Consider the following 115,343-nt stretch of genomic DNA (forward strand, 5'->3'; position numbering starts at 1 on the left):
GCCACCCCCGCGGTGACCCCTCCGGGCGGGGTACGGATCCCCAACACCAACAAGCTGCTGGGCCAAAACGGTGTCATCGGGCTGAAGACCGGCTCCTCCACCCCGGCGGGAGGAAACCTCGTCTGGGCCGCCACCCAGCGGATCGGCGGCACTGCGCGGCTCGTCCTCGGCGTCGTCCTGGGCCAGCGCGCGGGAACTACTCCCGCCCAGGGCAGCGCCGCCGCGCGCGATGCCGGTCTGGCCCTGGTCACCGCGGTTCGCAAGGACCTTCCGAACGCCGTCGTCCGGGCGGCCGGGGCGGGAGGCTGACCCCCGTGCGGCACGCCTGTCGCAGTCGCAGTCGCTGCAGCGGACGGCCGTACCGCCGTCAGTACGGTGGACGGCCGAGGCCCGCCGGTGGGTACCGGCGGGCCCGGGGGAAAGCGCCCGAAGAGACTCAGATCCTGGCCCAGAGGGCGTAGCCACCCGAGCTGTGGGGGGAACACCACCACACCTTCCCCCAGATGACCTCGCCCGCGGTTCCCGCTGCCTTGCAGGACTCCTCGGTGGGGTAGTAGCCGTGGACGATCCACGGCCATTCGGCGGCGGCCGCCTTCACGGCAGCCGCTTCTGCGGTGGGGGCCGCCGCTGCGGACGGGGTCGCGGTCAGGGCGAGTGCCCCCGCCGTCAGAGCGGCTGAGCCGAGAACGATTCCGATGCGTCTGATCATGACGTACTCCCTCGGAGACGGAAGAGAGTGAGACAGAGCGGAGAGAACGTTCGGTACGGGCCGTCCGGCCGACGGCCAAGGGAGAACGTAGCGACGGCCTCCGAGGCCGGACAAGAGGTCTACACCAACGAAACGTCACGTGTCAGTGAATGTCGGTCTCCCCTGCCGCATACGTCCCGCGCGACCCTGACGTCACCCCGTGACCGAGCGTCCGGCCCCGGGAGAGGGCCGACGAGCGCGGCGGCCGCGCATACGGAAACCGGCGGGCAGCGCGGGACGGTCCCGCCAACAGGCCCTGGAAAAGGCTCGCGTGGCGCGACAGTATGCCCAATCAGTCATGAGCATTTCAACCGTGGTCAAAGGCCGGTCAAGCCGGTAAGTTGTCGCACGCACAGCGGACACGGAGGTCCGGAAAGCGGCGATCCCGCCGGGACCACCGACCCGGTGTGTGCCCGACGCCCTGTCATGACGAGCAGGGTGACCGGGCCCGGGCGGTACTCGTCGCCGTCCGTACCCCCGCTGTGTCCAGCGCACCACTCACGCCGCATCCGTGCGGCGAGCTGTTCCACCTTCCGCGCCCCGGCCCCCCCGTTCATCGGGTGTTCCCCCCTTCCGCCGGGCCCGGGCGCGTTCCCCCACACACCGGCCGGCGGCATGCCCCGGCCGGACGACGAAAGGTGTCAGCCCCTCATGCGCAAGACCCATATCTCCGGTATCGCCGCCGGAGCCCTCGGGCTCGCCCTGCCGATCGCCCTCGTTCCCGCCACCGGATCCGCCGCCCCCGTCCCCACGCCGCTGGTCTCGGTCGCCCAGGCCCCGGCGGAGAGCGAAATCAAGGGTCAGTACATCGTCACCGTGAAGGCCGGCAACGACGCCGCGGCCGTCGCCCAGGCCAAGTCGGTCAGAACGGACTATGTCTACGACGAGGTCATCAACGGCTTCGCCGCCTCCCTGACCTCGTCGCAGCTGGCCGCGCTCCGCGCCGACAAGCGCATCGCGTCCATCGAGGAGGACCAGAAGGTCGTCTCCAAGGCGACCCAGAACAACGCGCCCTGGGGCCTGGACCGAATAGACCAGCGCTCCGGGCGCAACACCACGTACACCTACAACGGCACCGGCGCCGGGGTCACCGCGTACATCATCGACTCCGGTATCTACACGGCCCACCCCGACTTCGGGAACCGCGCCCGCAACGTCTTCGACGCCTTCGGCGGGAACGGCCAGGACTGCAACGGCCACGGCACCCATGTCGCGGGCACCGTCGGCGGCTCCGTCCACGGCGTGGCCAAGGGCGTCCAGCTCCGCGGGGTGAAGGTCCTCAACTGTCAGGGCTCGGGCTCCTTCTCGGCCATCATCGCGGGCTTCGACTGGGTCCGGCAGAACGCGGTGAAGCCCGCCGTCGCCAACGCCTCTCTCGGCGGTGGCTACTCGGCCGCCCTCAACAACGCGGCCACGGCGCTGGCCAACTCCGGCGTCCACACCACCGTGGCCGCGGGCAACAACAACCAGAACGCCTGCAACTACTCCCCGGCCAGCGCCCCCGGCGCCCTCTCCATCGCCGCTTCGGACTCCGCCGACAACAAGGCGAGCTTCAGCAACTTCGGCAACTGCACCGACCTGTACGGTCCCGGTGTCGGTGTCGTCTCCACCCGGATGGGCGGGGGCACCACCAGCATGAGCGGTACGTCGATGGCCGCGCCGCACGTCGCGGGCGTCGCCGCGCTCTACAAGGGCGCCTACGGTGAGGCCTCCAGCACCACCGTCAACAACTGGATCATCAACAACAGCACCGCCAACGCGATCCGCGGCAACGTCACCGGTACGCCCAACCGCCTGCTGTTCAAGTCCACGCTCTAGCGGCGGCGCCGCCCACGCGGCGCACGGACCGGGAGTGATACCGCTCCCCACGGCCGAAAGGGCCCGGCCGGACTCCGGCCGGGCCCCCTGCGTGCCGGTTCGTCAGACGCCGGCGATCGACTGGATCCAGGGACGGTACGCCGTCACATTGGTGTAGGCGGTCGTGGTCTGCCGGTCACTGGTGGAGGCGACGCCGACCTGGATGCCGTTGGCCATCATCGGGCCGCCGGAGTCGCCGCCCGCGGTGATGCCGTCGCCGCGGCGGGCGCAGATCGCGGAGCCGTTGTAGGCGTCGCGGCAGCCGCCGGTCACGACGACCCTGGCGACCTTCAGGAACTGGGACTGGCAGTTGATCTCCGAACCGCACTGGGAGGTGGCTCCCCAGCCGTACACCTGGACGGTCTGGTTCACCGAGACCGACCCCGGCTGTCCGAGGCGCGAGTAGGTCGCCGACACCGAGCGGTCCAGCTTGACCAGCGAGAGGTCGGAGGAGGCGTGGTTGTACACGCCGGAGGCGTTGGCCACGGTGCCGCCGCTGGTCTGGTCGAGGCTGCCGATGCGGAACGACAGCCCGCCGCCGCCCACGCAGTGCCGGGCGGTCAGAATCCAGGTCGGCGCGATGATCGTGGCGCTGCACGTCTGGCGGCCGTTGGAGAACAGCCGGGCCGCCCACGGGGCGTCGGTGGCATAGCCGCCGCCGATGATCGGCAGGGCCGCTGTACCGACCGGGGTCGGGGCCGGGGTGGCAGCGGTGGCTGTGGGGGCCAGCGCGACAAGGGTGGCCGCCGCGGTCGCGAGGGCGGGTATGACTCGGGTGATGCGCATGTGGTTTCTCCATTGTGTGGGGGATGGAGCCCTGCCGGGTGTGGCAGGAGACGCACACGCCGGGGTGGTACGGCATATGCGTGACGTGTTCATGACATGTAGAGCCGCGGGGAGAATCTGACAGACGGCGCGCCGTCGGCGCAAGGGGGCGGCGGAGGCGACCTCACCGGCGGGCACTGCGTCCCGCGACACCGCTGGAGACCCCCCGGGACGGCCCCCGCACTCCCTGAGGGCCCGGATTCCCCCGTACCCGCGCCGCGCCCTGCCCGTCGACCCCGCCGTCCACCGCCTTCCCCGGCCCGGCGTGGTAGGGATCGTCCGTACCACCCGCACACCTCGGAGGCCCCCATGAGCCCGGAACCCACGCCGCCGGGCGGCGGACTGCACTGCCTGGTCACCGGCGCCACCGGCTATATCGGCGGCCGCCTCGTCCCCGAACTGCTCACGGCCGGACACCGCGTCCGGGCCCTGGCCCGCTCGCCCCTGGCCTTGCGCGACCACGCCTGGACCGACCGCGCCGAAGTGGTCCGCGGCGATGTCACCGACGCTGCGTCCGTCGCCGCCGCCATGGACGGCATCGACGTCGCGTACTACCTCGTCCATGCGCTGGGGACCGGCAAGGGATTCGAGGAGACCGACCGCCGCGCCGCACGGATCTTCGGCGAACAGGCCCGCGCTGCGGGCGTCCGGCGCATCGTCTACCTCGGCGGGCTCACCCCCGCCGGGGTCCCGGAGCGGGAACTCTCCCCGCATCTGCGCTCCCGCGCCGAAGTCGGCCGCATCCTCCTGGACTCCGGCGTCCCCACCACCGTCCTGCGGGCCGCCGTCATCATCGGCTCGGGCTCCGCCTCCTTCGAGATGCTCCGCTATCTCACCGAACGGCTGCCGGTCATGATCACCCCCCGCTGGGTCCGCACCCGGATCCAGCCCGTCGCCGTCCGCGATGTGCTGCGCGCGCTCACCGCGAGCGCCGACATGCCCCCGGACATCAACCGGACCTTCGACATCGGCGGCCCGGACGTCCTGACGTACCGCGAGATGATGCTCCGTTACGCGGCGGTCGCCGGACTCCCGCGGCGGCTGATCCTGCCCGTCCCCGTCCTCACCCCCAGGCTCTCGGCGCTCTGGGTCGGGCTGGTCACCCCCGTCCCCGGCGCGCTCGCCCGCCCGCTGGCCGAGTCGCTCCGCCACGAGGTGGTGTGCCGGGAGAACGACATCGCCCGCCATGTCCCCGAGGTGCCGGGACACCCGCTGGACTTCGACACCTCGGTGGCGCTGGCGCTGCGCCGCGTACGGGAGGCCAGGGTCACCACCCGCTGGTCCTCCGCCTCGGTACCGGGCACCCCCAGCGATCCGCTGCCCACCGACCCCGACTGGGCGGGCGGCAGCCTCTACACCGACGAACGGGAACGGACGGTGGACGCACCCGTCGAAGAGCTGTGGCGGGTCGTCGAGTCCATCGGCGGCGACAACGGCTGGTACTCCTTTCCGCTCGGCTGGGCCGTCCGCGGCCAAATCGACCGGCTGGCGGGCGGTGTCGGACTCCGCCGGGGCCGCCGGGACGCCACCAGGCTGCGGATCGGTGACTCCCTCGACTTCTGGCGGGTGGAGGAGATCGAACCGGGCAGCCTGCTGCGGCTCCGCGCCGAGATGCGGCTGCCCGGTCTGGCCTGGCTGGAGCTGCGCTGCGAACCGCTGGGGGAGCGGCGGGCCCGCTACCGGCAGCGGGCCCTCTTCCATCCGCACGGACTGCTCGGGCAGGCGTACTGGTGGAGCGTCGCGCCCTTCCACGCGTTCGTCTTCGGCGGAATGGTCCGCAACATCACCCGCGCCGCGGCCGCCGGAGCGGGCGAGCCGGAGCGGTCCGACGACGCCCGGAAGACCGGGCGGGCCGCCGATCGGGGGACCCCGCCCTCCACACACTGAGACAGCGACGCAAATCACCCCATACGGTGATGGAATTGTCGATCATGGTTTGTCAGGGTCGGGCCATGAAAATCCACTCCAGGCTCCGTGCCTGCGCCGCGGCGGCCGCCGCGCTGCTCACGGCCGTCGCAGCCCTGTCGGCGGCGGGCAGCGCGGCCGCCGCACCCGAACCCGGGCTGCCCGCCAACGGCATCACGAGCGCCGACCCCGCGCCCTTGCGGAAGACGTCCGCGCCCATCCCCGGCCAGTACATCGTGACGCTGCACAAGGGAACGAAGCCGGGCGCCTTCGTCAAGCAGACGCTGCCCGGCCTCAAACCGCTCTTCACCTATGCGGCGGTACTGAACGGCTTCGCGGCCAAACTCACCCCCGCACAGCTCAGGGCCGTACGGGCCGTACCGGCCGTCAAGGTGGTCGAGGAGGACGGCACCGCCTCCGCCCGCCCCGTCACCTCCCGGCAGGACCGCTTCCAGGCCTTCAGCTGGGGCCTCGACCGGATCGACCAGCCGTACCTCCCGCTCAACCAGAAGTTCAACATCGAGGGCACCGGGGTCGGTGCCACCGCCTATATCGTCGACACGGGCATCGACTACAGCCATCCCGAGTTCGGCGGCCGGGCCGTCCCCGGCTTCGACGCCGTGAACGACGGCCGCAACGGCCAGGACTGCAACGGCCACGGCACCCATGTCGCGGGCACGGTCGGCGGCACCGACTTCGGCGTCGCCCGCCAGGCGAAGCTGGTCAGTGTCCGTGTCCTCGGCTGCGACGGCAGAGGTCCCTGGTCGGGAATCATCGCGGGCTTGGACTGGGTCGCGCAGAACGCCCGCCGGCCCGCTGTCATCAATGCCTCCCTCGGCGGCGACCGCAACCAGGCCGTCAACAACGCGGTCACCAACATCGCGCTGCGGGGGACCCTTCCGGTCGTCGCGGCGGGCAACGACGCCCGCGACGCCTGTGACGTCTCACCCGCGAGCGCCCAGCGCACGGTCACCGTCGGAGCGACCGACCACCTCGACAAGGAGACCGACTTCAGCAATTTCGGTCCCTGCCTGTCGCTCTACGCCCCCGGCAAGGCCATCTTCTCGGCCAAACTGGGCGGCGGCAGCATCGCGCTGGACGGTACGTCGATGGCCAGCCCCCACGTCGCCGGGGTCGCGCTCCTCTACCAGGCCGCCAACCCCGCGGCCACCCCGGAGCAGATCGCGGACTGGCTGGTCCTGCAGTCCACCAAGGACATCCTGACGGTCAGCAAGACGTCGCCCAACCGTCTGCTGTACACCGGCGGTCTGTAACCGCCGACGCGACCGGCCCACCGCGCCGGGGCCGTCACCCCGCTCCGCTCGGCGCGGGCGGCGGCTCCGGTACCGGGCTGGTCGTCGGCCGGGTCGGGGCGAGGTCGACGGCCAGCTCGCAGCCGGCCGGTTCCCTGGCTCCGTCCGTGCCGGTGACGACCACCCGGGCCCGGCCGTTCCGGTCCCTCGTGTACGCCATGGTGCACACCAGCTGCTGTACGGCGGTGTCGTCGAGGTTCCGCACGGGAACGGGCAGATCGACGCCGAGCATGCCGTTCTCCGTCTCCCGGGGCGTCCCGGGCCGTACCTTCGGAAGCGCGGTGGACAGGCCGGTGGCGCGATCCGTCGCCGACGGGCCCGCGAGCAGGTCTTCGACGGCTTCCGCCAGCAGAACGGGCGTCGGAACTCTGTTCGTGAACGGATCGCGTACCCGCAGCACGGGAACCGGGCGGCCCGTGGGGGACAGGAAGAAGAGCATCTTCCAATCCTGCGGCCGGGCCCCGAGCGCGAAGACCGCGGGACCGCCCGCCTCGACAGGTTCCGTGGCGCCGACTCCGCAACCCGTGAGCAGTACGGCGGCCACCGCCGCCGCGCAGGCTCGCCGTCCGCCGCGTACCGCCGGACCTCTCCCGGTCATGTCTCCTCCTCCGGGGCCCGCCCGCGCGGTCCGCCGTCGAGGGGCAGCGCGACCGTGAAGACGGCGCCCCGCCCGCCGGGTGCGTTGGCGGCCCGGATCGTACCCCCGTGCAGTGCGACGTTCTCCGAGGTGATGGCCAGCCCCAGCCCGCTGCCCGCCGACCGGGTCCGGGCCTGGTCCGCCTTGAAGAAGCGGTCGAAGACGTACGGCAGCACCTCCGGCCGGATCCCGGGGCCGCCGTCGGTGACCTCGGCAACCAGCAGCGGACTGCCGTCGTCGGCCGTGCCCCGGCGCAGTGTCACCGTCACCGGGTCCCCGCCGTGCCGCAGCGCGTTGCCGACCAGATTGGCCATCACCACGTCGAAGCGGCGCGGGTCGAGCCGGGCCCGGATCCCGTCCGGGAGCTCCGTGCCGACCCGGCCGGTCCAGTGCCGGATCGCCAGGGTGCGGCGGATGGTCTCGGCGACGTCGACCTCGTCCGTGTTGAGTTCGGCCGCGCGGGCGTCGAAGCGGGAGATCTCCATCAGATCCTCGACCAGTACGGCCAGCTTCTCCGTCTCGGTGCTGATCAGCCGCACCGCACGGGCCGTATCGGGGTCGAGACCGGCCGTGGCCGCGTCCTCGTCCAGCAGCTCGGTGACCGCGAGCATTCCCGCCAGCGGAGTGCGCAGTTCATGGGAGACGTCGGACGCGAAGCGGCGGGCGCGTGCCTCCGCCTCGCGCAGTCCGGTCACCGACCGTTCCAGCTCGGCCGCCGTATCGTTGAAGGTCCGGGCGAGGTCCGAGAGTTCGTCGCCGCCCCGGACGGCGATCCGGGTGTCCAGTCTGCCGCTGCCCATGCTGAGGGCGGCCCGCCGCAGCTCCCGCACCGGACGCAGGACGCTGCGGGCCGCCAGCAGGGCGGGTATCAGCGCGATCGCCAGCCCCGGGACTGCGCCGTTGCGGGCGGCGGTGACCAGGGCGTCGACCTGCGCCCCCTCCTCCTCCAGCGGAACGACGGCATAGAGCACCATGCCGGTGTCGAGGCCGGTGTCCAGCAGGCCCATCCGCAGCACCATGGGCATGGCGATGACGAGATACGGCACCCCGTTCTTGACGACCCGCTGGAAGCTGCCGGTGGGACGGTCCGCCGCCTGCCGCCGGAGTTCGTCGGTGATCACCGTGGAGACGGGGCTCGTTCCCGACGATTCGCGCACCGTCGTCCCGTACTCGGCGAAGACGTGCCAGTGGCGGGGCTTCCCCCGCCGCGCGAAGCCCTCCAGCCGTCCTTTCAGATCGTCGGGACCGGGGGGCAGGTCGTATGCGGACTCGCTGACCACTTCGCGGAAGCTGGACACGGCGAGGTCCTGGGACGCCTGGAGCACCGAGTTGCGTGCCTCGCGGTAGGTGAGCGTGGCGGTCGATCCCGCGGTGACGGCTGCGACCAGCAGAAACGCAAACACCATCCGGGTCCGGAGCCCCAGGGACGAGCGGTGGGCCCGCCGCCGGGAACCGGCCGCCGCACGGGTCTGCCCCGCCGCAGGGGCGGATCCGTGCGGCGGCCCGTTCTCGCGGACCCGGCGCCGCAGCAGGCGGCCCGTACCCGAATGCCGTCCTCCGGCCCCCGTAACGCTTCGTCCATCCGCCCCGCCGGTACGTTTCCGCAGTCGGGATACGACCCCGCTCACAGCGGGCCGAAGCGGTAGCCGAAGCCCCGCAGCGTCTGGATGTAGCGGGGCGAACCCGGCACATCCTCTATCTTGTTGCGCAGCCGCCGCACACAGGCGTCCACCAGCCGGGCGTCCCCGTGGTAGCCGTGCTCCCACACCTGCTCCAGCAACTGCTGGCGGCTGAACACCTGCTCCGGTGCCGCGCTCAGATACAGCAGCAGCTTCAGCTCCGACGGCGCCAGCGCCAGTTCCTGCCCGCACTTGGTGACGGTCAGCCCCGAACGGTCGAGGGCCAGATCGCCGTGCCGCTCCACCGTCGGCCGGCCGGCGCCCGGCTCTTCGATCCGCCGCAGCACCGCCCGGATCCGGGCTTCGATGACCTCCGTACGGGCCGGTTTGACGATGTAGTCGTCGGCGCCCGCCTCCAGCCCGATGACGATGTCGAAATCGTCACCGCGAGCGGTCAGCATGATGATCGGCAGCTGGCCGGCCTCCCGGATCCGGCGGCACACCTCCACCCCGTTGACCCCGGGCAGCATCAGGTCCAGCAAAACCAGATCCGGCCGGAACTCCGGCAGCGCCGCGAGCCCCTCCTCGCCGGTGGCCGTCGCCGTGACCTCGTGGCCGCGGCGCCGCAGCCCCAGCTCCACCCCCTCACGGACCGACGGATCGTCTTCGATCAGCAGTACGCGTGGCATCACACCCCTCTTTCCCCAGCGTTCCCCAGTGTTTCCCCGGTTCGCTCCCGCGGTCAGCCGCGCGCGGGACGCCTGCGCAGTCGTCGTACGGCACCGGAGACGGCGGCGTCGAGTTCGGTGAGCCGCAGCGGCCGGGCGAGGGCCGCGAAGACCACTCCGACCACCAGGGCACCCGCCGCGCCCGCCGCCGGAGCCCCCGCCGCTCCGCCCGTCACCCGGGCCGTCACGTAACCGAGACCGGCGGCCGGTACCGCCGCCACCAGCAGCCTGGCCACCGCCCCCGCGGACGCCGAGCGCCACAGCGGCTCCGGACGGCGGCGCCGCGACCGGCGGCCGTGCCGGCCCCGCTGCCCCGGCACCGTCGCCGACGGCGGCGGCAGCAGCCTGCGCCGCAGCACCAGCGCCGTCACCACCCAGCCCGCGAACAGCGCCACCGAGTACGCCCCGGCCAGCCCGGTGACCACCCAGCGCGCGGGCAGCAGCCAGTACGCCGTCACCGCGAGCCCCGCGTTCACCGCCACGATCACCAGATTGAGGAAGAACGGGGTCCGGGTGTCGGAGAGCGCGTAGAACGCCCGCGACAGCACGTACTGCCCGGAGAAGGCGATCAGCCCCGGAGCGAAAGCCATCAGGATGCCCGCCATCAGCGCCACATCACCCGGATCGGTCTGCCCGTACCCGTACACCACCGTCATCACCGGCTGCGCCAGCGCCAGCAGGGCACAGGCGGCGGGCACGATCATCGACGCGCTCGTCCGCAGGGCATAGGAGACGTCCCGGCGCACCGCCAGGGGATCGCCGTCGGCCGCAGCCCGGCTCATCCGCGGCAGCAGCGCGGTCACCAGGGAGACCGTGATGATGCCGTGCGGCACCGCCCAGAGCGTATAGGCGTTGCTGTACGCGCTGAAGCCCGCACCGCCGTCGATGCCCAGCTCCGCGGCCCGCCGCCCGGCCGCCGTCGCCAGCCGCGTCACGACCCAGTAGGCGGCCTGGTTGGACAGGACCAGCAGCACCAGCCAGCCCGCGGCACGCAACGGCCGGGTCAGCCCGCTGCCCCGCCAGTCGAACCGCGGCCGCCAGGAGAAACCCGCGCGGCGCAGCGACGGGGCGAGCGCCAGAGCCTGTACGGCGATGCCCGCCGTGGTGCCCCAGCCCAGCAGCGCCCGCTCCGCGGAGCTGAGCGCGCCGCCGTCACCGACCACCAGATACAGCCCGAACACGGAGATGACGACGATGTTGTTGAGGACCGGCGTCCACATCATCGCGCCGAACCTGCCGCGGGCATTGAGCACCTGCCCGAGCACGGTGAACACCCCGAGGAAGAAGATCTGGGGCAGGCAGTAGCGGGCGAAGGCCACCGTCATCTCCGCCTGCGCACCGCTGTAGCCCGTGTACAGCTCCACGATCTGCGGGGCGGCGGCGACCGCCGCTCCGGTGATCACCAGCAGGGCGACGGCGCACACGGTCAGCAGCCGCTGGGTGTACGCGATACCGCCGTCCGCGTGCTCCTTCGCGGCCCGCACCAGCTCGGGCACGAAGACGGCGTTGAGGGCCCCGCCGACCAGCAGCATGTAGAGGATCATCGGCACGGCGTTGGCCACCGCATAGCCGTCGGCGGTCAGCCCGATGCCGAGGGCGGCGGCGACGACCGCCGAGCGGACGAAACCGGTGGCCCGGGAGACGATCGACCCGGCGGCCATCAGGGCGCCGCTGCGCGCGACCGAGGCGGCCTTCTGCTCCCCGGCCCCCGGCTCCGCGGGCGCGGTGGCCGCGGGCGCCGGACTCAACGGCGTGCCAGATATGCCTGGAACGCCCGGTACAGCGCGTGGTTGGTGGCCCCGCCCAGCGGTTTCTCCCATTCCCCCAGCGTCTCCACAACATGCCCCCCGGTGCCGAGCTTCCAGCGCAGAAGCCCGTACGAACGGTCCGAGGGGTCGAGTGTGGAGGGTACCCCGCGCATGTCGTACACCTGTGCGCCGCAAGCGTGGGCGTCCATCAGCATCCGCCACTGGAGCGCGTTCGACGGCCGGACCTCGCGGCGGTGGTCGGCGGAGGCGCCGGTCTGGTACCAGACCCGCCGTCCCACGGTCACCATGGTGTGCGCGGCCAGGATCTCGCCCCGGTGCCGGGCCAGACAGAGCTTCATCCGGCCCGGCTCCTCGGCGTTCAGGGCCGCGTACTGACGCTGGTAGTACGCCAGGGAGCGGCCCAGCCGGAAACCGTCGCGCCGTTCGGTCACCTCAAGCAGCCGGAAGAAGTCGGGCAGCTCGGCCGCGCTGCCGACGACCACCTCCACACCCTCCTTGCGGGCCCGCCGCACATTGCGCCGCCACTCCTGGTTGAGCCCGTCCCACAGCTCCTCCGGGGACCGCCCGGCGAGCGGCACCCGGAAGACGTGACGCGGCTGGGCATCGCCGTCGTCGGCACCGCCGCAGCGCCGCCAGCCCCGGGCGCGCAGCCGCTCCGCCACGGCCGTACCCAGCGGATCGACCTCGCAGTCGAGGACGTCGGCCAGCCTCCGGCCCGGCCCCGTACCCGCTTTGAGGGCCCCGCCCCGCCAGGTCCGGTAGGCGGGGGAGGGGCCGATACGCACCGCGAAGACACCCGCGCCGCGGAGATGCTCCAGCAGCGGTTCGAGCCAGGCGTCCGGCTCCGGGTCCGACCAGTCGACCACCGGCCCCTCGGGCAGATAGGCGAAGCAGCGCCGGGTGCCCGGGAACTGGCGCAGCAGCACCAGGGCGACCCCGGTCAGCCCGGCCGGGCCCGCCGCCGGATCCGGCCCCCAGCCCAGCAGCAGGGACCGCCAGCCCTCCTTGACCTCGGCCCAGGAAGGGCACTGGAGGAAACCGGCGCCAAGCGCCACACCGCGGGCGGAGCCGAGGAACGCGCGATACGTGACCGCGTCGAGGGGCGCGAGCCGGATACGCGGGCCGGTGGAGTCCTCTCGTCCGTCCCGGCCTGTCACAAGAAGTGCTGACACGGTGTGAGCCGCCTTCCGATCGTGGTCCTGGTGCCCGCCGGACGACGGGGACGGCAGGATGCTCACAGCGGCCCATGACCGCACCGCGCGAGGAATGTGACAGAACGATGACCGTTCCTCACCAGAGGCCGTTACATCGGGGTTAGGGCGTTCACCTGCCGGTTTTCGGCATTAGGGTCAGGGATGTCCCCATGGAACGTTTGAGCGGTGGACGGGTGTTGCGTTCGAACGCGCTGTGCCCCCGCCGCCTCGACACCGGACGGACACCACCGACAACCGCCGAATCCCGGATTCGCCGAACCCGCCGGACCCTGCCGGCGGGCTCGAATCCCCGCTCCCCACGGAGGATCCGTTGCGCCCGATATCCGCGCGCCCCGCTCGTCACCCGGCCACACGCCTCGCGGTGGCGGCCGCCGTGCTCGCTCCCCTCGCCCTCGCCGGCTGCTCCTCCGACGGTTCGGGCGGCGACGGCAAGGCGGGCTCGGCCAAGGCGGCGGACAAGCCGGCGACGGTGGCGGTGACCCCGAGCGGCAGCGGCGTCAAGGCCGGTCAGCCCATCAAGGTGACCGCCCAGGGCGGCAAACTGACCTCCGTACAGGTCACCGACGGCGACGGCGGTGCCGTCACCGGCAAACTGTCGGCGAACGACACGCTCTGGACCTCGGACCGCAAGGCGGGAGCGGGAGCCTCCTACCGGATCACCGCGGCCACCAGGACCGAGAGCGGCACCGCAGGCAGCACGAACGCCGCCTTCACCACCGCCAAGGCCGAGAAGAAGAACCTGGTCACCTGGTGGCCCGGCAAGAACACCACCGTCGGCATCGGCCAGCCGATCTCCCTCGTCTTCGACTACCCCGTCGGGACCGAGAGCCGCGCCGAGGTGGAAAAGGCCCTCAAGGTCACCACCTCCAACAACACCGTGGGGTCCTGGGGCTGGCTGAAGCACTACGACGGCAAGGACCGCATCGACTGGCGGCCCAAGGAGTACTGGAAGCCGGGCACCCAGGTCACCGTCGACGCCCCGCTGAACGGCATCGCCACGTCCAAGGAGCGGATGTTCGCCCGCGACTACGCGACGAAGTTCACCATCGGCGCCCAGGAGGTCGTCAAGGTCGACCTCGACCGGAAGAAGCTCGTCCTGGAACGGAACGGCAGCCCCGTCCGTACCATCCCGGTCTCCGGCGGCACACCCGGCGGCGACAAGCGGTCCTGGGGCGGGACCACGGTGCTCATCTCCAAGGAGGGCACCATCAACATGAACTCCGAGACCGTGGGCCTGGGCGACGCCTACAACAAGATGGTCGACTACTCGATGCGGCTGACCTGGTCGGGGATGTACGTCCACGCCGCGCCGTGGAACGCCGCGTACTTCGGCAGGGCCAACAAGAGCTCCGGCTGCATCGGCATGAGCACCGCCGAGGCCTCCTCCTTCTACAAGGACATCAAGGTCGGCACGCCGTTCGAGACCACCGGCAAGGACCACAAGGGCATCCCGGTCCAGGGCAACGGCTTCAGCAACTGGAACGAGACCTGGGAGCAGTGGCAGAAGCGCAGCGCCCTGAGCTGACCCGCCCCACGGCACAACACCGCACCGGCGGGCGCTCTCGCCCGCCGGTGCGGTGTTTCCCTACCCTGCTTCAGTCGCCGTTCATCACGGCCGCCATCCGCAGATGCGGGGCCGCCTCAGCCGTCCGTCCCTGCCGCTCCAGGGTCCGCCCCAGCATCAGCCGGGCGTAGTACTCGGAGGGGTTCTGCTCCAGGACGGCCCGCAGCTCGGTCTCGGCCGGCCCCAGCCGGGCGGAGTGGTAGTACGCCCGGGCGAGCAGCAGACGCGCCGCCAGCTGCTCCGGCGCCTCCTCGACGAGTCCGTGCAGGATCCGCGCGGCGGTCAGGTATTCCTTGCTGTCGAAGAACATCTGCGCCCGGTCCCACCGCTCGGCGGGGGTGCCGAACTCGTAGTACGTCTCGCTCACGGCTTTCCTCTCTCGGGTGGTTTCGGGCGGCTCCGGCGCCGCTGTCCCTGCCAACCCGAGCAGCTCGTTCAATATTCCACCAGATGGTTCCGGGTGCGGCCGCTCCGGCATCCGGCCGGTCGGCAAGGCGTGGGGGCTGCCCGGTGCGCCCCCGCGGGAATAGGTTGAGCGTCATGAGCAATCTCGATCGTCAGGCCGCCCTCTCCGTCTGCGGCGGTCGTGGATTCGTCGTCGCCGAGCCGGTACGCGAACTCCTCAGCCCCCGTACGGTCCGGCTCGGGGAGTCCACGGAGGTCCGCAGGCTGCTGCCCAACCTGGGCCGCCGCATGGTGGGCGCCTGGGCCTTCGTCGACCACTACGGCCCCGACGACATCGCCGACGAGCCCGGTATGCAGGTACCGCCCCACCCCCATATGGGCCTCCAGACCGTGAGCTGGCTCCACGAGGGCGAGGTGCTGCACCGCGACAGCACCGGCAGCCTCGCCACCATCCGCCCCCGTGAACTGGGCCTGATGACCTCCGGCCGGGCGATCAGCCACTCCGAGGAGACCCCCCGCTCCCACGCCCGCTATCTCCACGGCGCCCAGCTCTGGGTCGCGCTCCCGGACGCCCACCGCCAGGTGGACCCCCAGTTCGAACACCACCCCGACCTGCCCGCCGTCACCGCCCCCGGTCTGACCGCCACGGTGATCCTGGGCAGCCTCGACGGCGCCACCTCACCGGGCACCGCCTACACCCCCATCGTCGGCGCCGACCTCACGCTCAGTGACGGCGCGGATGTGCGCCTCCCCCTCGACCGTGACTTCGAGTACGCGGTCCTGGCGATGTCGGGAGAGGCCGTGGTCGACGGCGTTCCCGTCCTCCCCGGCTCCATGCTCTACCTCGGCTGCGGCCGGACCGAGCTCGCCCTGCGCGCCGAGTCCGACGCCGCTCTGATGCTCCTCGGCGGGGAGCCCTTCGAGGAGGAGCTGATCATGTTCTGGAACTGGATCGGCCGCTCGCAGGAGGAGATCGCCGAGGCCCGCCGGGACTGGATGGAAGGCACACGCTTCGGCGAGGTAAAGGGTTACGACGGCGATCCCCTGCCTGCCCCCGAACTCCCCCCGGGGCCGCTGAAGGCGCGCGGACGCGTACGCTGAAATGGGCTTCTGTGTCGGCGGGCGGACTGGAACCCTGTGACTCGGGCGGCTCCTCGGAAAGACCGGCAGCGGGCGGAGCGTCCTCTCCCCAGAGGGGCGAACGAAGGTCGTTCTCTACCAACCCGACTACTTCACCAGCACCGGATCGCCGGGACACCGTCGTACGCGCCCCATCTGGTAACCGAGCATCCGGGCCCGGTGCCCAGACGGGAGTCCGCGTCCGACAGCGGCGGTAATGGTGCCCCTGTCGAGCCGGGGCCTGTGCCGGACGGCCGGTACGGCTCCCGTGGTCCGGATTCGTGTGAGGGCGTGAGTCGTCGCGGGTCAGGCGGGGGTGAGGTGGAAGGTGTCGTTCAGGATCCCGTCTCCGTGCAGGTTGCAGGGGTGCTGGATCAGCGTGGCGTCGTCGGCGGTGGATGCGTCGCGGATGTGGAGGCAGTTCCAGTACTTGGGGCGGGTGGTGTGAGTACGCAGGATGTACCCGTCCCAGGGGTGGTGGTCGCCGTAGGCGGTGAACACCTCGTTCATGGCGCGGCTACAGGGCCACTGGATGATGGGGACGCCGACGTGGTGGATGTTGTCCTTGACGTTCCAGCACAGACCGGTGGAGGTGCGGAAGAAGAAGCTGTTCGCGGGGATGTCGCCCCGGGCGGTGATCAGCGTGACCTTCTGGGAAGGGCGTCCGTCGCAGGGCTGCTGCACGATCACCACTCCTTCCGCCGTACTGTCGTCCCGGGGGCCCAGGCACTTGCCTGAGTGCGCGACCCGCACGGTGTACTTACCGGCCGTCGGGGGTGGAGTGGCCGCGGACGCCGGCGGGACCGTCACGGCTGCCAGCAGCGCCGCGACAGCGGCCGCCAGGGCGCCGCGCGCGCCGGCGCGGCGGGGGAAGGGAATTCTCACGAGGGCGTCCTTGTCCGGAGCGCTGGACGCGGGCCCGGCGCCCCGGGGCGGCGGTCGGCCGGTCAGCGCGGCCAATGGTCGAAGTCGTACGGTGTAGCGGTCCGAGTGCGGGGGCGCGGCGGGCCGAGGAGCCTGCGACGGCACGCGGTGTCTGCGCCGGACGGGACGGCCGCTCCCGCCATGGTCGTCATGGTGATCAGCACAGAACGCTGCACGACCGTACCGGGCCCAGGGGTGAGTGACGATCCCCCTTGGGGGTGATGCGGGCCGTACTGGTTCAGGGTCCGGTTGACCTGTTCGGTGATCTGTTGGACGTCGTCCGCGACGATGTTGTTGATGTTGACCGAGACGGCCTCGCCGTTGCCGTTCTGAGTGATTCCTCGTACTGCGGGCGGGCCAGCCGAACCCAGCGGTGAAGCTCTGCTTTCCTTCCGAGAACGGGGCATTCGAAGCGATGGCGATCGCGCGTCGTTCCTCGCACTCGGTCAATACGTGGACCAGCGGTTTCGCGCGCCCGCCTTGTCAAGGCCCTCCCGACACGGCCATGACCGCGGGTTCGTGATCCTGCACGAGCGGGCGTGGACGACGTCCGCCGAGGGGCCGAAGGCGCTGTTCGGCCACCCGGTGGACCGGCCGGGCGGGCAGTCCATGGCACATCGGGAGCGCACACCAGCGGTCCCGGGCTCGTGAGGGGCCCTGCCCTACGCTGCCGCCCCGCTGGTCCCGTCCGCTACGAGGCAACCGTCCTCGTCGCGACCATCAATGACCGGCTCCGACCGGCATCGTCGAGAGTGATCCAGTAGCGGCGCTTGACCCCGGCTTCGGTGCTGCGCACGTCTTCGAGGACGCCACCGTTGTTTTCGATGGTGCGCGTCGAGCCGGCGTTGCCGTCGTCACAGGTGAGGAGGACCCGGTCCAGACCGAGCGCCGGCGCCTTGAGCAGAACCGCTCCCAGCGCCCACGAGGCCAGCCCGCGTCTCCTGGCAGAAGGCCGAACGCTGTAGCCGATGTGTCCGCCGCCTTCCAGCAGAACGGCGTTCAGGTAGTGCCGAAGGTCGATGGCCCCGAGGTACATCTCACCGTCCGCGATCCACCAGTGGGTGGCGTGGACGCGCCCTTCCCCGACAGGCAGCGACCGGTCCGATTGCTGCCGCAGTCGCTCGGTCCATGATGCGAACCCTTCCGGGTGGTCGAGGTCATCGTCACCGGCCAGACGCAGGCCGGCCCCGTCCTGATGAGCACCGGGCTGCCACTCGTCACGCGCCGTGAGCCACGAGGAATGCAACCGTCCCGTGGGAGTGATCAGTTCAGGCATGCGAGGGACGATAACAGCCGCATCCCAGCGCATGCCCTGCCGAGCACGGCCTGACGCCGGGGAGCGCTCGGACTGGCGCCGGAGTCGGTGCTGTTGTCCTGCAAGGGGGTGGTGGCGGCCGGGGCTTCAGGCGGTGTTCGGGTCGCTCAGGCGGTTGATCCAGTCCTCGACGGCGTGGGCGGTCGTCTCGGCGTGCTCCCGCATCATGGTCAGATGGTCGCCGGGTGTGATGGTGCTCGGGACGAGAGGGAATTCGGCCCTCAGACCGAGAATCGGTGCCTCCGCCGCCACGAGGAGAGCGGGTAGCCGCGGGTGGTCCGGGCTCCATGCGGTGAACAGGTCGAAGTAGTGGCTCATCGCGGTGAGGCCGGCGGTGTCGAGGAGGTCCGCCTCACCGGTGTGCTCCCAGGAGCGCCAGGTCACTTCGGCCGCGAGGCCGGGCGTGATCTTACGGCCGACGCCGGTGTCCAGGAGGACGACTCCGAGGGGTGGGTTCGGGTGGCCGGAGAGCTGCTGCGCTGTGGCGTAGGCGACCCAGCCGCCGCTGGAGTGTCCCAGGAGGACGTACGGTTCGCCCTGCGACGCCTCCCGTACGGCTTCTGCCATGGTGCCGACGAGCGCTTCCCGTGTCGGCGGCAGGGGTTCGCCATCGGTGTAGCCCGGGAGCGGGAGTACGGTCACGCCCCGGTGCGGGGGCAGGTGCCGGGCCAGTGTCCGGTACTGGAGCGGGTCGGCCGGGGCGGGCAGCGCGGGGACGCAGATGATGCGGGGCGCCCACCCTCCCGGGGCCAGGACTGTGGGCCGGGCCGCTGCCACCCGGGTCTTCCCATGGCACTCCGCGGCCAGACGCGCCCTGGTGGCGGCGCGTGCCGTCGTCGTGGCCTCGGCCGGGTCGCCCGCCCGTCGCGCGGCGTGGTACCGGGCGACGGAGTTGTCCGACTCCTCGGCATCGGTGTCGGCTGGGGCGCTCGTGGGGGACAGCAGCGTGGTGAGGTGCTCGGCCAGCTTCCGGGGGGTGGGGTGGTCGAAGACCGCGGTCGTGGCCAGGCTGATGCCTGTCGCGATGTTGAGGCTGTTGCGGAGCTGGACGGACGCGAGGGAGTCGAATCCGGCGGCGCGGAAGCCGCCGTCCGGGTCGACGGCGTCCCTGTCGGTGTGTCCGAGCGCCGTGGCGGCGCGGTCCAGCACCAGGTCGAGCAGTGCGATTCGCTGCTTCTCGGCGCTGAGGCCGGCCAGTTGAACGGCGGTGGAGGGTTCGGTGTCCGGTGTGGGGCGGATGGGCCGGTTTCGCGGCCGGACGAGGTCGCGCAGCAGTGGTGATGTGCTGTCCCCGACGGCGTGCGCGATACCGAGGGCGGCGACGGCGAGGAGGGGCTCCTCGGACCCGGCCGCCGCGTCGTAGAGGGCCAGACCGTCCTGGTCGGTGAGGGACCGCAGGCCCTGACTCCGGATCCGGGCCCGGTCGGTGTGGCCCAGATGGCCGGTCATGCCGCTGTCCTGTTCCCAGTGGCCCCAGGCGAGGGAGATGCCCGGCAGGCCCTGGGCGCGGCGGTGGTACGCGAGGGCGTCCAGGAAGGTGTTGGCCGCGGCGTAGTTGGCCTGCCCGCCGGTGCCGAGCTGCCCGGCCATGGAGGAGTAGAGCACAAAGGCCGAGAGGTCCATGCCACGGGTGAGTTCGTGGAGGTTGAGGGCGGAGTCGGCCTTCGCGCGCAGGACGCGGTCCACCTGTCCGGGGGTCAGGGACGCGAGGGTGGCGTCGTCGAGGACACCTGCGGTGTGGACGACGGAGGTCAGCGGGTGCGCGGAGGGCACGGTATCGAGGAGACGGCCCAGCGCGTCGCGGTCCGCGGTGTCGCAGGCAGCGATGGAGACCCGGGCGCCGAGTGCGGTCAGGTCGTCGCGCAGAGCGGCGGCTCCCGGTGTGTCGGGCCCTCGTCGGCTGGTGAGCAGGAGATGGCGGGTGCCGTGTTCGGTGACCAGATGGCGGGCGAGGAGGCTGCCCAGGGTTCCGGTGCCGCCGGTGATGAGGACGGTGCCGTCGGGGTCCGGAGTGCGGGGTGCGATCAGGACGTTCTTGCCGGTATGCCTGGCCTGGCTCATATGGCGGAACGCCTCGGGAGCGCGACGGGCGTCCCACGCGACCACGGGGAGGGGGGTGACGACCCCCTGCCGGATCAGGTCGGGGAGCTCGGTGACCAGGGCGTGCCAGCGGCCGGTGTCCGCCGACGACAGGTCGATGACCCGGTAGTCCACACCGGGGTGATCGTTTGCGACGGTCGCGGGGTCGCGGGGGTCGGTCTTCCCCAGCTCGACGAAGTGTCCGCCGCGGGGCATCAGGCGCAGTGAGGCGTCGATGAACTCCTGGGCCAGGCAGTTCAGTACGACATCCACCCCTGCCCCATCGGTCCGCTGGAGGAAGGCACGCTCGAAGTCGAGGGTGCGGGAGGACGCGAGGTGGGTGTCGGGGATCCCCATGGCCCGGAGGGTGTCCCATTTGGCGGGGCTCGCGGTGGCGTACACCTCGGCGCCCAGATGTTGGGCGAGCCGGACGGCTGCCATGCCGACCCCGCCGGCCGCGGCGTGGATCAGGACCTTGGCGTCCTTCTTGAGGCCGACAAGGCGTACCAGGGCGTCATAGGCGGTGAGGTACGCCACCGGAACGGTGGCCGCCTGGGGGAAGGACCAGCCTTCCGGGACGGGCAGCAGGCGCCGCTGGTCGGTGATCGGATCGGTGGCGAACACGGTGTAGCCGGGCAGCAGCCCCATGACCCGGTCGCCGGGGGCGAGGCCGGTGACACCCGGCCCGGTCCCGGTCACCACACCGGCCGCCTCGGCGAAATGGGCATTGCGGTCCAGGACGATCCCGAGAGCCATCAGGACAAAGCGGAAGTTGATGCCGGTCGCGCGTACGGAGACCCGGACCTCCCCGTCGCCGAGCGGACGGTCCGACTCGGGTGCGGGAATCAGCCGGATGCCGTCGAAGGTGTTCGTGGTGCCGAGGTCCAGTTTCCACGGGGCCCGGAGGTCCAGTGGTGCCGGCGCGGCGGCCGGGGCGAGCCGGGGCGCGCGCAGGGTGCCGTCGCGCAGGGCGAATTGGGGTTCGCCGGTGGCCAGTGCGGCGGGCAGGGCCCGGAACGAGGTTTCCAGGCCGTCGAGGTCGGCGAGGGTGAACTGTCCGGGGTGCTCGTTCTGGGCGGAACGCAGCAGTCCCCAGAGTGCGGCCTGCCCGGGGGAGCGAAGCTCCTCGCCTGCCTCGGTGGTCACCGCGCGGTGGGTGACCACCAGCAGACGGGTGTCGGTGGTCCGGTCGTCGGCCAGCCACGCCTGGAGTCGTCCGACGGTCTCCCGGACGAGGGCGCGCACTCCGGACGCGGTGAGGTTCTCGCCGTGCTGGAGCGGAGGGACCAGGACGGCGGTCTCCGGGATCGGCGCCCCGGCGGCGAGAGCCTGCCGGAGGGCCGCGAGATCCGGATGGCAGAGGCCGGGCGGTACGAGACCGGCCGTCACCGCGCGCAGCGCCGTAACGGAGCCCGCCCAGACCCAGCCGGTGCCGCCCGCGTCGTCGGCCGGGACGAGCGGCTTCGGGGGCCAGGCGATACGGTGCAGAGCCGTCTCGGCGACGGCCGACGACCGCAGGGCGTTCCCGCTGACGGGCCGCAGTACCAAGGACCGGGCCTCGGCCACCGGGGCACCGGAGGCATCGCTCACCGTGACGGCGACCGTGCCGTCCGGTGCGCGGACGAGACGGGCCCGCAGGCGGGTGGCCCCCGCGGTGTGGAGCCGGACGTCGTGCCAGGAGAAGGGCAGCATCAGCCCGTCCGTACCGCTGCCGGACTCCGCGAGCAGCGCGTGCAGTACGGCGTCCAGCAGAGCGGGATGCAGGGCGAAACGGGCGGCGTCGGCGTGGTGTTCACGGCCGAGTCCCGCCTCGGCCAGGATCGTGTCGCCGTCGCGCCGTACGGCTGTCAGATTGCGGAAGGCGGGACCGTACTCGTAGCCGGTGTCCGCCAGCCGCGGATACAGGCCGTCGATGTCGACGGGGAGCGCCCCGGACGACGGCCAGGGCCGGCCGGTGGGCGCGGCAGGAGCCGCGGGGGACCCGGCGGACAGCACCCCGGAGGCATGACGGGTCCACGGAGTGCCGTCGGCGGTGTTCTCGGCGCGCGAGTGGATGCGCAGGGTGTACGTACCGTCGGAAGAGGGTGCGGCGGCGATCTGGATGCGGACGGCGTCGTACCCGGGCAGGACGAGCGGCTGTTCCAGGACGAGTTCGCCGACGCGGTCGCAGCCCAGCAGGGCAGCGGTGTGCAGGGCCAGATCCAGGAAGGCGGTACCGGGCAGCAGTACCGTCCCGCGTACGGCGTGGTCGGCCAGCCAGGGGTGGGTGGGCCGGGACAGCCGCCCGGTCAGCAGCAGTTGCCCCGAATCGGCGAGGAAGGTCTGCGCGCCGAGCAGCGGATGGCCGGAGGCGTCCTGGCCGCTGATGGCCGCGCCGGAGCGCCTGCCCGAGGTTTCGTCCAGCCAGAACCGCTCGTGCTGGAAGGCGTACGTCGGCAGATCCACCGGCCGCGCGCCGGTTCCGGTGAACACCATCGCCCAGTCGGTCGGGACCCCGTGGACATGGGCCTCGGCGAGCGCCCGATGGAAGCGGTCCATGCCGCCGTCGTCGCGTCGCAGCGTCGACAGCACGGTGGCCGGGGAGCCCGCGGTCTCGGTGATCTCCAGCATGCCCATGGCGAGTACCGGATGCGGACTGATCTCGACGAGGGCGGTGTGCTCGTCGCGCAGGAGGGAGGCCAGGGCGGGCGCGAACCGGACCGGCCGGCGCAGATTGCGGAACCAGTAGGAGGCGTCGAGCCCGCCGGTTTCGATGATGCCCCCGGTGACGGTGGAGCAGAACGGGAGCGTGCCCTGCCGGGGCCGGATATCGGAGAGTTCGGCCGAGAGCCGTTCCCGGAGGCGGTCGACGTGCGGGGAGTGCGAGGCGTAGTCGACGGCGATCCGCCGGGCCCACACCCCGCGCTCATCGCACAGGGACAGCAGCTCCGCGAGCGCCTGCGCGTCGCCGGACACGACCGTACTGCCGGGACTGTTGTGAGCCGCGACGGACAGCCGTCCCTCCCAGCGCTCGGCCAGTTCCCCGGCCTCCTCGGCGCACAGCGCCAGGGTCGCCATACCGCCGGTGCCGGAGAGTTCGAGGAGTGCCCTGCTGCGGAGCGCGACCACCTTCGCCGCGTCCTCCAGGCTCAGGGCACCGGCGACACAGGCAGCGGCGATCTCGCCCTGACTGTGGCCGATGACGGCGTCGGGCTCGACTCCGTGGGCCCGCCACAGCGCGGCGAGCGACACCATGACGGCGAACAGCACCGGCTGCACCACATCCACCCGGTCGAGACCGGGGGAGTCCGGCGCACCGCGCAGGACGTCCGTCAGCGACCACTCCACATGCGGGGACAGGGCCCGCTCACATGCCTCCATCCGCCGGGCGAAGACCGGCGACGACGCCAGCAGGTCGACGGCCATACCCGGCCACTGGGAGCCCTGGCCGGGAAAGACGAAGACCGTGCGCGCCGGGGCGTGCGCCGTGCCCCGTACGACATCCGGTGCTTCGACGCCGTCCGCCAGTCGTCGCAGCGCTGCGGTCAGCTGCTCGTGGTCGGTGCCCAACACCGCCGCGCGGTGCTCGAACCGTGCCCGGGTGGCGGCCAGCGACCAGCCCACGTCGACGGGGACGAGGGTCTTCTGCTCCCGCAGGTGTGTCAGCAGTCGCCGGGCCTGGGCCCGCAACGCCTCGGCAGTCCTGGCCGACAGGATCCAGGGCCTCATGGACTCGGGTGCGACCGGTTCACCGGCGGGTGGCACCGGTTGCCGGGGCACGGCCGGCGGCGGAGGAGCCTCCTCCACGATCACATGGACGTTGGTGCCGCTCACTCCGTAGGACAGGACCCCGGCCCGGCGCGGCCGCCCGAACCCGGGCCAGGGGATCGACTCGGTGAGCAGCCGCAAATGTCCGCTGTCCCAGTCGATTTCGGGGTTCGGTGTCCCGGCGTGCAGGGTCTTGGGCAGGGTGCGGTGCCGGATGGCCTGGATCACCTTGATCAGACCGGCCGGACCCGCCGCGGCCAGGGTGTGCCCGATATTGGACTTCACCGAACCCACATGGACCGGCCGCTCCGCCGGCCGGTCCTGCCCGTAGGTGGCGAGCAGAGCACCTGCCTCGACCGGATCGCCCAGCCGGGTCCCCGTGCCGTGGGCCTCCACCAGATCCACGTCCCCGGGCGTGAGCCGGCCGTCGGCCAGGGCCTCCCGGACGACACGCTGCTGTGCGGCTCCGCTCGGGGCGGACAGACCCTGGCTCGCGCCGTCCTGGTTCCAGGCCGTACCCCGGATCACCGCCAGGACCGGGTGCCCGTGGCGCCGCGCGTCCGAGAGCCGCTCCAGCATCACCATCGCGGCGCCCTCGGCCACGCCGAACCCCCGGGCCCCGCTGCCGAACGCGCGGCTGCGGCCGTCGTCGGCGAGTACCCCCTGCCGGCTGAAGTCCACCAGCAGACCGGGTGTCCCGTGGACCGATGCCCCGCCGGCCAGGGCCAGCGGGCACTCGCCCGACCGGAGCGACCGGACGGCCAGATGCACCGCCGCGAGGCCGGACGAACAGGACGTGTCGACGACGGTCGCCGGGCCTTCGAGCCCGAGAAAGTAGGAGAGGCGCCCGGCGGCGACACCGGTCGACCCGATCAGCAGATGCCCCTCCGACTCGCATCCCTCGTCCATCCGCGGGCCGTAGTCGGTGTGGAACGCGCCCACGAACGATCCCGCGCCGGTGCCCCGGAGCGATCCCGGGACGATACCGGCGCGTTCGCACGCCTCCCAGGCGGTCTCCAGCAGCAGCCGCTGATGCGGGTGCATGGCCGCGGCCTCGCGCGGCCCGATGCCGAAGAACCGGGCGTCGAAGCCGGCCGGATCGTCGAGGAAGCCGCCCTGCCGGATATAGAAGGTGCCCCGGCTCTGCCGGTCCGTGTCGTACAGCGCATCAAGGTCCCAGCCGCGGGAGGTGGGCAGTTCCCCGATCACCTCCCCGCCGGAGGCCACCAGTTGCCAGAGCTCCTCCGGAGTGGAGATTCCCCCGGCAAAGCGGCATGCCGTCCCGATCACGGCGACCGGCTCGTCCTGATACTGCGGCCGGGCCGACGCCTCCCGGGGACCGTTCACGGGGGAAGTTCCGTCGTCGGACGGGGCGGCTGTGGTGAAGGTGCTCATCACGATGTTCCTTCAGGCCACGCCGCCCGGGGCGCGCTTGGCCGTGGTTCGGTAAGGGAATGGAGGAGCGGGAGTGGCTTCGCCCTGTGCACCGGCGGCGGCAAGCGTCTTCCTCGTGGCGCTGCGGGCATCGACGACCGCCATACCCGTGGCACAGCGCTCGCAGGGGGATCCACCCCGCCGTCTGCGGGGCTGATGCGAAAATATGGCGAAGAAGCCCTGTCGAAGAAGGGCGTTGGGCGATCCCGTTCGAGTGGATCCGGAGACAGGTGTACGGCCCCGCGGCCTCCCTGGGAGGGCGGGACACCGGGCCGTCGGCGCCGATGACGGGACCGGCTCCGCTACCGACCCTGGTCACCATGGCCGACAGCGGCCCCGGACCGCCGCCGGGCCGTTCCATGACGCCCCGCAGCCGCGAGGTTCCCCGAAATGGGTCCTGGTGCATCAAGTCGACGTGCCTCGCCATCCCGTTCAACCTGCCACTCGGACGGCTCCCCGGTACCATCAACCAAGGCGACAAAAAAGGGCATAAGGGGCATTTCTCAACCGGGCCTTGCCGTCCAGCACGTCGGCCCCTGGGGCCTCACCGCAGGACAGCGCGCAGCGGCTTGCAACGCCTTCGGCAGCGCCGACGACGACCTGGCCCGCGCCTTCCGCGACCAAGGGAGCAGCCAATGCTGTGAATCCGCAGAGACGTGCCGATCGACAAGGTGAGAACGAAGGAGCCGGCCCCCTCGCTCCCGAGGCCGTACAAGCCCGGGCAGCCTTCGACTCCCTCGCCGATACCGCCGCTCCGGCGGCGGCGGCAATCCAGCGGGGCAGCCGGAATGCGGCAGCCGACGGGAACGGCCGACAAGCGGAGGAGCTATGAAGCACGCAGCGAAACCCTTGAACCGCGGTTCACACATCCTGTCCGTGGGGGCGTATCAGCCGGCTCGCGAGGTGAGCAACGCCGAGATCTGCGAGCGTATCGACTCCAGTGACGAGTGGATCCGCCGCCGCTCCGGCATCAGCACACGCCGCTGGGCGGGCGCGGACGAGACCGTCGCAGACATGGGCGTACAGGCCGGGTCCCGGGCTCTGACCACCGCCGGTCTTGAAGGGGGCTCCGTCGACACGCTTCTCGTGTCGACCGTGACTCATCCGTACCAGACCCCGGCGGCAGCGCCGGAGATCGCCGAACGCCTGGGCATGCGATCGGTTCCGGCGTTCGACGTGTCCGCCGCCTGCGCCGGATTCGGCTACTGCGTCGCCCTGGCCGACTGCGCGATCCGTGCGGGGGACGCACAGTGTGTGATGGTGGTGGCAGCCGAGAAGCTCACCGACATCACGGACCCGGACGACCGGACCTCGGCCTTCCTGTTCGCCGACGGCGCGGGAGCGGTCGTCGTCTCGGCCACCTCGGCGCCCGGCCACTACGGCATCGGACCCGTGGCGTGGGGCAGCGACGGATCACGGCTCTCGGTCGTCGGCCAGCAACCGTCCTGGGCCGCCTTCCACCCTGACAACCCCGGGCCGCGGCCCGCGCTCCGCATGCGCGGGCAGGAACTGTACCGGTGGGCCGTGAGCGAGCTGACGAAGGTCTGCACCCGTGCCGTCACGGCAGCCGGAGTGGATCTCTCCGAGCTGAGTGCGTTCATCCCCCACCAGGCCAACGCCCGCATCACCGACGCGCTCGCCAAGGCCCTCGGAATACCCGGCCACGTCGTGTGCGCACACGACATCGAACACTCCGGCAACACGTCGTCCGCGTCGATCCCGCTCGCCATGGAGCACCTGCTCTCCACCGGGGCGGTACGCAGCGGCGACCTCGCCCTGCTGCTGGGCTTCGGCGCCGGACTCACCTACGCCGCCCTGGTGGTGGAACTGCCATGACCGACGAACTCCGCTACACCGCCGCCCGGATCCCGCTGGCGTCGTACTACACCGCTCTGCCGCCCGGTACCGATGCCGAGACCCTGGGCAAGCCCGGCGAGCCGCCGTACACCCGCGGCCCCTACGGCTCCATGTACCGCGACGTCCCCTGGACTGTGCGCCCTCTCGCCGGATTCGGCACCGCCTCCGACACCAACGCGCGGCTGCGGATGCTGCTGGAAGAAGGAGCCACCGCGGTCAACACGGTCTTCGACTATCCGACGAACCGCGGCTACGACAGCGACGATCCGGTCGCGAGTGCCGACGCCGGGCTGGGGGGAGTGGCCGTCGACAGCGTCGACGACGTCCTCGAACTCTACGAAGGCATCGACCTGGAGTCGGTGAGCGTCTCCCTCGTGCTCTCCCACCCCGTCGCCGCCGGGGTGATCCTCGCCATGTACTTCGCCGCGGCGCAGGAGCGGGGCATCCCGCTCGAAGCACTGCGCGGCACGCTCCAGAACGACTTCATGATGGAAACCGTCGTACTGACGGCTCCCCAGGTACTCGACCCCGGATTCGCCCTGCGGCTCGCCGTGGACGTCGTCGAATACTGCACCGCGGCAGCGCCGCGCTGGCATCCGGTCAGCTTCGCCGGATACAACTACCGCGAAGCCGGAGCCGACGCAGTACTCGAAATCGCGTTGGTCGTGGCCAACGCCATCGCCACAGCCCAGTGCATGGAAGCCCGCGGCCACCCCTTCGACTCGTACGCCCGCAGGCTGTCCGGCTTCCTGGCGGCGGGCAACGACCTCATCGAGGAGACGGCGAAGTTCCGCGCCGCGCGCCGCGTCTACCACAGGGAACTGAGCCGGCGCTTCCGGCCGCTGGACCCGGCGAGCACGCGTCTGCGGTTCCATGTGCAGACGAGCGGCTCCACCCTCACCTCCCGCCAACCGCTGAACAACATCATCCGGGCCACCGTGCAGGCACTCGCCGCCGTACTCGGCGGTGCCCAGTCCCTGCACGTCAGTGCCTACGACGAGGCCGTGGGCATCCCCACACCCGAGGCGGCGCTCACCGCCCTGCGCACCCAGCAGATCCTGCTCAAGGAGAACGGCCTGGCCCACAGCGTGGACCCGTTGGCCGGCTCGTATCTCATCGAGCACGTGACGGACGAGCTCGATGCCCGCGCCACCGCGGTGCTCGACGAGATCGAAGGGCAAGGCGGGCTCGTCGCGGCCGTCGAATCGGGGTGGGTCCACGCCCGCCTCCTCGACCAGGCCTACAACACCACCTGCATGACCGACAGCGGCGAACTCCCGGTAGTCGGCGTCAACTGCTGCGTTACGTCCGGTGAGCCGCCCCTTGAAGTCTTCACGCCTCCGCACGCGGCGGAACGACAGGCACACAAACTGGCCCGGCTGCGGGCCCGACGTGACCACCGTGCGGTCGCCGCGGCACTCGACGACCTGACGGCATGCGTGAAGCGGGGAGACAGCACCATGCCCGCACTGCTCGCGGCAGCCGCCGCGCGGGCGACCGTCGGCGAATGCGCCCAGGTCTTCCGGACCGCCCACGGCCACTGGCACCAGCCGCTGAGTTGAGGCAGAGGTGAGCCGATATGCCTATCCGGGTCGTCATGATCAAGCCGGGACTCGACAGCCACTACCGCGGAGCCCTCGCCGTCTCACGGTATCTCTCCGCACACGGCATGGAGGTCGTCTACGCGGGCCACCAGAGCGCCGACGGTGCCGCAGCCGTCGTCGAGCAGGAGGACGCCCATGTTCTCGGCATCTCCAGCCTGTCAGGAAACCACCTGCGCACCGTCCCCCGGATCCTCCGGGCACTGCGCGAGCACTCACTCGGCCATGTCCTGGTGCTCGTCGGCGGCGTGATTCCGGAGCCGGACCGCGCCCTTCTGCACGACGCCGGAGTCGCCGAGATCTTCAGCCCCGGCACCCCCCTGCACCGCATCTCCGAATTCATCGAACATGCCCTGCCTCCAGACGACACCGACGACGTTCCCAGGCGGATGCCATGACCTACGGACCCGACATCACCGAATCCCTCGCTCTCCAGCCCGCGGCCGAACCGGTGCTGAGGCCCCGCCGTGACGCGCCGGTCGCGGTTGTGGGCGCCGCCTGCCGGGTCCCCGGCGCGAACGATCCCTCCGAGCTCTGGAAACTCGTATGCAGGGGGGAAACCATGATCAGCCGCGTCCCGGCGGAAAGGATTCCCGGCTACGACGCGGACACCGCTCGCACGGCCGAGGTCCACGCGGGACTGCTGGAGCGCATCGACACCTTCGACGCGGAATTCTTCGGCATCCGGCCCCGCGAGGCCGCTGCTATGGACCCGCAGCACCGCCTTCTGCTCGAAGAGGCGTGGCACGCCTGCGAGGCCGCGGGCATCGCGCCCGGTGACCTCGCCGGAAGCCGGACGGGAGTGTTCATGGGAGTCAACGCCTCCGAGTACCGCGAACGCCTGGCGGCCTCGACGATCGACGCCTTCTCCGCCACGACCGTACCGGGTGCGTTCGCGGCCAACCGGATCTCCCGGCAGTTCGACCTGCGCGGACCGAGCATCACCGTCGACACCGCCTCCGCCAGCGGCATGACCGCCCTCGCCCTGGCCGTGGCCGCACTGCGCGCCGGCGAGTGCGCAGCCGCGTTCGTCGGCGGCGTGTTCGTCCTGTGCAACGGGGTCGGTGAAACGGTCTACCGGAGGGCACGCATGCTCTCCCCGGGAAACCGGGCCAGGCCACTGGATGCCGCTGCCGACGGATACCTGCGCGGCGAGGGCGTCGTCTGCCTCCTGCTCAAACCGCTGGAGACAGCCCTGGCCGACGGCGATCCCGTCTTCACCGTCATCCGCGATGCCGGCACCGGCCACGACGGCCGCCGAGGCGGTCTGACGTCCGCCGATGCCTCCGCGCTCGCCGAGCTCGTCATACGCACCGTCAGAGGCGCGGGCCTGGAGATGACGGACCTCGGCTATGCCGAGTGCCACTCCGGCGGAAATCCGGTGACCGACCTCGCCGAAGCCGCCGCCCTGGCCCTCGCAGTGCGGCAGGACGGTGCCGGAGCCCGGGGCGCGGGCCCCGACGGTGCGCTGTGGCTGGGGTCCCTGAAAGGCACCATCGGCCACCTCGAAGCCGCCGCCGGTCTCGTCAGCCTGACGAAAGCGGCCCTGGTGTTGCAGCACGGCCTCCTGCCACCGGTCACCGGACTGGACACCGTCGCCCCCGGGCTCAAGGAGCTCGCACCGGCCGTCCGACCGGTCGAACACGCAACACCCTGGCCCGCCGCGCCGACGCCGCATCGCGCCTGCGTGACCACCTTCGGTGTCGGCGGGTCCACCGTCTGCGCCGTCCTCGAACAACCCCCTCGGTCCGCGTCAGCACCGTCGGCCGTGCACCACGGCCGGTTCCTCGTCCCGCTGTCGGCGGCCACCCCCGCCGCCCTCGACCGGCTTCGCCGCCGGCTCCGCGACCATCTCGTCGGCCGTACACCGGCCCCCGGTATCGCGGCCGTGGCCTGGACACTGCAGGCCGGCCGCGCACCGCTCCCCGCCCGCCTGCTGCTCGCCGCCACCGGCATCGACGAGCTCATCGACGGACTGACCCGACCGGCCGGTGAACAGGAGCACGACGGTCCCCCGGCCGGACTGACCGGCCATCAGCAGGCGCTGGCGGTCTCATGGACGGCCGGACAGGACGTCGACTGGTCGACGCTGTGGCCGCACGGCACGCCCCGCAGGATCCCGCTGGCCCCGTATCCGTTCGAGCCCGCCGGCCACTGGCTGCCCGGCTGCGACGCACCGACCGGACCGGCCGCCCGTCCCGTACGGTCACAGCAGACGGCGACACCCGCCCTGCTCCCGGAACCGGGACCGTACGACGAGGGCGCGCTGCGGGACACCGTCCTGCGCATCCTCGCGACAGCCCTGCGCTGCGAGCCGGAAGCCCTCGACCCGCACGCGCAACTGCGGGACCTCGGCCTCAATTCCCTGCTCGTCGCCGAACTGTCGATCGCACTCGCAGACCGGCTCGGCCGCGACGTCCAACCGGAGCTGATCTACCGTCATGCGACGGCCCAGAACCTCATCACCGCCCTCGAAGCCGACAGGAACCCGGCATGAACCCGATCCTCTCCTTCGACGACACCGATCTCGGCGCCCCGGACACCTACGCGACCGGCCCGCCCCACACCGCCTGGGCCCGACGGCGCACGGCCGGTCCGGTGGTACGGGACGGCTCCCCGGCCCTCGGCCGGCGCTTCTGGTCGGTCACCGGCTGGTCAGCGGCGCGCGAACTGCTCGGCCGGCCCGAGGACTTCTCCAGCAGGTACGGCATGGTCCTCGGCTACGGCCCCGACTGCCCCGACCCCGCCGGGCAGCAGATGATCTCCGCCTGCGACGCACCGCAGCACACGCACCTGCGCGCCCTCATGCACGGGTACTTCACCCCCCGCTGGGCCCGCACCACGGCCCAGGCCCTGGAGGACGCGCTGCGCACCCGGCTGGCACCCCTTCTCCGCACCGGGGAACCGTTCGACTTCGCCCGCGATATCGCCGGCCATCTGCCGATGGAAGCCGCTTGCCTGATACTCGGCCTGCCACCACACGACCGGGACGAACTCTATGCCCTGGCAACCTCGACTCTCAGCGGCACGGACCCCGACTCCGCCCGCGACCACGGAGTGCTCACCACCGCGACCGCCCACGCCGAACTCTTCACCTACTTCCTGCGCCTGACCCGCGTACGCCGCGGAGCGGGGGACGACGACATGATCCGGGCCCTGGCCACGGCCAGGGCGCCCGAGCCGCTCACGGACCAGGAGGTCGCCGCGAACTGCGTCGGTGTACTGATCGCGGCCACCGAGACGACACGGCTCGCTCTGGCCGGGGCGGGCACGATCCTGGCGGCCCACCCCGACATCCGGGCGCTTCTCAGCGGCAGCGCCGAGCAGCTGCGAACCACGGGGGAGGAGATCCTGCGATGGACCTCTCCGGCCACCCATGTACTGCGTACCGCGACACACGACACCACACTGGCCGGCTACCCGATCGCCGCCGGTGACCTGGCCGTCGCATGGCTGGGGGCAGCGAACCGGGACGCGCACGCGTTCGACCGGCCCGGCGTCTTCGACCCGGCCCGCACACCGAACCGGCACATGGCCTTCGGCCACGGTCCCCATCACTGCATCGGCGCCACCGTCGCCCGGATCGAACTGGCCACCACCCTGCGCATCCTGCACACCGAGACCACGGGCGTCGAACTCCTCGGCCCGCCCACCCATCTGCGGTCGATCCACACCTCCGGATACAAGAGCCTCCCCCTCAGACTCCTCGCCCGCCGACCGGACCGGGCGCGCCTGCGCCCGCCGTCCACGACAGGACTGCCATGAGCACGCTGTACGCGGGATACCAGGACCAGATCTACCGCTCCGGGACCGCCGGCCGCCGCCCGCCCTTCACCACGGACCACAGCCGCCTGGAGCGCGCGGCCCGCGACGTCATGGCGCCACAGGCGTACGGCTATATCGCCGGCGCGGCCGGTTCGGAGGCGACGATGCGCGCCAACAGGGCCGCCTTCGACCACCACGGACTCGTACCACGTGTGCTGCGGGACGTATCCGAACGGGATCTGTCCATCGAACTGTTCGGCTCACGGCTTCCCACGCCGCTGCTGCTCGCTCCCGTCGGCGCCCTCGGACTCGCCCACCCGGACGGAGAGATCGCCGCGGCCCGGGCGGCTGAGGAAACAGGAGTGCCCCTGGTGCTGAGCACGGTTTCGAGCCACAGCATCGAGGAGGTCGCCGCGGCCGCGCCCCGCGCCCGGCGCTGGTTCCAGCTGTACTGGCCGAACGACACGGAGCTCACCCTCAGCCTGCTCGAACGCGCGGTGGCCAACAGGTACGAGGTCCTGGTCGTGACCCTCGACGCGTTCGCACTGGCCTGGCGCCCCCGCGACCTGGACAGGGGATACCTGCCCTTTCATCGCCTGCACGGGCTGGCGAACTACCTGACCGACCCTGCCTTCCGGCATCTGCTGCCCAAGCCCGCCGAGACCGATCCGGCCGGAGCAGTGCAGCGGTGGTCCGAGTTGTTCAACGACGCCTCGCGCACCTGGGCGAGCATCCCGTTCCTCCGGGAGCACTGGCACGGCCCACTCGTCCTCAAAGGAATCTGCCACCCCGGCGACGCGCGCGCCGCTGTCGACTCCGGGGCGGACGCGATCGTCGTCTCCAACCACGGCGGCAGGCAGATCGACGGCGGAGTGGCCGCGCTCGACGCGCTGGAAGCGGTGGTGGCGGCCGTGGGAGACAGGACCACGGTGCTCTTCGACAGCGGTATCCGCACCGGTGCCGACACGGTCAAGGCGTTGGCTCTCGGCGCCCGTGCCGTGCTCCTGGGCCGCCCCTACGTCTATGGTCTGGCGCTGGGCGGAACGAAGGGGGTGATCCATGTACTCCGCGGTCTGCTGGCGGAACTGGACCTGACCCTGGCGATGACCGGGCATCGCACTCCTGCGGCACTCGACCCATCGGTCCTGGTCCGCACCTGATCGTCGCAGCAGCGATGCTGCCGGACGGCGAAGCAGCAGACTCGTCGGCCTTGGGAAGGGCGGGGGCATCGGACGGATGGTCTCCGGCCGATGCCCCCGCTCCCGTGCCTGCCCGTGTGTCGGCCCTTCCTGATCAGCGCGTGGCGCGGTCGGCGGTCTTGATGAGCTTCTCCACCGCACCGGGGTGGCTGACCATGACGGAGTGCGAAGCCCCCCGTACCTCGACCTGGCCCCGCATGTTCGCGCGGTCGTACTCCCAGCGCTGCAGGGCGGGCGGTATGGCCTTGTCCGCGGCGGCGACCAGACCCCAGGACGGAATGCTCCGCCAGGCGGCGGTCCGGGTGGGGTCGGTGAGGTGCGTGGCGGCGGCGGGCCGCTGCGTGGCGTGCATGACGTCGGTGACCGGCCTGGGCAGGTCCGCGGCGAACGCGCTGCGGAACTTGTCGGCCTTGAGGTAGATATCGGTTCCGGTGGCGCCACCCGGGCCGGTGAACGGTACCTCGTTGATCGCGTCCGGGATCTCGCTGCCGGGGTACTTGCCGAGCAGACCGATGAGCTGCTCGCCCTCGGCCGGCACGAACGCGGCGACGTAGACCAGCGCCTTGACGTGGGGATTGCCTGCGGCGGCGTTGGTGATGACCGCGCCGCCGTAGGAGTGACCGGCGAGGATGACCGGGCCCTTGACGGACTTCAGGAGGCTTGCGAGGTAGGGCGCGTCTCCGGCCAGGCCGCGCAGCGGATTGGCGGGCGCGATCACCGGGTAGCCGTCGCGCTGGAGCCGCTTGACGACACCGTTCCAGCTCGCCGAGGCGTCGGCGAAACCTCCGTGGACGAGGACGACCGTCGGCTTGGCGGCTCCGCCGGCTTCCTTTGTGGCCCGATGGCCGCTGGTGGATACCGCGTTGGCCGTGGTCGTCAGCACCGCCGCCGCTGTGGCAGCCGTCGCGGCGACGGCGGCGATCAGCGCACGCCGTGTGGTCGTGGTCCGTTGCATGGTGGGAGCCTTGTCCTTTCGAAGGGGTGGCCCTGGGGAGTTTCTTGCGGATCAGGCCGGATCAGCGCACCGCGGTCGCCTCGATCTCGATGAGCACACCGGGCCGGGCAAGACGCTCGACGCCGATCGCCGCGCTCGTGGGTTTGATGCCAGCCTTGTCCAGCCGCTCGATGACCTGGTCGAAGTGCCGGAAGAAAAGGTCCTCGTCGGTCACCGAGTACCGCAGATTGGTGATCTCGCCCGGCCGGTAGCCCGCGTCCTCGACGTACTGCTCCACCTGGTCGAAGACGCGATGGATCTGCTTCTCCATGTCCCACAGGTGCAGGTACGTGTTGTTCCGGTCCTTCGCCGTCTGCCCGGCCACGAACAGGATGCCGCGCGGGTCCTTCACCTCGTGCGTCTGGTACAGGGCGGTCCTGCCGTCGTACTTCCAGGGCTCGCCCAGCCTTCTTCGGCCGTCGGCCTTCTGCGGCGCCGCGTCGGCCGCCGGAGCCGCCGTGGATGCGTCGGCCGGGCTCGGCCGTGGACCTCTCCGGCGGCCGGCTGAACACCCAGTAACAGGGCCGCGGAGGCCAGGCCGCCGACCAGAGCGGTGGCGAGGTGCGCGGAACGATGGGTCGTCATGGTCGGGCCTCTTTCCGGGGATCGACGGTGTGCGGTCACGGGGCGTGCCGGCGACACGTCCTGCCGGATCGCCGTCACGACACCTGGTGGCGAGGGCCAGTGAAGACCCTCACCCGCCTACCGGGCCCCGTCCCGGGCTCCACCCGCCCGTATCTGCGGGATTCCGCCATCCGCCTACCACCCGGCTGTGGAATTCCGTCACCATGGCCCTTGATCACGACCAGGGTCGGAGCCACGGCCCGAGACACCCCGGAGGCGCCGCCATGGACGACACGGACAAGCTCGTGGTCTCCGCGCTGCTGGCCAACGGGCGCGCCTCGTGGACGGCGATCGCCGAGGCCCTGGACCTCGCCGAGAGTACGGTCCGCAGACGCGGCACCCGGCTGATGGAGTCCGGCCTGCTCGCGGTCACCGCTCTGGAGAACCCCTACCGCGCCTGGGGCGGCTGGCCCCTGCTCCTCCTGCCGCGTGCCCGTCCCGACCGAACCCTGCGGCTCGCACACCAACTCGCCCGCATGTATCCGGTGAAGACGGTCTGGGTGCTCGACAACGGCGAGATCTTCGCCCTGGTCCACCCCCGCCACCGCGCCGAACGCAATGACCTGACATTACGTCACCTCCCGCTGATCGGCGATCTCCTCGATCTGCGGACCCTGCCCGTGCTGCGCGCCTACACCCTGGCCGGCCCTCCTCAGCCGCCCCTGCTGACCGCCGCCCAGACGGACCTCGTCCGGCACCCCTACGGCGCGCCCGGCCTCGCCCCCGGTCCCCGCCTCGACGCGGACGAACAGCACCTGGTGGAAGCGCTCGCCGTGGACGGCAGGATGAGCTTCGGCCGGCTCGCGGCGGCGACCCGTACCTCCGCCGCGACGGCCCAGCGCCGTCTCGACCGCCTCAGGCGCTGCGGCGGTGCCGAGATCGCCACCGTCGTGGACCGCTGCCAGGTGGGACTGGACGTCCAGGCGGTGTTCTTCATCCAGTGCGACCCGGTCAGCCTGGCCGACACGGTGAAGCAGTTCACCTCCCGTACGGCGGTGCATCTCGCCGCCGCGGTGACCGGCCCCGACCATCTGATCGCCGCGGTGGCCGTGCCCCACACCGACGACGTCCACCGCCTCCAGACCGACGTACTCCCCGGTCTGCCCGGCTACCGCCACGCCCGCGTCCAGCTCGTCACCACGTTCATCAAGGAAAGCGGCATGGTCTACCGCGACGGCCACTGGCAGCTCGTCGAGCCCTGACCGCCGGCCGGCCGGCGGGAATCCCTGTGGCCTGTGTGGGCATTGCGGATGCTCCGGCTCGTACGGTGGCGACGGTCGTGGGGCGGGGGAGGGGCGACGGCACTTCCCGCCCCCGGTCCCGCTCAGCCGGGTCTCTTGGCCGCCGCGCTCTGGGCCCGCGCCACCTGTCCGAGTGCCTTCTTGAAGGCGGCGTAGGTCTCCTCGCCCAGTGACTGCGCGTGCCGTTCCTCGATCGCGCGCATGATGGCGGCGGCGGTCTCCATCTGGAGCAGACCTCGTTCGGTGGGGCGGACCAGCTTGGCGCGGCGGTCGGCGGGGTCCGGGACGCGTTCGACGTAGTCGAGGCGTTCCAGATCGTCGACGAGTGTGCCGACCACCTGCTTGTGCTGGCCGGACAGCCGGGCCAGTTCACTGGCGCGGATGCCCTCGGGGCGCAGATGGGCCAGGACGGCCCCCGAGCGCGGCAGGATGTCGTCGAAGCCCCGCTCGGCGAGCGTGGCGAACAGCTCGCGCTGGACGGAGAACAGGACCCGGGCGGCGAGCACCCCCAGATCCGGTCCCGGTCCCGGCCCCGGTCCCGTCTGCCGGTCGCCGCTCATGCCCCACGCCTTCCTCGTCCGTCCTGCCTCCGCCGTTCCGTTCATGGCGGTCCGACCGGCGAGTTTAGCCGCCGGGCCGGTCCGCGCCCCGCGCCGCTCCAACTCCCGCTTGCCATCCGGGCGATGGTCGCCTAGATTCAAAGTCGTCACTGAAATTGACTATCACGATTAGTGACTAAAATTCGAGGAGAAGATCATGAGTGAGCGCAGCAAGTACCTGGAGCCGGTCACCCGCGACAACGCCGCCGTGGTCCTGGTGGACCACCAGGTCGGTCTGCTCTCGGGCGTCCGGGACATCCCGGTGGCCGAGTTGAAGCACAATGTGGCGGCGCTGGCGCGGGCCGCGACCGCGCTGGACATCCCGCTGGTGGTGACCACCACCGCGGCCGACAGCATGTGGGGACCGACCGCGCCCGAACTGGTCGAAGCACTTCCCGTCGGACAGAAGATCATCGACCGCAGCTCCGTCAACGCCTGGCACGACGACCGGGTCCGCGAGGCCGTCGAGGCCACCGGCCGCCGGAAGCTGATCTTCGCCGGGGTGTCCCTGGAGGTCTGCGCCGCCCTGCCCGCGTACGCCGCCACCGCCGCGGGCTACGACGCCTATGTGGCGGTGGACGCCTCCGGCACCTTCAGCCGGACCAAGCGGGAGGCCGGGCTGGCGCGCATGCAGCAGGCGGGCATCATCCTCAGCGACTACGCCACCCTCATCGTCGAGGCCCTCGGGGACAACGCCGCCCCCGAGGCGGGTGCCGTCTATGCCGCGCTCGACATGCCGTTCGCCGTCCTGGTCGGCCAGATCGCGGCGGCCCACCAGTCCTGACGGTCACGAGGAACGGCCCCGGTCCAGCGGTCGAGGGTGACGTCCGCGCGCTTCGTCAGGGGTCAGGTCGCGATCGGGGCGGGTTCCGGGAACGTGACACCGGTCAGTTCTTCCGAGACCGCCCACAAGCGCCGGGCCGCCACGGGATCGCTGGCCGCGGCGGAGCGGCCGACGAGGGTGGGGCGGCCGCGTATCTCGCCGCGGCCGTCCGGGCCGACGTAGCTTGCGCCGGGGAGGTCCTGGACGGCGGCGTACAGGGTCGGCAGCGCGCCGGCCCGGCTGTCCTGGGCGACGATCCGCATGACGGCGCGGCTCAGGGCGCCCCAGCCGTGGCGCTGCAGGTTCGTGGCGGCCCAGCCGGGGTGTGCGGCCAGGGCCCGCACGGATGAGCGTGCGGCGGCGAGGCGTCGCTGGAGTTCCAGGGTGAACAGCAGGTTGGCCAGTTTGGACTGGCTGTACGCCGCCCTGGGCCGGTACTCCCCGGCAAGGCCGAGGTTGTCGAAGTGGATACGCGGCGCGCCCGGCTTCTTGTGCGCCTCGGAGGACACGGTCACCACGCGGTCGGTGATGTGCGGCAGCAGCAGGTTGGTCAGGGCGAAGTGGCCCAGGTGATTGGTTCCGAACTGCGTCTCGAAGCCGTCCTTGGTACGGGACTCCGAGGTGTTCATCACGCCCGCGTTGTTGACGAGTACATCGAGGGTGCCCCGCCAGCCGGCGGCGAACTCGCGCACGGAGGCGAGGTCGGCCAGGTCGACGCGGCGTACTTCCACGCTGCCGTCGACATCCGCGGCGGCGGCCTCGCCGCCTTCGGGGTCCCGTACCGCGAGCACCACATGGGCGCCCGCGGCGGCCAGCGCCCGGACGGTGGCGAGGCCGATCCCGCTGTTGCCCCCGGTGACGACGGCGGTACGGCCGCTCTGGTCGGGGATGTCGGCGATGTTCCACTCGCCGGGTGCGGTGTGGAGTGCAGTAGTCATACCTTCGAGTGTGGGCGATGCCCACATTGTTGTCAACGTCAACAATGTGGTCGTAGTCAACAATGTGGTCGTTGCGAACATGGCCGCTACACTGATCGCCATGCAGACCCGCCCCCGCCCCTACCACCACGGAGATCTGCGCGCCGCCCTGCTGGCCCGCGCCGAGGAGACCCTCAGGGAACGAGGACCCGCCGCCCTGTCGCTGCGCGAACTCGCCCGCGACCTCGGCGTCAGCCACAACGCGCCCAGCCGCCACTTCAAGGACAAGGAGGCGCTGCTCGACGCGCTCGCCCTGGGCGGCTACGAGCGGATGACCGAGACCATGCTGGCGTCGCAGGAGGGTGCGGAGGAGCCGTACCGCCGGAAGCTGGAGGCGGTGGTCCGCGCCTATGTGGGCTTCAGCCTGGAGAACGCCGCGCTCCTCGACCTGATGTGCTCGGTCAAGAAGGATGCGCAAGCCTCGGCGGCCCTGCTGGAGGCCGGCAGACGCTGGTCCGAACTCATCGAGGGCCTGATGCTGGAGGGGCAGCGCCGGGGCGAGGTGCGCGAGGGCCCCCTGGAGTGGATCGGTGTGCCGGTCTTCGCGACCCTGCACGGCTTCGCCGACCTGGCCGCGACCGGAATGATCCCCCCGGAGGCGGCGGAACGCGGGCTGGACGAGGCGATCGCGTTCATCCTGCGGGGCTGCGCACCGGACGCACGGGCCTGACCGGCATTCACCTCGTCCTGTCCCATACGGCATCGGGCTGCGCACTTCCCCGATAGCGTGTAGAGGGAGACCGAGGTGATGAGGAGGGCGCGTGCGATTCGCGCTGGACGCACTGCTCGCTGACGTACCCGCGGAGCAGGTCGCAGAAGCTCGTGACTTCTACAAGTCGAGGGCGGCAGCCCGTGGCCCCGGCACACTGGAGGGCCTCAAAGAGGCCCGAGTGAAGAGGGCTGCTCTTCATGCCGCCGATCCGTCTGCAATCGAAGCGACCGTCGAAGGCGCGACAGCGCGTGTCCCGGTCAGGATCTTCACCCCTGTCGACGGTCCGCCACGGGGCGTCTACCTGGACATACACGGCGGAGGCTTCTACATGGGCTCCGCAGCGGAAGGAGACCGACGCAACCGCGAGCTTGCAGACGCCCTGCAGCTCGCCGTTGTCAGCGTCGACTACCGGCTGGCCCCCGAGCACCCCTGGCCGGCGGCCCCCGACGACTGTGAAGCGGCGGCGCTCTGGCTCGTCGAAGAAGCCGGTGCCCGCTTCGGCACGTCCCGACTCGCGATCGGCGGGAGCTCCGCGGGAGCCACCCTCGCCCTGGCGACCCTGCTCCGGCTGAGAGACAGAGGTGTCGTCGGCCGATTCACCGGCGCTGCGCTCCAGTTCGGGGCCTACGACTTGAGCGCACAAACCCCGGCCGGTCGCCGCATCGCGGACGAGTACTTCATCCGGGCGTACACCGGCCATGTGGAAGACCGCACGGCTCCAGATATCTCTCCCGTCTACGGCGTTCTGCGCGGGCTTCCCCCAACGCTGCTGATCATCGGAAGCGCGGACGTGCTGCTGGAAGACAATCTGGCACTGGCAGGTGGGTTGTCGGCGGCCGGCAATGACGTCGAGCTCCGGGTCTACCCCGACTCACCCCACGGCTTTACGGGCCACCCCACGGCGATGGCCAGGACGGCGCTCAGCGGCATCGAGTCCTGGCTGCAGGACCGGATTGCGCAAGCGTAGGTCGTCGCCCTCGGGGCCGTGACCGGTCTTCGGGACCGCAACTCCGTGCGGCCGTCCGTGCAGCACCCCTGTGTGATCCGAGCGCCGTAGGCGAAGGGGGACCGAGGGCGAGCACCTGTCCTTCGGGCCTCCTCGGCCGGGTGGGTCCGTATCGTAGGACCGAGGGTTGCTCATATGTCCGGGGGTTGGGTGCGCATCGCAGCTCACGCCACGTGGGGCCGGGGCTTTCCGGTGAAGTACCTCCTGGTTCAGGAGGATGACGAGGGCGTGGAACAGCTCTGGGGAAGGTGCGTCGGCGTCGAAGGGCTGTTCGTCGACCCGGTTCCGCCGCCGCGGGAGGTTCTCACGCTCCGCGGATGCCGCCCCGACGGTCTTCTGAGCGAGGTCCTGGCCGAGCCCGATGTCCTGCCGCGGGGTCTGGGCGATGTGCGCGTGGAGGTCCGGGACGGGGAAGAGGCCGTGCAGTGGTGGACTCTCGTCGATGCGGTCGTGGTGGCCCATCGGCCTCACTCGGCCGATCCGGCACGGTACGACATCGTGCTCGGCGCGGGTGTCAGAAGCGAGGAGAGCCTCTCCGAGCTGCCTGCGGCGCCACGCTTCGAGCTCTTCGCGGGAACAACGACCGCTGCGGCGAGTGCGGGCCGGTGCTCCGCCGTGGACGGCTTGTTCACGGCGCGAGCGGACCCGGCTCCCGTTCCCCTGGAGCTGATCGGCTGCGAGCCCGCGGAGCCCCTGCTCGCGGTCCTGCGGCGACCCCGCCGGTGGGAGCGGGACTGGGCCTGCCTTCTGGTTCTGGATCGCCATGGCGCTGTGACGGCCTCCCGCACTGTGGGCCTGGCCGTCACCGGAGCGCGGCCGTCCGTGCTCGGCGGGACGCTCGTCGACATCACTCTCACCGATGGCGGCGACGATCGGCCGTCGTCGGCGGTCCGTCCGGTCTGGGCCCAGTGGTATCAGGGCCCGCCTGCAGAGCCCAACCTGTGGGCGCCGCACGACTCACCAGGCAGGGCCGCGTGGCTGGACCTCACCGCACGAGCCTGGCGGGAGCCCGTGCACCGGCCGGACCGGTTCGGCGGTGAGTACGATCTCGACGGCCGCTTCGTCACGGACGTTCCCGGGCTGCACTGCGCGATCGCCGAGGCCCTGCTCGGACCCGGCCGCTACTTCGGCCGGGAGTGGAACGCGTTCAAGGACTGCCTGGGCGGCGGATTCGGAGTGGCGCCGCCCTTCACCTTGAACTGGCACGACTCCGAAGTCGCCCGTCGCGCCCTGGCGGCCGTTGCGGAGGATCCGGAGGACGGACTCCCCTACTTCGAGGACATCGTGCGGCTCCTCGAACGGCGCGGCGTCACCGTCGTGCTCCGGTGACGACGCGCGTGGCTCTGTTCACGTCGCTACCACCACCCCCCTCACCAACGGCGAACACGCCGCGTGTCGCGTCCTACGGCTGCCATGTCGCCCGGACCAGGGCTCGTTCGGTGTCGGCGAGGTAGACGGCCGCGGCGAGCCACGCGCTTGCGTACGCGTCGGGATCGGCCTCCTCGGTGCGGCCGAAGACGTCACGGCCGCGCCGGTCCGCTTCCGTGGTCAGCTCCGTCAACAGGTCCGCTGCCGTACGGAACCCGACCCGGCGCAGAGCCGCGGCGTCTCTGGCACGGTCGCCGTCGCGCGCGGGCTGGGCGACGGCTCGGCGGCCCCCCGACACGGCGACCTCGACCAGCCGCCGCAGCCGCCACAGCGGGGCCTCTGCCACCGGGTCCGGCGGTACGCCGGGGAGCCCGGTCGGCTCCGGCAGTGCGTCACCGGGCGGCAGATGGACGCCTTCGAGACGGTCGTAGCCCAGGTCGGCATGGCCCAGCCACTCCTCCGGCAGGCGCAGGGTCGCCGTGTCGTCGTCCGGGAGCGGTCCGACGGCCAGGGGCCGGAGCGTGGCGGCGCGGTCGGGATCCGGACGGCCGACGACACGCAGCCGCAGCCCGGGGCGGGACGCCAGCCGGCGAAGGTTCGCGGTGTGCGCCAGGTCGGGATGGCCGTGGGCCGGCAGCAACCGGATCAGCAGGCCTTCCCGGTCCGTCCCGCCGGGCAGCAGCTCCCGTGCGAGTACGTGGTCGTCGGATGCCCCGACGATGACCAGATCGCAGCCGATCAGTTCACCGGCCTGCTGCCGCGCCTGCTCGGGGTCGCTCACCGGAGCGTTCCCGGGACCACCGCCCACGGAGTCGGAGAGAGGCCGAGCGAACAGGGCGGCCAAGGGCCCCGAGGTCCAGGACCGGCCCGGGACCGGTGTCGCCCGGACTCCCTTGCCTGCTCCGAGGCGGCCGTCCGACGACAGGGTCGCCCCCGAGACCAGCAGCCCACCGCGCGACAGCCGGGCGTGGTCGAGACTTCCGGAGCCCAGCGCGACCGTGGCCGTCGCGGCACCGCGCGCACGGGCGGCACCGCCAGGTTTGACGTCGGCGACGGTGAACCAGCGTCCGTCGTCGGAGACGACGTGCGTGACCACCCCGCCGTACCCGGTGGCCGCGATCACCGGCTCCCGGCACACGCCGTGCACGCGCAGTGCGCCTTCCGGGCGGTAGGCGCGGCGGGCGGACCCGACCCAAGCCGGGTCCGGCTCGGCCGAGGCCAACCGGGCCGTGGTCAACAGGAGTTCCCGCAGATTGGCGACCAGGTCGGCCAGCCGGTGGCCGTCATGGCGGGAGCGGACGCCCCGCAGACCGCGCACCACACGCAGGGCCGCACCTTCCGCGCGGTACAGCCCGGCGAGCCGCGCCGAGTGCGAGGCCCGCAGCAGCTCCGCCTGTGCGACCGCACCCGCCGCGGGTATCCCGGCGGCGAGTGCCGCCACCGCGGCGCCCCACAGGGCACGTGCGGCGGCCAGCTGCGTCTCCGTGAGCTCTGCCCGCGACGAGGGGCCGACGCCGTCCGTTCCCGGTACGCCGGCGACCGAGACGTCCGGTGTCACGGTGTCCGAGGAGGATCCCACTGCTGGCGTGGCCGATGCGATGTCCGCGTCGGCCACCGGGCAGGCGCTCAGCACGGCGGCACGGTGAAGGCATCGCGGCGCCAGCAGACAGCTGCACACCGCCTGCTCGGCTTCCGTAACCGCTCCGGAAGGACCGGGAGTGAGGACGACGTCCGCGTCCGCACCGCACCGCACCCGCCGCTCGGCGCCCTCCACGACGACGGGAACGGCCGCGAAGGTCTCCACAGCGGCGTCCAGCTTCTTGCGCAGCCGGGAGGTCAGACCCGCCACGGCGGCAGCGGTCACCTCGGGGGCGACGGGGGGAAGTTCGGGACTCATCGGGACTCTCCGCGGAGGCGATCGCCCACCCAACGGGCCAGGGCGAGAGGACTGAGGGCGGCGACGGGCATACCGGCCGCGACCAACTGCTGCGCGATGGGCACGGAGTAGCGCGGGCTGCCGCCGTCGTCCAGCGCGGCACAGCCCAACAGGTGCACCCCCGAACTCGCGAGGGCCCGTACCTCGCCGAGCAGCCCGCCGAGGGGATAGCCCTCCTCGAAGTCGCTCACCACCACCACAAGGGTCCGGCTCGGCACCGTCACCAGAGAGCGGGCGTGGGCCAGACCGGCCGCGATATGGGTGCCGCCGCCCACACGGACCTCCAGCAGCAGCGACAACGGGTCGTCGACCCGGTCCGTCAGGTCGATCACGTCCGTCGAGAACGCCAGGAAGTGCGTGCTGAGCGTGGGCACACCACCCAGTACGGCCGCGGTCAGCGCCGACCAGATCACGGAAGCCTCCATGGACCCGGACACGTCGACCACCAGGATCAGCCGCCAGTCCGCCTCCTTGCGCGAACGGGTGCTGAACACCGGCCGTTCCGGAACCACCAGGACGCCGCCGTCGGGTCTCCTGCGGGCGTGGACGAGGTTGGCCCGCAGGGTGCGCGGCAGGTCGATCCGGCCTCCCGGACGGCGGGTCGGGCGAGGGGTGGCGAGACCGGTCAGCGCCGGACGCATCCGGGTGGCCAGCTCCTTGGCCAGTTCGTCGACCAGCCGGCGTACCAGCGGGCGCAGCCGGGCCAGCTGCTGCTCCGGCATCCCGCCCGCCAGCGTCAGCACGGATGTCAGCAGATCGACGGACGGGCGCACCGCCTCCGGGTCGAGCTCGGCCAGCACATCACGGCGTCCCTGGTCGGCCGCGCGCGCCAGAACCTCCTCACGTACCTCCGCGCCGAACAGCGCCTGGAGTTCCTCGGCCCATTCGCGCGCGGTCGGGAAGGAGGCGTCCTGTCCGCCACCGCGACCGTCGTCCCGGCCCAGGTCCGCGGAGCCCTCCCCGCGGCCCGCTCCGTACAGCTCGTCGAGGGCGTGCGCGTAACGACGCGCGTCCGCCGGGAGCCGGTCGTGTTCCCTGCCGAGCAGCAGACGCCACCGGTCCGTCGCCGAGAGACGCGGTACGCCGCCGTGCGGCGTGTCCGCGACGGACCCGCGCGGTATCGCCGCGGGGGTCGGGCCGGCCGGTGCCTCGGTGGGCTGGTGCGGCAGGGGCGTCGGCCGCAGGGAGGCCACCGCCGCACGGCCGACCTCGTCCGCCGCCGTCCACAGGGCCAGCAGCTGCGGGGAGGCGCCCAGCGAGAGGTCGAGACGGTTGCCCAGCCGTTCCGTCACCGTGTGCAGCAGCCGGTCGCGGCCTGCCGGGGTGAGCGTGTCGAAGCCACCGCGCAGCGCCGGCAGCCGGTCCAGGAAACCCCGGTCGTCGAGCGACTCGATCCGGTCGAGCAGCGGGTCGAGGGCGGCCGGCGCCGACTGGAGCAGCGGCGCGGCCCCGGTCAGCAGTCCGGCGAGCCGGCGGGCCAGCGCGCGCCGTGCGTCGGGACCGCCGGCCGTGTCGATCCAGCCGGCGGCCCTGGCACCGAGCGTCTCCGCGTCCTCCAGATCGAACAGGACCCGGCAGGCGAGAGCGGCGCCCTGGACGAGGGGGGACGCCGAGTCCACGAGGTCGGCCAGGGCCTGGTCCATCCGCAGCCCCAGGCGGAGTTCACCGGCGCGCGCCGCCAGGGCGACCAGCGCCGCTGCCTCCTCCGGATCGTCGCTGCCCGCCAGCCCCGGCAGGGACCGTACCGCCGACTCCAGAAGGTCGGCGGCCAGCGAACCCGCCGCCTGCCTGCCCGCAGGCGTGGTGCCGGGCAGATGCCCCCGGCGCAGCGCCTCCAGCAGGTCCAGTCCGGTGAGGATCTCGGGGATCGTCGCGGACGCGGGCAGCACCTCGGCGGCCTCGGCCAGCCGCTGGGCGACCAGCGCGGGCAGATCGCAGCGCGCGGCGTCCCGAAGCCCCGTCAGGACGAGGGCGCAGGTGGGGCCGCCGTCGGCCGACTCCCTGCGGAAGGTCTCCCGCAGGGTGCCCTCCGCCGCGAGCGCGGCGGTCACGCCGCGCACCCCGGCCAGGTCCAGCCGGACCGGCACGGCGGGCGCCCACGACAGCCGCCACCGTGAGGAGAGGGCTGCGGCGTCGCCCGTACCGGCCACCGCCACCGGCTCGCCGTACCCCACCCCGCACACCTCCAGCCGTCGCAGGAGGATTTCGCGGCGGTTGTCGAGGGCCGAACGCAGCGGGTCGAGACGGAGTTCGCGCGGCGCGGGCTCGTCCGGGCCCGGCAGCCGCAGCGCGGTGAGTTCGGCCTCGACGGACGGGCCGAGCCCGGAGCGCGGTGTGCCCGGCGCGACCCGGCCGCGCTCGGTGCCGACCAGGACCACTTCCAGGGCCCGGGCCAGAGCCCGGCCCCGGCCGAGCGGTTCGCCCTGCCCCAGCACGACGGTGACGGCTTCGAGGATCTCGCCGCGGCCCGGGGCGGGGAGCCCGCGCAACCGGGCCAGGTCGCAGGCCACGCGCAGCGTCTCACGGGCCTCGCCCGTCCCGGCGGTGTGCCCGGCCGCCCGCAGCTCCCGGCACACTCTCGTGATCGCCCCGGCAGCGGCGTCGTGCAGCAGTTCGGGATCGCCCCCGGCGCCGAAGACCGCCTGCTGCCAGCGCGGATCGCGGATCCCGGCGGGATAGCCGGACCGGGAGTCCAGCAGATCGAAGGCGTACGGGACGAGGGAGGTGACGACGGGGGAGGGGTCCCCCGGGAGCACTGCTCCCGTCGAAGCCGCACTGCGCGCCGCCGCCCCGTCGGCGGTCGGCGCCCCCTGCGCGGCCGTGCCGTCGGCCGGGGGCTGCTCCCGCCCGGCCGTCGTGTCGGCCAGCGCCGGGGCGTGGAAGGCGCCGATCACCGCCGCGACCCGGCGTCCGTCCGCCGCCGCGCGGGCGATCGTGTCCCGCATGTACGCCTCACGCGCCAGGTCCACGGCGGACACCCCGGCGGACGATTCGGCGTCCCGACGCAGTGCCCAGCCGACGCTCAGCGCGGCCCGGCGCAGCAACTCGGGAGCAGAGCCCGGGGCCCGTACCTCCACACTGCGGTCCCACAGGTCGTCCCCGGCACGGCCGGTCCCGGCTGCGGTGAGCGCCTGCGCGAAGGAGGTGGGTGCGGGTCCGGCGCCCTCCTCGCGGGAATCCCCGGCCTCGGGGGAGGCCGCGCCGTCCCAGCGCGCGTCGCCCATCGGCAGATCGCAGCACACGACCTCCGCGCCCCGCTCCCGCGCCCAGCGGACCGCGGCGAGTTCGGGGGAGAAGTCGGCGAACGGGTAGAAACCGAGCCGCCCGTCCTGCCCGGCGCCCGCGAGCGCGACCGGCGCGACCGTACCGGGCGCGCCGAGGTGGGCGAGCCACGGCTGGAAGTCGGCGGGCAGCTCCACGCACACCACATCGGCGCCGGCCGCGTCCAGGAGCGCGGGCACGGCCGCGGCGAGCGCGGGGCTGTGGTGCCGTACGCCCAGTAGGTACGGCACCGTGGAGCCGGCGAGAGCGTCGAGCGCCGCCCGCGGATCCTGGACGGCTGTCACCTTCGAGTCCTGGGCGCGTGTCACCGAAGGTTCTCCCGCAGATCCCACAGACGGCGCCAGGTCGGAGAGCCGTCCTCCGCGCGGCGGCGCACGGGGCCGTCCCAGTAGCCCAGCAGGCGCGCGTGGTCACCGGGATCGTCCTTGCGGACCACGCCCAGGAGATGACCGGGGACCAGGTCGAGGGAGTCCCCGGCGGGCAGATAGGCGGCGGCCACTCCGAGGGAGACGGCGACCTGCACCGCCTCCGCGGTGGACATCACCGTGCCGGGGCGCTCCACGTCCCAGCCCTCGGCCGAACGCCCGGCCCGCAGGTCCCGGAAGACGGTCACCAGGACGTCGAGCACCGAGTCGTCGACGCCGAAGGCCGCGCCCGCCCGCTCGACGCCCGCGACGGCCTGCCGCTTGACGAGCGCGGTCTCGGCCTCGACGTCCGCAATCGGGTGCACGGTCTCGAAGTTGAAGCGGCGCTTGAGCGCGGCGGACATCTCCGACACACCGCGGTCGCGGAGGTTGGCGGTGGCGATGACGGTGAACCCGGGAGCTGCGGCCACCTGCGCCCCGGCCGTACCGGACAGTTCGGGCACGCTCATCCGGCGGTCGGAGAGGATCGACACGAGCGCGTCCTGCACCTCGGGCAGGCAGCGGGTGATCTCCTCGACGCGCGCCACCCGTCCGGAGCGCATCGCGCTGAGGACCGGTGAGTCCACCAGGGCCTGGGGGGTGGGTCCCTGGGCCAGGAGCAGGGCGTAGTTCCAGCCGTAGCGCAGGGCGTCCTCGGTGGTGCCCGCGGTGCCCTGCACGGTCAGTGCGCTGGTGCCGCAGACGGCCGCCGACAACAGCTCCGACAGCATCGACTTGGCCGTACCCGGCTCACCCACCAGCAGCAGGCCGCGTTCCCCGGCGAGCGTGACCACGCACCGTTCCACCAGGGCGCGTTCGCCGACGAACTTCGGGGCTATGACGAGCCGGCGGGGCAGCGTCCCGTGGGGCTCGGACAGTTCGAGTGGTTCGCCGGCGCTGCCGCAGACGAAGGTGATGACGGAGCGGGGCGTCAGCCGCCAGCCGGGCGGACGCGGGCCTTCGTCATGGGCGGCGAGGAAGGCGAGTTCAGTGATGTGACGCTCTTCGGCGGGCAGGGTCTGCCGGGGCGGAAGTGCCGTCGCCGTGTCGGTAGGGGGCATGGGTGTCCTTGCCGGGTAGGTCTGGTCGGTATCGGGAATCCGGTGATCGTCGACGAGCGGGGGAGCCGGGCCGGGCAGGGGCACCGGTGGTGTCCGGTGCCCCCCCCGCGATATCCGCCGACGGTGGCGCTTCGGGTCGGTCAGCGGCGGCGGCCCCGTCGCACCTTCAGCTCTTCGAACCGGGGCCGGTCGCCGTCGAGGACCCGCTGCCAGACCCTGCGATACAGATCGGCGACCGGTTCCGCCGGCACGATCACGCCGAACGAGGAGTTCTCGCCGTGGACCATGTCGAACAGAGGCAGCTTCCAGCGCTCCAGCGGGACCCGGGGCGCCGGCTGTTCGGCCCAGCTGCCGGGCAGGAAGAGGGAGCGGCCCGCCCTGGTCCGCGTGGCTCGGACCACCAGATCGGTGGCGGCCAGTTCGGCACGGGCCGCCTTGAGGCGGGCCGGCTTCCAGCCCGTCCACCGGGCCGTGGACCGGTCGGTCGGGTCGGGCATGGCGAGCAGCATCAGATACAGCGTGGCCGCGTCCTCACCGAGGCCGTACTCCTTCGCCGCCGCGGCGACCAGGTCGGGCACGGAGCGGCCCGGGTCCTGCGGCCACCAGGTGCCTGCCTGGTCGCGGTCGCCCGCTATCGGCTCCCCGGGGTCGGCCAGCAGGGCCGCGAAACGGGGGTCGCGCACCAGCCGCAGGGCGACCTCCGCCGGGTACGGGTGCTCGTCGACGCGAGTGGCGGGCAGATGGGGGTCCTGGCCTGCCTCGTCGAGGAGGTCGACGCGGATGCCCGGGGCGGGCTGGTTGTCGTAGGTGGAGAGGACGACGGCGCCGTAGCGCTCGAATCCCGGGCCGGTCTCGGTGGGCGCACCCGCCGCCTTCCGGAACTCGGGAAGGCTGATGTAGCGGCCGAGGTCGAGCATGAGGCCGGGGCCCGCCAGCCGGGCACGTACGGCGGTGATCGCGGGCGGCAGGGCGGCGCGGATCGGGTCGCCCGCGGGCAGCCGGTGGGCCAGCCAGGCCGTCAGGGCCACCGTCCCGACCAGGGTCGCCGCGGTGAACCCGGGCCCGTCGTCGCCTTCGGGCCGCACCCGGTCGCCCTTGACCTCCCAGCGGAGATCCCGGCTCAGCTGCGGGGACGCTGCCGGGTCCAGCAGCGCGGGCAGGGCTTCCCGTACGGTCCACGCCGAGTGCTTGAGGGCGCGGACGGCGTCCCCGAGCAACTCCTCGGGCACGGCGGGACGCCTGCCGATCCTGGCATTCCAGACGGCGGCACCCGCGGCCACGTCCGGGCCCTCGGTCCACAGCCGCACCGGATCGGAAGGCAGCAGGGCGCCCACGACCGCGGCGCGCACGGCGCCGTCGATGCCGCGCAGTTCGTCCTTGGCGACCGCCGCGGGAGCGGCCTTCACCCCGATGGCGTTGCGGGCCTCGGTGGTGAGGAAGGTCCGCTCGTAGACGTCGATTCCCGGCAGCCCGGCGACGACGAGCCGGGCCGCCGTCTCGGTGATGCCGGTCAGCCGGGCGAACTCCTCGGCGGCCGCGGGGAACCACGGCGCGGGACCGCGCGCGGCGAACTCGGCCAGGAACTCCCGGAGCCGGAAACCGTGTTCGCCCTCGTCGATCGGTTCGCAGGACAGCACCTGGTAGGGCTCCGGTACGGAGAACAGGCCCGCGGGGTCGTGGCAGAGGCCGGTGAAGTCGCAGCCGTCGTCGTTCAGCGACCCGTGCCTGGTGACCGCGAGGAAGGCGCCGCCCGCCAGCGGCAGCAGGCCGTTCCAGGAGCCCTCCCGCCCGTCGCCCGAGGCGATACGGAGCCGGTGCGCGTCCAGATGCAGGGACACCTTGCGCCAGCGGCCGGACTCCCCCGCCCCGCCCATACCCAGCCGGTCGAATCCGGCCAGGAGGTGCCGCAGTGCCTCGCGGTGCTCCTCGGTGGTGGTGCCGGCGGCGGCCCGGAAGGCGAGAGCCGGCATCCGGGCGATCAGGGGAAGCAGCTCCGGCTGTCCGGTGGGCACTTCCTGACCGTCGAGGTGCAGCCGTCCGGCGGCCCGGTCCGGCTCGGTGTCGGTGGCCTCGGCGGCACGGGTCAGCAGGCGCAGGGCACGGAAGACGGTGTCGGACTGGTCGCCGCGGCTCCACCAGTAGCCGCTCGACGCGCCGATACCGTTGATCGCCTCGCGCAGCAGCTCGTCCACCGGACCGGCCGGGCCCTCGTCCTCCGGGACGCCCTCCAGGGCCCGGGTCAGCCGGGTCGCGGCCGCGTCCAGTACGCCCTGCTGGGCCGCCGCGTAGCGCACGACTCCCGCGATGCCCTTCAGCAGGGCGGGGTCGGTGACGGGCAGCAGGGTACGGATCGCGCCGTGCAGGGCCTCGGCGTCCTGGTCGCCGGCGGCCGCCAGCAGGGCGGCGGCGGTGTCGCGGTCGATGCGCCGCAGTCCTGCCGAGCCCTCCGGGTCACGCGGGGTCAGACACTCCCAGTACTGCACCGGCGGCAGCAGCAGGGTGCCCTCGCCGAAGGAGCCCGCCGTACGGTCGGTCTTCCCCCAGGCGGTGACGACACCCTCCGCGTCCACGAGGTCGAGCTGCCAGCCGTTGCGCACGACCGCGGTGGGCCGCTCGGCGCCGGGGAACATCACCAGGGTGTACGGCAGGCCGGCGTCGGCCGGGAGCGTGAGGGTGTGCCCGGCGAGGTCCTCGACCCGCGTGGAACCGTCGGGGAGCTTCACCCTGCGCAGGCCGACGAGCCCGTGCACGGGTGCGCAGGCGGGGGCGGCACCGGCCGTGGGGGAGGGGCGCAGCCGGCCGCCCGCGAAGCTGCTGCCCTCGGGGGCGTTCCGCAGCGCGTCGGCGAGGAAGGCGGGCCGGCTCATGCGGCCACGGGCGCCGGTGGCCGGGTCGTACTCGTACCAGCCGTGCGCCGCGCGGTCCTCGGAGTCCGCGTGCCACACCCAGTAGGAGGAGCCGTCGAAGAGCAGTCGGCTCTCCTCGGGCACGGTGGTGTCGCCCGCGTGCACGACACCTCCGCCGGTGGTCCGGCCGCCGCCGGGCAACGGCAGGGTGATCGGGAAGTCGCCCTTGTACCAGTCCATTTCGGTGCCGCGAGTGGAGCGCGGGCCCTCCAGCGTCTCGACGCGGTCGGCCCTGCTGTGCCAGTAGCCCCGCAGCCCGCCGTTGCTGCTGCTCCAGTAGACGAGGAGTTCGCCGTCGACGTGGTGGAAGCCCGGGTCGCCACGGCGCTCGCCCGTGGGAATGCGCAGGTCGTGGGTGAGGAGGGTGCCCTCGGCGCCGATCACCCGGGCCTGGGCCGTACCGGCGACCACGAGGTGGGGCCAGGCGTCGGCGACGATCAGATCCTCGACATCGGACTTCGGTACGAGGCCGGCCACCGCCTCCTCCCAGGCGGGCCAGCCGAGCTCGTCGAAGAGACCGGCCCGCAGGGTGCGTACCAGCACGGGCGCGAGGTCGGTGGCGACGGCCTCGCGCACCTCGTCCTCGGCGAGCGCCAGCGCCTCGGAGGGCAGCCACTTCAGCCGGCCCAGCGCGTCGGGCAACTGGGGCAGACCGGCCACGGTGAAGCGCTGGACGGCCGCCGCGACCCACCGGGCCAGCAGCGGGCGGCCGCCCGGGGACGCGGCCAGCAGGCGGATGGCCCGCAGCGCCGGGTCGTGGTTGCCGAACTGATCGGCGCCCTTCAGGAAGGCGCTGTGGAACCGGGCATCGGCACCCAGCAACAGCAGGTCCCGGTGTCCCTCGCCCTGCGCCCACTGGGCCAGCGGCAGCGCGTCGTCGCCCTCGGGGGCGGCCACCGGGACGTCCAGGGACAGCAGCAGGTCGATCAGGTCGATGTCGTGCGTGACCCGCAACGCGGCACCGGGAGCGCGGAGTTCGGCCCGCAGACAGTCCACGGCCCGCTCCACCAGCGGATACAGCTCGGGCATCCGGGTCGAGCCACGCCAGGAGCGCGCCCGCTCGCGGAAGGTGAGGAAGCGTCCCAGCCAGCCCGCCGTGCCGTCCCTGGGCCGCTCCTCCTCGGGCAGCGAGGTGTCCCACAGGCCCGCGACGGCGCCGGAGTCCTCCAGCACCTTGAGCCAGAGCGCGGGCATCTCGTCGTCGTAGCCCGCCGGAACCATGTCCAGCAGGGTGCCGCGGACCCGCCGGTCCCGGGTGGCCAGCGCCACCAGCGCGGCCCGGTGGCCCTTCCACCAGCCGGCCGCGGCCCGCAGGGTGGCCGGCAGACCGATAAGCTCGGAGAGGTACTCCTGCTCGGCGAGTTCGGCGTCCCGGTCGGCGGCGCGGGCCAGCTTGCGCAGGTCGCCCGCCATCTGCGCGGACGGCGGGAGCCCGCCCGCGGTGCGGCGCAGACAGAGCCGGGTGAAGCGCCGCAGCGCCTCCTCGGCCGGAACCCGGGCGGCCAGCTCCCTGCCGTAGGCGGACAGCACCTTCACCGGCAGCGCGCCCGCCAGGGCGAATTCGAGGAACACCGCGTCGAGGCGGTCCTCCTCGATGACCAGCCCGTGCTCCGACTCGGCCTTGCGGGCCCGGGTGAACAGCTGCGCCGCGTACGTGGCGTTCTCCTCGGCCAGGAAGACCCGGCCCGCCTGCTCGTAGAAGGTCGGCAGGAAGTGCGGGACGGAGGCCGCCAGCCGCGCGCCGATCTCCGCATAGGCGTCCATGGCGGCCTTGGGCCGGGACCGCACCTGCCGGGCCGCCCGCTCCAGGTCCGGTACGACACCGAGCGCGTGGTGCCCGTCCGCGGGGTGGTTCACCAGCACCCACTCCGGGAAGCCCAGCGACTGGCGCAGCCCCAGACCCACCACGGCCGGTTCCCCGTCCCGCTCCAGCCCGAGGTATCCGGCGGCGAGATCCTCCGCCGCGCCCAGCTCACCGGCGACCAGCCGCACCACCACACGGTCGTCGAGCCCCGGGTGGCGGTAGCTGCGCGCCGTCAGCGGAACAGCCCGCTCGCCCGCGTCCCCCGTGTCCGGCGGCAGCACCGCGCCCGCCGCGAGCATGTCCTCGTACGACACCTGCGTCCCCCCGCTCATGCGTTCTTGCCCTTCTCGATGTCGCGCCCGGCGTACAGCGCCGCGGCCATCCGCATCCCCTCGGACCAGGCCACCGGGCCCACCTCGCGCAGCGGCACGGCACGGCCGTTCTGACCGCGCCAGGTGAGGGCGCCGGTCTCCACCGAGTCCTCCCAGTACGGCTCGCCGATCCACACGGAGGCCTCGACGGTGCGTCCGCCGTCGCTCACCCTCGCCGTGGAGTAGCCGCCTGTGACGCGGTAGCCCAGGGAGCCGGCGCGGGCGGCGAGGGCGAAGCGCGAGCGGAAGGAGCCGCCGGCGAACTCGCGTATCTCGGTGGCCTCGGGGTCGAGGTCGCCGGGCCGCTGCCAGGTCGCCCGGTGGATCTGCTCGACGCGCTGGACGACGCCCAGCTCCGCGGCGAACTCCCGGATGTCGTCCAGGTCGGGCAGCAGGACCGGATGCGGCAGGGTCACCGTGCGCGGGGAGAGGCGGACGGTTTCGCCGTCGAGGTTCACCAACCGCAGTTCGCCGTCCTCGGTGGCACCCCGCAGGAGACCGACCTCGTCGGGGTCGTCGCCGACCACGGCCAGATCGCGCAGGGCCGACTGCCAGGCCTCGTCCGGCCACACCCGGGCCAGCAGGCCGGTGGGCACGGGCAGCGACGACACCATCCACGAATCCACCTGCGCCACACACCTCGCGGCGTGCCGATCCAGCCATTCCGCGAACCGCCGCAGCCGGTCCACCTCGGGGTGGTCCTTGAGGGCCCGCGGCAGGGACTTCAGCTGCCGCCCCGCCGCCCTTCCCGAGGTGGCACGTGCTGCCACCCGTCCTTCCACCAGAGTGACTTCGTACCCGTCACCCGCCGACAGCCAGCCCACGATTCCCGCCTCACGCGTCAGGACAGCAAGAAGAATGCACAGTTCAGCCGGGAATTGCCGGCATCAGTGCGACGACAAGCGGAACGTTAGCGGCGATCACTGACAATGGGCCGGGGAAGCTGTGGACGGACCGCCGCAAGCGGCCTGCGAGAGCGGTCCCGGATGCAGTCCGGAACGCGCTTCACTGCTGATCACCGCCGGTCAATGCCGGACACCGCCGGTGAACGAGGCCGCGGGCCCGTGCCGGGGTACCGGTTCCGGCCACTCGCCCGGTACGGGCTCCCGCGAGCGGAGGTGCGGACGGCCGGGACGGCGTGGCCCTTTGACAACCGCGGTGCCCGGTGGACATGTGGCTGACAGCGCCGCATACGGCGCGGCTCGCCATGTCACCGCAAACCGGGAGCAACCTTGCCCGTCCGTGCCCGTACGAGACGGTTCGCGGTCACCGGAACCGTACTGCTGATCGCCGCTGCCGTGCTGCCGCACACCGCCGGAGCGGACCTGAACGGCCACCGCCCCGTCGAGCGCGGCCTGTCCGCCGTCATCCGGTACACCGAGTACGGCATCCCCCACATCGTCGCGCAGGACTACGCGAGTCTCGGCTTCGGCAACGGCTGGGCACAGGCCGAGGACGCGGTCTGTGCCCTCGCCGACGCGTTCGCCACCGTACGCGGCGAGCGTTCCCGCTTCTTCGGAGCGCAGGCCGCGCCCAACCCGTTCGCGTCCTCGGCCACCACCAACCTTGCGAGCGATCTCTACTACCGGGGCGTACGGGACACCGGCACCGTCGAACGGCTCATGGCGACGCCCGCACCCGCCGGACCCGGTCGGGAGGCGGCCGAACTGAGACGTGGCTGGGCCGCCGGGTACAACGCCTGGCTGCGGCGGAGGACGGTCACCGATCCCCTGTGTGCGGACGCTGCCTGGGTCCGGCCGGTGACCGCGGTGGACGTCGCGGCTCTCGAATTCTCCTCGGGGGTACTGGGCGGGCAGGGACGCGGCATCGACGGCATCACCGCCGCCGCCCCGCCCCGTACCCGCTCTCCCCTCGGCCCGGAAACGAAGGCCCCCGGCAGCAGCGCGACGGCCGGGTCCGTACGCGCGCTCCCCGCCCCCGCCCCGCCCGGCGCGGCAGCGGGAAGGGGGTCGAACGCCGTGGCCTTCAGCGGCTCCACCACGGCAAACGGACGTGGTCTCCTCCTCGGCAATCCGCACTTCCCCTGGCAGGGCGAACAGCGCTTCTGGCAGTCCCAGCAGACCATTCCGGGCGAGCTGAACGCCATGGGCGGATCGCTGCTCGGCTCCGTGACCCTGTCCATCGGATTCAACTCCCGTATCGCCTGGAGCCAAACCGTCGCCACCGGCGTCGCAATGAACCTCCACCAGCTGGCCCTGGACCCCGCCGACCCCACCGTCCACCTCGTGGACGGGCAACGGGAACGCATGACCCGGCGCACCGTCACCGTGCCGGTCGCAGAGGGCCCCCCGGTGACCCGCACCCAGTGGTGGACCCGTTACGGCCCCGTCCTCGACGCGCTCCCCGGCGGCCCGGCGCTGCCCTGGACCGCCACCACGGCGTATGCGCTGAACGACCCCAACGCGGCCAACCTCCGGGGCACGGACACGGCGCTGGCCCTGTCCGGCGCCCGCAGCACCGAGGAGATCCTGGACGCCCTGCGCCGTACCCAGGGGCTTCCCTGGACCAACACCATCGCGGCCGATTCCGGCGGGCACACGCTCTTCACCCAGTCCCAGGTACTGCCCAGGATCACCGACGACCTGGTCCGCCGCTGCTCGACACCGCTGGGCCGGGACACCTATCCCGCTTCGGGACTGGCCGTCCTGGACGGTGCCCGCAGCGCATGCACACCCGGTACGGACCCGGACGCCGTTCAGCCGGGGATCTTCGGCCCCGCCGCCCTTCCGGTACTGAAGGACGCCCCGTACGCCGAGAACTCCAACGACAGCGCGTGGCTCACCAACGCCGACCGGCCGATCACCGGCTACCCGCGGATCTTCGGCGAGTCCGGCACACCACGCTCCCTGCGCACCCGCGGTGCGATCGAAGACGTTTCGGCGCTGGCCCACCGGGGCGGGCTGACGGTCGCGGACCTCCAGCGGCTGCAGTTCGCGAACCGCGCACCCGCGGGAGATCTGGCCGCAGCCGACACGGCCCGCGCCTGCGCGGAGCTGCTGGGCGGCAGCGCGCCGAACAGTGCGGGCCGTACGGTCGACGTCGGCGCCGCCTGCCCCGTCCTGGCCCGCTGGGACCGCACCATGAACACCGGCAGCCGTGGGGCGCTGCTCTTCGACCGCTTCTGGCGCAGGCTCCTCGCGACCGTACCGGCGGCGGACCGCTGGAAGGTGCCCTTCTCTCCCGCCGATCCGGTCAGGACCCCGAACACGCTGAACACCGCCGCGCCGGGATTCTCCCGGGCCCTGGCCGACGCCGTCACCGAACTCCGCGCCGCGAAGATCCCCCTGGACTCGGAGTTGGGCGCACACCAGTCCGTCACCCGCGACGGGCAGCGCATCCCGCTCCCGGGAGGCGCGAACGCCCTGGGCGTCTGGAACACGGTCGAGCCGGAGTGGAACCCGGTGACCGGCGGATACACGGAGGTGCCGTACGGCTCCAGCCATCTCCAGGCGGTGGGCTGGGACGGCAGCGGCTGCCCCGTGGCCCGTACCCTGCTGGCCTACTCGCAGTCACCGAACCCGCGCTCCCCGCACTACAGCGACCAGACCGAGCTGTTCTCCACCGGGCACTGGGTCACCGCGCGCTTCTGCGAACAGGACATCCTCGACTCACCCGAACTGCGGACGGTGACGGTACGCGAGTGACCGAACGGCGCAGGAGCGGCCGTACGCGGTACGCCACTCGTGCGAGTGAACAGGTTTCGGCTTCCTCCGTGGTCACAGCAGTCTCCGATGCCGGCACCCACCGGGCGGGGAAGAAATTCTGGTCAACTGTGCTCAGTAGCGTCATTTCACTCCATGAGCTGCTGGGTCGACCTTGGAGGGACAGTGCCGATGATGGAACTGGTTGCCGGTGCCGTGGCCGCGGGGCTGGCGGGTGGGCTGACGGAGACGGGCCAACGGGTGGCACGGGGCGCATGGGGCCGGCTGGCCTCCCTGACCGCACGACGAGACGCCCCGGCCGAGGGTACGGAACCCATCACCGACCAGGGCGAGGAGAGCGCGTCGCCCGATGGAGCCGTCCGTGCGGCCGAGCCGGGCGCCTGGAACGTGGTGGTGAACGGCGGCCAGGGCATCGCCTGCGGCAACAACATCACCCAGAGCAACTACTTCCGCTGACGGTGCCGGGGAAGAGGTGTTCCGGCGTGTGCGCGGGCAAGCAGTGCACCATCCGGGGAAACGGCAATCTCGTCGGGGAAGGCAACCAGTACAACTGCTTTTCCCATCCGCCGGACCGGTCAAGGGGCCGGAGTGCGACGGTCGCCGTGCTGATGGCCCTGGGATTCGTTGTCTTCAGCGGCCAGGACACCGTGGACCGCGACCGGCCCGTCGCCTCGAATCCTGTGGCGCCGACGACAGCACCGACGACAGCGCCGACGACGGCGCCGCAGGCTGCACCGAGTGCAGCTCCGCTGCCACCGCGGCGATCCACCAGGATCGTCGCGTCCGACCGCTCGCCCGCCCCACAGGCGCCACCGTCGAGGCCCTCGCCGACCCTTCGCGCCCCGAGCCCGCCTTCCGTACCCGATGCGGTGTCGGCGGATCCGGTTCCCCGGCCGTCGCCGAAGCGGGTCTGTTCACTGCGGCAGCAGTATCGCGTGAACAAGAAGGGGCAGATCTGGGATGCCCGGGGGAACCGCATCGGCGACGTTGCCCCGGGGACCCTGTTCTTCCGGCAGGAGCCCGCAAACTACCCCTCGCCCGTCGACGACCGCTACTACGGAACCGTCGACGAAGTCATTTCCGGCAGCGCGACCGGCTACGTCCTGAGAAAGAAACTCGACTACGTCGGCCGCGTCGAGATCTGCGGCTGAGGGTTGTCCGACGCGCCCTCCCGCTGGACGACACGTTGCCGTGGACGGCTCGGTGTCCGGCGTGGTGCCAGTAGCGTCGCGGACCATGAGGAAGTCGGCAGTTGTGGGCGTGTTCATTCTCGCGGCGATGAGTCTCGGGTCGGCTGCCGAGGGATCCGGCCAGGTCCCCCCGGCAGCCGGAGGGGACGGACTGGACCGGTTCCGGAACCAGCCCGTCGGCTGGGCCGCCTGCCGGGACACCGCACTGGCCGCAAGCGGGACGGAGTGCGCACGGATCACCGTCCCCCTCGACTACAACAGGCCGCGGGGGCGGACCATCGAGGTCGCCGTCTCCCGGATCAAGTCGGCGGACCCGAAGCGGCGGCGTGGCATTCTCCAGACCAATCCGGGCGGCCCCGGGGCCCGGGGTCTGGGGATGCCGGCCGAACTGCGGAAGGTCATGGGCGCCGGGCCGGCCGCGGCGTACGACGTCATCGGCATGGACACCCGCGGTCTCGGCGAGAGCACCCCGATCGACTGCCGGCTCACCCGCAGCACCTGGCTGCTGCACGCCCCGGGGACGGACCGGGCGGGGTTCGACCGGAGCGTACGGCTCTCCCGGGACGACGCCCGCGCATGCGGGGGCCGGATGGCGCCGTGTGCGATCGTGCTCGTCACCGCGTATCCGTGGACCAGACCGGGGTAGGAGTAGTCGGCGCCGTAGGTGGCGCGGCCGGTCACTTTGAGGGGCCGTCCACCCGGCTGTGGGGACGGCCGATGACGGGCGCCCCGGTGGCCGGTACCCGTCGCGTTGAGGTGCCTGCATGACCACTCCGCCGTTCCAGCGTGCCCGCAGACCGGAGCACAAGGAGCAACGCCGGCAGCACATCCTGCAGGCCGCCGCCGTGCTGGGACGGCGCGACGGTGTACGCCCGGTCACCCTCACCGACATCGCCGCCGGGGCCGGCGTCCACAAGTCCGCCGTCCTGAGGTATTTCGCCTCACGGGAAGCGGTGTTCCTGCTGCTGACCGCGGACGGCTGGCAGGACTGGGCCGACGCGGTCGACGAGGCGCTGCGGGGACCCGAGGAGCCCCGCGCGGTAGCGGCCGTCCTCGCCGCCACGCTCGGGGACCGCCCCCTCTTCTGCGACCTGCTGGGGCACGCACAGCTCAACCTCGAACGCGGGGTGACCCGGCAACAGGTCCGTGACTTCAAGGTCACGACCCTCGACGCCGTCGACCGCATCGCCCGGGCCCTGACCACCGCGCTGCCGTGGATGGGCCGAGGGCAGGCGGTCGACGTGATCGCCGGGACGACCGCGATGGCGGCCCAGCAGTGGCAGACCTCGAACCCCCCCCGGAAACCCTCGCGGGTCTCTACGCCGAGGATCCACTCCTCGCCCATGCGGCCTCCGCGTTCGTCCCCCGCCTCACGCGGCTCGTGACCCTGCTGCTGGCCGGGGCCGCGACAACGTCGCAGGGCGAGGCGTAGCGGGGTCCATGAGCACCGGGCGCCGAACGCGGTGGGGCGGGGGCGCCGAACCCGCGCGGAAGAGGTGGCGCGCTCTGTACGTCCGGGCCCCTGGTGCGACACCGGGCCCGGCTCCCCGGCTTGTCCGAGTACCGCGCTCCCGCGATCCGGAGAGCCGGATACCGTATGAGAAGTGCCCGGGCGGCAATGACCGGTTGGTCAGGGGGTGACGATACGAGGGCGGGGGCGGGGTGACACCTCCGATACCCCGTGGCCTGCCCCGGGGCGCGCACCGTGTTCCGCGCCTTCGTCCGTGTCGGGGTCGGCCCGGCCGCAGGACGAGGCCGACTCGTGGGAGTGGGGCCCATGGCACGCAAACAGCCCAATCGTCGCCTCGCGGCCCTGATGGACGAAGCCGACTGGAACGCCGCTGAACTGGTGCTGGCGGTCAACGAGGGCGGCAGGCTGGAGGGCCTGACCCTGTGTTACGGCCGGACCTCGGTCGCCCGGTGGCTGACGGGGTCCCGGCCCAAGCCGCCGGTCCCGGACCTGGTCGCTGCGGCTTTCAGCCGCCGTATCGGACGGATGGTCGCCGCGGAGGACACCGGCCTCGCCCGCCCCGGGCGGGAGACCGGATGGTCTGCGCCTTCCGTCAGGGCCGCATCGGGCGACGCGGCCGACCAGTTGACGGCGCTGAGCCGCGCCGATGTCGACCCCGGACGCCGTATGCGGTTGGGCAAGTCGACGTACGATCCGGCTGTCGACGCCGTACCCGCCTGGGAACCCCGGTGCCCCGACCGTGCCGTGTCCCGGGGCTCGGGCTCCCGTGCGACTGCTGAGGAGATCCGGACGCTCCGGGAGATGTCCCGGCTCTTCGCGGATCTCATGGAGCGCTACGGGGGAGCGCACGCGCGCTCTGCCCTGGTCGCCTACCTCACCGACGACACCGGTCGTCTCCTGGCGGCGCTGGCCGGCCCCGCCGAGCGCCGGGAACTGCTCACCGCCACCGGCCAGCTCACCCATCAACTGGCCCGGATGACCATGGACGCCGGACACCCCGGACTCGCCCAGCGCTACTTCACCATCGCCCTCGGCCTCGCCCGGGAGGCGGACGACCGGCGTCTCTACGCGATCACTCTGCGCGCGATGAGCGTCCAGGCGCTGCACTTGGGATTCCACCAGCAGGCAGGGCAACTCGCCGACTCCGCGATCACCACGGCGGGTCCCTCCACCGACCCCTCGACGCTCGCCTTCCTGCTGAGTCAGCGAGCCGTAGCCTGTGCCTACACCGGGCAGCGGCGTCAGGCCCTCCTCGACCTCGCCGCGGCCGAGGCGCGGCACGAGCAGTCGACGAGCCCTCCCGGGCCGTTCAGTTCCTACCCCCGCCCCGGACTCGACTTCCAGCGGGGTCTGGCACTGCACGCGCTCGGGGAGTCGACCCGCGCCGTACACGCCTTCGCAGCCTCGGTCGCCGCCCGGGCCGCGGACCGGCACCGCTCCAGGGCCCTCACCCATGCACGGCTCGCCGCGACCCTGCTGCCCCTGGGCCGTCTGGAGGAGTCGTGCCTCCACTGGCACGCCTTCCTCCGGCGGGTTCTTCGTCCACCTCGCCGTCGGCACGGAAGGCCGCTCACCGCCGGGCACCCATCTCACCCGGGCCGGCGCCCTCCTCGTCGCCGCAGCCCTCGTCGCCCTCGGTATCGGCCTCATCCAGAGCCTCTGACCCGGCCGCGCCGGCTGCGGCGAGGCAGGTGCGGCCGGGTCCCGGGGCCGGCCGCCTTTTCGCGGACCGCGGCCGGCCCTGGGGCACGTACCCGCTCAGCGTGTGGCCACCCGGAAGGTGCTGAGGACGGCCTTGTGATCGGTCGGCCAGGTCCAGGTGGGCACCCAGAACCTGTCCCGGCCCGACTCCTGCACCCGCTCGTTGCGCACGATGCTGCTGGACGGGCCGACGACCACGCTGTCGAGCAGCCGGATCCGCCGGTCCGGGTGGTAGAAGACGAAGTCGATCCGGTCCCGCTCGTCGGCCTTCGGCGCCCAGGTGAGCTGACCGACGTCGGCGCCCGGATTGTCGCTCGGCCAGGTGAAGCCCGGCTTGCGGACGGGGTCCGGGTGGATCACGCGATAGCTGTCGCGGAAACCGGCGTCCTCGATGGCCTTCGTCGTCGCCCAGGGGACAACGGTGCCGTTGTGGTCGAACAGATTCCGGGTCCGGTGGTTCCAGTCCCGGTGGGAGGGCTCGTTGAAGTCGCCGCCCAGCAGCGTCAGCCGGCCCTTGGCGCGCTCCTTCGCGGCGTCCGCGAGTACCGTTCTCGTCACCTTGGTCCGCCCCGAGGCCGCGTTGAGCCGGTTGATCAGGCCGACATCGGTGATCGGACCGGTCGGGATCTCGCCCCACCCGTACTCGGAGGTCTCCAGCGGTGACGGCGTGCCGCCGCCGTAGCCACGCGGCAGGTAGTTGACGTAGTAGCGGTACTCCAGATGTCCGGAGTAGGCGGCGACCTCGGTGCCGTGGACCGAGACGACCGCCTTCGACCAGTACGGGAACGACGCGTGCTCGATGATCGGATAGCGCGAGATCACCGCAGGGTCGACCGGGTTCGCGTTGTCGAAGTAGGTCAGCCCGCGTTCGGAGAGATCCGCCAGGAGATGGGCCACCCGCTCGGGGTTCGACTCGCTGAGCATCACCACATCCGGCTCGACCGCGGCGATGGTGTCGGCGATACCCGCCCGGCCCCCCGGCACCCGGCTGCCGCCCAGCCAGATATTGAACTGCATGACCTTGAGCGTTCGGTGGGAGGGCCTGCGGTGCTTCCACGAATCCTGCGGGGCGGCCTCCGCCGTGCCCATCGCCAGCACTCCCGCGCCGACGGTCGCGCCGACCATCCCGAGCAGCTCTCGACGCCTGACCATCAGTGACCTCCAGAAATTGCCTGCATCCACGGCCCGCTCACGGTTCGAAACGGGCCGGGATCCAGCGTCGAGGCCTCTCGTGTATATGACATGAACCCGCGCGCAACGTCGGATGTCGCCGTCAAGGCTCCCCCGGCCCCGGGGCCGGGGGAGGAACGGCATTGCCTCAGGTGCCAGGGGAGTGCCGGTCTCTCAGAGGGAAGCGGCCTCCTCCTCCAGCAGCGCCGCCTCGGGATGGGCGCTGTAGGGACGCAACACCCGGCGCATCGTGGTGAGAGAGGCGGTGGCGCGGGCCGAGCGCAGCCCCGGGTAGTCGATCAGGAAGCGTCTCCAGGTGGTGATGGACTCCTCCAGGTTTCCCTGGCGGAGTTGTGATTCGGCCAGGAGCGCCGTGGTCAGGGCCCGGGCCCGTCGTGCCTGCGGGGCACGGGCGTCCAGGGAGTCCCGGAAGGCGATATCGGCCGCCTGGTGGTCCTTGAGCGCGCTCGGGGTGCGGGCCCGCTGGTAGTGGAGGGCGGCGGTCGGATAGCTGCCGAAGGGGTCGGAGGGCGCCTGGTCCGCTTGGCTGTGGAGGACCTCCGCGTCGTGCAGCGCGAGGAGCGCCCGGGGACGGTCCTTGGCCCGTGCGTGGGCCAGGGCCAGGAGGGACTGGGTGTAGGACCGGGTGAGGGGCGAGGCATGGCGGGTCGCGGTGGCGGCGGCCCGCTCTGCCAGCGTGAGGGCGGGCTCCTCGTGTCCCAGGTCAAGCGCATGGGCGGCGAGTGCCCGGACGGCGATGGTGTAGGTGTGGGGGTCTTCGGCCTCGGCGGCGAGGTGGGCGGCGTTGCGGTGGTAGTGCTGGGCCAGGGCGTGGGCGTCGTCGTCGGCGCACATGTTGCCCAGGAGGACGGTGAGCTGGGCTGCGTACGTGAGGAGCCGGCGGTGCACCTGGTCGCCGGCGCCGGCGCGGAGCCAGGGCGTGACGTCGTCGGCGATGTGGGCGGTGAGCGCGGCGCGGGCGTGCCCGCCACCGAAGGACCCGGTCGAGGCGGCAAAGAAGGCGGTCGTACTTTTGAGGGCCTCCACTTCCGCGTGGCCCACCCGTCCGGTTCTGACGTCGGTACGGCGGGCCGCGGCCGGTCTGAACAGGTCCTCCCAGTCGGGGACGGCCAGCGCGGGAAGGCTGTAGCCCGCTGTTCCGACGGGTTCACCTCGGCTGGGGTCGAGTTGGCTGTGGATGAGCTTGGCCAGATGGTGCACAGGGTCTGCCTCTCAGGACCGGTCCGGTATGCGGGCGACGGCCGGGTTCGGACCGGCGTCGGCGGCAGCCGGGGGTCTGCCCGGGCGCCGGAAAAGCGCCTTCCAGGACGTAGGCGGGTGCGGGCGGACGGAGAGGTGCGCCCACGCGTCGGCTCGTCCTTGTCGAGCGGTTCACGGTCAGGCCGTGACCGTATGCGGGCGCCACCGGGGAAACGGCATGGGCGAGCCGGGTCGCGTTCCACGCCGCGTCCTCATGGGTGCGCAAGCCGTGCGTCCGGTTGCTGAGAGTGCGCCTTCCCCGTTCTCAGCCCTAGCCAAGATGACCCCGATGCGGCGCCCTTCACAAGGGCGCACAGGGGCAGAACGGCCAGCGCGCATCCGCGCACCGACGCTCCCGCGCAAGGCGGGCCGTTGATGGATGCACCCGGCACAGCGTTTCCGGGCGAGCCCCGGCTCGCTTTCCGCGCGGCGAGGATCCGGGTCAGGCAGCACGGGCTCGCCGAGGCGCTGCAGTCCGACAGCGCGTGCTTCGAGACCCTGCACGCCTGCTTCCTCGACCGTACGGTCCCCGCGTACTCACTCCTGCGCGGTATCGGCAATCTGTGCATCGGGGCCGACTCCCGGTACGACGCGCGGCCCCTCGTCGACCTGCTGGTCATGGGACTGAAGCAGCAGGGCGCCGCCTGACCGGACCGGGGCCTGCCGTCCGCGCCTGGTCAACTGGTTTTTAAATAACGGCAGTTGTTTCAAAAATCGCATTGGTCTATACCTTGATCGCGCCCTGCCCGGGGTGCTTGGGTATGCGTGACCACCCCCCACACGGCGTGTCTGGTCGCCCCGGTGTTCCACCGGGGCGACCAGGCATGCCCACGGATGCACGAAAGGTCACTGGACCGTGCTGAAGACCCGAATGAAATCCCTGATGGCCGCCGTGCTCGCGGCGGGCTCGCTGCTGGCGACGGCCCTGGTGCCGACCGCCGTCGCCGCCCCGTCCTCCGCCGCGGCGGACGAGTGCGCCATCGCCCCGGCCTGGGCCGCCGGCCAGAACTACCGCGTGGGCGACATCGTCAAGTACAACGACGGCAGCGTCTACATCGCCGAGCGGGCCAATCCCGGGTACAACCCCGTGGTCAGCACCTACTACTGGGATCCGTACACCTGCGGTACGGGCGGCAACCCCGACCCGAACAGCTTTGTGGTGAGCGAGGCGCAGTTCAACCAGATGTTCCCGCGCCGGAACCCCTTCTACACGTACAAGGGACTCACCGACGCCATGAAGGCGTTCCCGGCGTTCTCCCACACCGGCACCGACACGATGCGGAAGCAGGAGGCCGCGGCCTTCCTCGCCAACATCAGCCACGAGACCGGCGGGCTCTTCTACATCAAGGAGATCGACGAGCGGAACTACCCGATCTACTGTGACCGGGCCCAGCCCTACGGCTGCCCCGCGGGCCAGGCCAAGTACTACGGCCGCGGCCCGATCATGCTGAGCTGGAACTTCAACTACAAGACCGTGGGCGACTGGCTGGGCATCGACCTGCTCAACGACCCCGACCTGGTCGAGAAGGACCCGGCCGTCGCCATGATGACGGCGCTCTGGTACTGGAACACCCAGGACGGTCCCGGCCCGGTGACCGCCCACGACGCCATGATCAGCGGCGCCGGGTTCGGCCAGACCATCCGTGCCATCAACGGCGCGCTCGAATGCGACGGCGGCCACCCCGCCCAGGTCCAGAGCCGCGTCAACCGCTACAAGAACTTCACCCAGATCCTGGGTGTGCCGGCCGGTCCCAACCTCTCCTGCTGATCCGGGAGCACGAACCCGCCCAGTCGCCCCGCCGCCGAGGACCGTGTCTCCGCACGGAGCCCGGCGGCGGGGCCGCGCGGACTGCTCCGGCACCGCGGGCCCCGGCGGAGTGGCCGACTTATGATGCGGCCCCGGGCCTCCGAAGTGCTGGGAGAGAGCGCATGAACGATCCGAGTATCGGCACCGGCAAGGTGGTGGTGAACCGGGCGATGTCGCTGGACGGCTTCATCGCCGGTCCCGGCCATGCGATGGGCTGGATCGCCGAACACCTGACCGCGGATACCTTCCCCGAGGTCATGGCGGCCACGGGCGCCATGCTCGTCGGCCGGGGCACCTACGAAGTCGCCCAGGGCATGGCCGCCGAGGACACCTCCTACGACGGCGGACCGCAGTTCGTCCTCACCCATGAGCCGCCCGGCGAACCGGACCCGACCGTCACCTTCCTCACCTGCGGCATCGAGGAAGCCGTGGCCACGGCACGCAGCGCCGCGGGCGGCAAGGACCTGGAGATCCTCGGAGCCGACGTGGCCGGCCAGTGCCTGCGGCGCGGGCTCGTCGACGAGATCCTGGTGTACGTCCTCCCGGTACTCCTCGGCGACGGTGTCCGCTTCACGCCCCCGGGCCTCGGACGGATCGACCTGGAACCGGTCGCCACCACCCGGTCGGGTGCCGTCACAATGCTCCGCTTCCGTGTGCTGAAGTAGGCGCGGCCCCCGCCGCCGGGACCGCTCCGGCGGGCGGAATCCGGCGGTGGACGTCCTCCACCATGTTCCGCATCCCCATGCGGAAGATCTCGGCCTGGTGCCCGCCGAGAAACGAGGTGTGCCCCGACACCTCCAGAACGACGAGGCCGTGCAGATGCCCCCACGCGTTCAGCAGAAGCGCAACCGCGGGCGGCGGCAGCTCCCCCAGGCCGTTCGGCGGCAGTTGTGCCAGATACGCGCGCAGCGAGGGCGAGAGCGCCGGATGGTCCGCCGCGCCCAGCTGGGCAGCGCTGAACCCTTCGAACATCACGCGCTGGAAGATCCGGCTCATGCGGATCATCGCCCGGGTGGTCGGCCCGTTGGCGGGCGCCTCGTACTGCCGCAGCGGCGTTCCGTAGATCAGCTGGAACCGCTCGGGATGGGTGACGGCCCACCGGCGGTACTCCTCGGCCGCGACCAGCACCCGCGGCACGCCCGAGTCCTCCGCCGCACTGTCGACGGCAGCCTGCACGGCGTCCGCCATATCGTCGTACGCCTTGACGATGAGCGCCGTCAGAAGATCGGCCCAGCTCGGAAAGTAGTGGTAGAGCGCCTGGACGGTCATTCCGAGGTCCCGGGCGACCGCGCGCAGGGACAGGGCCGCCGGACCGTTCGCGACGATATGCCGCTCGGCGGCGTCCACGATCTCCTGAACGGCGGCCGCCCGGCGGCGCTCGCGCAGGGACGGACGGGCCTTCACAGCTTCTTCGGCAGGCATACCGCGACCCTACGGCCGGATGCCTGACAGGGCCATAAGAAGTTAGGGCCCGTCAGAAAATTCTCACACTGCCAAATCCTTTGGGTCCCCGCTAACTTCAAACGCGGCGACGAGGAGTCCCACGGCAGGTCCGCCCGATTCTCGCTGCGCCGACGGGCCCTGCGGAGCACCGTGCCCGCGGTCCTCCCCAGCCCCGCTCCACCTGCCCGACCTCGTTCGTCGCGCCTCGGTACCACCGCGCACAAGGGAGACCTCACGTGTTTGAACGCCTGGCCGAACTGGTGATCCGCCGGTCCCGGCTGATACTCGTCGTCGCCGTCGTGGCCCTGGCCCTCATGGGTGCCGCGGGCGTCGGCGCCTTCGGCAAGCTCCTGGGAGGCGGCTTCGACGACCCGGCCTCGCAGTCCACCCGGGCCGGGGAGGTCATCGGCGAGAAGTTCGGCGGCGAGACCAATCTGGTCCTGCTGGTCCGTGCCCCCGGGGGCCGCGTCGACGCCCCGGCCGCCCGGCAGCACGGCCGGGCCCTGGTGGCCGGCCTCAGGAAGGAGCAGGGCCTGGAGAACGTGATCTCGTACTGGGACACGGACCACCCCGACCTGCGCTCCGGAGACGCCCGCGAAGCACTCGTACTCGCCCATGTGAAGGGTGACGAAACGCAGCAGGACGAGACCGCCAAGAGCATCATCGAGACCTGGACCGGGGATTACCTGGGCGCGCTGACGGTCCGGGCGGGCGGCGGCACCGCCGTGGGCGACGATATCGGGACCCAGGTGGGGAAGGACCTCGTCCTGGCCGAGGCCATCGCCGTCCCCATCACCCTGATACTCCTCCTGTTCGTCTTCGGCAGTGCGGTCGCCGCCCTGCTTCCGCTGGTGATCGGGGTCTTCGCCGTCATGGGGACGTTCGCCGAGCTGTTCCTGCTCGGCAGCGTCACCGAGGTCTCCGTCTTCTCGGTCAACCTGACCACCGCACTGGGCCTCGGCCTCGGCATCGACTACGCCCTGCTGATGGTCAGCCGGTTCCGCGAGCAACTCGCGGCCGGGGAGAGCGTGGAGGACGCCGTCCGGCTGACGGTGCACACCGCGGGCCGTACGGTCGCCTTCTCCGCCGCGACCGTGGCGGCAGCGCTCGCGGCGCTCCTGGTGTTCCCGCAGTACTTCCTGCGCTCGTTCGGATACGCCGGCATCGGTGTCGTCGCCATCGCCGCCGTCAGCACCCTGCTCGTGATGCCGGCCCTCTTCGTCGTCCTGGGACACCGGGTCAACGCCGGGCGGCTGCCGTGGCTGAACCGGGCCCGCTCCGACCACCGGGAAAGCGGCTGGGGACGGCTGGCCCGCACCGTCATGCGGCGCCCCGCGCTCACCGCGCTGCCCGTGCTCGCCGTACTGCTCCTCGCCGCGAGCCCCCTGCTGGGCATCACCTTCGGTACGCCGGACGAACGCGTGCTCCCCGAGGACGCCCAGAGCCGTCAGGTCGCGTCCGTACTGGAGGAGAAGTTCAACGGCAGCGACGAAGCGGCCCTCCACGTCGTCATCGACGGGCCCGTGGACAGGACCCCCCTGCAGTCGTACGCGCTCACCCTCTCCGAACTCGGCGGTGTCGCCCGCGTCGAGACCAGCACCGGGACCTACACCGACGGTCGGCCCGCGGCGGCCGGCACCGGAAACGCCGCCCTCGGCCGCCCCGACGCGCAGCGCATCAACGTCGTGAGCGCCCTGCCGCCGAAGTCCGACCGGGCCCAGGACCTGGTCGAGAAGGTGCGGGCGGTCACCCCGCCCGACGGATCCCGCCCGCTGGTCGGCGGAGTCGACGCCGCACTGGTCGACTCCAAGGACTCCATCGGCGGCCGGCTCCCGCTCGCGGTGACCCTGGTCGCCCTCACCACCTTCCTGCTGCTCTTCCTCTTCACCGGAAGCATCGTCCAGCCACTGCGCGCACTGCTCCTCAACCTGATCAGCCTCGGGGCCACCCTCGGCGTCATGACGTGGATCTTCCAGGACGGAAACCTCTCCTCCGTGCTCGGCTTCACCGCACAGCCCATGCCGGTGACGATGACCGTGCTGATGTTCTGCGTCGCCTTCGGCCTCTCGATGGACTACGAGGTGTTCGTCACCAGCCGCATCAAGGAACTCCACGATCTGGGCTCGGACAACGAGTCCGCCGTGGCCAACGGCCTCGGCCGGACGGGACGCATCGTCAGCGCCGCGGCCTGTCTGCTCGCCGTCACCTTCTTCGCGTTCGGGACCGCCGAGCTCAGCTTCCTGCAGGTGTTCGGGCTGGGCAGCGGGCTGGCCATCCTCATCGACGCCGTCGCCGTACGCGGGGTCCTGGTCCCCGCCGCGATGCGCCTGCTCGGCCGATCGGCCTGGTACGCGCCCCGTTTCCTGCGCAGGTTCCACGAGCGGTACGGGCTCAGCGAGACCGGCCCCGCGCCCCGGCCCGCGGCCGTGCCGGAGCCCGCGCCCGGGGCGCCGTACCCGAAGGACCCGACCAGGGTCTGACCCGATCGGACAGAACCCGCGCCGTGCCCGCCCCCCTTCGCCGGAGGCGGGCACGGCCGCACCCCGGTCAGCGGAAGGTACGGAGGAAGACGTCCGACGTGCCGTTGGTGTCACCCGGCACGATGTCATCGGCCGTGGACTGGAAGACCACGTCGCGCCCGCCGGCGCTGAGGGACGGTGAGGATGGCCGAGTGTTGTGGATGATGTCGATGTTCAGGGCGGTGCCGGTGTCCCAGGGACACCCGGCAGTCCCCCGGTTCCCCACCGGAGGATCACCAGCATGGAACCGTGACGGCGCCGGGGGAGCAATGCCTCCATGCGTTACATGACCTATCGAGAGGCAGGTTTCGGACATAGGGGAGTGGTTTCGCACCGCTTTCCTTGTGCGGGGCGGAAGCCGTGGTGAACCTGGCCGGAAATCCATGGTCCCGGAAGCTTTTCAAGTGTCAGTTGTTGCGTATGGGGTTTGAGATCATTATGGGGCGGGCGTTGAAGCAGTTTGCCGGAGTGTTCTTGGAAGAAGGCTTTACCAAGGGCAATTTGTGGTCGGTCTGTGCCTGCCCGCGAGCCTCCGGATTCCCTGGGCCGATCATCCGGGGAACTTTCGTCATCGCAGGTCACAAGGTATATGGATGCCCTGGAAGGGTCTGCTTGCGGTGACCGTTCGGTGGATCCGGTTTCAAAGGCTGAGCACAAATTGCACACATCCCCTCTCCATACCGGCCTCGATGGTCTAGATTGACCGTGCTTCAGCTGTTCGGGCACCAGGCGAACAGTAATGATCTTTAGCTCCGGCGCTGCGGACGACGCAATCGCGTTCCCCGTGCCGGAGGTGGGGGTGATCAATTCCCGGAGTCCGGGAGAGGCCGTGGGTGCGGGGAGCATCCGGGGTTTCGACGGGTTCCCGCCCGCCTCGGCGCATACCGGCAGGACGGACGTGTCCGCTGCCGCCGAATCGGGCTGTTCAAACAGCGCTGAGACACCGGAATGTCATGCGCGGGGGCGGGGGCCTCCGGGGGAAGGAACGGCGCGGCGCGGGAGGCGGGGGCCTCCCGGGGGGCGAAGCAGAGGCGAACACGTCGAACCGCTGGGACCTGGGGGGTTCTGTGGAGCAGGGGGGATTAGTCAATCCGTTTCCGTCGGCGCACGAGCGTCTGGCGAACGGGGCGATCGGCGAGCCCGTGATCGACTGGGAGGAGCGGTACCGCCGTACCGTGATTGCCGGCGATACGGTGTCCACCGCCTTCGTGGTGGCGTCCATAGGGAACTTCTTCGGGGCCCGGGACGCCGCCAACTGGCACGAGAAGTGGGTCATTCTCGCCTTCGGCACCGAACTGCTGGTGCTGGGAGCGCTGGCGATGGGCCGGGCGTGGGCTCCGGCCGTACTCGGCCAGGGCGCGGAGGAGTTCCGCCGGCTCGGACGCTCGCTGTTCACGGCGGCGGTCGTCCTCGCGCTCGGCGGGATCGCCTTCACCTCACGCAACATCAAACTCTGGATATTCGTCGCGATCCCCGCGATCGCCATCGTCACCATGACCGTGCGATATCTGCTCCGCCTCCGGCTGCACCGGCAGCGTAAGGAAGGGCAGTGCCTGAGACCGGTGCTCGCCGCCGGGAGCCCGGCCACCCTGCGCGATCTGATCACCCGGGCCCGTAAGTCCCCCCACCTCGGCTGGCGGGTGGACGCGGTCTGCACGACCGACGGTCTCGGGTTCGACGGTGACCGGCTGGAAGGGGTGCCGGTCGTCGGCCGGCTGACGGACGTCGCCGACCACGTCCGCCGCGACGGCTACCGTGTCGTCGCGGTCACCCCGGACCCGCACTGGTCACCGGACCGGCTGCAGCGCCTGGCCTGGAACCTCGAAGGCAGCGACGCCGAGATGGTCGTGGCCCCCGTACTGATGGAGGTGGCCGGTCCGCGGCTGCACGTCGACGCGGTCCTCGGGATACCGCTGCTGCGCGTCAGCATGCCGGCCTTCACCGGCGGCCGCCGGGTGGTCAAAGCGGTCGTCGACCGTATGGGCGCGGCGATCCTGCTGCTGCTGTTCGCACCGCTGATGCTGCTGGTCGGACTGCTCGTACTCCTGGACAGCCGGGGCGGGGCGTTCTACCGGCAGCGCCGGGTCGGCAAGGACGGCCGCGAGTTCACCATTCTCAAATTCCGCACCATGGTCGCCGGGGCCGACCGGGCACGGGCCGGTCTCGTCCACCGCAACGAGGGCGCCGGTCTGCTGTTCAAGCTCCGCCGGGATCCCCGGGTGACCCGGGTGGGAGCGGTGCTGCGCCGCTACTCGATCGACGAGTTGCCGCAGCTGTTCAACGTCCTCACGGGGTCCATGTCGCTCGTCGGCCCGAGGCCCCCGCTGCCGGAAGAGTCCGCCGCCTACGGCCCGGACATCCGGCGGCGGCTGCTGGTCAAGCCCGGACTCACGGGGCTCTGGCAGATCAGTGGACGGAGCGACCTGCCGTGGGAGGAGGCCGTCCGGCTCGACCTGCGGTACGTGGAGGACTGGTCCCTCGCCCTGGACACGGTGATCTTGTGGAAGACGCTGCGTGCGGTGGTCTACGGGCAGGGGGCCTACTGATGTGCGGGGGCAGGGCGCGCCGTACGGCGGGCGCGCGGACCGCAGGCCGGAAGGGCCTGCTCGGGAGGGACGGGGCATGAGGATCAGCGTTTTCGGGCTCGGCTACGTGGGCTGCGTATCGGCCGCCTGCCTGGCCGAGCTGGGGCACGAGGTCATCGGTGTGGACGTCAACCAGGTCAAGGTCGACCTGGTGAACGACGGCAAGGCGCCGGTGGTCGAAGAGCGGATCGGCGAGCTGATCGCCGAGGTGGTGCGGACCGGGGCGTTACGCGCCACCTGCGACGTCCGCGAGGCGATCGCGGGCAGCGACGTATCCCTGGTCTGCGTGGGTACGCCGTCGGAGCCCAACGGCAGTCTGTGCACCACCTATCTGGAGCGGGTCACCGAGCAGATCGGTGCCGCACTGGCCGAACGGGGCGGTTGGCAGACCGTCGTCTTCCGCAGCACCATGCTCCCGGGCACCTGCGGAAATCTGCTGGTACCGATCCTGGAGAAGAGCGCCGGCGGTACGGCCGGGGTGGACTTCGGAGTCGCGGTCAACCCGGAGTTCCTCCGCGAGGGCACCAGCGTGCGGGACTTCTTCGACCCGCCCAAGACCGTCATCGGTGAACTGGACCCGGCGAGCGGCGACGCGGTGGCCGCGCTCTACGACGGTCTGCCCGGCGAGGTGTTCCGGGTACCGATTCCCACGGCCGAGGCCATCAAGTACGCGGACAACGCCTTCCACGGCCTCAAGATCGGCTTCGCGAACGAGCTGGGCGCGGTGTGCCATGCGCTCGGCGTGGACTCGCACCAGGTGATGGACGTGTTCCTGGCCGACCGCAAGCTGAACATCAGCCCCGCCTATCTGCGGCCCGGCTTCGCCTTCGGCGGCTCCTGCCTGCCCAAGGACTTACGCAGCCTGGTCCACGCGGCACAGCGGGCCGATGTCGCGGTGCCGATCCTCGCCAACGTACTGCCGTCCAACTCCGCACATCTGGAGCGGGCCGTGGAACTGGTCGAACGCACCGGCAAGCGCCGGGTGGGCCTGTTCGGCCTCTCCTTCAAACCCGGCACCGACGACCTCCGCGAGAGTCCGCTCGTCGAACTCGCCGAGAGACTCTTCGGCAAGGGGTACGACCTGCGGATCCACGACGCCAATGTGAGCCTCTCCCGGCTGCTCGGCGCGAACCGCGAGTACATCGAGACCCGGCTGCCGCATCTTGCGCAACTCCTCGCGGACTCCGTCGACGAGGTGCTCGACCACGCCGAGGTGTGCCTGATCGGGACCAGGGACCCGGCCGTACTGGCGGCGCTGCCCCACGGCGACGGCCCGGTGCTCATCGACCTCATCCACCTTCCCGACGCCGACGCGCGCCGGACCGAACCGGGGTACACGGGCCTTGCTTGGTAACACATCGTCAGGTAACGCATCGTCGGGTGACACGGCCGGGAGCGACCGGCCCGGCGGGCGCGCGCTGATCCTGGTGGAGAACCTGTCCGTGCCGTTCGACCGGCGCGTGTGGCAGGAGTGCACGACGCTGCGCGACGCGGGGTGGGAGGTGCACGTCATCTGCCCCCGGGGGACCAAGCGGGACACGGAGCCGGAGGCCGAGATCGACGGGGTACGGATCCACCGCTACCCGTTGCGGGCGGCCACCGGCGGGCCGGCCGGCTATCTGCGGGAGTACGGAGCGGCGCTCTGGCACACGGCCCGGCTGGCCCGCAAGGTCGGCCCGGTCCATGTCGTCCACGCCTGCAACCCGCCCGACCTGCTCTTTCTGCCCGCACTCCGGCTGAAGCGGCGCGGCGCGCGGTTCGTCTTCGACCAGCACGATCTGGTGCCCGAGCTGTACCTCTCCCGCTTCGACCGCGGCGAAGACCTGCTCTACCGCGCCGTGTGCGCGCTGGAACGGCTGACCTACCGGGCCGCGGACGTCGTGCTCGCCACCAACGAGAGCTACCGGGACGTCGCGATCCGCCGCGGCGGACGGCGCCCCGAGGACGTCTTCGTGGTGCGCAGCGCCCCCGCGATCGAACGGTTCCAGCCGGTACCGCCCGAGCCGGAACTGAAGCGCGGCAAGCCCCATCTGCTCTGCTACCTCGGTGTCATGGGCCCCCAGGACGGTGTCGACTACGCCCTGCGGGCCCTGGCAAAGCTCCGCGACGAACAGGGGCGGACCGACTGGCACGCGGTCTTCGTCGGCTCCGGCGACGCCTTCGACGCGATGACGGAACTCTCCCGGCAGCTCGGGCTCGCCGAGCAGGTGCAGTTCACCGGGCGCATTCCGGATGCCGACCTGGTGCGCTACCTCTCCACCGCGGACGTCTGCCTCTCCCCGGACCCGCTCAATCCGCTCAACGACGTGTCGACCATGAACAAGGTCCTGGAGTACATGGCGATGGGCCGGCCGATCGTGTCCTTCGAACTCAGGGAGGCGCGGGTCTCCGCCGGTGACGCCGCCGTGTATGCCCCTGCCAACGACGAGGCCGCGTTCGCCGGGCTGATCGCGGAGCTGCTGGACGATCCGGAGAAGCGGGCCCGGATGGGCAAGATCGGCCAGGAGCGGGTCGGCGGGCAGCTCTCCTGGCAGAACTCGCAGACGGCGCTCCTCGCCGCCTACGCCGCCGCCTGCCGCGGCCAAACTCCGGTATCGCCGGGCGGCGCCCGGACCGTAGCAGGCACAGGGACAACTACAGGCACAAGTACAGGCACAGGGACAAGTACAGGCCCAGGGACAGCAAAGGGCGAAGGAACAGGGAAGTGGCCGCGCCGTTGAGCGACGACACCATACGCCTGGCCACGGTGGGGCGGATCTTCCGCCGGCGCCGGCGGCTCATCGCCGTCCTCGCCGTGGTCGGCGCGCTCGTCGGCTACGGCACGTCGATGGTGTTCCCACCGCGGTACACCGCCTCGGCGTCCGTACTGCTGCCGGGGGCGTGGGAGGAGCGCGAACTCCTCACCCAGGTGGAGATAGCGACCAGTTCGTCGGTCCTCGACCGTACGGCCGCCGCGCTCGGCCGGCCGGGGGTGAACGGCGCCGCGCTCAGGGACCGGGTGAGCGCCAAGACGACGGACGGAAACATCATCAAGGTCTCGGGTACGGAAGACACCCCGGAGCGGGCCCAGCAGCTCGCCGACCGGCTGGCCCAGCAGTTCGTCGCCTTCGCCGCGCGGATCACGGGCGGCGGCACCGAAACCGAGGCGGCGACGGCGCCCGCGGCACTGCGGCAGAAGGTGGTCGACACCAACCGCCGCATCACCGACCTGGCCAAAGCGGCCGATACGGGGCAGTCAGTGGAGAGTGTGCAGGCCCGCACCGTGCTGCAGAAACTCAGCACGGCGCTGGAGGAGGCCATGGAGAAGCTGGAGCGGGCCGAGTCGGCGACCGACAAGGGGGGCCTGGTCGTCATGGGCCCGGCGCCCCGGCCGACCGGCGAGGCACCGCCGACGAGAATCCAGCTGGTCGTCGCCGGGACCCTGCTGTCCGTCCTCCTCACGATCGTCGGCCATCTCACCGCCGCCCGGATGAACCGCAGGCTGCGCACCGAACCGGAGATCGCCGCGGCGCTCGGCTCGGAGCTCCTGGGCACCGTCGACGTGCCCGCCGACCACTCCGCGCAACGGGCCCGCGGCCCGCGGGCCCGGATCCGCCGACTGCTGGGCACGGACACCCGGTGGGACGTACCCGCCCCGCAGACCTCCGGCGACGAAACCAGCAGACGCATCCGCTACCGGCGGCTCTGCGCCCGCCTCAGGGAACAGCACCCCGCCCCCCGGCGGCTGCTCGTCGTCGTACCCCGAGGCGACGGGATCGCCGGGCTGGCCGCCGCGCAGCTCGTCACCGAGGCCGGGAGCGATCCGTCCGCGAACGCCGCCGACCGGGGCTGCCCGGAGCTGCGGGTGGTGGAGGTCCCGGTGGACCGGCCGATGGTCCCGGACAGCGACACCGAGTCCGGCGCCCTGGTCGTGCTGAGCGCGGGCACCTGGACCGCGGGGGAGCTGGCCGGTCTCGCCGGGGCATGTGCGGACGGCGGACACGACGTCGTCGGCATCGTCGTCGCGGGCCCGGTCCCGGCCGGTCCCGAACGGCCCGCCGAACGCACCCCGGACGACGCCGCTCCGGCGCTCGCGGTCCGCGGCCATGCGACGGGAGAGCCGGTGTGACGACCAGCACCACTCCGGAACCGTCGGCAGCCGCCCCGCTCCTCGATCTGCAGGCACTGGTGGTCGCGGTCAACAGACGACGCCGCCTCTGGTCGTCGGTGGCGCTGCTGGGGCTCGTCTCCGGCACCGCGATAGCGGTCGTACTCCCGCCGCCGCCGACCGCGGTGACCACCGTGCTCGTCGCCCATCAGGAGGACCAGCCGAACGACACCGGCACGCTCATCCGCACCGACGTCGCCCTGCTCAGCACCACCCGCATCGCCGGAAAGGCCCTCCAGTCCCTCAAGTCCACCGAGAAACCGGAGGACTTCATGAACGACTACCGGGGCACCGGCCTCACCAACAACCTGCTCCGGATCGAAGTGTCGGCCACGAGCGGAGCGGAAGCGGTGGCCCGGGCCCGGGCCCTGGCCGAAGCCTTCGTCGCTGACCACGTCCGACGGATGCGGGAGGCCGCCAACGCCGAGGCCAAGGCGCTGCTCGACCAGCGCGACCGGATGCGGGCCGAACTCGCCCAGGTCAACAAGGAGATCGGAGCCCTGCCCGCCCGCACCGACCCGAAGGCCTCGGCCGACGTCGAAACCCTCTTCGCCCGCCGGGCCGAGCTGAACTCGCGGATCGCCGACTTCGACCAGCGCGCCGCGGAAGCCCGCACCGGCACGCCCCGCGTCGTCTCCGGCACCCAGATCGTGGACGGCCCCCGCGAGGTGGAGCAGTCGCTGCCCCGGGCCGCAGCCACCAAGGGCGCGATCGGACTCGTCCTCGGACTGGCCCTCGGCCTCGGCCTGGCCGCGGTCGGCACGGTCGTGGCGGACCGTCCCGTACTGCGCCGGGAGATCTCGGCGCACCTCGGCGCATCCGTCGTCGCGGAGCTGCGCTCCGTACCCCGCCGCCCCGCCCTGCCGTGGCAGCGCCGGCGGACCCGCGCGGCACACGAACGGCTCACCGCGACCCTGGCCCGCGCCGTGCGCGGCTCCACGCAACCGGTGTCCCTGCTGGAACTGGGCTGTGCGCGCACCACGAGCGTCATCGCCCTGAACCTCGCCGGGGCGCTCGCGGCCGAGGGGCAGGTCGCCGTCGTCGACGGTCTGCCCGGACGGGAGCTCGCCAAGAGCCGCCTGCAGCCGGACGGCCCCACCGTGGTCCGCGGCGACGAAGCCGAATCCGTGCCGGAGCAGGCGCGCCGGATCGGCGTCGGCTCGGTCGCGCCCGGTACGGCATGGACCGACCTCCGGTACCTCGGCGGCCGGGCCGTCCTCGTCGTACGGGCCGGGCACGGCAGCGCCGCATGGCTGCACACCGTCGCACGACAACTCGCCGACCAGCGCATCCCGGTGATCGGTGTGGTGCTCGTCGACCCCGATCCGCGGGACCGGACCGACGGCACCCTGTGGGACGGGCTGCACACCGCGCTGCGCGGCCACGATGAACGGCCGGCCCGGCAGAACCCGACGGGCCGGCTGCGGACGGAGCGGCCGGCCCGGCAGAACGGGACCGCCCCGCTGCGGACGGAACGGCCGTCGATGACGGCCGCCGGGGTCCCGGACAGCGACCAGGAGGCGCGCTAGAACATGTGTGGCATCGCAGGCACCTACCGATGGCCGGACGGGAAGGCCGTGACCGACCGGCTCACCGACGTCCTCGCCCACCGCGGACCGGACGGGGCGGGCCGCTACAGCCACCCCCTCGGTGACGCCGAAGTGCACCTGGGGCACCGCCGGCTGGCCATCATCGACCTCTCGGAGACCGGCGCCCAGCCGATGGTCTCGAACGGTCTCGCCCTGACGTACAACGGCGAGCTGTACAACGCGCCCGAACTCCGTGCCGAGCTGACGGCCGCCGGGGTGCGCTTCCGCGGCACCTCCGACACCGAAGTGCTGCTGGAGGCCTGGCGGCGCTGGGGCACCGACTGCCTGCCCCGGCTGCGCGGCATGTTCGCCTTCGCCGTCTTCGACGAGCGGACCGGCGATCTGGTGCTCGCCCGCGACCAGCTCGGCATCAAACCCCTGTTCCTGCTCCGGCGCGGCACGGGCCTGGTCTTCGCCTCCGAACTCAAGGCGCTCGCCGCCGTGACCGGCGGAACCCTGGAGGTGGACCACGCCGCGCTGGTGGCGTCGCTGCTCTACTACTGGGTGCCGGACTCGCGCTGCGCCTACCGCGAGGCGGAGAAGCTGCCCCCCGGGAGCTGGCTCCGGGCCCGGGCCGACGGCCGGGTGGAGCGCGGCCGGTTCTGGAACCTCCGGGACGTCGCCGCCGAGGGCCGCGAGCAGGCCCGCAGCGGCGAACTGCCCGATCTGGCGGCCGTCGTCGAGGAGTCCAACCGGCGGCATCTGCTCTCCGACGTCCCGGTGGCGACGTTCCTCTCCGGCGGTCTGGACTCCAGCTATCTGACCGCGCTGGCCGCCCGCCACCGGCCCGGGATCTCCGCCTACACCATCGGGTTCCGCGCCGAGGACGCCAAGTTCGAGGCGATGCCGGACGATCTCCGCTACGCCCGGCAGGTGGCCGAGCGGTTCGGCGTCGACCTCCACGAGATAGAGATCGCCCCGCGCGTGCTCGACCTGCTGCCGCAGATGACGTACCACCTGGACGAGCCGATCGGTGACCCCGCGGCGATCAACACCTTCCTGATCTGCTCGGCCGCCCGGGACGCCGGGGTGAAGGTGATGCTCTCGGGCATGGGCGCCGACGAACTGTTCGCCGGGTACCGCAAGCATCTGGCCAATCTGCTCGCCCTGCGCTACCAGCGCATCCCGCGGCCCCTGCGGCGCGGAGTGTTCCGGGCCGTGGACCGGCTGCCGGTCGCCACGTCCCGCCGGGGCTACCGGTCGGTGCGCTTCGCCAAGCGGTTCCTCTCCTTCGCGGAACTGCCGGAGGAGACCGCGTTCCGGCGCAGCTACACCATGTACGACCGGGGCGAGTTGCTGGACCTGGTCGATCCGGACCTGGCCGGGACGGTCGACGACGTGCTGACCGAGCACGCGGACGTCTACCACGACAACGATCTCGACGATTTCGTCAACCGGATGTGCCTCACCGACGCCCGGATGTTCCTGCCGGGCCTGAACCTCGCCTACACGGACCGGTCGAGCATGGCCGCCTCCACGGAGGTACGGGTGCCGTACGTCGACGTCGAAGTGGTCAAGGCGGCGTTCGCGGTACCCGGCCACCGCAAGATCGCCGGACGGCAGGGCAAGGCCGCCCTCAAGGAGGCGGCTGCCTCGGTGCTGCCCCGGGAGATCGTGTACCGGCCGAAGGGCCTGTTCAGCGCCCCGCTGCGGGCCTGGATGAGCCGGGATCTGGCACCGCTGGTCCGCGAGGTGGTGAACGACGGAGTGCTGGTCCGCTCCGGATTCCTGCGCCGCGACGCGCTGGCGCGGCTCGTCGCCGAGGACGCCGCCGGGCAGCGGGACTACTCCAAGCATCTGTGGCACGTACTGACCCTTGAGTACTGGTATCGCGGCGCGACCTCTGGCTCCGGCCAGAACCAAGCGGCCTGACGGCGTAGAAATCAAGAGGAGCTCCGGTGAAACAGGTTGTGCAGAACTACAAGAGCGGCGAGCTGGCGCTGCTCGACGTGCCGGTGCCGGGGTGCAAGCCGGGCGGTGTGCTGGTACGGAGCGCCTACTCGCTGATCTCCACCGGGACCGAGCTGATGAAGGTGTCCGAGGCCGGCATGTCGATGCTGGGCAAGGCCCGCTCCCGGCCGGACCAGGTGGCCAAGGTCGTGCAGAGCGTGGCCACCAACGGGGTGGGCGCGACCTACCGCAAGGTGATGGGCAAGCTGGACTCCTGGACTCCGCTGGGCTATTCGCTGTGCGGGGTGGTCGAGCAGGTCGGCACCGGGATCGACGATGTCGCGGTCGGTGATCTGGTGGCGTGCGCAGGTAACGAGCACGCCCTGCACGCCGAGCTGAACTGGGTGCCGCGGAACCTCTACACGCCCGTGCCGGACGGTCTGGAACCGCGGCACGCGGCCTTCGGCACCGTCGGTTCGATCGCGCTGCAGGGCGTCCGCCGCGGCGAGCCGCAGCTCGGAGAGGTGGCGCTGGTCATCGGCCTCGGGCTGATCGGGCAGCTCGTGGTGCAGCTGCTGACCGCATCGGGAGTCCGTGTCGTCGGGGTCGACCCCGACCCGGTGCGTTGTGACCTCGCGGTCCGTCTGGGCGCCGTGACCTGCGGCGATCCCGCTTCGGCTGCGGTGACGAGCTCCGTCGCCGAACTCACCGGCGGGCACGGCGTGGACCAGGTCTATCTGGCCGCCGGAGGCAGCAGCAACGAGCCCGTCGAGCTGGCCGTCCGGCTGAGCCGGGACCGTGGCCGGGTCGTGGACATCGGCAAGTGCCGTCTGGACCTGCCGTGGAACGCGTACTACATGAAGGAGCTCGACGTCCGGTTCTCCCGCTCCTACGGTCCCGGGCGTTACGACCCGGAGTACGAGCTGGAGGGGCGGGACTATCCGATCGGCTACGTCCGCTGGACCGAGCGCCGCAATCTGGCCTGCTTCCTCGACCTGGCCGCCCGTGGGCGGGTCGATGTGGAGCCCCTGGTCTCCCGGATCGCGGACTTCGACGACGCCGTCGAGACGTACCGGAACCTGAAGGACGGCGAGCTGAAGGCCGTGGCCGTACTGTTCCGCTACCCGGAGCAGAAAACCGGACCCGCGGCCGGGGAGGAGGCAGGGGAGGAGTCCGGGCAGGGTTCGGCGGAGGGCGCCCCGGAGCTGACCGTGCCCGCGGTACGGCGCGGCGGGGGAGGTGCCGCACCGGCCCGGTCCGCCGGGGCACCCGTACGGCTGGCGTTCATCGGTGCGGGAAACTACGCGACGTCGATGCTGCTGCCGCACCTGGCCCGCCGCGACGGCGTCGAACTGGCCAAGGTCGTCACCACCACGGCGCTGTCCGCGGCCAACGCCCAGCGCAAGTTCGGCTTCCGCGAGGCGACCACCGATCTCGACGCCGTACTCGGAGACCCGTCCGTCGACGCGGTGTTCGTGGTCACCCGGCACAGCTCGCACGCCGAACTGACCCGCAGAGCCCTGCTGGCGGGCAAGACGGTCTTCGTGGAGAAGCCGCTGGCGCTCACCGAGGACGAACTGGCCGCTGTGCTCGCCGCGGTCGAGGAGTCCGGCAACGACCGGCTCCAGGTGGGCTTCAACCGCCGTTTCGCCCCCCTGGTCCAGGAGGCCGGGAAGCAGTTCGGCCCCCGCACCGGCCCGGCGAACCTCCGCTACCTGGTCAACGCGGGACGGCTGGACCAGGGCAGCTGGTACCTCCGGCAGGACTCCGAGGGCTCGCGGTTCGCCGGCGAGGGCGGGCACTTCATCGACACGGCGAGCCGGCTGCTCGGCGCCGACCCGGTCTCCGTGTACGCGGTTGCAGCACCCAACGAGGACCTCCAGGTCGTGCTCCGCTACCCGGGCGGCTCCACCGCCACCATCAGCTATGTCACCAGCGGCCCGGCCGGTTTCCCCAAGGAGACCCTGGACCTGGTCGCCGACGGCCGTGCGCTGCGGCTCGACGACTTCGTCCGCGCCTCGGTGTACGGCCGCAAGCGGTGGGTCAGCTCCCGGCTGCCCAAGGCCCGGGACAAGGGCCAGCGCGCCGAGCTGGACGCCTTCCTGGAGGCCGTACGGACCGGCGGACCGATGCCGATACCCCTGGAGTCGCTGGTCGCGACCACCGCGGCCACCCTCGCCGTACGGGTCAGCCTGGCCGGCGGTGCACCGGTGACGCTGGCGAGGGCCCGATGACCATGAGCGCGGGCTGGTATCTGCGGCGGCTCTCCCGGATGGGCCCGGCGGAGGTCGGCGGCCGGGTGGGCGACGCGCTGCGCAGAAGGCGGTGGCGTTCGGCGCCGCCCGCGTCCCCGCGCCCGGCCGCCGCCCGGTTCACCTCCGTACTGCCCGCCGGGACGATCGCCGCCGTACCGCCGGACGCCGCGAAACGCCTCGTCGCCGAGGCGGACCGGCTGATGGCCGGGCACGCCGAGTTCTTCGGCGTGGACCGCGGAGATATGGCCGACCCGGACTGGTGGCACGATCCCAAGACCGGGCGGCGGGCCCCCGACGGCTACGCCTTCGACGTGCCCTACCGCGACGAGGAAGCCGTCGGGGACATCAAGCAGATCTGGGAGCCGTCCCGGCACCAGTACCTCACCGTGCTCGCCGCCGCCTACGCGATCACCGGGAACGAACAGTACGCCGAGCGGGTGGCCGGACATCTGCGGTCGTGGTGGGCGACCAACCCGCCGCTGCGCGGAGTGCACTGGATCAGCGGTATCGAGCTGGGGATCCGGCTGCTCTCCTGGGTGTGGATCCGGCGGCTCCTCGACGACTGGCCCGGCGCGGGCGGACTGTTCGAGGGCAACCCGGTCGCCCTCCACCAGATCTGGCACCACCAGCGCTGGCTGGCCGCCTTCCCCAGCCGGGGGTCCTCGGCGAACAACCACATCGTCGCCGAGGCGGCCGGGCAGGCCGCCGCGGCCTGCGCGTTCGGCTGGTTCCCCGAATCGGCGCGCTGGCGGGACGGGGCACTGCGGTCGCTGGAACGGCACCTGCGGAGCAACACCTTCGGCTCCGGTCTCAACCGCGAACTGGCCACCGAGTACCACGGACTGGTACTGGAGCTCGGTCTGGCGGCGGTGGCCGAGGCGGACGCCGCCGGTGTGCCGGTCCCCGACCCCGTCCGGCTGGTGCTGATGCGGATGACCGACGCGCTCGCGGCCGTCGTGGACAGCCGGCTGCGGCCGCCGCGCCAGGGCGACGCGGACGACGGCCACGGTCTGGTCGTGGACGGCGCGGGCACCGACCGCTGGGCCTCGCTGCTGGCCACCGGGGAGGCCGTGTTCGGCCGGCTCGACTGGTGGCCCGCGATCACCGGCACCGATGTACGCACCCCGCTGCTGGCCGCGCTCGTCCGGCCCGCGGCACCGGCCGTGACCCGCCCGGAGAGCCGCCCGGACCACTTCGCGGACGCGGGCCTGACGATCCTGCGCGGCCCGGGGGAGACGGGGGAGATCTGGTGCCGCTGCGACGGCGGCCCGCACGGCTTCCTCTCCATCGCCGCGCACGCCCACGCCGACGCCCTGTCCGTGGAGGTCCGGCACGACGGGGTCGACGTGCTCGCGGACCCGGGGACGTACTGCTACCACGGGCAGCCGGAGTGGCGGCAGTACTTCCGGTCGACCCTCGGCCACAACACCCTGGAGCTGGACGGCGGTGACCAGTCCGTATCCGGCGGCCCCTTCCTGTGGACCCGGCACGCCCGCAGCCGCGTCCTGAGCGTCAACACGGCGGACACGGCGGACACGGCGGACACGGCGGACACGGCGGACACGGCGGACACGGCGGATACGGTCCGCTGGTGCGCCGAACACGACGGCTACCAGGACTCCGTGCACCGCCGCCGGGTGGAGCTGAGCCCCGGGAGCGGGGAGCTGCGCATGGTCGACGAGGTACGCGGCCCGCGCCGGGCCGCCCGTCTGGCGTTCCACCTCGGGCCGTCGATCGCCGCGGACCTGGTGGGGAACCGGGCGGTGCTCACCTGGACCCGGGACGGCGAGGACCGGTCCGCGGTGCTCGACCTGCCGGGGCAGCTGTCCTGGCGGGCGCACCGCGGCGAGACCGGTCCGCCGCTCGGCTGGTACTCCGCCGGCTTCGGGCGCAAGGAATCCGCCACCACGCTGGTCGGCACCGGCTTCGCCGACGGCGCCGGGTCGCCGGGGGAGTTCACCACCGTGCTCAGGTTCGGCGGCCGGGGAGGCGCGCGGGGATGAGGGGGACGTTATCGGGGGCGGGGGCCCGCGGTGCCCGGATGCGGGCCGCCGCCGGGCTGCGGGGCGGCCACGGCACCGCCGTACCCGGCGACCGTACGGCAGGGTTACGGACCCGGGCCCCGCGGCCGTACGGCCGGAACGACCGGCCCGCACACGGCATAGCGCAGGCCGGTGGTTGAGGTGGAGGGGGACGACCTGCGGCACGGCGGGCCGCCGGGCGGAGCGGACCCGGCGGACATCCGGCCCGGCACCGCACCGCGCCCGGCCGCTACCCCGAAGGCGGTCGGCATCGTCTGGGGACTGCTGATCCTCAACACCCTCGGCTCCTCGGGGGCGAAGACCATCCTCCCGCTGCCCCGCTCCCTGATCCAGATGGTCACCATGGGCGCCCTGGGCGCCGCGTTCACGCTGGCGCTCGCCCTCAACCTCCGGCTCCGCATCCGGCCCAGCGCCTTCGTGTTCCTGCTCACCCTGCTGCTGGTGCCGAGCGTGATCTCCAGCCTGCAGCTGGAGTCCGGGTTCGGCGCGCTGTTCCGCTGCACCCGGCTGGCGCTCTTCGCGGGCACACTGTGGCTGCTCACCCGCTGGTGGGACGGCGGTCTGACCTTCGTCCGCTACCACATCCGCATCTACTTCGCGGTGCTCGGTACCGTCGTCGCCGGTCTGATCGTCTCCCCGGGCGCGGCCATGCCCGAGCTGTACGGCGGGCGGCTGGTCGGCGCCCTGTGGCCGCTCACCCCGCCGCAGATCGGGCAGTACACCGCGGTCATCACCGGGCTCACCGTGCTGCTGGTCCTGGGCCGCAGGACCGACCGGGCCGGTGCGGCGCTGGTCATCGTGCCGTCGCTGGTCCTGCTCGCCCTGACCCATACCCGCACCGCCACGCTGGGCATGCTCATCGGGCTGACGCTGGCCATCGGTTCCCTCGTCCTGACCAGCGCCGCCGCCCGCCGGTTCTTCACCTGGTCGGTGCTGTGCGCCACCGTGGCCGCGGTGGGCTTCGCCTCCGCCCTGCGGGCCTGGTTCCTGCGCGGGCAGAGTCAGGAGAACTTCACCAGCCTCACCGGCCGGGCCAACGTCTGGGACGCCCTGCTGGCGGCACCCAGGACGACCACCCAGAAGCTCTTCGGCACGGGCCTGAGCGACAAATCGTTCGGCGGGCTCCCGATCGACAACAGCTGGCTGGCCGTCTACCACGAACAGGGGCTGATGGGGCTCACCCTGGTGGGGGCGATCATCATCGCGCTCGGCGGTGTCGCGCTGCTCCGGCCGCCGTCGCTGCCGAGAGCCTGCGCGATCTTCCTCATCAGCTATGTGGCGATCTCCTCGTACACCGAGGCCGGACTCGGCGACGCCTCGGCGTATCTGCTGCATCTGGCCCTGGCCGCCTCGCTGCTCGCGGCACCCGCCGGGACCGCGCCCCTCGAAGCCGCCGAAGTCCCCCGCCGACAAAGCCGCATCCCCCGATGGGCCCGGAGGTGAACTGACCATGCACATCCTCGTGGTGCACAACCGCTACTCCTCGGCCCAGCCGAGCGGTGAGAACCAGGTCGTCGACCAGGAGGTGGGGCTGCTGCGCGCGGCCGGCCACCGGGTCGAGCTGTTCGAGCGGCGCAGCGACGACATCGCCGCCCGGTCCCTGCCGGGGAAGGCCGCGGTGCCGCTGCTGGTGCCGTGGAATCCGGCGGTACGCAGGGAGCTGGCCGCCCGGCTCCGTACCGACCGGCCCGATGTGGTGCACATCCACAACGTCTTCCCGCTGCTGTCGCCCGCGGTGCTCGCCGCCTGCGCCGACGCCGGGGTTCCCGCCGTCGCCACGCTGCACAACTACACCCAGGTCTGCCCGCCCGGCACCCTGCACCGGAACGGCCGAATGTGCACCGAGTGCGTCGGCTCGCCACTGTCCCTGCCCGCGGTCCGGCACGGCTGCTACCGCAACTCCCGGGCGGCGACGGTGCCGCTCGCCCTCAGCCTCGCGGTCAACCGGCGGCGGTGGTGGTCCGGTGTGGAGCGGTTCTTCTGCATCTCCGCGGCACAGCGCGATCTCCTGGTCCGGTCCGGCATGCCCCCCGAGCGGCTCGTGGTGAAGCACAACTTCGTGCCCGACCCGGGCGCCCGCCGGTCCGGGCCCGGCGAGCAGCTGCTCTTCCTCGGCCGGCTCGCGGACACCAAGGGCGTCCGGCTGCTGATGGCCGCGTGGGACGCGCTCGCCGCGGACGGCGGGGTGGGGGTACCGCTCGTGCTGGCCGGAGCGGGACCCCTGGAAGGGGAGGTGACGGACTGGGCGGCGGGCCGGGACGACGTCCGGTACGCCGGCCTCTACGACCCGGCGCAGTGCCGCGAGGCCGTCGCCCGGTCCGTTGCCGTGGTGGCCCCTTCGATGTCCCTGGAGACCTTCGGACTGGTCGTCGCCGAGGCGATGGCGGCCGAGGTTCCGGCCGTCGCCGCCGGTCACGGAGCCTTCGTCGAACTCGTCGACGACGGCGTGACCGGGCTGCTGCACCAACCGGGCGACCAGGAGTCGCTCATGTCCTGCCTGCGCCGGATCACGGCCGATCCGGCCCGCAACCGGGAGCTGGGCAGGGCGGCCAGACGCCGCTACGAGCAGGACTTCAGCCCGGACGTCGGGCTGAAACGCCTGGAGCACGAGTACCGGTCCGCGATCGCGGACCGGTCCGGCGGCGGGGAAGGCCCGCCGCCGGAGAACGGAACCACAGGCTCGCGCGGGGGCACCCGCGCAAGCCGGGATGGGGGCAGTAGATGACACGTTGCCGACTCTGCGGCTCGACGGCGACGGCCAGCGTCGTCGACCTGGGGGCGACCCCGCCGTGCGAGAGCTTCCTCGCCGCGGACCAACTGGACCAACCGGAGCCCGCCTACCCGCTGCACCTGCGGGTCTGCACCGACTGCTGGCTCGCACAGATCCCGCCGCTGATCACCCCGGAGGAGACGTTCACGCAGTACGCGTACTTCTCCTCCTACTCGACCTCCTGGGTGGAGCACGCCCGCACCTTCGTCGAGGGGGCCGTACAGCGGCTGGGACTCGGCCCCGACTCATTCGTGACCGAGGTCGCCAGCAACGACGGCTACCTGCTGAAACACCTGGTGGACCGAGGGATCCGCTGCCTCGGCATCGAACCGTCGGTGAACGTCGGCGCCGCCGCGCGCGACGCCGGTGTGCCCACGCTCACCGCGTTCCTCACCCCGGACACCGGCACCGCAGTCCGCGCCGAGCACGGCCCGGCGGACCTCGTCGTCGCCAACAACGTGTACGCGCACATTCCCGACGTCGTCGGCTTCACCCGGGGCCTGCGCTCCCTGGTCGCCGACGACGGCTGGGTCTCCATCGAGGTCCAGCATCTGCTGACCCTCATCGAACAGAACCAGTACGACACGATCTACCACGAGCACTTCCAGTACTACACGGTCGCCTCCGCCGGGCGGGCGCTGGAGAGCGGCGGACTCGCCCTCGTCGACGTCGAACTCCTCCCCACCCACGGCGGCTCCATCCGGCTGTGGGCCCGGCCCGCCGAAGCGGCCGCTGAGCCGACCCGGGCGGTCGCCGACGTCCTGGCCCGGGAGAAGGCCGCCGGACTGCAGGAGCTCTCCGGATACACCGAGTTCTCCGCCCGTGTCGCCAAGGTCCGCCGGGACCTCCTGCGGTTCCTCGTGGAGGCGGCGGAACGCGGCGAGACGGTCGTCGGCTACGGCGCCCCCGGCAAGGGCAACACCCTGCTCAACCACTGCGGCATCCGGCCCGACCTGCTCCCGTACACCGTCGACCGCAACCCGTACAAGCACGGCAGGTTCACCCCCGGCACCCGTATCCCGATCCTGCCGCCCGAACAGATCGCCACCGACCGGCCGGACTATGTGCTCGTCCTCCCCTGGAACCTGCGGGACGAACTCGTCGAGCAACTGTCCTATGTGCACGAATGGGGCGGCCGCCTGGTCTTCCCCATCCCGGAACTGTCCATAGTCGAGGTCACTTCATGAAGGTCGTACTGTTCTGCGGCGGCTACGGGCTGCGGATGCGCAACGGCACGTCCGACGACGTGCCCAAGCCGATGGCGATGGTCGGCCCGCGCCCCCTGATCTGGCACGTCATGCGCTACTACGCCCACTTCGGGCACACCGACTTCATCCTCTGCCTCGGCTACGGGGCCCACCACATCAAGGACTTCTTCCTCAACTACGAGGAGACGACGTCCAACGACTTCGTCCTCAGCAACGGGCGGACCGAACTCCTCTCCACCGATATCGCCTCCTGGCGGATCACCTTCGTGCAGACCGGCATCGAATCACCGATCGGTGAGCGGCTGCGCCGGGTCCGGCACCACCTCGACGGCGACGAGATGTTCCTCGCCAACTACGCCGACGTCCTCTCCGACGCCCCGCTGCCCGAGATGATCGACCGGTTCTCCCGGCGCGACGCCGGAGCGTCGATGATGGTCGTACCGCCCCAGTCCTCCTTCCACTGCGTGGACCTGGGCGAGGACGGTCTGGTGGGCGGCATCACCCCGGTCAGCGAACTCCCGCTCTGGGAGAACGGCGGCTACTTCGTACTCCGCCAGGAGGTCTTCGACCACATCCCGGAGAACGGGGACCTGGTCGCCGACGGCTGCGCCGGCCTCGCCAAAGAGGGACGGCTCGTGGCACACCAGCACCGCGGCTTCTGGAAGCCGACCGACACCGTCAAGGAACGGGCCGTGCTGGACGCCTCCTACGCCCGGGGCGACCGCCCGTGGGCCGTATGGGAGCACGACAGCAGGGACGCCGTCCCGGTGAGGACCGCATGATCCGGCTCAGGGGCGAACGCCTCGACCGGATCGTCGCGGTGGGCGCGCACTGCGACGACATCGCCATCGGCGCCGGCGGCACCCTGCTGACGATCTGCCTCGCCCGGCCCGGCATCCGCGTCGACGCACTGGTGCTCTCCGGCGGCGGCAGCGAACGGGAGCAGGAGGAACGGGCCGCACTCGCCGCCTTCTGCCCCGGCGCCGATCTGCGGCCGACCGTACTCAAACTGCCGGACGGCCGGATGCCCGCCCACTGGGACGAGGCCAAGGCCGCCGTCGAGGAGCTGCGCGAGCGGACCGAACCGGACCTCGTCCTGGCCCCGCGCACCGACGACGCCCACCAGGACCACCGGGGCCTGGCGAAGCTGATGACCACCGCCTTCCGCGACCATCTCGTCCTCGGCTACGAAATCGTCAAATGGGACGGCGACCTCGGCCGCCCTTCCGCCTACCAGCCGCTGACACCCGAAACAGCGGAACGGAAGGTACGGCTCCTGCAGGAGCACTACCCCTCCCAACGCCACCGGCCCTGGTACGACCGGGAGGCCTTCCTCGGTCTCGCGCGGATCCGCGGAATCGAATGCCACGCGCGCTACGCCGAAGCCTTCGCCGCCACCAAACTCACTCTCGACCTGGGGGAATGAACCTTGCGCGTGCTGCTGACCGGACACCAGGGCTACCTGGGCACCGTGATGGCCCCGGCCCTTGCGGCCGCCGGCCACGAGGTCACCGGACTGGACGCCGGACTGTTCGCCGACTGCGTACTGGGCCCGCCGCCCGCCGACCCGCCCGGGCACCGGGTGGACCTGCGCGACCTCACGGCCGAACACGTCGCCGGAGTGGACGCCGTGATCCATCTGGCCGCGCTCTCCAACGACCCGCTGGGAGCCCTCGCACCGGACCTCACCTACGACATCAACCACCACGCGTCCGTGCGGCTCGCCCGGCTGGCCCGCGACGCCGGAGTCCGCCGCTTCCTGTACGCGTCGACCTGCTCGGTCTACGGGGCCGCAGGCGGCGACGAGCTGGTGTCCGAGGACGCCCCGCTGCGCCCGGTGACACCGTACGCGGAGTCCAAGGTACGGGTGGAGGACGATCTGCACGCCCTGGCCGACGGCGACTTCAGCCCGGTCTACCTGCGCAACGCCACCGCCTTCGGCTACTCGCCCCGGCTCCGCGCCGACATCGTGCTCAACAACCTGGTCGGCCACGCCCTCCTCTCCGGCGAGGTGCTCGTCCTCTCCGACGGCACCCCCTGGCGGCCGCTGGTACATGCCGCCGACATCGCACAGGCCTTCACCGCCGCGCTGACCGCACCCCGGGAGGCGGTGCACGACCGGGCGTTCAACATCGGCAGCGAGACCAACAACGTCACGGTCGCAGAGATCGCCGGACAGGTCGCTGAAGCGGTGTCCGGTTCACGGGTCGTGATCACCGGGGAGACCGGTGCCGACCCGCGGTCGTACCGGGTGGACTTCTCCCGGTTCCGTACCGCGGTGCCCGGCTTCGACTGCGAGTGGTCCGTGAAACGGGGCGCCGTCGAACTCGTCGACGCCTACCGGGAACACGGGCTGACCCGGGAGGACTTCGAACGGCGCTTCACCCGGCTCGCCGTGCTGCGCGCCGCGTCCGACGCCGGTGCCGTCGACGACACCCTGCGGTGGCGCCGGTGACCGCGGCCACGGCCGGCGAGCAGATGCACGCACTGGTGGAGCGGCTCTACCCGCTCTGCCGGAGCATCACCGGCGACGGGGTGCGCGCCACCCTCGACATCGTCGGAGAGTACGTTCCGCTCCAGGTCCACGAGGTGCCGACCGGGACCCAGGTGCTCGACTGGACCGTGCCGCAGGAGTGGAACATCCGCGACGCGTACATCGCCGATGCCACCGGACGCCGCGTCGTCGACTTCGCCGCGTCCAGCCTGCACGTCCTCGGCTACAGCGTGCCCGTAGCGGCGACCATGCCGCTGGCGGAGCTGCGCGGACGGCTGCACACCCTGCCGGACCACCCGACCTGGGTGCCGTACCGCACCAGCTACTACAAGCCCGACTGGGGGTTCTGCCTGGCCCAGGAGACCCTGGACGGCCTGCCGGACGGCGACTACGAGGTCCGTATCGACTCCACCCTCACCGACGGCCACCTCACCTACGCCGAACACGTCGTCCCCGGGCAGGTCCCCGACGAGGTGCTCGTCTCCTGCCATGTCTGCCACCCGTCGCTGGCCAACGACAACCTGGCCGGTATCGCGGTGGCGGTGTTCCTGGCCCGGGCGCTGGCGGAGAAAACCCCGTACTACACCTACCGGTTCCTCTTCGCGCCCGGCACCATCGGCGCGATCACCTGGCTGGCCCGGAACGCGGAGCGGGTCGGCGGACCATCCGCCGCTCCCGGGAGGCCGGGGGAGGAGCCGGGAGCCGGGGGACAGATCAGACACGGGCTGGTGCTGGCCTGCGCAGGGGACCGCGGCCGGCTGACGTACAAACAGAGCAGACGCGGCGACGCCGAGATCGACCGGGTGATGCGGTACGTCCTCACCTCGTCCGAACGCCCGCACCGCATCAACGAGTTCACCCCGTACGGATACGACGAGCGGCAGTTCTGCTCACCCGGGTTCGATCTCGGCGTGGGCTCCCTCAGCCGCACCCCCTACGCGGGCTACCCCGAGTACCACACCTCGGCGGACAACCCGGACTTCGTGTCCCCGGAGGCGATGGCCGACACCCTCGCGGTCTGCCGCGAGGCCTTCGCCGTACTGGACGGGAACCGGCGGTACGTCAACCTCAGCCCGTACGGCGAACCACAGCTGGGGCGGCGCGGGCTGTACGACGCGCTGGGAGGCCGCAGCGATACGAAGGAAGCCCAGCTGGCGATGCTCTGGGTGCTCAGCCTCTCCGACGGCGAGCACGGTCTGCTGGACATCGCCGACCGGTCCGGGCTGCCGTTCGACACCGTCGCCGTCGCGGCCGGCGCCCTCCACGGCGCCGGACTGATCAAGGGGTGACGCCGATGACCACCGGGAAGGAGAAGACGACCGCCCGGGCGGCACCCACCGGGCGGGCCGTCGCGGGCCGGCTGTCCTGGGGACTGGCCGACCAGGCGGTCTGCAGCATGACCAACTTCGCGGTGGGCATCTGGGTGGCACGGTCGCTGGGGCTCGCCGCCTTCGGCGTGTTCAGCCTGGCCTGGGTCACCTACGGCGTGGTGCTCAGCGTCTCCCGAGGGCTGTCCACCGACCCGCTGGTGGTCCGCTTCAGCGGGGTGCCTGCCGAAACCTGGCGCCCGGCGGCCGCCCGCGCGACGGGCACCGCACTCGGTGTCGGCGCCGCCGTCGGCACGGTCGCCCTGGTGGTCGGGTCGGCGGTGGGCGGCCGCGTCGGATCCGCGTTCGCCGCCCTCGGCGTCGTCCTGCCCGCGCTGCTGCTGCAGGACGCCTGGCGGTTCTCCTTCTTCGCCGCCGGGACCGGCCGGAAGGCCTTCGTCAACGATCTGCTGGGCGGTCTCGCGCTCGTCCCGGCCATGTTCGTCGCCGCCCGGGCGGGCAGCGTCGCCGCCTACGTAATCGCCTGGGGCGCGGCCGCCGCGGTGGCCGCCGGATACGGCTGCATCCAGTCCGGGATCCGGCCCCGGCCGGCCGGAGCGCGCGACTGGCTCCGCGAGCAGCGCGACCTCGGCTACCGCTATCTCGTCGAGAACGTCGGAGTCAGCGGGGCCGCCCAGCTCCGGGCCTACGGACTCGGCGCGATCGTCGGCGTCAGCGCGGTCGGCGTGATCCGGGGCGCCGAGCTTCTCCTCGGACCCTTCCTCGCCGTGCTGATGGGACTGTCGATGGTCACCGTCGCCGAGGCGGCACGGGTCCTGCGCCGGGCCCCGCACCGGCTCCGCACCTTCTGCCTGCTGCTCGGCGCGGGACAGGCCGTCGCCGCCCTGCTCTGGGGCGCGGCCCTGCTCCTGGTGCCGGACCGGGCCGGTGAATTCGTCCTCGGCGGCGTCTGGCACTCCGCTTCGGAGCTCATCGTGCCCGCCACCCTCGGCGTCGCCGGGGCCGGCCTCGGCGTCGGCGCGATGGTCGGGCTGCGCGCCCTCGCCGCCGCCCGGCGCAGCCTCCGCTGCCAGCTCTTTGCCTCCGTCTGCTACGTCGGCGGCGGGCTCGGCGGCGCGGCCCTGGCCGGTACGGCCGGCTCCGCCTGGGGCGTCGCCGCGGCGACGCTGAGCAGCTCCGCCGTGTGGTGGCTGCAACTGCGGCCCGCCCTGCGCGAGCACCACCGGAACACCATCAGTGAAGTAGTGAAGTAGTGAAGTGAGGACGTCATGACTGCCCTGCCCCGCTCACCCCGGCTGAGCATCGGCCTGCCCGTCTACAACGGCGAGGAGTACCTCGCCGAGGCCTTCGACGCCCTCCTCGGCCAGACCTACGAGGACTTCGAAATCGTCGTCTCCGACAACGCCTCGACCGACGGCACCCGCGATATCTGCCGCCGCTACGCCGCACAGGACTCCCGTATCCGCTATATCCGGCTGCCCCGGAACATCGGCGCAGCCCCCAACCACAACTACGTGTTCACCGAATGCCGCAGCGAACTGTTCAAATGGGCCTCGCACGACGACCTCTACGCCCGCGACCTGCTGCGGCGCTGCGTCGATGCCCTGGACGAGCGGCCGGACACCATCCTCGCCCACGCCGACCAGGCGGTCATCGACGCCGAAGGCCGGGTGAAGGTGCCGTACGAGTACGGGCTCGCCACCGCGTCGCCGCACGCGCCGGAACGCTTCCGCAGCATGCTCTTCGAACCCGGCGGCGACGACTTCTACGGGGTGATGCGGGCCGAGGTGCTGCGCCGCGTCACACCGCACGACAGCTACCACCACGCGGACCGCACCTTCGTCGCCGAGATCGGCCTCAACGGGCCCTTCCACCAGGTGCCGGAGCTGCTGTACTTCCGCCGCGACCACCCCACCCGCGCCGAACGGGCCAACCCGGGCAAACGCTCCCGGTGCATCAACCTGGACCCGCGCCGCGCCGGGCTGCTGCACCCCACGCCCCGGCTGCTCGCCGAGTACGTCTGGGGATTCGTCGCGGCGATCCGGCGGGCGCCCCTCTCCCCGGCCGACCGGCGCGCCTGCTACCGCCATCTGGCGTCCTGGGCCGCCAGCCGGGCCCGGCCCGGCGCGGGCGAACGCGTCGAGGACCGGGCCCCGGTCGACCCGGCCCGGCTCACCGTCTCCGTCGACGCCCTGGTCGCCGGACGCGAAGGCAGGCAGGCGTGAAGCCCGCGGACGGAACCCCCGTGCGCGTCGGCGTGTTCGGCCTGCTCGGCTCCGGAAACCTCGGCAACGACGGATCGCTGGAGGCCGTCCTCGGCTACCTCCGCGCCCGGCACCCCGACGCGGCCGTCGACGCCCTGTGCGGCGGGCCCGAGACCGTCACCGCACGGTACGGAATCCCCGCGACACGACTCCACTGGTACCGCGGGGAGTACCGGACCGCGTCACGTGCGGGCTCCGTCGCCGCCAAGGGCCTCGGCAAACTCGTCGACGTCTTCCGCACCGCCGCCTGGGTCCGCCGCCACGACGTGGTGATCGTGCCCGGCATGGGCGTCCTGGAGGCCACCCTGCCGCTGCGGCCCTGGGGCTTCCCGTACTCCCTGTTCCTCCTCTGCGCGGCCGGCCGGCTGACCGGCACCCCCACCGCGCTGGTCAGCGTCGGCGCCGCCCCGATCGGCAGCCGGTCCACCCGGGCCCTGGTCCGCTGGGCGGCCCGGCTGGCCGCCTACCGCTCCTACCGGGACACCGAATCCCGCGACGCGATGCGGGCGATGGGCGTCGACACCGCGCACGACGAGGTCTACCCGGACCTCGCGTTCGCCCTGCCCGCGCCGCGGGCCGAAACAGCCCCCGAACCGTCCGGGCCGCCCGGCCCGGTCTGCGTCGGCGTCATGGCCTTCCACGGCGGCAACGACGACCGGGCCCGCGCCGACGAGATCCACCGGCGCTACCTCGACGGGACGATCCGCTTCGTCCGGGCACTGGCCGATGACGGCAGACCGGTCCGGCTGCTCACCGGCGACGCCGTCGACGCGCCGGTGGTCGCCGCCGTCCTCGACGCGGTGGACTCACCGCTGGTCACCGCCGCCGACGCGGCCTCGCTTGCCGACCTGATGAAGGAGACGGCGGCCGCCGGAGCCGTCGTCGCGACCCGCTACCACAATCTGATCTGTGCCCTGAAGGCCGGCACCCCGACGCTCGCCGTCAGCTACGCGGCCAAGAGCGACGCGCTGATGGCCGGGATGGGCGTCGGCGCCTACTGCCATCCGGCCCGCGAGGTCGACGCAGACCGGCTGCTCGAACAGTTCCGGACGCTGGAACGGGAAGCGGCGGAGGTACGGCGGACCCTCGCCGAACGGAACCTGGCCGCCGCCCGCCGCCTGGAACAGCAGTTCACCACCCTGACCGCGGCCCTCTTCCCGGCCCACGGCCACCACCACGCACACGCCCTGCGGGAGACCCCATGAAAGCGACCGGAATCCCGGCGATCGACGGCGCCTACCTCTTCGAACCGGTGCCGTACGCCGACGAGCGCGGCTTCTTCTGCCGCACCTTCGACGCCGAAGTGGCCCGCTCGGTGGGCCTCGACCCCGACGCCTTCGTCCAGGACAGCGTGTCCCGTTCGGTCCGGGGCGTGCTCCGCGGACTGCATCTGCGCTCCGGGGCAGGTGAGGCCAAGCTGGTGCGCTGCTCGTACGGCAAGGTCTTCGACGCCGTCGTCGACCTGCGGCCGGACTCCCCGACCTACCTCGCCCGGGCCTTCTTCGAACTGTCCGGCGCAACACAGACGACCCTGTACATCCCGGCGGGCTGCGCCCACGGCTTCCAGGCGCTGACCGAAACCGCCGACGTCTCGTACCGCATCGACCGTCCGCACGATCCGGCCGAGGACGTCACCATCGCCTTCGACGATCCGGAGCTGGCCATTCCGTGGCCGCTGCCTGCCGTGTCCGTATCCCGGCGGGACCGGGAGGCACCAAGCCTCGCCGAGGTCCTCAAGCAGCGAGAGAACTGAGGCCGTCGTGGACACCGAAGAATTCCGGCTGCCCCGGTCGCAGCAGGCGAACGAGCGGCTGCACGCCCTGATCCCCGGGGGCGCCCACACCTACGCCAAGGGCGACGACCAGTACCCCGAGAACCTGGCCCCGGTCATCAGCCACGGCCGCGGCGCCCACGTCTGGGACGTCGACGGCAACCGCTACCTCGAATACGGCTCCGGCCTGCGGTCGGTCAGCCTCGGCCACGCACACCCCCGCGTGGTCGAAGCCGCGCGGCGGGAAATCGACCGCGGCAGCAACTTCGTCCGGCCGTCCGTCCTGGAGGTCGAGGCCGCGGAACGATTCCTGGCCACCGTGCCGACCGCCGACATGGTGAAGTTCGCGAAGAACGGCTCCGACGTCACCACCGCCGCCGTACGCCTCGCCCGCGCCGCCACCGGGCGCCCGCGGGTGGCCATCTGCGGCGACCACCCCTTCTACTCCACCGACGACTGGTTCATCGGCACCACCCCCATGTCCGCAGGCATCCCCGCGGCGATCACCGACCTCACCCTGACGTTCCCCTACGGCGATCTGGCCGCCACCGAGGAACTGCTCACCCGCCACCGGGGCGAGGTGGCCTGTCTGATCCTCGAACCCGCCACCCACACCGAACCCCCGCCCGGATACCTCGCCGGGCTTCGCGAACTGGCCGACCGGCACGGCTGTCTCCTGGTCTTCGACGAGATGATCACCGGCCTTCGCTGGTCCGAGGCCGGAGCCCAGGGCCTGTACGGCGTCGTCCCCGACCTCTCCACCTTCGGCAAGGCCCTGGGCAACGGGTTCGCCGTCTCCGCGCTCGCCGGGCGCCGCGACCTGATGGAGTTGGGCGGGCTGCGCCACACCGCCGACCGGGTGTTCCTGCTGTCCACCACGCACGGCGCGGAAACGCACTCGCTGGCCGCCGCGACGGCCGTCCTCACCACCTACACCGAGGAGGGCATCACCGCACGGCTGCACGCCATCGGTGAACGGCTCGCGGCCGGTGTCCGCGCCGCCGCGGCAGGCATGGGGGTCGGCGACCACATCGTCGTACGCGGCCGGGCCAGCAATCTGGTCTTCGCCACCCTCGACGAGAACCGGCAGCCGTCGCAGGAGTACCGCACGCTGTTTCTGCGCCGACTGCTCGCGGGCGGGGTGCTCGCCCCCTCGTTCGTGGTGAGCAGCGCGCTCACCGACACCGATATCGACCGTACCGTCGACGCGGTGGCCCAGGCCTGCGCCGTCTACCGCAAGGCCCTGGACGCCGCCGACCCCACACCGTGGCTGGGTGGCCGGGCGGTGAAGCCCGTGTTCCGCCGCCGGTCATGACGGTACGTCAGCGCTGCTCCCGGCGGCCCGCAGGGTCAGGGCCGCCGGTGACTTCGGCGGCCATGACACCGCGCTCGGTACCGGCGAACCGGTCCACCAGCCATGCGGTCGCCGGTATCACCGCCAGCGCGGTGCCCCAGCCGCCGAGGGTGTCGGTCGGATAGTGCGCGTTCAGAGCGACCTGGGCCCAGCCCATGGCGGCACCGGCGACCAGCGCCGCGGCGAGCACCAGCAGGGTCCCGGCCGTCCTGCCCAGGCCGAACCGGCCCGCCGCGAGCAGCGCCACCATGACGGCGAAGGCCGTGAGGAAGGCCGTGTGCCCGCTCGGATAGGAGAGGAACTCGCCGTTGATGGTGCGTCCCACCAGGGGCTTGAGCAGCTTGGTCGTCGCCACGGTCAGAGCCGTGCCGACGACGAGGAGCACCGCCGCGCGCAGATGCCGCAGCAGCAGACAGCCCGTCACGGCGGCCACGACCAGGATCGCCGCTCCGGCCGGCTCCGCGAGGAAGTCCACGGCCAGGGCGGCGTACCGCCACGGCGGCCGCACACCGCCGACCGCCGACACGATCCGCTCGTCGATCGCGCCGGGCCGGTCGCGGTCGGCGTACAGGAACCCGAGCACGGCGACCAGCCACGCGCCGAAGGCGGCGACCGGACCGAGCGCCGTACGCAGCGGCGGCGGCACCGCGGGCGCCGGTCGGCCGGTCGGTCGGATGGGTGGTCGGCTGCCTTCGCCGGGTCCGCTGCGGCGGTCCGGCTCCACGGGACGCCGTCCGGCCCCGTCACCCGGCACGGTCCGCGGCCTCTGCCGATTCCCTGTCAACGAGCCCCACCTCTCGTCATATCCCGAAGGGGCCCGGCGGGGGAGCGGCCCGATTCTTCGGCCGCGGCTCGCCGGTCCGTTCAGAACCGCGGAGCGAATTCACCGTCCCGCTGCGCGGCTGCGTCCGCGATCCTATGCTGAAACCGACGCTTTACACGACCTGGGGGGTCCGGAAAATGAATGCAGCAACCAGGGGGACATCGGTTTTGAAGTCGGGGGTCAAGCGGCTTTTAGGACGTACGGGATTCGACATCGTACGCAGCACCAACAACCGCGGTGGCGTAGACGACTTCATTCCGTTCGAGGCGACGATGAGGGCTGCGAAGGCGGCCGGTCTGTCGGTCGGCGACCATATCGACGCGGTCATGAACGGCACGCCGGGCGCCACCCAGTCCACCATTGACCAACTGCGCACACTCGGCGTCTACGCCGCGAAGCCCGAAACGGTACTGGAGATCGGCCCCGGATCCGGACGGTATCTGGAGAAGACACTGAAGGAGTGTTCACCGGAGCGGTACGAGATCTACGAAACGGCGGCGCCCTGGGCCGGCTATCTGGTGGAAACCTTCGGTGTGATCGCCCGGCCGACCGCAGGGTCCAGCCTCGCCCCGACACCCGACGGCAGTATCGACCTCGTCCAGGCCCATAAGGTCTTCAACACCGTCACTTTTCTCTGCGCCGCCCGCTATTTCTTCGAGATGGCACGAGTGGTGCGCCCCGGTGGCCGGATCGTCTTCGATGTGATGACGGAGACCTGTCTGGATCCGGCCACGGTCCGTACCTGGGCGACGGAGGGCGGCCCGGGGCACGACTCCTATCCGGCAGCCATGCCCCGGGGGACCTGCGTGGACCTCTTCGCGACCTTCGGCTGCACCCTGGAAGCGAGCTTCGTGGCACCCATGGGCGTCGCTTCCACGGAGGTGCTCGTCTTCGTCAAGGAGAAATGACCCGCGCGGACTTCGGCACTGTTCAGGACTTCCGCGGGGTGCGGGCACCGTCGAGGAAGGCGGCGAGCCCGGTGGCGAAATCCATGGAGGAGGGGACGAACAATACGGTCTCGTCATGGGCCACATAGACCTTGCCGCCACCGCGGACCGGCTGCACGACGCATACTCCCGCGCCGTTCGGCAGGACGACGACGTCCGGTTCCGGTCCCCGCGCGTCCGTGCCGAGAACGGCCTTGCCGATCCCGGCCAGATACTCCTTGCGGCTCATGGGCGCTTTCGGGAGCGCCGCGGCGGTGCTGTCCAACCCGGGAGGGAGCGGAGGAGCCACCTCCGTTACGACGGGTGCGAGTTCGGGGGCCCGGCAGGTGCAGTCGTGCACCGGCCGGGCCCGCGGGCCGTCCGCGCTCCGCTCGGGAAAGCAGAGGATCTCTCCGCTGTCGCGGTGGAACTGCCCGGGGCACGGTGGTCCGCCCGCCGCCGGCCGGCCGCATACGAGGCCCCGCCCGCAGTGGGCGCACCGCAGCTCCCCGCCCTGCTCCTGTGCCGTTGTCACAGTGCCCCCTCACCTTCCGCTGATTCCGCGGGCGGCGAGTATCTCCCATTTGCCCGGTGCGGCCAGGGTGCCGTCGTCCACGGCCACGACCCGCTTCAGACCGGGCAGCAGGGCGAGGTCGTCCAGGGAGCGGACGTCGAAGAGTCCGTCCTCGCCGTCCCAGGCCGGTGCGCAGTGCCGGTAGATCTCCAGACCGGCGTCGAAGCAGAGCGAATCGACCCCGGCGAGCAGCTCCTCGCTGATCTCCAGCGCCTCGAAGTAGGCACGTGACTCGTCGAGGACGTCCTCGTCGAGCTCGTTCTCCAGGACGTACACCGCGGGGATGTCGATTCCCCGCGCCTGCATGCGCTCGTCGAGATCGAAGGCAGGGGTGAGGGTCTTCCGCCGGTACATGAGCTCGTCGACGACGACGAGTTTGAAGTTGAAGTCGTGGAATTCGGCCATGCGGCAGGAGTATCACGTACGGGAAGGGCCCTTGAAGCGGGAGGACGGGCCGCGGTTCCTCCCCGTACCGGCTGCCGCGCTCACCGGGTGTCGCGCGCCCGCAGACGGCGCAGCATGCGCGGGTCCTCGAAGCCGACGGCACGGGCCGCGGCGTCGACCGTGGTGCCGTGGCCGATCAGGTATTCGGCGCGCTCCAGCCGGAGGGCCTGCTGGTAGCGGAGCGGGGTGAGGCCGCCGGTGGCGCGGGTGAAGAGACGGGTGAGGGTGCGTTCGCTGACACCGACCGCCGTTGCGAGGGCGGGCAGCGGCATGGGCCGGTCGAAGCGGGCGTCCAGGAGGTCCTGGGCGCGGTGGACGGTGTCGTCGAGGTGGGACCGGTAGCGGAGCATGGCGCTGGCCTGCGGCTCGCCGCCGTTGCGCCGTGCGTAGACGACCATGTCCTGGGCGACGTGGGCGGCGGCGGTGGGGCCGTGCCGGCCGGCGAGGAGATGCAGGGCGAGGTCGATGCCGCTGGCCACGCCCGCCGAGGTGACCACGCGGTCGTCGGTGGTGAAGAGGGTGTCGCGGACGACGGTCGCCTTCGGGTAGCGGCGGGCGAGTTCGTCCTGCACGTCGTGGTGGGTGGTGCAGCGCCGGCCGTCGAGCAGTCCGGCCCGGCCCAGGAGGTCGGCCCCGGCGCAGACTCCGGCCACGGTTCCGCCGCGGTCGTGGTGGTCCCGCAGCAGCCGCAGGGTGTCCTGGCCGACGGCGGGGCTCGCGGCCAGGGTGCGGCACCGCCAGCCGGGCACCACGATCAGGTCCCGCGGACCGAGTTCCGGCGGGTCGAGCCGGGCCGTCAGCGGCAGTCCCTGGGCGGTGGGGACCGTCGTGCGTTCGGCGACGTAGCTCAGTTCGTAGGGGTACCCGGAATCGGCTGCCGTGGAGAAGACCTGGGCGGGACCCGCCAGGTCCAGCAGATGGAGTCCGGGCACCAGGAAGAAGACGATGTGGTTCACGATCCGGTCATCGTGCCCCCTGCAGGGCGGCCTCTTCCAGTTCCGCGACGGTGGCGATGGTGGCGAAGCGTCCGGCGAGGGCGTACTCGGTCCGCCGGATGACCTCTTCGGCGCTCAGGGTACGGGGGTCGGAGAGCAGCTCGTCGACGCCCAGGTCGGCGGGGGCGTCCCGGTGGGCGACGGGGTTGGTGGCGGTGGCGTCGATCGCGAAGACGACCCGGTAGCCGAGGTCGCTCGCGACCCGGGCGGTGGTCTCCACGCACTGTTCGGTGCGGATACCGCAGACGGTGATCTCACGGACGCCGTGCCCGGTGAGGACCTGCTGGAGGTTGGTGGTGGTGAAGGCGTTGTGGGAGGTCTTGTGGATCAGGGGCTCGTCGTCCCGGCGCTCCAGTTCGGCCATCAGCCGGACCTGACCGCTCGCCGGGTCGAAGACGCCGCCGCTGCCGGGCTCCGAGTGCAGCACCCACACGACCAGGTCCCCGGCCGCCCGGGCGAGCCGCACCAGCCGGTCCACCCGGTCCGCGATCCGCGGATCGGAGATGGTCTTCCACAGCGGCCGGGCGCGGAAGGATTCCTGGACGTCGATGACGATCAGTGCTCGGGTCATGCCGTTCAGCCTGGCCGTTCCCCCCGGGGCGGGGACAGGCCCCATCGGGTCCGGGTGCGGACCGATCCGGTCAGGGGCCGGACCCGGCCGCTTCCGGGGTTTCCGGTCCGGCGAGCCGTCGGGGCCGGTTGCCGTCAGGCTTCCGGGTGCCGTGCCGCCGGTGCCCTTACTCCGCTGCCTTGCGGCGGTCCCCTCACCCATTCGGGTCTATCGTTGCTTTGAGGGGGACACCACAAGGAGCGACCATGATCATTCTGGGGCTCATTCTACTGATCATCGGGCTGATTACGAGTCTGAACATCCTCTGGACCATCGGGATCGTGCTCATCGCCATCGGCATCGTGCTCTGGGTGCTCGGCGCCCTGGGGCACGCGGTGGGCGGCCGTCGGCACTACTGGTAGCGGACCTCTTCACGGCGCCCCGCGCGGCGCATACGACGGGCGCCCGGCGCCCGCCGTGCCGGATCCCCGTGTCCCCCGGCGGACGCGGGGATCCGGACATTCCGGAGGGCGGCGCGGTCCGCGCCTCTACCCGCGAGCCCCGGGAGCCCGTACCGTACGTCTGTTCACGGCCTCGGACCCGGTGACCTGTCTCGCCTTCGGCGGCCGTTTCCGGCGTGCGCGCGCGCCCGTCGGGAGGGCCCGGTACGGGCCCGGCCCGCGGTTCGCCGCCGCCGGGCCGCCCGGCCCTGGAACCGAAGGTGTCGAGAACCACTCTTGACCAGCGGAACGCACTCCAGTACTTCGATAACATGATCGACCTTACAAAGGTCGCCCTGTTCACCCGTTCGCCATCGGAAAGCATGCCTATTCGGAGCGAAAGGTGACCTGTTCCGTCAAAATCGAACAAATCGGCTAGAGACTTGATACGAATAACCTCTCAGGCGTCTTCGCGAGCAGAAGACGGAAACGGGTCCCGCCCGTGGCGCAGGCCACGGGCGGTGCTGTGGACCGCGGTGGCGGTGGTGGCCCTCGGCTTCCTCGTCGCACTGGAGATCGCCGCGCGGAACTTCGACGCGCCGGGACCGATCACCACCCAGGCGCGCGAGGCGGTCTTCGCCCCCGCCTCGGGACCGCTGCTCTACGCCAGCATGGCGCTGATGATGGTGGTCCTCACCTGGCGGCAGCGATTCATCGCGTTCGGAACCGCGGTCGGTATCGACCTCGTCTTCGCCCTGGTGCGGTGGCCGCTCGGTGCGGAGCAGGGCTACGGCAACGGCGCCCTGTGGGTGATCCTGGGCGTCGCGGTCTTCGCGCTCCTGCGCCGTACCGGACCGGAGCGGATCCTGCTGCTGAAGGGCGTCGGTCTGGGCCTGCTGCTGGTGGCCGGGCGGAAGACCGGTGACGCCTGGCTGCTGATCACCTTCAAGACGCGCCCGGAGGTGCTCGACCAGTATCTGGTCGTCGCCGACCAGGCGCTGGGCAGCCCCTCATGGGTGGTCGGCCGGATGGTCGAGGCCACCGGATCCGTCGGTGCGGGCTTCCTCGACTGGGTCTACGTCCAGCTCGCGGTCGCCGCGGTCGTCGCCGCCCTGTACCAGCTCCGCAACGTGGCGACCGAGCGCCGTTTCCCGACCCACCACCTGGTGCGCACCTTCCTGGTCGTCGGCCTGCTCGGACCCGGCATCTACATGATCTTCCCGGTGGTCGGCCCGGTCTACGCCTTCGGGGCGGACGGCGGATCCTGGGCCCTGGCCAGTGTCTGGCCGGACGCCCAGCCGTCGATCACCACCCCGCAGTGGATGCCGTTCGACGAGATCACCCCGCGCAACTGCATGCCCAGCCTGCACACCGCCTGGGCCACCGTGATCTACATCCACACCCGGAACAGCCCGCGCCTGCTGCGGTACGCGGGTACGTTCTGGCTGATCTTCACGCTCGCCGCGACGCTGGGATTCGGCTACCACTACGGCCTCGACCTCGTCGCCGGAGTGGTGTTCACCCTCACCATCGAGGCCGGACTGCGCGGCTTCGACCGCGGCTGGGACCGGTCCGCGACCCTGTTCGTCGGATACGGTACGGCGGTCTTCGTCGCGTTCCTGGTCTCCTACCGGTTCCTGTCGATGCCGATGGCCGACTACCCGTGGCTGTTCGGACCGCTGCTCATCCTGGCGATGGTCTCCGTGATCTACGCCTATGTCCGCACCACGCGGCGGTGGGCGACGCCGGCCGCCGAGCCGGCGAAGCAGACGACCGAACGGGCACCGGAACCCGAACTGGTCTGAGCCGAGGCGCGCAGTGCCCCCGGTCCGGCGGATCCGCCGGACCGGGGGCACTCTTCTCCGTGCGGGCGCGGTCCACCGCCGGTCGGTGCGGTGTGCCGCGGATCGGATCAGGGGAAGGGCCCGCAGGTCAGGCGGTGGGCGCCGCCAGCTTGTCGAGGTAGGCGCGGACCGTGGCCTCGATGGCCTTCTGGCCCTCCAGGACCGGGTGCGCCTCCTGCTGGTCGCCCCGTGCGATGCCCCAGAACCACGAAACGTTGTCCGTGCAGATCTCATGGTTGTCGGTCGAGTTCTGGACGTCGACGAAATGCACTCCGGCCTCGGTGGCCCGGGCGGCGAGGACGCTGTTCACCTGGGCGCCGAGCGCGTTCAGCTCGACCCGCTCCGCCTCGCTGAGCCAGGAGCAGTCCTCCTCCTTCTCGGTCTCCGGGAAGAGCCTCGGGTACCCGACCACGAGCACGGTCGCATTGGGCGCCGCCTTCTGGACCGCCTCGTAGTGGCCCTTCAGCCGGGCGGAGAGCACCGGGAGCCGCTGCTTCGCCGCGGCCACCGCGCCCTGGTCGCCGAGGCACTTCTGCCAGGGCTTCACACAGGCTTCGATCACCTCGGCGAAGCCGAGGTCATTGCCGCCCATGCTGATGGTGACCACGCCGGGCTCGTCGTTGCCCGTCAGTTTGCCCACCATCTTGAGCTGGGCTTCCTCCGTTTTGAACTTCCCGTACAGGGCGCCGGTCAGGGCTCCCGAGCAGGCGTAGTGCTTGGCGCGCTTCACGACCTTGTTGCCCTTGGCGAGCCGCACCGGCCAGGCGTTGAGGCTGCGGTGGCAGCCGTTGCCGGTCTTCACCTCGGTGCCCTTGACGTACGGCGGGTTGGCCTCGCCCGAGGAGTACGAGTCACCGAGGCCCACCAGCACCTCGGGCTGGAAGTAGCTGACGTTGTCGATGGCGAATCCGGCCGGCTCGCCCGCCGTCGGCTGGACCCGGAACGACGCGATGCCCTTGACCTTCAGGACGACCGGCACGATCCCGGTCCGGTCCACGGACTTCCGGGCGATCTCCTTGCCCTGGAGGTCGTGCGCGGTCACGACGACCGAGTTCGGTTCGTTGATGTAGCCGACGGTCAGCCCGAACTGTCCGACGGTCCTGGGCTTGCCGCCGGGCTTGATGAACTGGCCCTGGATCGCGCCCTGGAACTGCGGGGTTCCGGAGAGCACGGGCGCGCCCGGGTTCGCCGCGTCATTGCTGATGAAGGGAGTACCGCCCCCGCCGGCGCCACTGAAGGCGATACCGCGCAGATGGTACTGGTTCCCCATCGGTGTCCCGACGGGGAATTCCGAGAACGTGATGGTCTGCGGGCCGCCGCCGGTGACCGGTGGCGCGGCGGCACGGCGGTCCGGCGCGGCCGGTGCCTCCGCCTTCACGGTGGGACTGGTGGAGGGTGCGGCCGTGGTCTCGGCCGCCGGGCGGGCGCTGTCGGCCCGCCCCGCCGCGCCGGCGGGCACGGCCGCCGCGGCGATCAGCAGAGCGGACCCGAACCAGGCCGCTCCATGACGGATTTTCATAGATTTTCCCCCCTGTGTCCGGCTGTGCGCCGGAGCACATCGGAAATGGTCGGAAACAGGTAGAGCATCCCGTCGCCATGTCCGTGAGGTGTCCGCCGGATTTGGCGAACCGGTAACAGAGTCGGGGAGATCGGCACCGCAGGGCGCAGCCGCCCGTCGCGGACCGGCGTGCGCGCCCAACGGCCGGTACAGCGCCCGGCGCACGACCGCGTACGGCTGGGTAGGACACGCCGTTGTTGCCGCGCCCGACCGCGGGCGGACCCGCCGGGCCCGTACCTGCGGACCTCGTACCTGCCCGTCCGTACCGGCTCGGCCGGACCGTTTCCGCTGCCCGCCTGCTCCCCGCGCTGAGCGCAGCACATCTGGCACCGGCCCCGGGCGGCGAGTCACACTGATCACAGAGCGGTTCTCCAATTCCGCGACGCGAGCCGCTCCGGCCGCCTCCGCTGCTGGTCCCCGACGGTACGAAGGAGCGGGACCATGACCGATCACCGTACGTACCCGGAGCCCTACCCGGACCATTACACGGACCGCCGGGACGCCGGTCGGCGCCTCGCGGAGCGACTGGGCCGGTTCGCCGGACCTCCGCTCGTGGTCCTCGGGCTGCCCCGCGGTGGCATCCCGGTCGCTGCCCCGGTCGCCGAGGCGCTCCGCGCACCGCTGGACGTCTGCCTCGTGCGGAAGCTCGGCGTCCCCTTCCAGCCGGAGCTGGGCATGGGCGCTGTGGGGGAGGACGGTGTCCGGGTCGTCAACGACCGGGTGGTCCGCATGGGCGGGATCAGCGACGACGAACTGGCGGCGGTCGAGGCGTACGAACGTGCCGTACTGGAGGAGCGGGCCCGGCTCTACCGCGGCGAACGCGCCCCCGAGCCGCTCACCGGACGGACGGTGGTCGTGGTCGACGACGGGGTGGCCACCGGCTCCACGGCCCGGGCCGCCTGCCGGATCGCCCGGGCCAGGGGCGCGGCCCGGCTGGTGCTCGCCGTCCCCGTCGCGCCCGCGAACTGGACGGATCTGCTCGGGGACGAGGCGGACGAACTGGTCTGTCCGCTGACCCCGCCGGGCTTCAGCGCGGTGGGCCAGTTCTACACCGACTTCGCCCAGACCGAGGACGCCGAGGTCGTCGACTGTCTGGCCCGCGCCGCGCGCCGGATCCGGGCCGAGGCCGCAGGGGCGGCGGACGGCGAGGGCACCGAGGTGGTGATCCCGTCCGGAGCCGGAGTGCTGGCCGGTGTCCTCGCGGTGCCGCCCGGTGCGACGGGCATCGTCCTCTTCGCCCACGGCAGCGGCAGCAGCAGGCACAGCCCGCGCAACCGCCGTGTGGCCGCCGGGCTGAACAGGGCCGGACTCGGCACCCTGCTCTTCGATCTCCTCACCGACGCGGAGGCCGCCGACCGGGGAAACGTCTTCGACACCCCGCTGCTGGCCGGGCGCCTCACCGACGCCACCCGCAGGCTCACCGGCGCTCCCGGGCCAGCCGGGCTTCCCTTCGGTTACTTCGGGGCCAGCACCGGGGCAGCGGCCGCGCTGTGGGCCGCGGCCGAACCGGGCAACCGCTGTGCCGCCGTCGTCTCCCGCGGCGGCCGCCCCGATCTCGCCGCGGACCGGCTCCCGGCGGTGACGGCTCCCACCCTGTTCGTCGTGGGCGGCGCGGACTCGTGGGTGCTGGAGGCGAACCGCCGGGCCCGCGCCGAACTCCGTACCGAGAGCGAACTGCTGGTCGTCGACGGCGCCGGACACCTCTTCGAGGAGCCGGGCACCCTGGAACAGGTCACCGACGCGGCCGCCCGCTGGTTCACCACCCACTTCACGGCAGCCGCCGCCTGACGGGCGGGCCTGCCGTCCGCGTCAGTCCACCAGCCGCCCGTCCCGGGCGATCACCCGGCCGCCGCGGACCACCAGCCGGGGCACCGGCCGGTCCACCACGGCCTCGGGCACCGAACCCGCGGCCACCAGGACGAAGTCCGCCGGATCCCCGACCGCGAGCCGGGACGGCTCCAGACCGAGGAGCGCGGCACCGCCCTGGGCCACCACGTCGTAGCAGGCGGTGAGTTCGGCGTCGGTACGGGCGTCGGTACGGTACGCGAGCAGATGCGCGCGGTTGACCATATTGCCGTCGCCGAAGGGCGACCATGCGTCGCGCACCCCGTCCGAACCGGCCGCGACCAGCACCCCGTGACCGGTGAGCGGCCCCGTCGGCAGGACCGGATCGGCGCCCAGCGCGCAGGTCGTGAGGGCGACCCCGGCGTCGGCGAGCAGCCGGGCCGTGGCGGCCAGTTCCTCCCCGGCAAGATCCGCGACGCAGAACGCGTGGCTGACCGTCACCCGTCCCTCCAGTCCCGCGTCGACCGTCCGCCGGGCGATCTCCGTCAGCTGGCGCACCCCGTCGGGGTTGCCGTCGTGGAGGTGGATGTCGAGGGGGACGTTCTCCCGTACGGCGGTGCCGAAGAGGAAGCCGAGCTGCCCGTCGAGATCCCCGTCGACGCCGAGCGGGTCGAGCCCGCCGAGGATGTCCGCCCCCTCGGACAGGGCCCGGACCAGCAGTTCCGTGGTGCCGGGCGCACTGATCAGACCGAGCTGGGGGAAGGCGACGATCTGCACGTCGAGGAGGTCCTTGCGGGCGTCGGCGGCCTCGCGCACCCCGTGGACCGAGGACAGTCCGTACACCGGGGCGACGTCGACATGGGCGCGCATGGCCCGGGTGCCGTGGGCGACCGCGTTGTCCATCAGGGCGCCCGAGCGCTCCGCGGCCGAGCCCGGGATCCGGGAGCGGGAGCGCACGTCCCCGTCGATGAGATCGCGCAGCGAGTGCGCGGGCTCCCGGGTCAGCCAGGGGCCGCCCCAGGTCGTCTTGTCGGGGTGGATATGCGCGTCCACCGGCGACGGCAGCGCCAGCGCACCACCCGCGTCGACGGTGACGCACCCCCGGAGCGGGCCCGCCGGGCCCGCCGGTGGATCCCAGGCGGCGATCCGTCCGCCTGCGGTCAGCAGATCGGCGGTCCGGCCGTCGGCGGTGCGGACGGAGGTGAACAGAACGGGGGTGTGCGGGGCCATGGGCCTGCGTACTCCTTCGGAACTCGTGGGGTCGACGGACGGCTGGGCGGGGCCGGCCGGGGCGGGGTGTCAGTCGGCGGGTGCGTCCGCCGCCGCCGAAGCGGCGAGCAGGCGCAGCGCTGCCTCGCGCGTTCCGGAGACGTGCGCCCGGGCGATCCGCTCCGCCGCGGCCGGATCGCCGTCGCGGATGGCCGCGTAGAGCCGCTCGTGCTCCCCGCACATCGCCACGCCGTCCGCGGGCTCGGTGGTCAGGCTGAACAGCCTGCGGAGCCTGCCGTCCAGCGGGGCCATCAGGTCCAGCAGCAGCGGATTGCCCGCCATGACCACGATCTGCTGGTGGAAGTCGGCGTGGATGGAGACCAGTTCACGGTTACGGCGGGCGGAGCCCGCGGCGCGCCGGGCGCGTTCGAGGAGCTTCTCCAGCGTCCGCAGCCCCTCGGCGTCGGCCCGCGCGGCCGCCAGTGAAGCCGCCAGCGCCTCCAGCCGCTCCCGGATATCGAAGAAGTCCGCCGCCTCCGCCGGGCCGAGCGGCGCGACGAACGCCCCCCGGCGGGCCCGGACGGTGATGAACCCCTCCGCCTCCAGCCGCTGGAGGGCTTCGCGCACGGGGATCCGGGAGACCCCCAGCTCGTCCGCCAGCTCCCGTTCCACGACCCGGTGCCCCGACGGGCAGCGGCCGTCGATGATCCGCTCCCGCACCTCCAGATACACCTGGTCGCCCAGGGAGAGGTGTGCCCCGCCGATGGAGTCACGGGCGGGAAGGCCGGTGGTCCGGCTGCTGCTCATGGCTGGCTCCCTCGCCTCCGGGCCGGTGGTGGACCGGTCCCTTCCGGTGTTGTCGTCGCATGATCATCGCAGACTCGGGAAAAGCTTCCGCGACCTCTTGATTGGTATTCGGTATACCAGATAACTTGAGCGCCGCGCTGGGTTCCAGCCGTGTGAGCTGCTCTTTTCCAGACTCTTGCCCGGCAGGCCCCGCGCGGCGACGGGGAACCGCCACCGCTCGACGTACCCCGCCCATACCCCCCACCCACCCCGAAACCCGTACCGGGAGCCGTATCAGCGCCGCTCTTACCGGCCCGTCAGCACGTTGAGGAACCACCGATGAACCCACCGCCCACCGCCCTCGACCCGTCCCCGGGCGCCGCCGCTCCCGCCTCCGGTGCCACACCGCCCCCGCAGGGGACGGACGGTCTCGCCAAGGGCCGGATCGGCACCTCCGACCTGGTCTTCTTCGTGGTCGCCGCGGCGGCGCCGCTCACCGTGCTCGCCGGGGTCGCCCCCTTCGCCATCGGCATCGGCGGACCGGCCACCCCGCTCGGCTATCTGGTCTCCGGCATTCTGCTGGTCTTCTTCGCCGCCGGATTCACGGCGATGAGCCGTCATGTCCGCAACGCGGGTGCCTTCTACGCGTACGTCGCCCGCGGGCTGGGCCGCACCCTGGGCGTCGGCACCGCCTATCTCGCGACGCTCTCGTACAACCTCATCGCACCCGGTGTGGCCGCCGGTTTCGGCTACTTCGCCTCGACGACCATCGAGGACCTCACCGGCGCCGAGGTGCCGTGGTGGCCGCTGGCCACGCTCTGCGTCCTCGGTGTGGGGGTCCTCGGCTGGCTGCGGGTGACGCTCAGCGCCAAGGTCCTGGGCATCGCCCTGGTCCTGGAGGTGCTGGTGCTGCTGGTGATGGAGGTCGGGATCCTCGCCGACCGGGGCACCGAGGCCTTCGACACCACCTCCTTCGACCCCTCCGTGCTGGCGTCGTCCGCGGGAATGGCCGGAATGTTCGTGCTGGTCATCGGGGCGTTCACCGGTTTCGAGGCGACCGCGATCTACGCCGAGGAGGCGAGGGACCCGGCGCGTACCGTGCCCAGGGCGACCTTCATCGCCATCGGCTTCCTCGCCCTGTTCTACGCCTTCAGCGTCTGGGTGCTGATGGGCGGATTCGGGACCGACACCTCGGTCTCGATGGCCCGGGCCGCCGACGGACCCCAGCTCACTTTCACCGCGGCCGAACAGTTCGTCGGCCGCTGGCTGGCCGACTCGATGCACGTCCTGATCGTGATCAGCGCCTTCGCCGCCACCCTCGCCTTCCACAACGCGGCGGCCCGCTATCTCTACGCCCTGGGCCGTGAGGGCCTGCTGCCGCGACGGCTCGCCCGGGTCTCGCCGAAGCAGGGGTCCCCGGCCGCCGCGGTCGTCGTCCAGACGGTGTTCGGTCTGGTGATCGTGGTCGGCGGGGCGCTGATCGGCGCCGATCCGTACGGCGAGATCTTCCTCTGGTCGAACTCCACGGGCGTCCTCGGGATCATGGTGATGCAGGCCCTCGCCGCACTGGCCGTGGTCTTCTTCTTCCGCCGCGACCGGCAGGGCATGTCGGTCTGGCGGGTCGTCGTCGCCCCGCTGGTGGCCTTCGCCGGGCTCGCCGTGCTCGCGGTCCTCGCCGTCGTCCACTTCGACCTGCTCACCGGCCGTACGGGGGCGGTCAACACGGCCCTGCTGGTGCCGCTGCCCGTGGTGCTCGCCATCGGGATCGCGGTCGCGGTCCGGATCCGCCGCCTGGACCCGGCGCGGTTCGCCCGACTGACCGAAGTCGACGTCGAACGCGACTGACACCGCGCCGGGAACGTCCGCGACTGACACCGCGCCGGGAACGTGCGCGACTGACACCGCGCCGGGAACGTCCGCGGTTGAACACCGCGCCCGGAACGTACGGAGGGGCCCTGCACGGACAGGGCCCCTCCGTACCGCCGTTTCCGTTCAGCCCGCCCAGACGTCCTCCACGTACCGGCCCTCCGCCATCAGCGCGTCGAGCCACGCCGCGGCCTCCTCCGGGCCGTCGCCCGTGCGATCGGCACGGATGGTGCGCAGGGCCTCCCGGACGGCCGGCGCCATGGCCCGCCCGTCACCGCAGACCCGCACATGGGCACCCGCCGCGAGCAGGGACCACACCTCCGCGGACTCGCGGAGCAGCCGGTGCTGGACGTACCGGACACCGTGTTCGGGGGCCCGGGAGAACGCCGGGCGCAGGCTCACCGCCCCCGCCGACTCGGCGGCCTCCAACTCGCCGCGGTGCAGATAGTCGACGTCCGGGTGGTCGCAGCCGAGATAGCAGAGCATTGGTGCCCGGCCCGGCGCGGGGGAGGCCGCGACCCGGTCCGCGATCATCCCGCGGAAGGGCGCGAAACCGGTCCCGGCGGCGATCGCGATCACCGGCACGGACGGATCGGCGGGGAGCCGGAACGCCTCCCGGCAGGGCGACATCCTGCCGTACAGGACGGCCCCGGGCTCCAGGGCCGCCGTGTACGCGGCGCCCGCGCCGAGGAAGGTGCCCTCCCCCTCGCGGTGCGGCACCGGATGGGCGGAGACCATCAGATCGGCCCGGCGGGGCGTCACGGCGGGGGAGGAGGAGACCGAGTAGTAGCGCGTCGGCGCCGGTTCCAGGACGTCCAGCAATCCGGCCAGGCCGGGGCGGCACGAAGCGTGCCGGTCCAGCAGATCCGGAACGGTGTCGCTGCCGGGGACATGGGATTCGAGGGCCTGCCGCTCCGGCGGGCAGGGCGCGTGCGCGGCGAGCGCGGCGGCCTGCCGGGCGGTCGCGGGCCGGTCCAGCTCCACGAAGTGGGTGAGCAGCGTGCGTACCGTCAGCGGCCGGTCCAGGGGCAGCGCGGTCCGCCCGCCGGGGCCCGCGCCCAGGACTACCGTCTGCTCCGGGTCGAGGCCGAGCAGCTTCGCCGTCCGCTCGACGACGGCCTCGGGGTTGGCGAGCCGTATCAGCAGATGGTCGCCCGTGCGGTACTCCGTGCCCGTCGGCAGGTCCAGGGAGAGGAAGCGCTTCGAACGGCCCAGCGGGTGGGTGAGATCGGCGAGTTCACGGGTGGCGGCAACGGTCAGCGGGACCATGCCGTCGTGCGCGGGGACCTCCGGTTCCGCGGTGGGCGGCGCGTCCGCGACCGTGTGGCGGGGGCCCGCGGGCGTGCTCTCCCCGGCCTCGCCGGCGGGGACCCCGTACCGCTCCAGCAGCACCGAGAAGACCCGGTCCTGCCAGGCGGCGACGGCCTCGGTCACATCGAGGGAGACGTCGACCGCGGCCCGCTCCGCCAGCGGCCGCGCCCCGGCCGCCCGCAGCTGCTCGTCGACGAGGGCCGGGACGCGCTGATAGGTCGCGGACCAGTTGCGGTCCCCGGCGCCGAGGACGGCGTACGGCAGTCCCGTCAGCCCCTCGGGGCCGTCCTGCAGCCAGTCCAGGAAGCGGACGGCGTCGTCGGTGGGCCGCCCGTTGTAGGAGGAGGCGACGATCAGCACGGGCTGCTCCGGGTCCAGTGCGTCCACGGCCTCGTCGAGCGGCGCGAGGGCGGTCGTGAAGCCGTGGCGGGCGCCGCGGTCGGCGATAGCGGCGGCCAGGCTCCGGGACGTGCCCAGATTGGAGCCGTACAGCACGGTCAGCGTGGTCCCCGGCGCGCGCAGCCCGGTGAGCGCCCCGCCGCCGGGTGCCTGCTGCCGCGGTACGGAGGCGGCCCCGGCCACCGCCGCGCGTGACCGGTCCGCGGGCTCGCGCGGTACGGGGGTCAGCGTGAAGCCGTCGGGCTTGAGAGTGAGGGTCTCCTTGACCCGCAGCTCGTAGTCGGCGTGGTCGAGGAGCTGGTAGCGGTGGACGATCAGACCGAGCAGCAGGGTCGCCTCGTGGAGCGCGAACCGGCGGCCGATGCAGGACCGTTCGCCGTTGCCGAAGGGCTTGTAGAGATGGCCGGGGCGCGCCTCCAGGGCCTCGGGCGAGAACCGGTCCGGGTCGAACAGCTCCGGATTGGCCCCCCAGCCCGGTTCGCGGTGCAGCATCGGCGTGAGGATCAGCATCGACTGCCCCTTCCGTACCGGGTACCGGCCGCCGATCACGGTGTCCTCCAGCGGTTCCACGGCGAATCCGGGCGCGGTCGGCCACAGCCGCAGGCTCTCGTCGAGCACCTGCCGGATGTACCGCAGCCTGCCCACCTCCTCGTACGACGGATCGGGGTCCGGGTCCGCGCCCCACAGGGCGTCGGTCTCGGCCCGCGCGGCGGCCAGCACGGCCGGGTTCTTCAGCAGGTAGTAGAGGGCGAAGGAGAGCGCACCGCTGGTCGTCTCGTGTCCGGCGATCAGGAAGGTGAGCATCTGGTAGCGGATATTGGTGTCGTCCAGGCGCTCGCCGGTGTCCTTGTCCACGGCGTCCAGCATCAGCGCCAGCAGATCGTCCCCGGCCGGGGCGGAGCCGTCGGACGCCTCCGACGCCGCCGCGCGGCGGGACCGCACGATGTCGTCGGCGAGCCGGTTCATCAGCGCGACGTCCTCCCTCTGCCGCTTCTCGGCGCGGGCGTAGAGGAAGTCGAGGCCCGGGAGGAATGCGGTCTTCCGCTGGGCGTGGTCCAGCGCCCGGACCATCGAGGCAATGAACGGATGCTCGTCGCGCCGCTCGAAGCAGCCGAAGTCGTAGCCGAAGCCGCAGAGCCCGATGGTGTCCAGGGTCAGCCGGGTCATATCGTCCGCGACCGCGACCGGGGTGCCCGCGGCCGCGTCCCACTTCGCCAGCAGCCGCCGGGCCACCCGCGTCATGACCGGGTGGTACGACTTGAGCGCGTCGAATGCGAACGCGGGCAGCAGGATGTTGTGCGCCCGGCGCCAGTTCGGCTCGTCGTTGTAGGCGGTGAACAGTCCGTCGCCGGTGAACTCGCGGACCGTCTCCAGCTGCAGCACCGATTTGCGGAAACGGGTTTCGTCGCAGAGCTCGGCCACCAGGTCGGCGCCCGAGACGATCCAGGTGTCCTCGTTGAAGAAGCGCAGGTTGTAGAGCGGGCCCAGCTCACGGGCCTCGCGCATCGCGTACTGGATGAACGTGTCCGTCGGCACGCTGAGCGCATGTCCCACCAGGGGGACCCGGGCCCGCTCGGGCACGGTGGCGCCGGGTACGGCCGGACGGAGTGCGGTCGGGTTCATCTGCCTGCCCCTCGGTGTGAGCTCCTCGGTCTTCCCGATCCACCATACGCATGACTTGGTCACCTGACAAAGTCGCTTGACTGGGGTGGCTGACTATGTCGCTATAGTTGCCGGTATGGCTCATGTATCCGCCGCCGAGCGCCGTCCCCAGCTCATCGCCGCGGCCATCGAACTCATGGCCCGCGAGGGCGTCGCCGCGGGCAGCACCCGGGCGATCGCGGCCGAGCTGGGCGTGGCGCAGGCGACCGTGCACTACACCTTCGGCACCAAGGCCGATCTCTACCGCGCCGTCCTGGAGACCCTCACGGCAGATCTGCTCGCCGGGGTGCAGCAGGCGGCCGCGCGGGCCGACAGCCTGGAGGAGGCGCTGCGGGCCACCGCCGACACGATCTGGACCGATCTCGTGGACCGGCCCGATCTCAATCTGCTCTGGCTGGAACTGGTCGCCCTCTCCATGCGCACCCCCGAACTGCGCGAGGTGGTCGTCCGCTACCACCAGGAGGTCTCCGAGCTGGGCGCCGGGGCCCTGCGGGACGT

General features: G+C 72.0%; 86 protein-coding genes (2 of these 86 only partly in view). 53 read left to right on the forward strand and 33 right to left on the reverse strand.

Going from position 1 to position 115,343, the window contains the following annotated elements:
- On the forward strand, window positions 1-309 hold the final stretch of the coding sequence (locus B7R87_RS31505) for a D-alanyl-D-alanine carboxypeptidase family protein (protein WP_006344926.1). 693 nt of this gene lie to the left of the window's left edge; the window shows 309 of its 1,002 coding nt (coding positions 694-1,002); its start codon lies off the left edge, out of view; the stop codon is at window positions 307-309.
- Window positions 310-436: 127 nt separating this feature from the next.
- Here the strand turns inward: B7R87_RS31505 and B7R87_RS31510 are convergent, their stop codons facing one another.
- Window positions 437-709, reverse strand: coding sequence for a hypothetical protein (locus B7R87_RS31510; RefSeq protein WP_006344925.1), 273 nt, complete (start codon window positions 707-709; stop codon window positions 437-439).
- Window positions 710-1,399: 690 nt separating this feature from the next.
- On the opposite strand from B7R87_RS31510, the gene B7R87_RS31515 reads away from it, so the two are divergent.
- Window positions 1,400-2,566 carry a S8 family peptidase gene (locus B7R87_RS31515; protein WP_006344924.1) on the forward strand — a complete coding sequence of 389 codons (1,167 nt, stop codon included), beginning with the start codon at window positions 1,400-1,402 and terminating at the stop codon, window positions 2,564-2,566.
- Between the two features lie 102 nt (window positions 2,567-2,668).
- On the opposite strand, the gene B7R87_RS31520 is transcribed toward B7R87_RS31515, so the two are convergent.
- The gene (locus B7R87_RS31520; protein ID WP_006344923.1) at window positions 2,669-3,391 is read right to left on the reverse strand and encodes a S1 family peptidase; all 723 of its coding nucleotides are present in this window, start codon (window positions 3,389-3,391) and stop codon (window positions 2,669-2,671) included.
- 348 nt (window positions 3,392-3,739) lie between these two features.
- On the opposite strand from B7R87_RS31520, the gene B7R87_RS31525 reads away from it, so the two are divergent.
- Together B7R87_RS31525 and B7R87_RS31530 are read left to right on the forward strand one after the other, a co-directional pair.
- Window positions 3,740-5,317 carry an SDR family oxidoreductase gene (locus tag B7R87_RS31525; RefSeq protein ID WP_006344922.1) on the forward strand — a complete coding sequence of 526 codons (1,578 nt, stop codon included), beginning with the start codon at window positions 3,740-3,742 and terminating at the stop codon, window positions 5,315-5,317.
- A 65-nt stretch (window positions 5,318-5,382) separates the two neighbouring features.
- The gene (locus B7R87_RS31530; RefSeq protein WP_006344921.1) at window positions 5,383-6,609 is read left to right on the forward strand and encodes a S8 family peptidase; all 1,227 of its coding nucleotides are present in this window, start codon (window positions 5,383-5,385) and stop codon (window positions 6,607-6,609) included.
- Between the two features lie 34 nt (window positions 6,610-6,643).
- Here B7R87_RS31530 and B7R87_RS31535 read toward each other — a convergent pair whose 3' ends face one another.
- From B7R87_RS31535 to B7R87_RS31555, 5 genes are all read right to left on the reverse strand, one after another.
- Window positions 6,644-7,246, reverse strand: coding sequence for a GerMN domain-containing protein (locus B7R87_RS31535; RefSeq protein ID WP_052704575.1), 603 nt, complete (start codon window positions 7,244-7,246; stop codon window positions 6,644-6,646).
- Window positions 7,243-8,691: a sensor histidine kinase gene (locus tag B7R87_RS31540; protein WP_006344919.1), complete on the reverse strand. Its 1,449-nt coding sequence runs from the start codon at window positions 8,689-8,691 to the stop codon at window positions 7,243-7,245. Before B7R87_RS31540 ends, B7R87_RS31535 begins: the two co-directional genes overlap by 4 nt.
- A gap of 218 nt (window positions 8,692-8,909) precedes the next feature.
- Window positions 8,910-9,593 (reverse strand): response regulator transcription factor, encoded by a 684-nt coding sequence (locus tag B7R87_RS31545; RefSeq protein ID WP_006344918.1) that lies wholly within the window; start codon window positions 9,591-9,593, stop codon window positions 8,910-8,912.
- A 53-nt stretch (window positions 9,594-9,646) separates the two neighbouring features.
- Window positions 9,647-11,452, reverse strand: a complete 1,806-nt coding sequence (gene murJ, locus B7R87_RS31550) for a murein biosynthesis integral membrane protein MurJ (RefSeq protein WP_130585147.1) — start codon at window positions 11,450-11,452, stop codon at window positions 9,647-9,649.
- Window positions 11,377-12,573 carry a lipid II:glycine glycyltransferase FemX gene (locus tag B7R87_RS31555; protein ID WP_040912860.1) on the reverse strand — a complete coding sequence of 399 codons (1,197 nt, stop codon included), beginning with the start codon at window positions 12,571-12,573 and terminating at the stop codon, window positions 11,377-11,379. Before B7R87_RS31555 ends, murJ begins: the two co-directional genes overlap by 76 nt.
- Before the next feature lie 403 nt (window positions 12,574-12,976).
- Here B7R87_RS31555 and B7R87_RS31560 point away from each other — a divergent pair, with 403 nt between their 5' ends.
- Entirely contained in the window at window positions 12,977-14,140 is a 1,164-nt protein-coding gene (locus B7R87_RS31560) for a L,D-transpeptidase (protein WP_006344915.1), read from the forward strand.
- Between the two features lie 70 nt (window positions 14,141-14,210).
- On the opposite strand, the gene B7R87_RS31565 is transcribed toward B7R87_RS31560, so the two are convergent.
- Window positions 14,211-14,546 carry a tetratricopeptide repeat protein gene (locus tag B7R87_RS31565; RefSeq protein WP_006344914.1) on the reverse strand — a complete coding sequence of 112 codons (336 nt, stop codon included), beginning with the start codon at window positions 14,544-14,546 and terminating at the stop codon, window positions 14,211-14,213.
- A 173-nt stretch (window positions 14,547-14,719) separates the two neighbouring features.
- On the opposite strand from B7R87_RS31565, the gene B7R87_RS31570 reads away from it, so the two are divergent.
- Complete coding sequence (locus tag B7R87_RS31570) at window positions 14,720-15,685, forward strand: pirin family protein (RefSeq protein WP_006344913.1); 966 nt, start codon at window positions 14,720-14,722, stop codon at window positions 15,683-15,685.
- Between the two features lie 324 nt (window positions 15,686-16,009).
- Here B7R87_RS31570 and B7R87_RS31575 read toward each other — a convergent pair whose 3' ends face one another.
- From B7R87_RS31575 to B7R87_RS31585, 3 genes are all read right to left on the reverse strand, one after another.
- Window positions 16,010-16,588 carry an RICIN domain-containing protein gene (locus B7R87_RS31575; protein WP_130585146.1) on the reverse strand — a complete coding sequence of 193 codons (579 nt, stop codon included), beginning with the start codon at window positions 16,586-16,588 and terminating at the stop codon, window positions 16,010-16,012.
- Between the two features lie 730 nt (window positions 16,589-17,318).
- Window positions 17,319-17,903 carry a GNAT family N-acetyltransferase gene (locus tag B7R87_RS31580; RefSeq protein WP_006344911.1) on the reverse strand — a complete coding sequence of 195 codons (585 nt, stop codon included), beginning with the start codon at window positions 17,901-17,903 and terminating at the stop codon, window positions 17,319-17,321.
- A 126-nt stretch (window positions 17,904-18,029) separates the two neighbouring features.
- Complete coding sequence (locus tag B7R87_RS31585; RefSeq protein WP_006344910.1) at window positions 18,030-25,163, reverse strand: type I polyketide synthase; 7,134 nt, start codon at window positions 25,161-25,163, stop codon at window positions 18,030-18,032.
- Between the two features lie 867 nt (window positions 25,164-26,030).
- On the opposite strand from B7R87_RS31585, the gene B7R87_RS31590 reads away from it, so the two are divergent.
- The 6 genes from B7R87_RS31590 to B7R87_RS31615 are packed head-to-tail and all read left to right on the forward strand — an operon-like array spanning window position 26,031 to window position 33,585.
- Complete coding sequence (locus tag B7R87_RS31590) at window positions 26,031-27,038, forward strand: beta-ketoacyl-ACP synthase III (RefSeq protein WP_040912852.1); 1,008 nt, start codon at window positions 26,031-26,033, stop codon at window positions 27,036-27,038.
- Window positions 27,035-28,621 (forward strand): methylmalonyl-CoA mutase family protein, encoded by a 1,587-nt coding sequence (locus B7R87_RS31595; protein WP_006344908.1) that lies wholly within the window; start codon window positions 27,035-27,037, stop codon window positions 28,619-28,621. Before B7R87_RS31590 ends, B7R87_RS31595 begins: the two co-directional genes overlap by 4 nt.
- Window positions 28,622-28,638: 17 nt before the next feature.
- Window positions 28,639-29,058 carry a cobalamin B12-binding domain-containing protein gene (locus B7R87_RS31600; RefSeq protein ID WP_006344907.1) on the forward strand — a complete coding sequence of 140 codons (420 nt, stop codon included), beginning with the start codon at window positions 28,639-28,641 and terminating at the stop codon, window positions 29,056-29,058.
- On the forward strand, window positions 29,055-31,157 hold the full coding sequence (locus tag B7R87_RS31605) for a beta-ketoacyl synthase N-terminal-like domain-containing protein (RefSeq protein ID WP_006344906.1): 2,103 nt from the start codon (window positions 29,055-29,057) through the stop codon (window positions 31,155-31,157). Before B7R87_RS31600 ends, B7R87_RS31605 begins: the two co-directional genes overlap by 4 nt.
- Complete coding sequence (locus B7R87_RS31610; protein WP_006344905.1) at window positions 31,154-32,425, forward strand: cytochrome P450; 1,272 nt, start codon at window positions 31,154-31,156, stop codon at window positions 32,423-32,425. Before B7R87_RS31605 ends, B7R87_RS31610 begins: the two co-directional genes overlap by 4 nt.
- Window positions 32,422-33,585, forward strand: a complete 1,164-nt coding sequence (locus B7R87_RS31615) for an alpha-hydroxy-acid oxidizing protein (protein ID WP_006344904.1) — start codon at window positions 32,422-32,424, stop codon at window positions 33,583-33,585. Before B7R87_RS31610 ends, B7R87_RS31615 begins: the two co-directional genes overlap by 4 nt.
- 133 nt (window positions 33,586-33,718) lie before the next feature.
- Here the strand turns inward: B7R87_RS31615 and B7R87_RS31620 are convergent, their stop codons facing one another.
- On the reverse strand, window positions 33,719-34,579 hold the full coding sequence (locus B7R87_RS31620; RefSeq protein WP_006344903.1) for an alpha/beta fold hydrolase: 861 nt from the start codon (window positions 34,577-34,579) through the stop codon (window positions 33,719-33,721).
- A 61-nt stretch (window positions 34,580-34,640) separates the two neighbouring features.
- Window positions 34,641-34,970, reverse strand: a complete 330-nt coding sequence (locus B7R87_RS31625; RefSeq protein WP_006344902.1) for a RidA family protein — start codon at window positions 34,968-34,970, stop codon at window positions 34,641-34,643.
- Between the two features lie 496 nt (window positions 34,971-35,466).
- On the opposite strand from B7R87_RS31625, the gene B7R87_RS31630 reads away from it, so the two are divergent.
- Window positions 35,467-36,444 carry an Lrp/AsnC family transcriptional regulator gene (locus B7R87_RS31630; protein ID WP_006344901.1) on the forward strand — a complete coding sequence of 326 codons (978 nt, stop codon included), beginning with the start codon at window positions 35,467-35,469 and terminating at the stop codon, window positions 36,442-36,444.
- A gap of 122 nt (window positions 36,445-36,566) precedes the next feature.
- On the opposite strand, the gene B7R87_RS31635 is transcribed toward B7R87_RS31630, so the two are convergent.
- Window positions 36,567-37,043, reverse strand: coding sequence for a MarR family winged helix-turn-helix transcriptional regulator (locus B7R87_RS31635; protein ID WP_006344900.1), 477 nt, complete (start codon window positions 37,041-37,043; stop codon window positions 36,567-36,569).
- Between the two features lie 196 nt (window positions 37,044-37,239).
- Here B7R87_RS31635 and B7R87_RS31640 point away from each other — a divergent pair, with 196 nt between their 5' ends.
- Entirely contained in the window at window positions 37,240-37,866 is a 627-nt protein-coding gene (locus B7R87_RS31640; RefSeq protein WP_006344899.1) for an isochorismatase family protein, read from the forward strand.
- Window positions 37,867-37,928: 62 nt separating this feature from the next.
- On the opposite strand, the gene B7R87_RS31645 is transcribed toward B7R87_RS31640, so the two are convergent.
- Entirely contained in the window at window positions 37,929-38,843 is a 915-nt protein-coding gene (locus tag B7R87_RS31645; protein WP_040912851.1) for an oxidoreductase, read from the reverse strand.
- A gap of 100 nt (window positions 38,844-38,943) precedes the next feature.
- Here B7R87_RS31645 and B7R87_RS31650 point away from each other — a divergent pair, with 100 nt between their 5' ends.
- From B7R87_RS31650 to B7R87_RS31660, 3 genes are all read left to right on the forward strand, one after another.
- Window positions 38,944-39,552 carry a TetR/AcrR family transcriptional regulator gene (locus B7R87_RS31650; RefSeq protein ID WP_040912853.1) on the forward strand — a complete coding sequence of 203 codons (609 nt, stop codon included), beginning with the start codon at window positions 38,944-38,946 and terminating at the stop codon, window positions 39,550-39,552.
- 91 nt (window positions 39,553-39,643) lie between these two features.
- A complete protein-coding gene (locus tag B7R87_RS31655; protein ID WP_040912850.1) occupies window positions 39,644-40,561 on the forward strand; it encodes an alpha/beta hydrolase in 918 nt (305 codons plus the stop codon).
- A 267-nt stretch (window positions 40,562-40,828) separates the two neighbouring features.
- Window positions 40,829-41,929, forward strand: coding sequence for a barstar family protein (locus B7R87_RS31660; RefSeq protein WP_233168980.1), 1,101 nt, complete (start codon window positions 40,829-40,831; stop codon window positions 41,927-41,929).
- Window positions 41,930-42,002: 73 nt separating this feature from the next.
- On the opposite strand, the gene B7R87_RS31665 is transcribed toward B7R87_RS31660, so the two are convergent.
- From B7R87_RS31665 to B7R87_RS31685, 5 genes are all read right to left on the reverse strand, one after another.
- Window positions 42,003-43,865 (reverse strand): hypothetical protein, encoded by a 1,863-nt coding sequence (locus tag B7R87_RS31665; protein ID WP_006344894.1) that lies wholly within the window; start codon window positions 43,863-43,865, stop codon window positions 42,003-42,005.
- On the reverse strand, window positions 43,862-47,470 hold the full coding sequence (locus tag B7R87_RS31670) for a vWA domain-containing protein (protein ID WP_130585163.1): 3,609 nt from the start codon (window positions 47,468-47,470) through the stop codon (window positions 43,862-43,864). Before B7R87_RS31670 ends, B7R87_RS31665 begins: the two co-directional genes overlap by 4 nt.
- A 20-nt stretch (window positions 47,471-47,490) precedes the next feature.
- Window positions 47,491-48,651 carry an ATP-binding protein gene (locus B7R87_RS31675; RefSeq protein ID WP_006344888.1) on the reverse strand — a complete coding sequence of 387 codons (1,161 nt, stop codon included), beginning with the start codon at window positions 48,649-48,651 and terminating at the stop codon, window positions 47,491-47,493.
- Window positions 48,652-48,791: 140 nt separating this feature from the next.
- Window positions 48,792-53,693, reverse strand: a complete 4,902-nt coding sequence (locus tag B7R87_RS31680; RefSeq protein ID WP_006344887.1) for a hypothetical protein — start codon at window positions 53,691-53,693, stop codon at window positions 48,792-48,794.
- A complete protein-coding gene (locus B7R87_RS31685) occupies window positions 53,690-54,556 on the reverse strand; it encodes a DUF4132 domain-containing protein (RefSeq protein ID WP_006344886.1) in 867 nt (288 codons plus the stop codon). The genes B7R87_RS31680 and B7R87_RS31685 overlap by 4 nt, the downstream gene beginning before the upstream one ends.
- 408 nt (window positions 54,557-54,964) lie before the next feature.
- Between B7R87_RS31685 and B7R87_RS31690 the strand changes: the two genes are divergently transcribed.
- From B7R87_RS31690 to B7R87_RS31715, 6 genes are all read left to right on the forward strand, one after another.
- Window positions 54,965-57,397 carry a penicillin acylase family protein gene (locus tag B7R87_RS31690; protein WP_006344885.1) on the forward strand — a complete coding sequence of 811 codons (2,433 nt, stop codon included), beginning with the start codon at window positions 54,965-54,967 and terminating at the stop codon, window positions 57,395-57,397.
- A gap of 189 nt (window positions 57,398-57,586) precedes the next feature.
- Window positions 57,587-57,871 carry a hypothetical protein gene (locus tag B7R87_RS31695; protein ID WP_006344884.1) on the forward strand — a complete coding sequence of 95 codons (285 nt, stop codon included), beginning with the start codon at window positions 57,587-57,589 and terminating at the stop codon, window positions 57,869-57,871.
- Between the two features lie 26 nt (window positions 57,872-57,897).
- Entirely contained in the window at window positions 57,898-58,566 is a 669-nt protein-coding gene (locus B7R87_RS31700; protein WP_130585143.1) for a hypothetical protein, read from the forward strand.
- Window positions 58,567-58,669: 103 nt separating this feature from the next.
- Window positions 58,670-59,251, forward strand: a complete 582-nt coding sequence (locus B7R87_RS31705) for a hypothetical protein (protein ID WP_006344882.1) — start codon at window positions 58,670-58,672, stop codon at window positions 59,249-59,251.
- Window positions 59,252-59,369: 118 nt separating this feature from the next.
- Entirely contained in the window at window positions 59,370-59,990 is a 621-nt protein-coding gene (locus B7R87_RS31710) for a TetR family transcriptional regulator (RefSeq protein WP_006344881.1), read from the forward strand.
- Between the two features lie 1,539 nt (window positions 59,991-61,529).
- Window positions 61,530-61,739 carry a hypothetical protein gene (locus B7R87_RS31715; protein ID WP_040912843.1) on the forward strand — a complete coding sequence of 70 codons (210 nt, stop codon included), beginning with the start codon at window positions 61,530-61,532 and terminating at the stop codon, window positions 61,737-61,739.
- 95 nt (window positions 61,740-61,834) lie between these two features.
- Here B7R87_RS31715 and B7R87_RS31720 read toward each other — a convergent pair whose 3' ends face one another.
- Window positions 61,835-62,929: an endonuclease/exonuclease/phosphatase family protein gene (locus B7R87_RS31720; protein WP_040912842.1), complete on the reverse strand. Its 1,095-nt coding sequence runs from the start codon at window positions 62,927-62,929 to the stop codon at window positions 61,835-61,837.
- Window positions 62,930-63,121: 192 nt separating this feature from the next.
- On the reverse strand, window positions 63,122-64,168 hold the full coding sequence (locus B7R87_RS31725) for a hypothetical protein (protein WP_006344879.1): 1,047 nt from the start codon (window positions 64,166-64,168) through the stop codon (window positions 63,122-63,124).
- Between the two features lie 414 nt (window positions 64,169-64,582).
- On the opposite strand from B7R87_RS31725, the gene B7R87_RS31730 reads away from it, so the two are divergent.
- From B7R87_RS31730 to B7R87_RS31740, 3 genes are all read left to right on the forward strand, one after another.
- A complete protein-coding gene (locus B7R87_RS31730) occupies window positions 64,583-64,855 on the forward strand; it encodes a hypothetical protein (RefSeq protein WP_006344878.1) in 273 nt (90 codons plus the stop codon).
- Between the two features lie 208 nt (window positions 64,856-65,063).
- Complete coding sequence (locus B7R87_RS31735; protein WP_006344877.1) at window positions 65,064-65,975, forward strand: glycoside hydrolase family 19 protein; 912 nt, start codon at window positions 65,064-65,066, stop codon at window positions 65,973-65,975.
- 161 nt (window positions 65,976-66,136) lie between these two features.
- Window positions 66,137-66,679, forward strand: coding sequence for a dihydrofolate reductase family protein (locus B7R87_RS31740; protein ID WP_006344876.1), 543 nt, complete (start codon window positions 66,137-66,139; stop codon window positions 66,677-66,679).
- Here B7R87_RS31740 and B7R87_RS31745 read toward each other — a convergent pair.
- The gene (locus tag B7R87_RS31745; protein WP_045852721.1) at window positions 66,648-67,436 is read right to left on the reverse strand and encodes a TetR/AcrR family transcriptional regulator; all 789 of its coding nucleotides are present in this window, start codon (window positions 67,434-67,436) and stop codon (window positions 66,648-66,650) included. The two genes, B7R87_RS31740 and B7R87_RS31745, sit on opposite strands and share 32 nt — an antisense overlap.
- Window positions 67,437-67,693: 257 nt before the next feature.
- Here B7R87_RS31745 and B7R87_RS31750 point away from each other — a divergent pair, with 257 nt between their 5' ends.
- Entirely contained in the window at window positions 67,694-69,937 is a 2,244-nt protein-coding gene (locus B7R87_RS31750) for an MMPL family transporter (protein WP_006344874.1), read from the forward strand.
- 67 nt (window positions 69,938-70,004) lie between these two features.
- On the opposite strand, the gene B7R87_RS31755 is transcribed toward B7R87_RS31750, so the two are convergent.
- Window positions 70,005-70,202 (reverse strand): hypothetical protein, encoded by a 198-nt coding sequence (locus B7R87_RS31755; RefSeq protein ID WP_006344873.1) that lies wholly within the window; start codon window positions 70,200-70,202, stop codon window positions 70,005-70,007.
- An 841-nt stretch (window positions 70,203-71,043) separates the two neighbouring features.
- Between B7R87_RS31755 and B7R87_RS31760 the strand changes: the two genes are divergently transcribed.
- The 20 genes from B7R87_RS31760 (at window position 71,044) to B7R87_RS31855 (ending at window position 97,634) form a co-directional block, all read left to right on the forward strand.
- A complete protein-coding gene (locus B7R87_RS31760) occupies window positions 71,044-72,522 on the forward strand; it encodes a sugar transferase (protein WP_040912841.1) in 1,479 nt (492 codons plus the stop codon).
- 76 nt (window positions 72,523-72,598) lie between these two features.
- Window positions 72,599-73,915, forward strand: a complete 1,317-nt coding sequence (locus B7R87_RS31765; protein ID WP_006344871.1) for a nucleotide sugar dehydrogenase — start codon at window positions 72,599-72,601, stop codon at window positions 73,913-73,915.
- A gap of 73 nt (window positions 73,916-73,988) precedes the next feature.
- Complete coding sequence (locus B7R87_RS31770; protein WP_006344870.1) at window positions 73,989-75,281, forward strand: glycosyltransferase family 4 protein; 1,293 nt, start codon at window positions 73,989-73,991, stop codon at window positions 75,279-75,281.
- Window positions 75,278-76,669, forward strand: a complete 1,392-nt coding sequence (locus B7R87_RS31775; RefSeq protein WP_040912846.1) for a Wzz/FepE/Etk N-terminal domain-containing protein — start codon at window positions 75,278-75,280, stop codon at window positions 76,667-76,669. The genes B7R87_RS31770 and B7R87_RS31775 overlap by 4 nt, the downstream gene beginning before the upstream one ends.
- Window positions 76,666-78,237 carry a Wzz/FepE/Etk N-terminal domain-containing protein gene (locus tag B7R87_RS31780; RefSeq protein WP_006344868.1) on the forward strand — a complete coding sequence of 524 codons (1,572 nt, stop codon included), beginning with the start codon at window positions 76,666-76,668 and terminating at the stop codon, window positions 78,235-78,237. The genes B7R87_RS31775 and B7R87_RS31780 overlap by 4 nt, the downstream gene beginning before the upstream one ends.
- Before the next feature lie 3 nt (window positions 78,238-78,240).
- Complete coding sequence (asnB, locus tag B7R87_RS31785; RefSeq protein WP_006344867.1) at window positions 78,241-80,169, forward strand: asparagine synthase (glutamine-hydrolyzing); 1,929 nt, start codon at window positions 78,241-78,243, stop codon at window positions 80,167-80,169.
- Between the two features lie 26 nt (window positions 80,170-80,195).
- Entirely contained in the window at window positions 80,196-82,421 is a 2,226-nt protein-coding gene (locus B7R87_RS31790) for a bi-domain-containing oxidoreductase (RefSeq protein WP_187144513.1), read from the forward strand.
- On the forward strand, window positions 82,418-84,445 hold the full coding sequence (locus tag B7R87_RS31795; RefSeq protein ID WP_006344865.1) for an alginate lyase family protein: 2,028 nt from the start codon (window positions 82,418-82,420) through the stop codon (window positions 84,443-84,445). Before B7R87_RS31790 ends, B7R87_RS31795 begins: the two co-directional genes overlap by 4 nt.
- Before the next feature lie 180 nt (window positions 84,446-84,625).
- Window positions 84,626-85,927, forward strand: coding sequence for a hypothetical protein (locus tag B7R87_RS31800; protein ID WP_006344864.1), 1,302 nt, complete (start codon window positions 84,626-84,628; stop codon window positions 85,925-85,927).
- Window positions 85,928-85,934: 7 nt separating this feature from the next.
- Window positions 85,935-87,209 carry a glycosyltransferase family 4 protein gene (locus B7R87_RS31805; protein WP_006344863.1) on the forward strand — a complete coding sequence of 425 codons (1,275 nt, stop codon included), beginning with the start codon at window positions 85,935-85,937 and terminating at the stop codon, window positions 87,207-87,209.
- Entirely contained in the window at window positions 87,206-88,441 is a 1,236-nt protein-coding gene (locus B7R87_RS31810; protein WP_006344862.1) for a class I SAM-dependent methyltransferase, read from the forward strand. The genes B7R87_RS31805 and B7R87_RS31810 overlap by 4 nt, the downstream gene beginning before the upstream one ends.
- Window positions 88,438-89,244, forward strand: a complete 807-nt coding sequence (locus B7R87_RS31815) for a glycosyltransferase family protein (protein ID WP_006344861.1) — start codon at window positions 88,438-88,440, stop codon at window positions 89,242-89,244. The genes B7R87_RS31810 and B7R87_RS31815 overlap by 4 nt, the downstream gene beginning before the upstream one ends.
- A complete protein-coding gene (locus B7R87_RS31820) occupies window positions 89,241-89,888 on the forward strand; it encodes a PIG-L deacetylase family protein (RefSeq protein WP_006344860.1) in 648 nt (215 codons plus the stop codon). Before B7R87_RS31815 ends, B7R87_RS31820 begins: the two co-directional genes overlap by 4 nt.
- Before the next feature lie 3 nt (window positions 89,889-89,891).
- Window positions 89,892-90,917 carry an NAD-dependent epimerase/dehydratase family protein gene (locus B7R87_RS31825; protein ID WP_006344859.1) on the forward strand — a complete coding sequence of 342 codons (1,026 nt, stop codon included), beginning with the start codon at window positions 89,892-89,894 and terminating at the stop codon, window positions 90,915-90,917.
- Entirely contained in the window at window positions 90,905-92,245 is a 1,341-nt protein-coding gene (locus tag B7R87_RS31830) for a DUF4910 domain-containing protein (RefSeq protein WP_006344858.1), read from the forward strand. The genes B7R87_RS31825 and B7R87_RS31830 overlap by 13 nt, the downstream gene beginning before the upstream one ends.
- A 5-nt stretch (window positions 92,246-92,250) precedes the next feature.
- Window positions 92,251-93,537, forward strand: a complete 1,287-nt coding sequence (locus B7R87_RS31835) for an MATE family efflux transporter (protein ID WP_006344857.1) — start codon at window positions 92,251-92,253, stop codon at window positions 93,535-93,537.
- Window positions 93,538-93,561: 24 nt separating this feature from the next.
- A complete protein-coding gene (locus B7R87_RS31840) occupies window positions 93,562-94,509 on the forward strand; it encodes a glycosyltransferase family 2 protein (RefSeq protein ID WP_391118206.1) in 948 nt (315 codons plus the stop codon).
- Window positions 94,506-95,753: a polysaccharide pyruvyl transferase family protein gene (locus B7R87_RS31845; protein WP_006344855.1), complete on the forward strand. Its 1,248-nt coding sequence runs from the start codon at window positions 94,506-94,508 to the stop codon at window positions 95,751-95,753. The genes B7R87_RS31840 and B7R87_RS31845 overlap by 4 nt, the downstream gene beginning before the upstream one ends.
- Complete coding sequence (locus B7R87_RS31850) at window positions 95,750-96,301, forward strand: dTDP-4-dehydrorhamnose 3,5-epimerase family protein (RefSeq protein WP_006344854.1); 552 nt, start codon at window positions 95,750-95,752, stop codon at window positions 96,299-96,301. Before B7R87_RS31845 ends, B7R87_RS31850 begins: the two co-directional genes overlap by 4 nt.
- 7 nt (window positions 96,302-96,308) lie before the next feature.
- Window positions 96,309-97,634 carry a glutamate-1-semialdehyde 2,1-aminomutase gene (locus tag B7R87_RS31855; RefSeq protein ID WP_006344853.1) on the forward strand — a complete coding sequence of 442 codons (1,326 nt, stop codon included), beginning with the start codon at window positions 96,309-96,311 and terminating at the stop codon, window positions 97,632-97,634.
- 7 nt (window positions 97,635-97,641) lie between these two features.
- Here B7R87_RS31855 and B7R87_RS31860 read toward each other — a convergent pair whose 3' ends face one another.
- Window positions 97,642-98,319, reverse strand: a complete 678-nt coding sequence (locus tag B7R87_RS31860; RefSeq protein ID WP_233168981.1) for a phosphatase PAP2 family protein — start codon at window positions 98,317-98,319, stop codon at window positions 97,642-97,644.
- Between the two features lie 314 nt (window positions 98,320-98,633).
- Between B7R87_RS31860 and B7R87_RS31865 the strand changes: the two genes are divergently transcribed.
- Window positions 98,634-99,404, forward strand: a complete 771-nt coding sequence (locus B7R87_RS31865) for a methyltransferase domain-containing protein (RefSeq protein ID WP_040912840.1) — start codon at window positions 98,634-98,636, stop codon at window positions 99,402-99,404.
- A 22-nt stretch (window positions 99,405-99,426) separates the two neighbouring features.
- Here B7R87_RS31865 and B7R87_RS31870 read toward each other — a convergent pair whose 3' ends face one another.
- From B7R87_RS31870 to B7R87_RS31885, 4 genes are all read right to left on the reverse strand, one after another.
- Window positions 99,427-99,708, reverse strand: a complete 282-nt coding sequence (locus tag B7R87_RS31870) for a hypothetical protein (protein ID WP_006344850.1) — start codon at window positions 99,706-99,708, stop codon at window positions 99,427-99,429.
- Between the two features lie 258 nt (window positions 99,709-99,966).
- Window positions 99,967-100,401: a DUF6892 domain-containing protein gene (locus B7R87_RS31875; RefSeq protein ID WP_006344849.1), complete on the reverse strand. Its 435-nt coding sequence runs from the start codon at window positions 100,399-100,401 to the stop codon at window positions 99,967-99,969.
- A gap of 80 nt (window positions 100,402-100,481) precedes the next feature.
- On the reverse strand, window positions 100,482-101,396 hold the full coding sequence (locus B7R87_RS31880; protein ID WP_006344848.1) for a GlxA family transcriptional regulator: 915 nt from the start codon (window positions 101,394-101,396) through the stop codon (window positions 100,482-100,484).
- A 7-nt stretch (window positions 101,397-101,403) separates the two neighbouring features.
- Window positions 101,404-102,006, reverse strand: a complete 603-nt coding sequence (locus B7R87_RS31885) for a cysteine hydrolase family protein (RefSeq protein WP_006344847.1) — start codon at window positions 102,004-102,006, stop codon at window positions 101,404-101,406.
- Window positions 102,007-102,251: 245 nt separating this feature from the next.
- On the opposite strand from B7R87_RS31885, the gene B7R87_RS33275 reads away from it, so the two are divergent.
- Complete coding sequence (locus B7R87_RS33275) at window positions 102,252-102,407, forward strand: DUF6131 family protein (RefSeq protein WP_006344846.1); 156 nt, start codon at window positions 102,252-102,254, stop codon at window positions 102,405-102,407.
- Window positions 102,408-102,946: 539 nt separating this feature from the next.
- Complete coding sequence (locus B7R87_RS31890) at window positions 102,947-104,230, forward strand: DUF5933 domain-containing protein (RefSeq protein WP_006344845.1); 1,284 nt, start codon at window positions 102,947-102,949, stop codon at window positions 104,228-104,230.
- 127 nt (window positions 104,231-104,357) lie between these two features.
- Here the strand turns inward: B7R87_RS31890 and B7R87_RS31895 are convergent, their stop codons facing one another.
- Window positions 104,358-105,788, reverse strand: coding sequence for an SGNH/GDSL hydrolase family protein (locus B7R87_RS31895; RefSeq protein ID WP_157997826.1), 1,431 nt, complete (start codon window positions 105,786-105,788; stop codon window positions 104,358-104,360).
- Between the two features lie 480 nt (window positions 105,789-106,268).
- Between B7R87_RS31895 and B7R87_RS31900 the strand changes: the two genes are divergently transcribed.
- Window positions 106,269-107,615, forward strand: coding sequence for a phosphoribosyltransferase family protein (locus tag B7R87_RS31900; protein WP_006344843.1), 1,347 nt, complete (start codon window positions 106,269-106,271; stop codon window positions 107,613-107,615).
- 21 nt (window positions 107,616-107,636) lie between these two features.
- Here the strand turns inward: B7R87_RS31900 and B7R87_RS31905 are convergent, their stop codons facing one another.
- Window positions 107,637-108,842: an amidohydrolase gene (locus tag B7R87_RS31905; protein WP_006344842.1), complete on the reverse strand. Its 1,206-nt coding sequence runs from the start codon at window positions 108,840-108,842 to the stop codon at window positions 107,637-107,639.
- 69 nt (window positions 108,843-108,911) lie between these two features.
- Window positions 108,912-109,628, reverse strand: coding sequence for a GntR family transcriptional regulator (locus B7R87_RS31910; protein WP_006344841.1), 717 nt, complete (start codon window positions 109,626-109,628; stop codon window positions 108,912-108,914).
- A gap of 318 nt (window positions 109,629-109,946) precedes the next feature.
- Between B7R87_RS31910 and B7R87_RS31915 the strand changes: the two genes are divergently transcribed.
- Window positions 109,947-111,452, forward strand: a complete 1,506-nt coding sequence (locus tag B7R87_RS31915; protein WP_006344840.1) for an APC family permease — start codon at window positions 109,947-109,949, stop codon at window positions 111,450-111,452.
- A 147-nt stretch (window positions 111,453-111,599) separates the two neighbouring features.
- On the opposite strand, the gene B7R87_RS31920 is transcribed toward B7R87_RS31915, so the two are convergent.
- On the reverse strand, window positions 111,600-114,806 hold the full coding sequence (locus tag B7R87_RS31920) for a cytochrome P450 (RefSeq protein ID WP_006344839.1): 3,207 nt from the start codon (window positions 114,804-114,806) through the stop codon (window positions 111,600-111,602).
- A 115-nt stretch (window positions 114,807-114,921) separates the two neighbouring features.
- Between B7R87_RS31920 and B7R87_RS31925 the strand changes: the two genes are divergently transcribed.
- Window positions 114,922-115,343 carry the 5' portion of a TetR/AcrR family transcriptional regulator gene (locus B7R87_RS31925; protein WP_130585139.1) on the forward strand. The gene runs 190 nt beyond the window's last position, so the window shows 422 of its 612 coding nt (coding positions 1-422); its start codon is at window positions 114,922-114,924; its stop codon lies beyond the right edge, outside the window.

It is taken from the genome of Streptomyces tsukubensis (assembly GCF_003932715.1).
GTDB classification, from domain to species: domain Bacteria; phylum Actinomycetota; class Actinomycetes; order Streptomycetales; family Streptomycetaceae; genus Streptomyces; species Streptomyces tsukubensis.

Coding starts and splice junctions, on each gene's coding strand:
- B7R87_RS31615 (WP_006344904.1), top strand. CDS start 32,422: ATGAGCACGCTGTACGCGGGATACCAGGACCAGATCTACCGCTCCGGG.
- B7R87_RS31635 (WP_006344900.1), bottom strand. CDS start 37,043: ATGAGCGGCGACCGGCAGACGGGACCGGGGCCGGGACCGGGACCGGAT.
- asnB (WP_006344867.1), top strand. CDS start 78,241: ATGTGTGGCATCGCAGGCACCTACCGATGGCCGGACGGGAAGGCCGTG.
- B7R87_RS31525 (WP_006344922.1), top strand. CDS start 3,740: ATGAGCCCGGAACCCACGCCGCCGGGCGGCGGACTGCACTGCCTGGTC.
- B7R87_RS31765 (WP_006344871.1), top strand. CDS start 72,599: ATGAGGATCAGCGTTTTCGGGCTCGGCTACGTGGGCTGCGTATCGGCC.
- B7R87_RS31795 (WP_006344865.1), top strand. CDS start 82,418: ATGACCATGAGCGCGGGCTGGTATCTGCGGCGGCTCTCCCGGATGGGC.
- B7R87_RS31510 (WP_006344925.1), bottom strand. CDS start 709: ATGATCAGACGCATCGGAATCGTTCTCGGCTCAGCCGCTCTGACGGCG.
- murJ (WP_130585147.1), bottom strand. CDS start 11,452: ATGGGAGAAACCGCTGGGCGGGGCCACCAACCACGCGCTGTACCGGGC.
- B7R87_RS31540 (WP_006344919.1), bottom strand. CDS start 8,691: ATGGTGTTTGCGTTTCTGCTGGTCGCAGCCGTCACCGCGGGATCGACC.
- B7R87_RS31675 (WP_006344888.1), bottom strand. CDS start 48,651: ATGCCCCCTACCGACACGGCGACGGCACTTCCGCCCCGGCAGACCCTG.
- B7R87_RS31595 (WP_006344908.1), top strand. CDS start 27,035: ATGACCGACGAACTCCGCTACACCGCCGCCCGGATCCCGCTGGCGTCG.
- B7R87_RS31810 (WP_006344862.1), top strand. CDS start 87,206: ATGACACGTTGCCGACTCTGCGGCTCGACGGCGACGGCCAGCGTCGTC.
- B7R87_RS31715 (WP_040912843.1), top strand. CDS start 61,530: ATGCACGGCTCGCCGCGACCCTGCTGCCCCTGGGCCGTCTGGAGGAGT.
- B7R87_RS31720 (WP_040912842.1), bottom strand. CDS start 62,929: ATGGTCAGGCGTCGAGAGCTGCTCGGGATGGTCGGCGCGACCGTCGGC.
- B7R87_RS31875 (WP_006344849.1), bottom strand. CDS start 100,401: ATGGCCGAATTCCACGACTTCAACTTCAAACTCGTCGTCGTCGACGAG.
- B7R87_RS33275 (WP_006344846.1), top strand. CDS start 102,252: ATGATCATTCTGGGGCTCATTCTACTGATCATCGGGCTGATTACGAGT.
- B7R87_RS31885 (WP_006344847.1), bottom strand. CDS start 102,006: ATGACCCGAGCACTGATCGTCATCGACGTCCAGGAATCCTTCCGCGCC.
- B7R87_RS31580 (WP_006344911.1), bottom strand. CDS start 17,903: ATGCCTGAACTGATCACTCCCACGGGACGGTTGCATTCCTCGTGGCTC.
- B7R87_RS31520 (WP_006344923.1), bottom strand. CDS start 3,391: ATGCGCATCACCCGAGTCATACCCGCCCTCGCGACCGCGGCGGCCACC.
- B7R87_RS31645 (WP_040912851.1), bottom strand. CDS start 38,843: ATGACTACTGCACTCCACACCGCACCCGGCGAGTGGAACATCGCCGAC.
- B7R87_RS31605 (WP_006344906.1), top strand. CDS start 29,055: ATGACCTACGGACCCGACATCACCGAATCCCTCGCTCTCCAGCCCGCG.
- B7R87_RS31650 (WP_040912853.1), top strand. CDS start 38,944: ATGCAGACCCGCCCCCGCCCCTACCACCACGGAGATCTGCGCGCCGCC.
- B7R87_RS31640 (WP_006344899.1), top strand. CDS start 37,240: ATGAGTGAGCGCAGCAAGTACCTGGAGCCGGTCACCCGCGACAACGCC.
- B7R87_RS31815 (WP_006344861.1), top strand. CDS start 88,438: ATGAAGGTCGTACTGTTCTGCGGCGGCTACGGGCTGCGGATGCGCAAC.
- B7R87_RS31620 (WP_006344903.1), bottom strand. CDS start 34,579: ATGCAACGGACCACGACCACACGGCGTGCGCTGATCGCCGCCGTCGCC.
- B7R87_RS31920 (WP_006344839.1), bottom strand. CDS start 114,806: ATGAACCCGACCGCACTCCGTCCGGCCGTACCCGGCGCCACCGTGCCC.
- B7R87_RS31730 (WP_006344878.1), top strand. CDS start 64,583: ATGGATGCACCCGGCACAGCGTTTCCGGGCGAGCCCCGGCTCGCTTTC.
- B7R87_RS31610 (WP_006344905.1), top strand. CDS start 31,154: ATGAACCCGATCCTCTCCTTCGACGACACCGATCTCGGCGCCCCGGAC.
- B7R87_RS31900 (WP_006344843.1), top strand. CDS start 106,269: ATGACCGATCACCGTACGTACCCGGAGCCCTACCCGGACCATTACACG.
- B7R87_RS31665 (WP_006344894.1), bottom strand. CDS start 43,865: ATGAGTCCCGAACTTCCCCCCGTCGCCCCCGAGGTGACCGCTGCCGCC.
- B7R87_RS31535 (WP_052704575.1), bottom strand. CDS start 7,246: ATGACCGGGAGAGGTCCGGCGGTACGCGGCGGACGGCGAGCCTGCGCG.
- B7R87_RS31835 (WP_006344857.1), top strand. CDS start 92,251: ATGACCACCGGGAAGGAGAAGACGACCGCCCGGGCGGCACCCACCGGG.
- B7R87_RS31710 (WP_006344881.1), top strand. CDS start 59,370: ATGACCACTCCGCCGTTCCAGCGTGCCCGCAGACCGGAGCACAAGGAG.
- B7R87_RS31850 (WP_006344854.1), top strand. CDS start 95,750: ATGAAAGCGACCGGAATCCCGGCGATCGACGGCGCCTACCTCTTCGAA.
- B7R87_RS31910 (WP_006344841.1), bottom strand. CDS start 109,628: ATGAGCAGCAGCCGGACCACCGGCCTTCCCGCCCGTGACTCCATCGGC.
- B7R87_RS31820 (WP_006344860.1), top strand. CDS start 89,241: ATGATCCGGCTCAGGGGCGAACGCCTCGACCGGATCGTCGCGGTGGGC.
- B7R87_RS31895 (WP_157997826.1), bottom strand. CDS start 105,788: ATGAAAATCCGTCATGGAGCGGCCTGGTTCGGGTCCGCTCTGCTGATC.
- B7R87_RS31590 (WP_040912852.1), top strand. CDS start 26,031: ATGAAGCACGCAGCGAAACCCTTGAACCGCGGTTCACACATCCTGTCC.
- B7R87_RS31680 (WP_006344887.1), bottom strand. CDS start 53,693: ATGAGCGGGGGGACGCAGGTGTCGTACGAGGACATGCTCGCGGCGGGC.
- B7R87_RS31530 (WP_006344921.1), top strand. CDS start 5,383: ATGAAAATCCACTCCAGGCTCCGTGCCTGCGCCGCGGCGGCCGCCGCG.
- B7R87_RS31805 (WP_006344863.1), top strand. CDS start 85,935: ATGCACATCCTCGTGGTGCACAACCGCTACTCCTCGGCCCAGCCGAGC.
- B7R87_RS31600 (WP_006344907.1), top strand. CDS start 28,639: ATGCCTATCCGGGTCGTCATGATCAAGCCGGGACTCGACAGCCACTAC.
- B7R87_RS31915 (WP_006344840.1), top strand. CDS start 109,947: ATGAACCCACCGCCCACCGCCCTCGACCCGTCCCCGGGCGCCGCCGCT.
- B7R87_RS31630 (WP_006344901.1), top strand. CDS start 35,467: ATGGACGACACGGACAAGCTCGTGGTCTCCGCGCTGCTGGCCAACGGG.
- B7R87_RS31585 (WP_006344910.1), bottom strand. CDS start 25,163: ATGAGCACCTTCACCACAGCCGCCCCGTCCGACGACGGAACTTCCCCC.
- B7R87_RS31745 (WP_045852721.1), bottom strand. CDS start 67,436: ATGCCTGCCGAAGAAGCTGTGAAGGCCCGTCCGTCCCTGCGCGAGCGC.
- B7R87_RS31905 (WP_006344842.1), bottom strand. CDS start 108,842: ATGGCCCCGCACACCCCCGTTCTGTTCACCTCCGTCCGCACCGCCGAC.
- B7R87_RS31545 (WP_006344918.1), bottom strand. CDS start 9,593: ATGCCACGCGTACTGCTGATCGAAGACGATCCGTCGGTCCGTGAGGGG.
- B7R87_RS31570 (WP_006344913.1), top strand. CDS start 14,720: ATGAGCAATCTCGATCGTCAGGCCGCCCTCTCCGTCTGCGGCGGTCGT.
- B7R87_RS31865 (WP_040912840.1), top strand. CDS start 98,634: ATGAATGCAGCAACCAGGGGGACATCGGTTTTGAAGTCGGGGGTCAAG.
- B7R87_RS31740 (WP_006344876.1), top strand. CDS start 66,137: ATGAACGATCCGAGTATCGGCACCGGCAAGGTGGTGGTGAACCGGGCG.
- B7R87_RS31695 (WP_006344884.1), top strand. CDS start 57,587: ATGATGGAACTGGTTGCCGGTGCCGTGGCCGCGGGGCTGGCGGGTGGG.
- B7R87_RS31515 (WP_006344924.1), top strand. CDS start 1,400: ATGCGCAAGACCCATATCTCCGGTATCGCCGCCGGAGCCCTCGGGCTC.